Below are 115343 nucleotides of genomic sequence, written 5' to 3'. Positions count from 1 at the left end.
ATTGTTTAGTAACCTGTGGACGGACGTCGGAAATGCGACTAATCTGAACCAGAGTTTGGATCAACAAAACGTGTCAGGGAACTTCAAGGATGGAACCAAGAATCCGGATTACCAAACCCTGAATGCTTTCGTGAACCAAAATCATCAAAGCCACCTGCAGTTTGGGACTTTGCATCTGCAGGTTGAAAAGGTGCAACCACTCGGAGATGACACTAGTTTAGTTACCTATCGGGTTCAAAGTGACGTCAAGATTAATAACACCCTTGGTACTTTTGATAACCGGTATCAAGCTCACGTGGGAACCGGAAACGGGCAACCCCTTCAAATTCAAACCAACCAATCGGTGCAATAAACAAAAAGCATTCGCAAACGCGAATGCTTTTTTAAATGAGGTGCTGCTTTTGCAGGAAGTGAAAGAGGACGTCTGCCATCAATTGATAGGTAGCAGCGTTAGGATGCAGGCGGTGGTCACCTAAAGTCGTGCGGTAGTTGTTTATGGTTACTAGATGGGGGGCCACTTTTTGCCAGTCTAAGACGGGAATCTCCATGGATTGATAAACGGACCGGAGTTTTTGGTCCAAATCAGCAAGCGTGTACTGACCCATTCCTTCGATATTTTGATTGTCGACTCCACCATCAAAGCGTGGGAGCGGTAAAATACCCACCGTTTTAAGCTGCGGGTTAGCCTGTTGCATTTGGGTCAGATTGTGTTGGAGTCCAGCGGCCACCGTGGTTAGGGTAGCCTCTGAATGAGCAAAGTCATTGGTACCAAAGAAGACGGTGGCTAATTGATAGTTGGAAAAATCATGACTTTCAACTTGGAAGGTCAGGTCTCGTTCGGTATTACCAATGATAGAACCAGCGTTTACCCCACAGTTTTCAATTTGCCACTCTGGCAGTAATTGTTGCAGATAATACGAAAGATTGTGAGAAAGGTCCCGGTAGCCGTCAAAACCGTTTGTGATTGAGTCACCAAGCATGATTAACCGCTTTTTTTTCATTGTAATTACCTCCAATTCAATGACTATATCGTAACATAATCCGAAGATTTCCTTATTGCTCGGGCAGAAAAATTAAGTTATTATTAAGCATAAGATGATTACTTTATGGAGGGTGAGCAAGTGAGTTATAAGCGAGTGGTACTAGTTGATTTGGCTTCCTTAGGAATGCGTTCCGATAATGAGTCTGCTCAACACAATTCAGATAATGATACGTTGTTGACTCACGTTTTGAACCAATCATCGGAATCAGCGTTGCCAACGTTTCACAAGTTGGGGTTGTTTAACATCTACTTTGCGAACGATGATGATCCGGATGCGCGGCCGATTGCGACTTACGGCTTAACTAGAACCAGATCAATTGTGAACAAGTCCTGTTCGGGTTTGCGAGAAATGTTTGATTGCTCGTTGAGCTATCGGGTGTCTAGCGTATTTGAGGAAGTGGGAAAACAGAGTAATTCGATGATTATTTCTCGGTTTATGAGTTATCTTTTTTCTCAAGAACACACTAGACACCTCCAAGTCGGTAATGATCACGATGCGTTTGCGGTTTTAAATCACCAGTTGGACAAGGAAATTCCGGGCTTCTTTTATCTGCAGGTTCCGAGTTTGCAAAATCACGTTCAAGAAAATGACTTTGACGGCTTTACGGATGCATTAAATGAAGTCGATCAATACCTAAAGCGGTTACTGGAACGTTTGCATTCTGATGACCTCTTAATGGTGGTTTCTAGCCGGGTTGGTGATAACCGGTCTAAAGATGGTTTTTCCACCTACAAGATTTTGCCGTTCATGCTCTACAACCAGAACTTAGAGCCTCATCATGTTCTGGAAAAACCGTATGTGTGTGAAGTCGGTGGGACGGTGTTAGCCGCCCTAGGGTTACAACATTTAGTGGCCTCGCCCAAACATAACTTACTCCCTGAAGCTCAAGTAACGGTCGATTAATTGCTGCTGGATAACGAAAGGATCTGAACATGTATCTACTGGTCAATATCATTGGAGTGTTAGTCTTTTTGGGAATTGCATTCCTCTTTTCTAAGGATCACAAGCACATTAACTGGCGCTCCATTATCGTAGTGCTGGTGCTGAACTTGGTAGTTGCTTATTTACTGACGAACTTTAGTCTCGGACGGGACCTGGTTAAAGCCATCGCGGGCGGTTTCCAGTGGCTCGTGAATGTGTCCTACACGGGAATCGCCTTTGCCTTTCCCGATTGGGTGCACGTCAAACAAATGAACTTCTTTACGTCGGCTCTGATGCCAATCTTAATGATTGTGCCGTTGTTTGATATCTTGACGTACTTTGGGATTATGCCCTTCTGTATTAAATGGATTGGCCGAGGAATGGCCTACGTAACGGGACAACCGAAGTTTGAATCGTTCTACGCCGTTGAAATGATGTTTTTAGGGAACACGGAAGCCATGGCGGTTTCTAGTTTACAGTTGAAAAACATTTCCGCAAAGCGAGTTTTGACGATTGCCATGATGTCTATGTCATGTATTACGGCGGCCATGGTAGGTGCTTACGCCCAGATGGTTCCTGGGCAATACGTACTGACCGCCATTCCGTTGAACATTTTAAACGCCATTATCATTACGAACCTTTTGAACCCCGTGCAAGTGACGCCGAGTGAAGACGTGATCTATCAAATCGGGGGTAGTTCCACGGCGGACGAACAAGTGGCCGAAGAAACGGTGGCTGATCGTCCCGAAAAACCCCACAAAGAACCATTCTTCTCGTTCTTAGGGGATTCCATCCTCGGAGCTGGAAAGTTGATCCTGATTATCGTGGCCAACGTGATTGCCTTTGTGGCCTTGGCTGCTTTGATTAGTAAGTTACTAGGTCTGATTAACCCGTGGTTATCCCTCGAACACATCCTGGGAGTAATCATGTTCCCATTTGCTTGGTTAATGGGATTAGACGTCAACCACGCCTTCCAATTTGCCCAATTCATGGGAACCAAGCTGGTTACGAATGAATTCGTTGTGATGGGTCAAATTGCCCCCCACATTAACAACCACCACTTCTTCAATCCGCACTACCAAGCACAATTAACGGTCTTTTTAACTTCCTTTGCAAACTTCAGTACGGTCGGCATGATCGTGGGTTGTTTGAAGGGAATCGTGAGCCGGGACAAAAACGACTTTGTTTCCAAAAACATTTTGTACCTCTTCCTTTCGGGAATCTTGGTATCATTGATGTCAGCTGGAATCGTGGGTCTCTTTGTTTGGTAATCGACCACTAAATTCTAAATTAAGGAAAAACGTCTCTGCAGGGCAGGGGCGTTTTTTTTATTTGGTTTAGAAGGTTTGCAGGCAAAGAACCTGGTTGAGCTATGCTAGAATAGAAGTAAATTAAGAGATGGGATGTGAAGAAAATGCCATTAATGCGCATTGATATGGTAAAAGGGCGGAGAACTCCGGACGAGATTAAAAAGGTGATGCAACTGTCATACGATTTAACGCGGAAAGATTTAGGCGTTCCAGAGGATGATCGTTTCCAAGTTGTGACCCAACACGAAGCCTACGAAATGAAACTGATGGACGCGGGCTTAGGTATTGAACGGACGGATGACGTTTTGTTGTTTGAAATCCTCTCGACTCCCCGGACGATGGGTCAAAAGAAAAAGTACTGTCAAGACATGGCAGCAGCCTTTCAGCAGGAAATGGGCATGAAACCCGAAGACATTATGATTGTCTTTGCCACTAACCATGCTGAAGACTTTAGCTTTGGAAACGGAAAGCAACAATTTCTAAACGGGGAACTCTAATGGAACGAATTATCATCGATGCTGATCCGGGAATTGATGACGCAGCGGCGCTGGCCGTGGCGATTAATCATCCTGACTTAGACGTACAATTGATTACAACGGTGGCGGGCAACGTAACCGTGGATAAGACGACTAATAATGCATTGAAGATTTTGGAATTCTTTGGCAAAGCCGACCAGATTCCGGTCGCTGCTGGAGCAGAGCAACCGTTGGTAAAACCGTTTGAAGATGCTGCCCGGATTCACGGTGAGTCGGGGATGCAGGGGTATGATTTTCCCGAACCAACGACAAAACCAGTGCCACAATCGGCCGTTGCCGCTTTACACGAATCCATTATGAAGAGCCCGGAACCAATTACATTGGTACCGACTGGTTCATATACCAACATTGGATTGCTGTTGGCACAGTACCCCGAGGTCAAAAGTCACATTAACCGAATTGTTGCTATGGGTGGAACCCTAGGTCGAGGGAATATGACCAGTGCGGCGGAATTTAACGTCTTTACGGATCCTGATGCCGCTAAAATCATGTACCAGGCTGGAATCCCAATTGTAATGATTGGATTAGACGTCACCATGAAGGCATTACTGACGCCCCCAACCCTGGAGACAATCAACCACATGAATCGGGCTGGACGAATGTTACACGACATTATCATTAGTGATGGCGATCAGAACGCTGCGGGTGTAGCAATGCATGATGTCAACACCATTTTCTACCTCCGACATCCGGAAGCGGTTACCACCACGCCGTATTGGATTGACATTCAAACGAATGGACCAGCAATTGGGGAAACGGTTGCTGACGTCCGTGGTGCTTACCACGATGGTCAAACGAACGCTCTAGTGGGAACTGACATTGATGCGGCTGCTTTTAACCGGTGGTTCATTGCGCAAGTGGAGCAAATGGATTAATTAGTTTGCCTGAATGAGATTTGAAAAAACAGAATTCGCTTGGATTCTGTTTTTTCTTTGCAAAATTTTATTCTTTCTCACGAAAACGTCTGATTTTCGTTATAATATATAATATGATGATAGTTACGCAAATGAGAAATGATTGAGCAACTTCGTTCAACCGGCTGTAGTTAGGAGTTATTAATGACGCCAGAAGAGTTTCAAGCGGCCTTAGCAAAGCAGGGAATCACCTTGAGTGCGCGGCAAATGCAGCAATTTCAAGCTTATTTCCGGCTGTTAGTTGACTATAACCAACGGGTTAACTTAACTACGATCACGGCCGAACCAGATGTATATTTAAAGCACTTTTATGATTCGGTAACCCCAGCTTTTTACGTGCCGGGGATACTAAACGCAACGACATTAGTTGACGTTGGGGCAGGAGCTGGCTTTCCGTCGCTACCACTTAAAATTTTAAATCCGGAGCTGCAAGTGACCATTGTCGACTCGTTAAACAAACGAATCGTCTTCTTACAGCAGTTAGTCGACCAGTTAGGCTTGAGCAACGTGCGCCTGGTTCACGCGCGCGCCGAAGAGTTTGGGGGACGTCGCTCACCAGATCGGGAACAGTTTGACTATGCCACGGCCCGAGCACTGGCTCGCTTAAGTGTGATGAGCGAATTGTGCTTACCGCTGGTTAAAGTGGGGGGAGCACTGATTGCCTTAAAGGGCGCTCAAGCTGAAGCAGAATTAACCACTGCCACCAAAGCAATTCATGTGCTTGGTGGTCAAGTCACGAAAGATGAAGCGTTGACGTTGCTTCCTCACGATGAGGAACGCCACATTATTGTGATTAAGAAAGTGAAAAAGACTCCGATTAAGTATCCCCGAAAAGCTGGAACACCTAACAAAGAACCGATTCAATAACGAACAAGGAGGTTACCAGATGGCACATATTATTGCTTTAGCCAACCAAAAGGGCGGGGTCGGGAAAACGACTACTGCTGTAAACCTAGGCGCTGATTTGGCGAGTGCCGGCAAGCGGGTTTTAATCGTTGATTCCGATGCCCAAGGAAACGCTACCAGTGGGGTGGGGATTAGCAAGCAATCCATTCAACACGACGTTTATGACGTGTTGGTTAGCGAAGCACCGTTAGACTCTGTGATTATGCAAACGCAACACGAGGGCTTAGACATCGTTCCGGCCACCATCCAGCTATCTGGAGCAGAAATTGAATTGACGCCCCAAATGGCTCGAGAAACCCGGCTGAAAAACGCCCTGGGAGCGGTTGATGATCAATACGACTTTGTGTTAATTGATTGTCCCCCCTCGCTAGGATTGATTACGATTAATGCGTTTACAGCCAGCGATTCTATCCTGATTCCTGTGCAGAGTGAGTACTATGCTTTAGAGGGATTGAGTCAGTTATTAAACACGGTCCAATTAGTGCAAAAACACTTTAATCCGAACCTTTACATTGAGGGAGTATTACTAACGATGTATGACGCTCGGACCAACTTAGGGACCCAAGTAAATGAAGAAGTTCGAAAATTCTTTAAAGAAAAAGTTTACCAGACCGTTATTCCGCGGAACGTCCGCCTGTCGGAGGCGCCGAGTCACGGCCTTCCCATTATTGATTACGACCCGCGTTCTAAGGGAGCGCAGGTTTATTTGGAACTAACCAAGGAGGTATTGGCTGCCAATGACAAGTAAGAACAGTAAGGGGCTCGGCCGGGGACTGGATGCGCTCTTTGATGGCAACGAATTGAGTTTAAACGACGAAGCGGTGCAACAACTGGATTTAGCGACGTTACACCCGAATCCGTACCAACCGCGCAAAAAATTTGAACCACATGCCCTCCAGGACCTAACTAATTCGATTAAAATGTCTGGAGTTTTTCAACCTATCATTGTGCGTCAGCCCAATCCCCACCAAACTAGTTATGAGATTTTAGCAGGCGAACGACGCTTTCGGGCTTCTAAAGCAGCAGGCAAGACAACCATTCCGGCCATCATTCGGGATGCCACTGATGCCCAAATGATGGAAATTGCGGTAATGGAAAACCTTCAACGGGAAGATTTAAACCCGCTCGAAGAAGCCAAGGCCTACGAGATGTTGATGACGAACCTTGACATGACGCAGGCGCAGGTTTCCAAACGGTTGGGCAAGAGCCGGCCGTACATTGCCAATTACCTGCGGTTGCTAAACTTACCGGTCCCTGTTAAGGAAATGCTACAAAAGGGTCAACTATCAATGGGACAAGCTCGAACCTTGCTAGCGGTGAAAAATAAACAAGCGCTGGTGAAACTAGCGAACCAAGCCGTAGAAAAAACGCTAACGGTGCGGCAGTTAGAAAAAGAAATTGAAAAATTGAACCAGACGGAAGCTCCGCGGACTAAAACCAAACAACACAACCGCAAGTCTCCCTACTTACGAGCTGGGGAAGAACAGCTGCAGGATAAATTTGGAACTCGAGTAGCCATCAGTGAGAGTCGACCGAAATCTGGGCGTGGCAAGATTGAAATTGATTATCTCTCTAACGATGATTTGAACCGGATTTTAACGTTGTTGGATGTTCACCTGGATTAGGAGGAATTTTCAATGTACGAGTTACATGACGTAGTCGAAATGAAAAAGCCCCATCCCTGTGGGGTAAACCGCTGGGAAATTATCCGGGTGGGAGCTGACATTAAATTAGAGTGTCAGGGATGTGACCACATTGTGATGATGCCCCGCCGTCAGTTTGAAAAACGAATGAAAAAAGTAGTAGAAAAGCATGTAGAAGATTAGAAAGAGGTAATGTAGATGTCATTAACAGCGGGAATTGTCGGGTTACCCAACGTAGGGAAATCCACCCTGTTTAACGCCATCACCAAGGCGGGAGCCGAGATGGCGAACTATCCCTTTGCCACCATTGATCCCAACGTGGGGATGGTTGAAGTGCCAGATCACCGGCTCGACCGGATTCAAGCATTAATTCCGGCCAAAAAGGTCGTACCCACAACCTTTGAATTTACGGACATTGCCGGAATTGTTAAGGGAGCCAGTCGCGGAGAAGGACTGGGAAACAAATTCTTAGAAAATATCCGCCAGGTGGACGCGATTGTCCATGTGGTCCGGGCGTTTGATGACCCGAACATTACTCACGTCTCCGATAAGGTGGATCCGGTGGCCGACATCGAAACGATTAACCTGGAACTAACCTTAGCTGATTTAGAAGCGGTTAATAAACGGATTGGTAAGGTAACCCGTGCTGCTAAGGGAAGCGAAGAAGCTCAGGCTGAACTGGACGTCTTGAACAAGATTAAACCCGTGCTTGAAAACGACGGCGCTGTTCGCGACATTGATTTTGACGAAGAAGAAACCAAAATTGTAAAGGGATTGTTCTTGTTAACTTCTAAACCAGTGCTGTATGTGGCCAACATTAGCGATGAATCGATGGCGCATCCCGAACAGGATCAGTATTTCCAAGCCGTAGAAAAGTACGCTAACGAACACGATGCGCAGGCGATTGGGATTGCCGCTGAAAGCGAAGAAGAAATCGCAGAGTTAGATGACGACGATAAGGCCGAATTCTTAGCAGCGGCAGGAGTGACTGAACCGGGATTGGACAAATTAATTCGGGCGGCCTACAAACTATTAGATTTGGAAACCTTCTTTACCGCCGGCGGCAAGGAAACCAAAGCCTGGACCTTCCTCCGAGGGACCAAAGCTCCCCAAGCGGCAGGAATCATTCACTCTGATTTTGAACGGGGGTTTATCCGGGCGGAAGTCATGTCATTCGCCGACTTAGATAAATATGAAAGTGAAACAGCCGTCAAGGAAGCCGGAAAGTTACGAATTGAAGGAAAAGATTACGTGATGCAAGACGGTGACATCGTCAACTTCCGGTTTAACGTATAGGAGGAACTATGGCAACTGAAAACGAAAAGCGGAATGCTCACGTGCAGCAACACCGCCATTCCAGTCAAAAGGAACGCTACGAAGAGTTTGCTAACCTGGGTCTCACCAAGCGCAACGAAGAATACATGGTGAAATTTAGTACCGCACTGGCAGAAACCAAGTACCCAGTGGAAAAACAAAGTGAATTGATTAAAACAATGGTGCAAGAAATTATTGCAGCACAAAAGCGGGGAACAACGGCTAAGAACCTATACGGAACGGTCACAGATAAGGTGAAGATTACCCTGAATCCCCCCAAGGAACCAGCGGGCCCAATGACTAAGGAACGTTACCTAACGGATGCCACTTACAATTTCTTGTGGTTCTTAATTTTATTCAACTTTATGTACGGCATTATGGCATTAATGGCCCCGGCTTCGGCACAACAATCCGGCGCAGCGGGAATTACTTGTATCATCCTCTCCTCGTTAGTTGCCGGCGCAGGGATGCCGTTTATCACCCAACTCTTTGCTCCCGATGTGAAGCACAAACATAATTGGTTCGTGCGCGCCGGGATCATGGCGCTATTGTTCTTAGTCTGGATGTTGGTCTTTTACGGAACCAACCTGTTACCACGGATCATTAATCCAGTGGTTAACCCGATTATCAACATTGTGATTGGAGCCATTGGAGTGGTTGCCATTCTTTACATGCGTTCTCGCTTCAAAATTACCAGTGGAATTTTTGCCGGACGTAAGTAGTTATTAAAAAAACGGACCTACTATGTAGGTTCGTTTTTTTAATGTTATACAATAATATTATTTATAACTATTAAAATGTTTAGGAGCATATATGGTTAAAAAATATGATTTAGAGACTATTGAAGAGAATGTAGAATATGAAATTCATAGTATAGATGGTTTCATTCAATTTGCTATTAAAATGCACGATATGGGATATACATGGTTTAGAGGACAAAAAATTTATGAATGGGATATTGAACCGGGATTAACAAGAACTTCAAGAATTCCAATAGATGAAGATGAAATTAGGATAATCAGAAGAGAAACCACTTCATTCAATAAATCAATTGATAAAGCTATTGAAATTATAAATAAAAAAAAGAAATATAAAAGTATTAAAAATTTAAAGCTTACTAGAATTCAGTTAATAATGCTAGCACAACACTATGGACTTACTACGCCATTTTTAGATTGGTCCACTAACCCCTCCGTTGCGTTATTTTTTGCGATTAATCCATTAAAAAATATGAATAAATATAATAGTAGTCCAGTTTTATATGCAACTAATCCAAAATTATTAAATTATAATTCACCTATTGTGATGGATAGCATAATAATCAATGAAAATAATAAAAAATTAAATAAGCCGATAAAAAAAGAATTGAAAAAAATAGAGGGGAAACATGGAATTGAAAATTCTTTTATTCAACCTTTAGCAATTGAATCAAACTTAGACTTTTCAGATAGGATAACTTTTCAATCAGGAAAGTTTACCATTAATGGTCCTAAAAAGATTTTTGAAAACGTAAAATTTAAAGACGTTTTGTATCAAACAGAAAACGGTAATACACAAAAAGCTAATATTAGAGCTAAGATTGATGTTCATGATAAAAGCATATTGAAAGGTTTGATAAAATATCTAAATACATTTGGATATACACAAGATAATATTTATAGATTACGAGATAAGAAAAGTAGATTATTAGAAAAATTATTTAATAAAGTTCAGAAATTTAATAAATATTAATTTTGATACTTCACAAATTTTATATTAATTAAATTTATGGAGTTTTTATATACACTAATATAACATCAATGATATTTCTAATGATTTTATGCAAACATCTTCCACTTAGTTTGCTAAGTTTTTCTTATCTTTGGTCTAAATTCTTTTTTTTAGAGTGGGATTTGATAAACTAAACAAAAAGAAGAATGAAGAAGAGGATTAATTATGAAAATATTAGTGGTCGATGATGATCAAGAAATTGCGCAATTACTAGAGATTTACATTAAAAACGAAGGCTACGAGCCGGTCGCTGCTTACGACGGGGAAGAAGCTTTGTCAAAATTGCACACGGAGTCAGACATTGGTTTGATGATTTTAGACATCATGATGCCAGGGATGAGTGGGATTGATGTGATTAACCGGGTCCGCAAAGACTCTCAGATTCCGATTATTGTGTTGTCTGCTAAGACGGAAGATCTAGATAAGATTCAGGGACTCACCACCGGAGCCGATGACTACGTTACAAAGCCGTTTAACCCGTTGGAAGTCATGGCACGGGTGCACTCGCTGTTGCGGCGGAGTAAGAATGCCATGACCAAGTCGGAACCAGATGAAATTCACGTGGACATGCTAACCATTAACCGGGATTCGCACGAAGTGGTAACCGACACGGGTAAGAAGATTCAACTAACGGCAATTGAGTTTGGGATTCTGTACCTGCTAGCCAGCCATCCGAACCGGATCTTTTCTGCCGATGAAATTTTTGAACGAGTGTGGAAGCAGGAGAGCGTAATCTCCGCGAAAACTGTGATGGTACACATGAGTCACCTGCGAGATAAAATTGAAGAAGCAACGAATGGCCAAGACGTCATTAAAACGGTGTGGGGAGTAGGATACAAGGTTGAAGGTTAAGCGGAAGAGAAACGAGGATTTTAAACTAACCAATCGAGAAAAAAACGAACTGTGGTTTGAAACTGCAATGACGATTGTGTTGTTGCTGTTGGCTAACATTGCGATTGGCAACATTCTGACTAATTTCATCCGGACCAATCAAGGGGTTACGGATGGAATTTTTATCATTAAGCAATCGATTACCTTTGGTCCGTGGCATCAGCATTTTTTAAGCTGGGAAGGGCTCTTTTGGATTTTAATGCTACTGTTTGATGCCGTGGTGGTATGGTGGCGGATTATCCGGGTTTACCGGCGAATTCAGATTAGTCGAATTATTGATGAACTCCACTATATTTCAGACGGACATTTTGATCATCGGATTTCGTTTCGCCTCACGGGTGATAATGAGCGGGTGGTGAATAGCGTCAATACGTTGGTTGATAACGTGATTCAGTCCCTAGATGAGGAACGCCGGATTGAAAAATCGAAGGACGATTTGGTTACGAGTGTCAGCCACGATCTGCGAACACCATTGACTTCCATCATTGGCTATCTGGGGTTAATTGAGGATCATCAGTACCAAAACGATGAAGAACTGCGTAAGTATTGCCACATTGCTTACCAAAAGTCGCAACAAATGAAAAAATTGGTGGATCGTCTGTTTGAATACACCAAGGCCAATAATATTGGCGAGCAACGATTAGAGATTAACCAGATTGACGTGAACCAATTGCTAACCCAGTTAGAAACATCCTTTGCCCTAGAGGCGCAGAAGCGGGGAATGGAAATTCGGGTGCGACCGTTAGAAACGGATGTGACCATGGCAGCCAATGCAGAAATGCTGGGTCGGGTATTCAATAATTTGATTATGAATGCTTTAAAATACGGGAACGATGGGCACCAAATTTGGCTAACGGCGAACCAGGAAGACCCAAACACAGTGACCTTTCAGGTGGCCAACGACGGGAAGTCGATTCCAAAGAAGGTAATCCACAAGATTTTTGACCGGTTTTACCGTGAGGAATTGTCGCGAAACGTGGAAACTGGGGGAAGTGGACTGGGTTTGGCCATTGTTCGAGAAATTATTAATAATCAGGGGGGCACGATTCAGGCTGAGTCCAATAGTAAGTGGACCACGTTTACGTTCACATTGCCGCTAAAATCAACCCCACAAACTAGCTAAGCTTTTTTAGCTAGTTTTTTTTGTAAAGGGCGAAAAAAGCGTGAAATCTAGAAAAAAATCGGGAAAATGGTTTTTTATTCAATCTAAATCCAATATAATGAAATGTACGGTGCAAAAAACAGACTACGATGAAATCATTATTTGGAGGATTTCAATTGACTAAAGTGGTACCAAACCCCAATGAACCCAACTGGCGGAAAAACTTTCGGACGTCCTTTCCGTTAGACATTAGCTATATTCCGATTGGAATTGCTTGCGGAATTTTATTACATGCTGCCGGTTTTAATACGTTTAATACAATTTTGGTGTCGTTACTCGTGTTTTCGGGCGGAGCGCAATTTTTGATTGCTTCAATGTTGACCATTAATTCTCCGCTATTAACGATTGTGTTAATGTTGTTCTTTTTGGAACTCCGGTATGCGTTGCTGGGATCCAGTTTATCTAAGTATTTGCGAGGCCAAAGTACCTGGTTCTTACTTTTCTTTGCGGGATCCATGAATGACGAAAACTACGCCGTTAACTACCTGAAGTTTTCGACCGATAAAGATTTTACCCAACGAGACGCGCTCCAAATTGAACACTGGTCACTCCTGTTTTGGACGGTTAGTAATTTAGTGGGAAGCTTAGTAGGAACGGCCATCTCAATTGATCTAACTGTGGTTCACTTTGCGTTAACGGCCTTATTCCTCTTCATGATTGTGATGCAGGTGAAGAGCTTTTTGAAGATTATCATTGCTGGGTTAGCGGCTTGTTTGGCCATTTTATTCTTGGTACTGACTAAATCTACCCTGGGGCTTGTATTTGCGACCTTAACTGCTTCGTTTATCGGCTTTGTGGCGGATAATTACCTCAGAAGACAGCAAAAGAAGAGTCGGTTGGTGAAGATGTTTAAGAATCCAGCCGGAACTCCCAAAGAATAAGCGGAAGGACGAAGATTATGGAATGGAACGGAATGCAACATTTTCTGTTGGTAATACTATGCTTCTTTGTGGCACTGGTCCCGCGGTTTTTCCCCTTATTCTTCTTTCGGAAACGGAAGATTCCCAAGTGGTTCAACGAATGGATGGAATTCGTGCCGATTTGTTTGTTTACGTCGTTGGTGGTGAAGGACTTATTTATTACTAAGACCTATACCTTTTCCGTTGCTAATTCAGTTCCGGAATTAATTGCGAGTGTCGTGGTAATTATCGTGGCCTTTTGGACTCGGTCCATGGCACTGTCGGTGATTATCGGATTAGCATTGGTCTTTGGGTTGACCTTTCTACTTTAGTTAAATTAAAAATGACAGCAAAAAAAGGAGCTGAATGTTCAGCTCCTTTTTCGTTTGGAATTTAGTTGTTTTTTTCGGCCATGTAATCTCTAGTCATTGGTAATGAAGCCCCAGATGGTCCTTTAGAAATCAGGTATTGTATTACGTCAATGTTACCTGATTTAAAGGAAGCAGCACAAGCTTGGAGATAGAGGTCCCACATTCGGACGAATTGTTCGTCAAACATTTCGGTAACTTCTGGACGAACCCGGTTAAAGTTTTTATCCCATTCTTCCAACGTTCGTTGGTAATGGCGCCGCAATGATTCAAGGTCATAAATCTGCAGGCCATTGTCCACAATGTGTTGAATGTTTTCGGTTAAACCAGGGATGTAACCACCGGGGAAAATCCACTTGTTAATCCAACCGTTGACAGCTCCACCTTGTTGCCGAGTAATTCCGTGAATTAGAGCGGTTCCGTTATCCACAAGGTGCGTGGAAACGGTTTGGAAATACTCATTGAGATTTTCTTTACCAACGTGTTCAAACATGCCGACGGAGGTAATGTAGTCGAACTGCTCGTCTTTCGGTAATTCCCGGTAGTCTTCGAGGCGCACTTCAGCGAGGTTTTCCAGGCCATACTTCTTGATTTGGGATTGAACGTAGTCATACTGTTCCTGACTCAAGGTTACACCGGTTACGCGGAGGTTATACTCCTTAGCAGCCGTTAACATTAAGGTTCCCCAGCCACAACCAATGTCTAATAAAGTTCGACCAGGTTGGGGATTTAATTTTTGAATGATGTGATGAATCTTATTTTCCTGTGCTTGGTACAGAGAATCAGTTGGTTTTTCAAAGTAGGCACAAGAATAGGTCATCGTCTTGTCTAACCACAGCCGATAAAAGTCATTCCCGATGTCATAGTGATCTTGCACATCTTTTTTGCTTTCCGATTCAGAATGAGATGCCTTGGGTAAGAACTTGATGAATCTTTTGTTACGAAAGAAACTGTCAGCAGCTTGGTAGGCTGAGGTAATGAGGTCTTCCAGGTTTCCATCAATCTCAATCGTGCCGTCCATGTAAGCTTCTCCCAGCGCAATGGAGGCGTTTTTCTTCACTTCTCGAATTGGAATCGGCTTGTGGATGGTGATGTGAGCCTTCGGAGTTCCCGATCCGTACTTCTTAGTTTTTCCGTCCCAAAAGGTGACTTCCAAGGGTTCGGCAAAACTCCGTTTCAGGAATTCGTTGTAAAATACTTTTTCTAACATAGATGCTACCTCACTTTTCCGTAAATTCAGTTTAATTATATGCTTTTTTCTTTTTTTCCGTAACTAATGTGGTAGATAAAAATCCATTTTCCATCTATGTTATAATGAGTCCACGGATGCAAAAGAATTTTTATGGAGGTAATTTTAATGAAGAAATGGATTTGGGGCATCATCATTGTTGTGATCGTTGCCGTGTTTGGAGGCTGGATGTATGCTAGTCATTCCAATGGAACCCAAGCTTATGCTAGTCAACTGAGTGATGGAAAGACGGCTTTGCAAGATTCTAATTATTCCAAAGCCAAGGATGACTTTCAAGCTGCCGTTGATAAAAAGCCCAGCTCTAAGGAAGCCAACGCGTTATTAAACCAAACGCAACACTTCATTGATGGTAACACCCAGATGAAGGATAAGCAGTTTAAGAACGCCAAGAAATCATATTCCGCCGTTAAGAACGAAAAAGACGGTTCGAATGTGATGGTTAAACGAGCCGAAGCCAAAGTTAAGACTACCGACGAAGTGATTAAAAATGACGGATTGTTCAAGAAGATTTACAAAGAAGCAGTTCGGCAACATAACGATAAGAAATATGATGCATCCAACCAAACGTTGCAGGGAATTTTAACTGCTCACGTGATTAACCAAAGTTATTATTCAGACATTAAGCAACAAGCTAAGGACTTAAAAAAGTCCAACGACAAGGCTTTAAAGAAGATGAACACTTCTGAAAAGAAGGCTTCTGCCATGGACGCCCAACAAAGTCCAGAGGTTACCCAGGCGGTTAACCAAGTTAGTTCAACTCAGGCGGCTGTGAAAGCCAACGCCCAAAGTCCTAACTCAGCTGCAGCCGCAGTTAAGAAGCAAAACCAGGCAGCGAATAATGCAACTGGATCACAAGCAACGGGTCAAACGGATCCCAATAGTTTGAACGTTTACACAAACCCAGGTGAATATGCTAATCGATTTGTGGACCCTAACACCGGTCAAAACCAGAACACCAGTAACAGCTCGAACGTGACGAATGGAGCTAATTCTGGAAATCAAACTACCACGAACCCAAATGATTACAATACTAACAACGATCCTTACAACGTTTACACGAACCCAGGCGAATACTCAAACCGGTTTAACTAATCAACAACTAATGGAGAGAATTTAAAGATGGAGAATCATTGGCAAAACTTTTTAAAGAACGTTCAACTCCGACGGACAGTGGTCCTGCTGCTATTGATTGCTCTGATTTACGTTTGCCGGGAAATGATTACCACCATTTTGCTAACGTTCATTTTTACGTTTCTAGTGACGAAGGCAGTTTTGTGGATTAGAAAGCGAATCAAAATTCCGACTCCCATCCTGGTCATCGCTTTGTATCTTCTAATTGTCGGAGGCATCGTGCTGGCAGCCGTGCTGTATTTACCGACCATCATTGATCAAGGCGTGGAGTACTCAAAGGCAATCTATAAGTTTTACCAACGACCTCATACGATTCAGAATCCCCAGATTAGAAACGCAGTGGTTAGTTTGATGCACTCCGTGAACGTCCCAAAGCAGTTAAAGGATAGTATGGGCGTAATTTGGAGTTACGTAACGAGTGTGGGAAACATCGGCTTTTCAATGTTTATCTCGCTCTTGTTGAGCTTTTTCTTCACGTTAGAACTTAAGCAAACCGAGGAATTTTCCCGTAAGTTTTTATCAAGCACCTTTGGCTGGTTTTTCCAGGACGTTGCCTACTTTGGAAACATCTTTGTTAAGACCTTTGGAGTAGTGCTAGAGGCACAGTTCTTTATTGCCATTTGTAATACAGTGTTGACGACGACTTGCTTGGCAATTTTAGGAATGCCGGACTTAGTCATCTTTGCCATTATGATTTTTCTCTTGAGTTTAGTCCCGGTGGCGGGAGTGATTATTTCGTTAATTCCACTGTCGATTTCTGCCTATACGGTGGGGGGAATTAAGTACGTAATTTACATCGTGATTATCATTGCGGTGGTCCACATGTTAGAAGCGTACGTTTTGAATCCCAAGTTTATGTCGTCGAAGACCGAGCTTCCCATTTTTTATACCTTCGTGGTGTTACTGGTGGGAGAACACTTCTGGGGAACCTGGGGATTAATTGTTTCGGTTCCGGTGTTTACCTTCTTCCTTGATGTCTTTGGGGTTAAAAAGGTTGATCACCCGCTGTTACCGAAGTTAGATTCACAGGCTCTAAAAAAGAACTTAAAAAAGCACCTTAAATGATGTATGATAAAAGCGAGTTAACTAAATAAATTGAAAGAGGTTTAAAACAATGGCTAAATTATGTTTAATCCGACACGGACAAAGTGAATGGAACCTAGCAAACAAGTTTACCGGTTGGGTAGACGTGGACTTAAGTGAAGAAGGGGTTAAACAAGCTAAAAACGCCGGCAAGTTAATTGCTGATGCTGGTTTAGAATTTGACCAAGCTTACACGTCTGTTTTAAAACGGGCCATTAAGACTTTACACTATGCTCTAGATGAAAGTGATCAACTTTGGATTCCAGAACTGAAAACCTGGCGTTTAAACGAACGGCACTACGGTGATTTACAAGGAAAGAACAAGGCTAAAGCTGCAGAAAAATATGGTGACGAACAAGTTCACATTTGGCGGCGTTCCTACGACGTGTTGCCTCCTCTGTTAAGTGCTGACGATGAAGGATCCGCAACTAAGGATCGTCGTTACGCTGACTTGGACCCACGGACCATCCCAGCTGGAGAAAACTTGAAGGTTACGTTGGAACGGGTAATTCCATTCTGGCAAGACCACATTGCTCCAATGTTATTAGACAACAAAAACGTAATCATTGCTGCCCACGGTAACTCTTTACGAGCATTAACGAAGTACATTGAGAACATCTCTGACGAAGACATCATGGACGTTGAAATTGCAACTGGGGAACCAATTGTGTACGACATTGATTCCAACTTAAACGTGGTTAGCAAGCAAAAATTAGGTGAATAATTTTAATGAAGTGTGGCTAATGTACTTAGCTGCACTTTTTTGTTGCAATGATTAAGGAAAGTCCTGATTGTTGCGGGTAATTACTGGCACTAATTTAGTAATCAGAGAAAAGAGCTTAAACAAAGGTTGAAAATGATGTAAGCTAAGGATATGTTCATGATTTACAAAAATTTTTAGAATGGGGTGAGTAAGATGCCAAACGATAAATTAACTGCTGATCAGTATGCGCAATTATCAGTAGATGAATTAACCAAGGATTTAAATTCATCAGCGCAAACTGGTTTAACTGCCACAGTGGCACAAAAAGAACTGGCAACGGTCGGAAAAAATGTGATTCAAAAGGGGAAGCAAGAAAATGAGCTCCTTAATTTCTTGAAAAACTTTGTTTCGTTGATGGCCTGCTTGCTCTGGGTCTCAGGAATTATTGCCTTTTTTGCTGGAACACCCGAACTTGGAATTGCCATTTGGGCTGTGAACATTATTAATGGTCTATTTTCCTATTGGGAAGAACGAGCAGCTAAAAAAGCGACCGACGCACTCAGTAAGTTGTTACCAAGCTACGTGAACGTCATTCGGGATGGAAAACAGACCCAACTAGTTGCCGAAGACATTGTGCCTGGTGATTTAGTTGAGTTACAGGCAGGAGACGCCATTCCTGCCGATGCGCGGGTGCTAACGAGTTCTTCGCTGCAGGTCGATGAGTCGGCCTTAACCGGAGAATCCGTGCCCGTGGACAAATTTGTTGAATACAAGCACAGTGATGGTCAGTTTGCGATTCAAAACATTGTGTTTGCGGGAACCGTGGTAACGAGTGGGACCGCTACCGTGATGGTCATTGAAACGGGGATGAATACCGAATTTGGTAAGATTGCCAGCTTAACACAAAACCAGAAGAAGACGGATTCACCATTGACCCAAGAATTAAACCACTTGACTCGACAATTGTCGATTTTGTCACTATCAATTGGACTGGCATTCTTCATTCTAGCCATTTTCTTCGTTCACTATCCCGTGGCCAAATCCTTCATTTTTGCCCTGGGAATGATTGTGGCATTTATTCCGGAAGGATTATTACCGACCGTGACTCTGTCATTAGCTCACGGAACCCAGGTGATGGCCAAGCGGCATGCGCTTTTGAAGAGCTTGGACAGCGTGGAAACCCTCGGGGAAACTAACGTCATTTGTTCGGATAAGACTGGGACTCTGACGCAAAACCAAATGACCGTGAACCACATTTGGTTACCAGATCAAGAATTTACGGTAACCGGAACGGGATATTACAACAACGGGAAAATTCAGTTTCAGAATCAAGATGTGGATTTGAAAAACTATCCTGACTTGAATTTACTGTTAGACATTGCTCTATTGAATAACGATACTAAGATTCAGAAACCGAAAAACGCCGGTGATGCTCCTAAAATTTTAGGGACTCCAACTGAAGCCGGACTGAACATTTTGACCGCTAAAGCCGGATTGAATTTAGCTGACCGTTTGCAAGATTCACCGCGGTTGAAAGAATTACCGTTTGATTCGACCCGGCGGATGATGACAACGATTCAAAAGAAGCAAGACGGCAAAACCTATGTTTATACTAAGGGAGCCCTGTCTAACTTAATCACAGTTTGTGATACGATTCTGATTGACGGCAAAGTCGAACCATTGACACCCGAATATAAGGCACAAATTGATCAAGCTAACCGGGATTACGCGGCGCAGGGACTGCGGTCGTTGGCATTTGCTTACACGACAACGGATGCTACTAACTTTGACAATGCAACGCCCGCTAACACGGAACAACATTTAACCTTCGTGGGATTAGCAGCAATGCAAGATCCACCGCGCGAAGAAATCTATGAAGCCGTGCGAAAATGTCATACCGCTGGAATTAGAATCATCATGGTTACTGGTGACAGTACTCTCACTGCCAAAAGCATTGCCGTTAAAATTGGCATTGTTTCCGATGCAGCCCGGGTGATTACCGGGGAAGAAATGAAGCAGCTAAGTGATGATCAACTCCGAGCAGCCGTAAAGGGTGAGGTCATCTTTGCTCGGGTTGCTCCAGAGGATAAATACCGGATTGTTTCCATGTGTCAGGCTAATGGTGACGTGGTGGCTTCCACGGGGGACGGAGTAAATGATGCTCCCGCCCTGAAGAAAGCTAACATCGGGATTGCCATGGGAGTGACGGGAACCGACGTCGCCAAAGATGCTGCGGATATGATTTTAACCGACGATAACTTTGCTTCAATCGTGAATGCAATCGAAGAAGGGCGGACGGTTTACAGTAACATTCAAAAATTCCTGCTCTACATCTTTACTAGTAACGTTCCAGAAGCATTTCCATCAATTCTTTTTTTACTTTCAGGGGGAGCCATTCCACTACCACTGACGGTAATGCAAATTTTAACGGTTGATTTAGGAACGGATATGTTACCGGCCTTAGGGCTCGGAGCGGAACAAAGTGAACCGGGAATCATGGAACGTCCGCCGCGCAAAGAAACTGATCACCTGCTAAACAAAACCATCATTTGGAAGAGCTTTGGTTACTATGGGCTAATTGCGACTGCCATTTCCACCTTTGCTTACTTCTTTGTAAACTGGCAACACGGTTGGCCGCACGTTGCTTTAGCTGCCAGTGGGAACACTTACATGGTAGCGACAACCATGACATTGGCTGCGATTGTTTTTTGTCAGGTGGCCAATGTTTTGAACATCAGAACGCAACGGAACTCCCTCTTTAAGGTGGGAATCTTTTCCAACCACCGGATTTTATGGGGAATTGCTTTTGAAATCTGCTTGCTGGCCTTCTTAGTTTATGTCCCGTTTGTTCACGGGCTCTTTGGTACGGCAGATCTTAGTCTTCATGACTGGTTATTCTTAATTTGTATCCCGATTCCGTTAATCTTAATCGATGAGTTAAGAAAATGGATTGTCAGAAAGACGATGAAGGGTACAAATCAATAAAAGTTAATCCTGAACGGAAACCGAGAAAGAATCTCACGAATTGGGGGGTTCTTTTTTTGCTTGTCAAATCTTTGTTAGCTTACTTGACAAGGGTTGATGATGCTCGTATAGTAACTGGTAGACTTTAAAAAATAAATGGAGGGATTTCAATGAGCGCAAAACAGACCGTTGATGCGAACGGAAACCCGTATAATCGAACGATGTTTGTTCTATTATTACTGGTGGGGGCCTTTGTGACCGTTTTGAATCAAACGATTTTAGGAACCGCATTTCCCACTTTGATGAATGCGTTTCACGTTAGTACGTCCACTGTTCAGTGGCTGACGACGGGATTCATGATGGTTAACGGGATTTTGATTCCAGTTAGTGCCTGGCTGACAAGCCGCATGAACACCAAGTGGCTGTATTTAGGAGCCATGTTAATTTTTGAAATTGGAACGATTCTGGCGGCGACTGCTCCCACTTTTAGCGTGCTTTTTATCGCGCGACTAGTGCAGGCGGTCGGGGCTGGAGTAATTATGCCGTTGATGCAGACCATCTTGCTTTCCATCTTCCCGGCTAACGAACGGGGAGCTGCGTTAGGGATGGGGGGAATCGTCATTGGACTAGCTCCAGCGATTGGTCCCACTCTGTCTGGATGGATTATTGATAACTACTCCTGGCGGGTGATTTTCAGTTTAATCATCCCAATTGCGGCCTTTGTGCTAGTGGCCGGACTATTTTTCATTAAACCGGTACTTCCCACCCATAAATCTAAGCTAGATTACATTTCGTTAGTTCTTTCTACGATTGGATTTGGCTCCACTTTGTACGGATTTTCGAGCGTTGGAAACGACGGTTGGGGAAGTAAAACGGTCATTTGGTCGTTGGTAATCGGAGCGATTTTTGTGGCCTTCTTTATTTGGCGACAGTTGACCATTGAACATCCTTTCTTGGACCTCCGGGTGTTGAAATCATTTGAATTTAGTTTATCCACTTCGCTGGCCTCTGTTTCTTTCATGGCCATGATTGGGGTGGAAATGGTATTGCCCCTCTACTTGCAAATTGTGAAGGGGATGTCCGCTTTTCATTCTGGGTTAACCCTGTTAGGGGGAGCTTTGATGATGGGGATTATGAGCCCGATTACTGGGAAGCTCTTTGATAAGTATGGAGCTCGCCGGTTAGCAATCTGCGGGTTGTTCCTCTTAACGGTAGGAACTTTTCCATTTATGTTCTTAACGGAGGATACTTCCAATGCCTACATTATGGTGCTGTACGCGGTCCGAATGTTTGGGGTTGCAATGGTAATGATGCCCGTGACGACCTCTGGGATGAACTCATTATCAGTCCAGATGATGGGTCACGGAACGGCGGTTAACAATACGATTCGGCAAATTTGTGGATCGATCGCGACGGCAGTGATGGTTTCCATCTTGTCGAACGTGACGAGCAACAACATGCCTAGCAACACGTTGAAGATTAACGACCCCATCCATTTTCGGGACTTAGCGATTTCTGCAACCTTAAAGGGATACACCGCCACCTTTGGAATTGCCTTTTTAATTGCATTAATTGCCTTTGGATTAGCTTTCGCTTTGAAAAAGGGACGGGTTAGTCAGAAAGCAACCACGAAAGGGGGAGACGCAGAATGATTTTTGTAATTTTAATTGGAACGGTTCTGGCGTTCTTCCTGTGTTTCAATTTAATTTCGAATCAAAAAATTGCGAATTTAACGGGCGCCATTGCCGGATTATTGGTGATTTTGACGGTTTTGAGTATTATTGGTAACTTTCATGATCACTTAGGAATGAAGAAAGCAACGGTTACAACCACGCAGTCATTTAATTCCATTAACAAACAGATGAACATGGTTCTTTACCAAAAGCTTGGTAAGCAGGGTAAGGAACAGGTTGTGATCTATAAGAAGAGCGCAAGTCAAAAGAAACCGACGACCACTCCAGCAATTAATACGAAAAACATCATTCATCACGAAGGGACCAAGAATAAATTGGTAACCCAGAAACAAGAATGGGTTTACAAGAATGGCTTTTACCGGATGATGTTTGGCTTAGCGCAAAAGGAAACGTTCATTAAACGGACGAATACTTTTTACGTTGCAAACGATTACTTGGTAATGACGCCAAAACAGGCGAAGGAATTTGGCCAGCGGATGAAGCAAGCAACGGCTGGATTACAAAAGCAGCAACAGGATCCGAATGCCCAAATGGCGGTCAAGCAACAAGCGCAACAGTACATTCAGGGTAAAATGCAAGCCGAAATGCAGAAGAACCCACAGCTTTCTGAGCAACAGCGCCAGAAGTTAATGAAGAAGTGGCAGACTGAATTTCAGGAACAGATGAAACAGGAAGCTCAACAGAAACTAGTTCAACAAGTCGCTCATGAAATGAATTTAAAATAATTTTAAAACCACTCAACTAAGGGTGGTTTTTCTTTAGGCAAAATTCATTAATTTTATAATTGCGCTTGACCTTCTTCAGCTTTGCTTGTATATTAGGAAATGCGCGTTACGAAGATTAATGCTATCACTTGAATTTAATTAATTCTTGCTTGACATTTACTCGTAATCACGATATGATTATTAATGCACTAAAGAAGTGTGTAAAGTAGTTCTTTGAAAACTGAACAAGATTTTGATTACAAAAAGTGTAAGGAATTTTTAAACTAGCGTTTAAAAATTAAACATTTGCGAAGTCAATTCGCTTAAGAAACAAATAATAAAGTAGAGCTAGTAAAGTTCTCATTTAAAATGAGAGTTTGATCCTGGCTCAGGACGAACGTTGGCGGCGTGCCTAATACATGCAAGTCGAACGAGGTCTCCTAAATGAAATGAAGTGCTTGCACGGATTTGACTTTAGATCGGACCGAGTGGCGAACTGGTGAGTAACACGTGGGTAACCTGCCCAGAAGTAGGGGATAACACCTGGAAACAGATGCTAATACCGTATAACAACTAAAACCACATGGTTTTAGTTTGAAAGCTGGCCTTTGCGCTAGTGCTTTTGGATGGACCCGCGGCGTATTAGCTAGTTGGTGAGATAATGGCTCACCAAGGCGATGATACGTAGCAGACCTGAGAGGGTAATCTGCCACAATGGGACTGAGACACGGCCCATACTCCTACGGGAGGCAGCAGTAGGGAATCTTCCACAATGGACGAAAGTCTGATGGAGCAACGCCGCGTGAGTGAAGAAGGGTTTCGGCTCGTAAAACTCTGTTGTTAGAGAAGAACGACTGTGAGAGTAACTGCTCACGGCGTGACGGTATCTAACCAGAAAGTCACGGCTAACTACGTGCCAGCAGCCGCGGTAATACGTAGGTGGCAAACGTTGTCCGGATTTATTGGGCGTAAAGCGAGCGCAGGCGGTTTTTTAAGTCTGATGTGAAAGCCTTCGGCTTAACCGAAGAAGTGCATCGGAAACTGGGAAACTTGAGTGCAGAAGAGGACAGTGGAACTTCATGTGTAGCGGTGAAATGCGTAGATATATGAAGGAACACCAGTGGCGAAGGCGGCTGTCTAGTCTGCATCTGACGCTGAGGCTCGAAAGCATGGGTAGCAAACAGGATTAGATACCCTGGTAGTCCATGCCGTAAACGATGAATGCTAGGTGTTGGGAGGTTTCCGCCTCTCAGTGCCGAAGCTAACGCATTAAGCATTCCGCCTGGGGAGTACGACCGCAAGGTTGAAACTCAAAGGAATTGACGGGGACCCGCACAAGCGGTGGAGCATGTGGTTTAATTCGATGCTACGCGAAGAACCTTACCAGGTCTTGACATCTTCTGTTAGCCTAAGAGATTAGGTGTCCCCTTCGGGGGCAGAATGACAGGTGGTGCATGGTTGTCGTCAGCTCGTGTCGTGAGATGTTGGGTTAAGTCCCGCAACGAGCGCAACCCTTGTCTTTAGTTGCCAGCATTGAGTTGGGCACTCTAGAGAGACTGCCGGTGATAAACCGGAGGAAGGTGGGGATGACGTCAAATCATCATGCCCCTTATGACCTGGGCTACACACGTGCTACAATGGACGGTACAACGAGTTGCGAAACCGCGAGGTCAAGCTAATCTCTTAAAGCCGTTCTCAGTTCGGATTGCAGGCTGCAACTCGCCTGCATGAAGTTGGAATCGCTAGTAATCGTGGATCAGCATGCCACGGTGAATACGTTCCCGGGTCTTGTACACACCGCCCGTCACACCATGAGAGTTTGTAACACCCAAAGTCGGTTGGATAACCGTTTGGAGTCCGCCGCCTAAGGTGGGACAGATGATTAGGGTGAAGTCGTAACAAGGTAGCCGTAGGAGAACCTGCGGCTGGATCACCTCCTTTCTAAGGAATAATACGGAACCTTACACCGATCAAAGTCTTGTTTAGTTTTGAGAGGATTACTCTCAAACTTAGTTCTTTGAAAACTAGATAATATTATTTTCTGTAAGAATTATATTGATTGATATAATTTTAACCGAGAAAACCATTGTGTAATTTGAGTTTTTTAATGTGTTTAATCGCTAAACTCAATAATTTATAATCCGTCGGATTATAGGTTAAGTTAGAAAGGGCGCATGGTGAATGCCTTGGTACTAGGAGCCGATGAAGGACGGAACTAACACCGATATGCTTCGGGGAGCTGTAAGTAAGCTGTGATCCGGAGATTTCCGAATGAGGAAACTCGATTAGTGTAATGACTAATCACTATATAGTGAATTAATAGCTAGATAGAGGCAGACGTGGGGAACTGAAACATCTAAGTACCCACAGGAAGATAAAGAAATTTCGATTCCCAAAGTAGCGGCGAGCGAACTGGGAATAGCCCAAACCGAACCTTCGTGGTTCGGGGTTGTAGGACTGAACATTTGAGTTACAAAAGAATTTAATAGCTGAAGCAGCTGGGAAGCTGCACCAAAGAGAGTGATAGTCTCGTAAGCGAAATTGAATTCCCTCAGTTCAGGATCCTGAGTACGGCGCCACACGTGAAACGGCGTCGGAATCCGGGAGGACCATCTCCCAAGGCTAAATACTCCCTAGTGACCGATAGTGAACCAGTACCGTGAGGGAAAGGTGAAAAGCACCCCGGAAGGGGAGTGAAATAGTTCCTGCAACCATGTGCCTACAAGCAGTCAGAGCCCGTTAAGGGGTGATGGCGTGCCTCTTGTAGAATGAACCGGCGAGTTACAGTTGCATGCAAGGTTAAGCCGAAAAAGCGGAGCCGTAGCGAAAGCGAGTCTTAAGAGGGCGAATTAGTATGTTGCCGTAGACCCGAAACCAGGTGATCTATCCATGTCCAGGATGAAAGTGCGGTAATACGCACCGGAGGTCCGAACCCGTGTACGTTGAAAAGTGCTGGGATGAGGTGTGGATAGCGGTGAAATTCCAAACGAACTTGGAGATAGCTGGTTCTCTCCGAAATAGCTTTAGGGCTAGCCTCGGAATTAGAATCATGGAGGTAGAGCCACTGTTTGAGCGAGGGGTCCGTCTTGGATTACTGAGTTCAGATAAACTCCGAATACCATTGATTTATGTCCGGGAGTCAGACGATGAGTGATAAGATCCATCGTCGAAAGGGGAACAGCCCAGACCGCCAGTTAAGGTCCCTAAATATATGCTAAGTGGAAAAGGAAGTGGAGTTGCTTAGACAACTAGGATGTTGGCTCAGAAGCAGCCACCATTTAAAGAGTGCGTAATAGCTCACTAGTCGAGTGATTCTGCGCCGAAAATTTACCGGGGCTAAGCATATTACCGAGACTGCGGACGCAACTACGTTGCGTGATAGGAGAGCGTTCTAAGGGCAATGAAGGCAGACCGGAAGGACTGTTGGAGCGCTTAGAAGTGAGAATGCCGGTATGAGTAGCGAAAGACCAGTGAGAATCTGGTCCACCGAATGACTAAGGTTTCCTGGGGAAGGCTCGTCCACCCAGGGTTAGTCGGGACCTAAGCCGAGGCTGAGAAGCGTAGGCGATGGATAACAGGTTGAGATTCCTGTACTAGTTAATTATGTTGGAACGATGGAGGGACGCAGAAGGCTAGGTTGAGCATCCGGCTGGAAAAGGATGTTTAAAACGTAAGTCAGGTAAGGAGTGAAAGGCTTCTGACCGGATTGACAAGCGTTGATGAGGATCGAAATTAAAGTAGAGAAGCAACCGATGTCACGCTGCCGAGAAAAGCTTCTAGTGAGTAATTAACTACCCGTACCGCAAACCGACACAGGTAGTCGAGGAGAGGATCCTCAGGTGAGCGAGAGAACTCTCGTTAAGGAACTCGGCAAAATGACCCCGTAACTTCGGAAGAAGGGGTGCTGACCGTCAGGTCAGCCGCAGTGAAAAGACTCAAACGACTGTTTATCAAAAACACAGGTTTATGCAAAATCGTAAGATGAAGTATATGGGCTGACGCCTGCCCGGTGCTGGAAGGTTAAGTGGAAAGGTTAGCTTCGGCGACGCCTCGAAATGAAGCCCCAGTAAACGGCGGCCGTAACTATAACGGTCCTAAGGTAGCGAAATTCCTTGTCGGGTAAGTTCCGACCCGCACGAAAGGCGTAACGATTTGAGTACTGTCTCAACGAGAGACTCGGTGAAATTAAGATACCTGTGAAGAAGCAGGTTACCCGCGACAGGACGGAAAGACCCCATGGAGCTTTACTGTAGCTTGATATTGGGTGTTTACATAGCTTGTACAGGATAGGTAGGAGCCATTGAAACCGGGACGCTAGTCTCGGTGGAGGCACCCGTGGGATACTACCCTTGCTATGTGAACACTCTAACCCTGAGCACTCATCGTGCTCGGAGACAGTGTCTGGTTGGCAGTTTGACTGGGGCGGTCGCCTCCTAAATAGTAACGGAGGCGCTCAAAGGTTTGCTTAGAATGGTTGGAAATCATTCTGTAAGTGTAAAGGCAGAAGCAAGCTTGACTGTGAGACTGACTAGTCGAGCAGGGACGAAAGTCGGACTTAGTGATCCGGTGGTACCGTATGGAAGGGCCATCGCTCAACGGATAAAAGCTACCCTGGGGATAACAGGCTTATCTCCCCCAAGAGTTCACATCGACGGGGAGGTTTGGCACCTCGATGTCGGCTCATCGCATCCTGGGGCTGTAGTTGGTCCCAAGGGTTGGGCTGTTCGCCCATTAAAGCGGTACGCGAGCTGGGTTCAGAACGTCGTGAGACAGTTCGGTCCCTATCCGTCGCGGGCGCAGGAAATTTGAGAGGAGCTGTCCCTAGTACGAGAGGACCGGGATGGACATACCGCTGGTGTATCAGTTGCGCCGCCAGGCGCACCGCTGAGTAGCTATGTATGGATGAGATAAACGCTGAAAGCATCTAAGTGTGAAACTCGCCTCAAGATGAGATTTCCCATTCCTATATGGAAGTAAGACTCCTGAAAGATGATCAGGTCGATAGGTTAGAAGTGGAAGCGTAGCGATACGTGAAGCGGACTAATACTAATCAGTCGAGGACTTAACCAAGGAAAAGCAGAATGGAAACTCAGCAGGAAATAATATTAGCTAGTTTTGAGGGAACGAAGTTCACTCAAAGTGTGGTGGCGATAGCCTAAAGGATACACCTGTTCCCATGCCGAACACAGCAGTTAAGCTTTAGCACGCCAAAAGTAGTTGGGGGATCGCCCCCTGCGAGGATAGGACGTTGCCACGCGCAGTAAAGGCACTTTCGAAGCAATTCGAAGGTGTCTTTTTTATTTAATAAAAAAAGAACCTGTAGTTACAGGTCCTTAATTAATAAAGAATTACTTGTCGTGTTTTTCTTTTTCTTTATCAACGACTTTTTTGCTATCTTTTTTGGCGTCATCGACAACATCTTTAGTTCCGTCTTTTACTTTATCAAAGACATCCTTAGCACCTTTTTTAGTGTCGTCAATTACATCTTTGGTGCCATCTTTCACTTTATCAAAAGCTTCAGCGGCATCCTTTTTAAACTTATCCATATCAGGCATCTTTATCCCTCCTTTAGTTAGCTTTCTATTAGTTTAAGCATTAACTAAATTATTTGCAATCAAAAGCTGTTAGTATGTTAAAATATTGGTGCCGCTTTAGCTCAATAGGTAGAGCACTTCCATGGTAAGGAAAAGACTCCGGGTTCGAATCCCGGATGCGGCTTAGTTCCTAAATTGTAAAAAACTAGTTAATTGCAGCATTAATGACAATTATGAGCAGTTTGGGTAAGTAATTGAATGTAGTAACAAGAAAGGAGCAGTGAACATGATTAAAGAATTTAAAGCTTTCATCTCCAAGGGGAACGTCATTGACATGGCCGTCGGGGTTATCATTGGATCGGCCTTTACAGGGATTGTGAGTTCGTTAGTTAAAAACATTTTGAATCCCTTAATTGGGTTATTCATCGGTAACATTGATCTTTCTTCCCTATCGTTTAAAGTGGGAGGCGCCACTTTCCGCTACGGGGTTTTCCTCAACGCAGTCATCAACTTCTTCATCATTGCGTTCGTGGTTTTCATCATAGTGAAAATTTTAGGGAAAATGCGGTTGCGGCAAGATAAAGAAAAGACGACACCGAAGAGCGAACAGTATCTGGCAGAAATTGTGACCTTATTAAAACAAGAACAAGGTCAATCGGAAGCTAGTCAGGAAACGAAAGAAACTAAATAATTAGAAAGTGGGATCCGGCACGGTTAGTGCGAGATCCTCTTTTTTTACCATTGTTTTTAGCTGACTTTAGGATTATAATCAATCCAATTTATTTTTATTGCAGCAAGGACAATTGCCTCACGACGAGAGGAGTTTCAAATGGCCTACATTGAAACCAAGCACCTCAACTATGAATACCGTCTATTTGAAAAGAAATTAGGATTTAAAAATAACCTGAAAGACTTTTTTCACCGTCACTATCAATCAAAACGGGTGCTTACAGACATCACGTTTACCATTAACCAGGGTGAAAAAGTCGGATTGTTAGGCCCCAATGGAGCGGGGAAATCCACGTTGATTAAACTCTTGACCGGAATTTTACAATCCGATACTGATAATTTATGGGTGGCCGGTGTACGCCCGAACCCCAATGACTATGGTTTTTTAAAGCAGATTGGGGTCATGATGGGCCAAAAGAGTCAGTTAAACTGGGATTTACCCGCGTTAGATACATTTAAACTCCTAAAGACGATTTATCAGGTGGACACCCCGAGTTATCAAGCCCGTTTAGATAAGTATGTACAAATGTTTCATCTTCAGGCAGTGTTAAACGTTCCGGTCCGAAAATTGTCCCTCGGGGAACGGACCAAGCTCGAGTTGATTGCCACGTTATTACATGGTCCGGAATTGCTGATCTTGGACGAACCCACTTTAGGGATGGACATTGTGAGTCAACGTGAATTTCATGCCTTTTTAAATCAGATTAATCAGACCAACAACGTGACCATTTTATTAATTAGTCACCAAATGAACGATATCGAAGCGGTAGCGGATCGGCTGTTGTTGCTTCTCGACGGGCGGATTCAGTTTGACGGATCTGTTGCTAAGTTAATGCAGACGGTTCGGGATCCCCAGCGCCCAATTACGCTAAAGAACGGTCCAAATCACGCCATCGTGGCGACACAGGCCGCAGAGATATCGCAGCGTGACGACCAAACCGTGGTCCGGGCGGCCGAAGGAGATAGTACGATCACCTTTAAAACCACGGCGCTCGAGCAATTGCAGGTGGAAACGCCTTCCTTAGAGGACGTTGTTTATTCCATGTTTCGCAAGCAGGGGAGGTCTAATGAAGTACGTTAGTAACTTAGTCCTGGGATTTCAGAATTCGCTGGTTTACCGCGCTAATTTTTTCATTTCGTTAGTGACTCGCTTATTGCAAGTGGGGCTTTCTTTGTTAATGTGGCGGGCTTTATACCTGGAATCGGGGCAAAACACGATTCACGGTTATTCCCAAACCCACATGATGCAATACTTAATCCTTACGGGACTATTATCTTTAATTTTTACCTTTGAACCCTTGTTTCGTTTAGCTCGTCAGATTAAAACGGGGAAAATTAGTACATTATTGTTACGCCCGATTAACTTGAATTTAGAGAGTTTAAGTAACTTTGTGGGAGCAAAGCTGGTTTTAATTATTTTATTGGGAGTACTTATCGTGGTTCTAACGAGCGGGCAGGGCTTTAGCACAATCCTGATTTTACTCTACGCACTAGTGAGCATCGCTTTGTGGCACCAAATCATGTTTTTATTGGGAACACTGGCCTTTTGGCTAGTGCAAATGTGGCCGTTACGTCCGGTAATTAGCGCGCTGTATCTATTTTGCGGTGGCTTGTTGTTTCCCCTCGATGTGTTGCCAACCTGGGCTTATCAGGGGTTACGTTTTTCTCCGCTAGCGCTGGTTTCCAGTGATTTAGTGCAGACGGTCTTACAGGGTTCGCGCCAGCCACAGTTGCTTTTCCTCTATCTGGGGCTAACCGTCGTTTGGTTAATCGCACTAGTCGGACTAAGTCGCTGGCTCTTTCGGGTCGGATTGCACAAATTTGAAGGAGTGGGCGTATGAGTTTTCGGTTATATGGGGTGCTAGCCCAACAAAGTTTTAAAACCTTTTTGACCTACCGGATGACGTCGGTTCTCGTGGTGCTCTTTGGGTTTATGTTTACGGCGATTGAGATTGCGGCTGGCTTCGTGTACTATTCCTTTGCCCATCGCATTGGCGGACTTAACTTTCTGCAGTATGAAATCTTGATTATGAGCCTAACTTCGATTACAACCACCTATCAATTTCTGTTCGTGGGCGCCCACGAATCCTTAGCGGGCGATCTCATTGAGGGTAATTTGGATTACTTGTTCTTACGTCCGTTGCCGAGTTATTGGTACTATGCTTTGCGGCAACTCGACTTTCCCAGTGGCGTTAATCTGCTGGTTTACATGCCGGTGACGGTGTTCCTCTTGACTCGATTCCCGCTGTCTTGGAGTGCCTGGGGGTTAATCTTTGTAATTTACGTGGTTGGAGTTTTGTTTGTCTTTGCCTTGAACCAAATCGTGGTGGAAATTTCTTTTTGGTATGACAATTTAACCGCCTTAAACGGGGTTCCAGAAGATGTAATCTCTGCCGCTAGTCGTCCGGCGCGGATTTATCCCCGGTGGTTACAACTAATCCTTTCGACGATTTTACCGGTATTGGCGCTTTCCAACGGGATTGTGACTGTAACCGTCAAACAAAGTACGGCAGTTCGGATGCTCATCCCGCTGGTAATCGTAACGGTACTTCTCCTGGTTTTTTCCTTTTACCTATGGCAGCGCGGAACGAGGCACTACGTTTCTGCTAATTAAATGGTTACAAAAAAAGCACTTCATTACGAAGTGCTTTTTGCTTTAACTAACAATTGTTGGTGCAAGGCCTGCTCAGGAATTAGGTCGGTCAGCGGTCCCTGGCTTAGCAAAACTAAGTGGTGCATGGCCCGGGTCATCATGGTGTATAAAATGCCCAGTTCATGATGGGTAGGAAAGTTGGTTGCCGAGACGTTCCAAGCGATGACGGTATCAAACTCCAACCCCTTGGCCAGGTAGACCGGCAGGATTAAGACGGACTTGTTCAGCGTACGGGCCTTGTCCGTTACCAACAGGCAGTCAAACTGGTGGCGCAGTTCTTGATAAACGTGTTGCGCCTCATCTTTCGTTTTCGTGATGATAGCAACCGTTTCGTGGTCCTGCACCTCGGTCTTAATAATTGCTTGGGCGGTCGTTAGCAACTGTTGTTCATCCGGAACTTCCGCATAGGTCGGGGTATCCCCCTCCCGGTTAAAGGCCTCAATGTGATCACCAGCGGGCAGAATGCTACTAGCCAGGGTAGTAATCGGATAGGTTGAGCGGTAGGACCGGTTCAGGTTAATCAAGCGGGGATGCCGGACGGGTAGCGCCGCTTTGAGCCGATTGAGTAAAGCCTGCGCCGTTTCCACATCCTTAAAGAGTGCCTGCTCGCTATCGCCAATCAAATTGAACTTGGCCCGCGGAAAGGTCAGTTTAAGGTACATCAGTTCGGCAACCGAGTAGTCCTGGACCTCGTCAATAAAGAGGTATTTGATGTGACGGTTATGGTTTTCCCCGGTAAAGTAGTCCTGTAAAAAGAGGACGGGAGCGGCATCCACCAAGCGAATCTGATGATACTCAAGGGTGTCTGTGAAGGCCCGCTGATCCCGCTGCCAATCCGCAGGCGTAATTTGATCATTAGAATCAAGCTGACCCAGAAAGTTCTCGTACTGCGAATATTGGTCCCAGAACTGATCGTTGTAGATGGCATCATAAACCACGCGCAATCGTTCCTTCACCAGTTTACGAGCGACAAAGTCTCGTTCTTCGTCAAAATCGAGGAAGTCGGCTGGGTCACGGTCACCGAGATAATTATGATATTGCTCATCGGAAAGGTTATCCAGTTCGTCTAACGCCCAGTCTTCGTGGACCTCTTCGTTGATGCGGGCTTTCAAGCGTTTGATCAGGGTGTTCTTGGTCTTTAAGAACTTGTCTGCTAAGGGTAGTTTTGGATTAAGCCGGGCATAGATACTGCGAACCTCGGCGGCCGAAAAGAATAATTCTCCCTGAAAGTAGAGTCCCGTAAAACAAATCGCACGGGGACTTAATTGCCGTAAGTAGGTTCGCAACTCATCAATAAAGGCTTGACTTTCCTTATACGTTGTCAATGGGTTGTGAACTGGGCTTGCTTCGTAGCGGTCAAACCGGGTTTGGACGCGTAAACCCTCTAAACGTTGCGCAAAGAAGGATTGTAACGTGACCTGGCGCATGTTGCGTTCCCCTAAGCTCGGGAGGACGTCTTTAATGTAGTTCGAGAACAAGAGGTTCGGAGAAAAGAGTAGGATCTGGTTGGCGCTCAGCTCGTTACGGCTGTGATACAGCAAGAAGGCAATTCGTTGAAGGAGGGCGGAAGTTTTTCCAGACCCGGCGACTCCTTGGACCACCAGGAGGTCGCTGCGCACGTCGCGAATGATGTCGTTTTGCTCGCGTTGAATCGTGGCCACGATGTTTTGCAGTTGGTCAGAACTCTTGTTACCCAGGGTTTCCTGCAACATCTCGTCGCCTACCGTTTCGTTAGTGTCAAACATGTGCAGGATCTGGCCGTCCTTGATTTTAAACTGACGCTTTTTTTTCAGAGTGGTGCTTCGTTCGCCGTTCGGAGTTTGGTAGTGGACTGGTCCGAGCGTTCCGTTGTAATAAACACTAGAAATGGGCGCCCGCCAGTCGTGAATCAGGAACTCTCCGTTGCCGTCCATTAAGGAGGCCGTTCCAATGTAAAGTGGTTCTGGTGTTGGGGCTCCGGAATCTTGAACGTCAATTCGCCCAAAGTAAGGGGAGTGTGAAAGTTGCTGGTAGGTCGCCAGTTGTTTCTTTACAATCGCTTCGTTTTCGACCGTCCGGTTCACCAGGTTTCGTTGTTGCTGCAGATCAGCCTTGGTTTCAATCCGGTCATCTGCTTCTAAGTAGTTTACGGAAGTATTGATGCCGTAGTTTTTTTGGACCCGATCTGATTCAGCCTGGGCCTTTTTAACGGCCTGCTTTGCTTTTTCAATTTGGTGGTGTAAAAAAGTGGTGACCTGGGCAACGCGGTCGCGTTCCTCCTGTTCTTCTTGTTGATTCATAATTGATCCTCTTTCGTTTCAAAGTCGCTCATCATTCTAAGGGGAAATGGGGACAGTGTCAATTGCGACGCCTTTGACACCGGGGCGAAAAACCCCTAAAATAACAGTAAAGTTGAGTAGTGGCACCCCCAAACAGAGAGGTTAGAAGTGCTGAAACTAACCAAGTGACCACGAATTGGAATCCTTAAAACTGAGTTTTAATTTGAGTGGCATTAATTTGCAATATAGGTGGTACCACGTCGAGGCGTCCTATTGATTTTGAATCAATGGGCGCTTTTTTAGAAAGGAAGATTTAGATGACAAAACCGATTATTTTAACGGGTGATCGCCCGACCGGAAAATTGCACATTGGACACTTCGTGGGGTCCTTGGAAAACCGGGTGAAATTACAAAATACCGGGAAATACGATCCTTACATTATGATTGCCGATATGCAGGCATTGACCGATAACGCGCGTGATCCCGAAAAAATTCACAACAGCTTGTTTCAGGTGGCACTAGATTACCTGGCCGTGGGCTTAGATCCCGCCAAATCAACCATTTTTATTCAATCCCAGATTCCCGCTTTAAACGAGTTAACCATGATTTACATGAACCTCGTGAGCGTGGCGCGGTTGGAACGCAATCCGACCGTTAAACACGAAATCCAACAAAAAAGCTTTAACGAAAGCGTTCCGGCGGGCTTTTTAACTTATCCAGTTAGTCAGGCCGCTGACATCACGGCCTTTAAGGCCACGGTGGTTCCCGTGGGGGATGACCAAGAACCCATGTTAGAGCAAACCCGTGAAATTGTCCGCAGTTTTAACCGAGCCTACCACACGGATGTGCTGGTAGAACCAGAGGGCTACTTCCCACCGAAGGGCGAAGGCCGAATTCCCGGTTTAGACGGCAATGCCAAGATGAGCAAGTCGTTAAACAATGCAATTTACCTTTCCGATAGCGCGGATGTGATCAAGCAAAAGGTCATGTCGATGTACACGGATCCAAACCACATTCACGTGGAAGATCCCGGCCAGGTGGAAGGAAACACGGTCTTTACCTACCTTGACATTTTTGCCCCGGATCAGGAGCACGTTCAAGAGCTCAAGGAACAATATGCTCATGGTGGGTTAGGAGATGTTAAAATTAAGCTGTACTTAAACGAAGTCTTACAGGCAACTTTGGCTCCCATCAGAGCGCGGCGAGAACAATACGAACAAAATCCCGCTGCGGTCGCTGACATCTTAAAAGCAGGCAGCCAGAAAGCCAACCAAGTGGCAGAACGGACCCTCACTGAGGTTCGGAATGCCATGGGGCTTAACTATTTTGACTAGTCGCAAGACGCAGTAAGGGAGTTTCCCATGGAAAACTTTGTAATTATTGACATTGGCTCCAACTCGGTTCGCATGGCAATCTATGAGATTGATGCAGCTGGGAAATACCGTGAAGTGAAACGGATGAAAAACGATGCCCGGCTATCGGAAGGAATGGGGTCTAACAACATTCTGCAATTTTCCGCGATGAAAAGGACAATTGCGGCGCTTCACCGGTTTCAAACTGAATATGAACAGTTCCCGAACGTGGTAGTGCGCACCATTGCCACGGCCGCGGTCCGGCAGGCCCAGAACCAAACTGATTTCTTGCGGAGCATTAAGGACGAGTTAGGAATTGAGGTGCGGGTTCTGAGTGGAGATCAGGAAGCCTACTTTGACTACGAAGGAGTCGTGAACCGCATCAAGGCTCATGACTTTGTGTTGATGGATATCGGGGGTGCGAGCGTGGAAATTGTCCACGTGCGTAACCGGAAGGCGATTAACTACGTGAGCTTGCCAACGGGCGCCGTGAAGACGACGGAACGATTCTGCTTACAAAACCAGGTGACGGCGGCGAACTTCTTTGCCGCCCAACAACACATCATCGAACAGTTCAGTAAAATTGGCTGGTTAGGGCATCCAGCCCACTATCCGATTGTCTTAATCGGAGGGGCGGCCCGAACGTTAGCTCGGATTAACCGGCGCCAGCAACACTTTCGCCGGGTGGATGAGATTCAAAACTACCAGTTGACCCGCAAACAGGTGGAACGAACTATGCAGGAGCTTTTGAGTAAAAACCTGGCTGAACGTCAACAAATTAATGGGCTCGAAAGTGATCGTGCCGATGTCATCATCGGAGGGTTAATCAACCTGACCGCCGTGATGGATTTCATTGACTCCAAACGAGTCATTTTTTCCGATGGTGGGGTCCGCGAAGGGGTTATTAACGAATACTTAGAACAACGGCCGCAAGCTTAACAGAAAGGAGGAGTGAGCAATGGAAAAGATGCACGGCTTTCACCGCAAATCGTATGCAGACCGGTTGGCTTTGTTAACGGAGGTGGTGCCGCTAAACGAAACGGAAGTTGACGTAATTAAGCAGCACTATAACGAGGTTAGTGGTGATCTGATTGAAAACTATCTCACTGACTACGGTTTACCCGAAGGAATTGCCACGAATTTTGTGGTTAATGGGCAAGAATATCTAGTTCCGATGGTGGTCGAAGAACCGTCCGTCATCGCAGCAGCGAGCAATGGGGCTGCCATGTTAAAACGGGGTGGCGGAATTACCGCTCATGCGGAAAGCCGAGTTTTAACTGGTGAAGTAATCATCAAGGCCGACAACGTGCTCGCCGTCCAGGATTGGTTTACGAATAATAAGGAAGCCATCATGAAAACGGCCTTAGCAGCCCATCCCAGCATTACTAAGTACGGGGGGATTCAGGACGTGGAGTTTAACATCATCGATGAAGCCCACGTATCTTTAGAACTCTTCGTGGACGTCGGCGATGCCATGGGGGCCAACACTTTAAACTCGATGCTAGAAGCCGTTGCCGACCAGATTGAAGCGGAACTAGGGCAACAAGTGCTGATGAGTATTTTGTCAAACTTTGGTGATCACAACGTGGTGATTGCAACCGGCATGGTACCATTTGCCGCTTTGCAGCGCGGTGATTTATCCGGCCAGGAGGTTGCAGATCGAATTGCCGAAGCGGCGGACGTGGCCAACATTTATCCGAAACGGGCTGCAACCCACAACAAAGGCATTATGAACGGAATTGACGCCGTGGTGGTCGCGACCGGAAACGACTGGCGGGCCGTGGAAAGTGCTGCTCACTCCTTTGCTGCGCGCAAGGGAAACTATAAAGGTCTAAGTAAGTGGCGGGTGACTGAGGACGGCTTAGAAGGTCGAATTCGGCTCCCGATTCCCACGGGAATTGTTGGGGGTGCTACCCACGTCCTTGAAATGAGTAAGGTTAACTACCAGATTTTGGGAATTCACTCTGCCTTAGAAATGATGAACGTGTTGGCGGGAGTGGGACTTGCCCAGAACCTGGCGGCGCTAAAGGCGCTAGTGACCGATGGCATCCAACAGGGTCACATGCGCTTGCAACTGAAGTCACTGGCTTTGACGGCCGGGGCTAAGTCGGAGCAAGTGATGCAAGTGGTTAGTGCCTTGCAACGGTTACCGAAACACGAACAAGATTTATCCCACGCCCACCAGTTGGTAGCAAAGTTGAAGGAGGATGAAACCGATGGCGAATGACGTAAACTTAAATCCCGCGGTTCAGAACCTACTTAACACCGTGGCGCGTTTCTTTGAAGGAGACGTCCAGGTCCAAATTATTGGGGACTTAAAGTCGGGTTACCTACGTCATGACCAAGTGCAAACCATGCAAGACGGTCAACACCTCTTTGTGCAGTTAAGTGACGTGACTGATCCTGACTTTTTGGCCAGTCACGAATTATTGCACGTGCTGATGACCCTACGGGGCTTTCCGCAGGTGTACTTTCCGTTGACCACCGGTGATGAACAATTAGATGAACAACTCCGCTACGTCGGAACCGACCTCTTTGATACGGTTAGTCACTTCGTGGTGTATGCCGAACAGCGCAAGCACGGCTTGATTGATGAAACGGTGGAAGAGGCGGTTGTGAAGGGCGTCCGGCAGACGATTACCCCGGAACAGGGGCAAGTAGATGCTGAGATGATTACCCGCTTGGTAACGGTCTTAGATGCCCTCGTCTTTTTGGGTGACCACTTTGAGAAGTATCGCTACCTCTTTGATCACGATTTTCCAATTGCAACGAAAGCAGCTGAGCAACTCTACCAGTTACTGACGAAGAAGCCGACTGACAGTCCGTTTGCCCTACGCCGCAACGTGGTGAAGCTCTTTCGGGCCTTTGACCAACAACTGCAGGATTGGGACTTACCGGCTCTGCACCTCAACGACTTTGCGATGGTGACCTCGGTCTTTTCCAAGCGCCAACTCGGGTTACAGGTCAAACAGGTCTTTAAACTGTACTACTCAGAACTGCGTAACCGGAAAACCGGAAAGCGGGCCTACGTCGGTTTTACCATCAGTGACGACCAAAACTCGTTGGTTATGGACGGGCCCGTCGGCGAAAAGGTGAGTGTTGACCACATTCAGTCACTCTACCAAAAAACGGTGCAAGAATTATTTGACGAACTCCACATTCCCTACTTGGAACGTTAAACAAGGAGGCAGGCAGCATGGAAAATTTTGACGCATTACAAACGCAAGTAGATCAAGCCCAGCGGATGGTCTTTTTGACGGGAGCAGGGGTTTCAACGCCCTCGGGGATTCCGGATTATCGTTCTAAAACGGGGTTGTATACCAGCGGGCACACGAATCGGCCCACGGAATACTACTTAAGTCACGACTGCTTGGTTGACGAACCGAAGGTCTTTTACCAGTTTGTCATGAAGAATCTGTATTATCCGGATGCCCAGCCTAACGTCATTCAGAAGAAGCAAGCAGCCTTTACCAATGCCAACCGGGCGGAGATTGTGACCCAAAACATTGATAATTTGTACGAACAGGCCGGCGCAACCCACCTGCACGAATTTCACGGGAATCTCTACCGGATTTACTGTCAAAAGTGCGGCATGGAGGTTGATTATCCAACGTATGCTCACAGCATGTACCACGAGTTAGACGGCGGGATTTTACGGCCGGATGTCGTTTTGTACGGTGAGGGAATCGATCAGGAAGTCGCCCAAGCTAGTGTGAACGCCGTCCACAATGCCGATTTGATTTTGATTGTCGGAACCTCGATGCGCGTGTACCCCTTTGCCGGTCTGTTAGACTATCGGCAACCGCACGTTCCGGTCGTGGTGATTAACCAGGAACGTCTGGACATCCCGGGCGTTACCGCTCAGTACCAGTTGGACGCCACCGAGGTCTTTGACCGGCTCCAGGTTAAAGAAAACTCATGATTAAGGTCGGATTAACCACCTGGACGGATCACCCTCTTTTAAGCCACGGGAAGAAGAAAGCAACGTTATCCGAATACACTGGGAGCTTTCCGGTAGTGGAAATTGATAGTGCTTTTTACAGCATTCCCAAACCCGAGTGGGTGCAAAAATGGGTTCAGGAAACACCCGCCGACTTTCAGTTTGTGGTGAAGGCCAATTACATGATGACGAAAACCCCGATGCCCCGATTCGGGGAAGTGACGGATGAGATGCGGCTGGCTCGCTTTACTGAACTAAAAACGGCCTTGGAACCGATGCGCGTCGCAGGAAAACTGTTGACCGTTCTCTTTCAGTTTCCGCCCTCGTTTCGTTGCACCCAAGCTAACATTCAGTACTTACGGACCGTCCGGGAGCAGTTGGGCGATTGGCCGCTCGCCGTTGAGTTTCGCAACCGTTCCTGGTTAGATGGAGAAGAATTAAGCCGGGACACGGCCGCGTTCTTGCAGAGCTTGCAAATGAGCGAAGTAGTCGTGGATGAACCCCACGCCACGGCGAACGGGATTCCGTTTACGCCGGTGGTTACGAACCAGCGCTTGGCTTTTATGCGGCTTCACGGGAAAAATGCAACTGAGTGGGCTAAGGGCACCCGGGAACGGTATCGCTATCACTACTCTGATGCGGAATTACTAACACTGGCGAAGACGGCTCAGACGTTAGCGCAGCAGGCGGATACCGTGGTAGTCATTTTTAACAATAATACCGGTCACGACGCAGCGCCCAACGCGTTAACCTTGCAACGGATGTTGCACCAACAGGGAACAGAATTACCTGCCGAACAGCTGGATTTATTTTAGGCAAGGTATTGTATAATGAAAAAATAACAGGTTAAAGGAGAAAGCTCATGGCTGACCAAAAATCCACTTTTTACGTCACGACGCCAATTTACTATCCGTCGGGACGCTTACACATCGGAAACTCGTACACGACGGTGGCCGCCGACATGGTAGCGCGTTACCACCGTTCGCTCGGTGAAGACGTCTTCTACCTGACGGGAACCGATGAACACGGCTTAAAAATTGAACAAAAGGCCGAGAAACTAGGCCTGGAACCGCAAGCTTACGTCGATAAGATGGCTCAACAGATTAAAGACCTCTGGATGAACCTGGACGTTTCTAACGACGATTTTATTCGAACAACGGATGACCGCCACGTTCAAGCGTTGCAACGGATTTTCCAACGCTTACTGGATCAGGGCGACATTTACCTCGGTCAATATTCCGGTTGGTACTCAGTTTCTGACGAAGAGTACTTTACGGAATCGCAACTAGAAGAAGTCTACCGGGATGCAGACGGCAACGTGACTGGGGGAAAAGCGCCCACTGGCAACGAGGTCCAACTGGTTAACGAGGAATGTTATTTCTTCAAGATGAGTAAGTACGCTGACTGGCTGATGCAGTACTACCAGGACCACCCGGACTTCATTCAACCGAGTTCCCGGATGCACGAAATGGTGAAAAACTTCTTGGAACCAGGGTTAGAAGATCTTGCTGTTTCGAGAACGACCTTTTCCTGGGGAATTCCGGTAACTGCCAATCCGAAGCACGTGGTGTACGTATGGATTGATGCGTTAACCAACTATATTACGGCGCTTGGCTATGGTAGTGATAACGATACCTTATTTAAGAAATTCTGGCCGGCTAACCTGCAGATGATTGGAAAAGAAATTGTCCGGTTCCACTGCATTTACTGGCCAATTATTCTGCATGCGTTAGGCTTACCGTTACCCAAAGAAATTTATGGACACGGCTGGATTACGATGAAAGACGGCAAGATGTCGAAGTCTAAAGGAAATGCCATTTATCCAGAGGACTTGATTGGTCGTTACGGCCTTGATGCCACCCGGTACTACTTATTAAAGGCCGTGCCGTTTGCCGGAGACGGGGTCTTTACCCCCGAAGACTTCGTGGACCGGGTTAACTATGATCTGGCCAACGACCTCGGGAATCTCTTAAATCGGACCGTTGCCATGATTAACAAGTACGAAGGGGGAGTGACGCCGGCTTATCACGATACGGACGACGCCCCGAGTCAAGAACTGCAGGAGACGGCCCAAGCGGTTACCCAGGAATACCATGAGTTAATGGACACAGTTCACCTCTCGGACGCGCTCTCCGCGGTTTGGAAGTTAATCGGGCAAACCAACAAGTACATTGACCAAACGGAACCATGGGTCCTCGCGAAGGCTGACGATGACGCCGCCAAAGCCCAATTAGCCAACGTGATGGCTCACTTGGCGGCTAGTCTCCGTGTCATTTCATTGTTAGTCAGTCCGGCAATGCCGAACGCAGCGAACCTGATTCAAAATCAACTGGGCTTAGAAAACGATGGAATGTTTGATTTAAACACGGCCCAGTTAAGTGACCTCCCGCAGGGTAAAAAGGTAATTGCAAACGGCGAACCAATTTTCCCTCGGGTTGATCGCGACGTTGAGATTGATTACATCAAGGACAAGATGACGGCCAGTGATAAGACCAAGGGTCGCGCTGCTATGAAACAACGCGAAGCAGAAAAACCAGTCGGAGTAACGACGCTCAAGCAGGTAAAGGATCAGATTAGCATCGATCAGTTTGACGCGGTGGAACTCCGGGTGGCAGAAATTAAAGCCGTAAACAAGGTGCCCAAAGCGGACAAACTGCTCCAGTTTAAACTGGATGCCGGTGATGACGGGGAACGCCAGATTGTGTCTGGAATTGCCAAATGGTACCCAGATTTTGCGTCCTTAGTGGGCAAGAAGGTCATCATCGTGGCCAACTTGAAACCAATTAAACTACGGGGCGAACTGAGCCAGGGCATGTTGTTATCCGTTGAAAAAGCCAATGGAGACGTGCAACTGGTAATGGTCGACGCTTCCTTGCCAAACGGCAGCACATTAGCATAATCACCAATTAGTTTCACGAATTCGTGAAACTTTTTTGGTTTTAACCAGTAATCACGAAAGGGAGGTTTGTCATGCAAATCTTTGATTCTCATACTCATTTAAACGATGCCACCTTTGCTGGGCGGGAGGACGAACTAATTGAACACGCCCACCGGCTCGGGGTCGTGCGGATGGCCAACGTGGGGTCGAACCTCGCCTTGAACCAGCGTGCGCTTGAATTGGCCCATCAATATCCGGGGATCGTGGCGATTGTTGGGTGGCACCCCGAAGATGCAGATGGTTACGATCAGGCGGCAGAAAAAATCTTGCGGACCCAATTACAAGATGATCAAGTTGTCGCCCTGGGAGAAATTGGTCTAGACTACCACCAAACCCGAGTGGATCGAACCACGCAACAGAACGTTTTTCGGCAACAAATTCGGCTCGCAAAGGAAATCAACCTGCCGATCTCGGTGCATAATCGGGATGCCTTTGAAGATACCTATCGGATTTTACGTGAGGAACACATCGAAACGGTTGGCGGCATTATCCACAGCTTCAACGGAGACGTGGAGTGGATGCAGCGCTTTTTAGACCTCGGCATGATGCTGTCTTACAGTGGCGTGGCTAGTTTTAAGAAGACGAAGGAAGTGCACGAAGCGGTCCGCCAGACGCCAATGGAGCGGTTACTAGTGGAAACGGATGCCCCGTACTTAGCGCCAGAGCCACTGCGTGGGGACGAAAACCAACCGGGTTACACGTTGTACACTCTGGAAGCAATTGCGCGGTATAAGGACGTCGATCCGGACGAAATTGCTGCGGCTACCTTTAAAAACACAAACCGGATTTTTGGATTGGAAGATTTAGATGAAACGAATTAAGGAAGTCTTAGTGGTCGAAGGTAAATCAGATACCGAGCGGATTCAACAGGCCGTGGATGCCGACACGATTGAAACCCGGGGTTCGGCAATTAGCGACGAAACGCTGGCCCTGATTGACCGACTGGCGCAAACTCGCGGAGTAATTGTGTTCACCGACCCCGATTTTTCGGGCGAAAAGATTCGCCGCATCATTGCGGACGAAATTCCCGAGGCCAAACACGCTTTTTTGGATAAACACGCTGCGGCTCCCGATAAGGCCCACGGTTCGCTGGGGGTGGAGCACGCTTCTCCCGCTGCCATTCGCGAGGCCTTAGCCCAGGTGTACACGGAAAGTGACAGTAACCCGGAGGTCATTAGCCGGGAAGAGTTGATGGCCGCTAATTTAGTGGGAAATCACGCCGCCAAGCAACGTCGCTTGGAGCTTGGTGAGTATCTGCACCTCGGATATGTGAACGCGAAACAGCTGCAACGCCGGCTGCGGATGTTTGGGATTACCAAGGAGCAATTTAACGAAGCCCTTACGCACCTAGAAGGAGGAACAACGCATGAATCAACCAGCCATCGGGACTAGAAACCGGACGCTTGGTATCCTAAATCAGTATCATTTAAGTGCCAAGAAAAGCCTAGGCCAAAACTTCTTGGACGATTTAAACGTCCTGGAGGGGATTGTGACCGCCGCAGACGTGACGGAGCAGGACGACGTGGTCGAAATTGGACCAGGAATCGGCGCTCTGACTGAACAGATTGCCCAACGCGCCCACCAGGTCTTAGCGTTTGAAATTGACCAGAACTTGATGCCCGTGCTAGCTGAAACGCTTGCTGACTACCAGAACGTCACGATTGTTAACCAGGACTTTTTACAGGCCAACGTCCCAGAAGTGCTAGCTGAACGGCTGGATGGTCAACATCAGTTAAAGGCCGTGGCCAATCTACCGTATTACATCACCAAACCGATTTTGATGAACTTTTTAAAGGGGCAGGTGCACTTTGCGACGATTGTTTTGATGATGCAAAAGGAAGTTGCTAGTCGCCTGGTGGCGCGATCGAATTCGCATGACTACGGAGCATTAAGTGTGATGACCCAGTACCTGTATCAGGTAGAGATTGCGCTGGAAGTGTCGAAAAAATCGTTTATCCCGGCCCCCAAGGTTGATTCCGCGGTGGTCAAGTTAACGCCCCGTTCCGCTGACCAAGCAACTGCCTACAGTCAATCGACCTTCTTCTCCTTTGTCCATGGCTGCTTCATGCACCGGCGTAAAACCCTCTGGAACAACTTACAGTCGGTCTTTGATAAACAGCCGGCGACGAAGGACACGATTCGGACGGTGCTTTCGACAGTTGGAATTGAACCGAACGTTCGTCCCCAAGCCCTGGGAGTTAGTCAGTTTATTACCCTGACCAACGAATTTCACAAAGTCGGACTGTTGAAATAGGAGAATGCTTTACATCCCGGCGTTTTTGTGGTACAATGCACTTTGTGAGGTGATTTGTAATGCAAATGAATTTGCCGGATATCAGAGATTGGATTCAAGACCACCTTGGCAGTGACATTAAAGTTATTGAGCAAGCTGGGAGAAAACGAACGAATGAATACGATGGAGTCCTCGTGGAGGTTTTTCCAGCGGTATTTATTGTTGATCTTGATTCAAGTGAGCAACCTGCACACGCTTCATTTACCTACACCAAGATCTTAACCAAAGATATTCAAGTTACATTTATGTAAATAACCAAATTAAAAAGACTGCAAGGGTCTTTTTTTTATTTCTATTTTTCGGTAGCTTATACTTAAATGACGATTATCACAGTAAGCGGTCTGGAGGCACAACGATGGACGACCTAATTTTGTCAACACACGATTTGCAGGAGCAATTCACCGAGAAACGCGTTTTAAATAATCTGAACTTCAAACTCCACCGGGGACGTTTTTTGAGCATTGTGGGAGAAAATGGGGTAGGAAAAACCACGTTAGTCCGGATTATTCTCGGACAGTTAAAACCGACCCATGGTAGCGTAGAGTTTTTTCCTAATCGCAAAGCAATCCGGATTGGGTATGTGCCCCAATTTCGTAACATTGATGATGAATACCCGTTATCAGTGAAGAACTTTGTGGCGCTTAACTTTACCCATTCGCTGCTCCCTTGGCTGAAACCGCAGGAACGGAAACGGTTGACCGATGTCCTGGCAGAAACAGACCTGACCAAACTGCAAAATGAGCCGTTAGGGCGGACGTCTGGGGGAGAAAAGCAACGGGCTTATTTAGCCCAGGCACTCACCATGCAACCGGATTTGTTGATTTTAGATGAATCCACGGCGAGTTTGGACCCGATTGCGAAGGAGCAGCTACTGCGTTTGGTGCGCAAGCTCAACCAGCAAACCGGGGTGACGGTAATTTCTGTGACTCATGATATTCCGCTAGCCAAACAGTTTTCGGATGACTATCTGTTGTTACAACCAGATGGATACCAATTTGGACCGATTGATCAGCTGCAGGTTAGTGAATATCAAGGAGGAGAACAACATGTTTAGTTTTGATTTTATGCGGAATGCTTACCTGGCTAGTACCATGATTGCAATTGTCTGTGGGTTCATCGGCGTCTTCGTGGTGGCTCGTAACATGTCTTTTTTGACCCATACGCTGTCAGAAATTGGTTTTGCCGGGGCGTCCTTTGGAATGTTTGTGGGCATCACGCCTTTAAACGGAATGCTGCTCTTTACGATGGTCAGCTCAGTTCTAGTGGGCCGGATGAGCACCAAAGCAGCCCGCCGGGAGAACTCAATTAGTGCCATTTCTGGGCTGTTTATCGGGTTGGGAGTCCTCTTCTTGGCCCTCTCCAATAAAAGTGCTAGTTATGCAACCAACATCTTGTTTGGGAGCGTTGTCGGGATTAGTCCCGCGGACGTTTACCAGATGTTAGTGTTAGCAGTCATTGTCTTACTAATTTTATTTGTAATTTACCGTAACCTGAAGTTTGACTCGTTTGATCCTGTGGGCGCTAGTGCTCAGCACGTTCATAGCAGTTTAATGTCAGTGATCTTTTTATTGCTACTAGCTTTGAGTGTGTCCGTTGCGGCCCAAATCGTGGGGTCTCTATTAATCTTTATCCTGTTAACGCTACCAGCAGCAAGTGCCAAGTACTTTGCCCACTCGGTGAGTGGCATGATTGCCGTGGCGATTGGCTGTGGCTTACTAGGAGTTTGGTTAGGACTATACCTAGGGTACGTCACGAACCTGCCCGTCAGTTTCTTCATTGCGACGATTGAATGTGCGCTGTACTTTTTAGCCCTTGGCTACAATTATTTAAAAGAACGGTCCTAACTAAAAGAGGCTGCAGAATTAATTTTCTGTAGCCTCTTTTCTTAATTTTTTCGGTGTAAGGACCGGTACCAGAGATATTGGAGTCCAAAAATGATGCCATAGATGACCAGAATGACCACCAACCCGGTGAGCCGTAAAGGAAGTGGAGCGGCGCCTAAGACTGCATTAGGATGACGCATGGTGAGCGCAGCAATCAAGACAAGGAGGCTCAGGATTTCAATCACGAGCATTGCTTTCCAACGTTTCAATGTCACTTCACCACCTTAGTTTCGTTTCCTCTATCCTAACACGACCCGGGCTAATCCAAAAATCAAGCTTTTTAGGAGAATTTTTTTGACGAACGTTAGCGATTTCTCTCGTTTAATTTAATTTTTAGATAAATTTACGTGTTTTGACGTAAAAACCGAACAATTATGCTAAAATTTCAGTAGGATAAATCTATAATGAGGTGAAATTATGAAAATTAAACGAAGTGAACGATTGGTCGATATGACCGATTATCTGTTAAATCGACCCCATGCACTGATTCCGTTGACGTTTTTTGCACAACGTTACGATTCTGCCAAATCTTCCATTAGTGAAGACTTAACCATCTTAAAACGGACCTTTCAGGACCGGGGAATCGGGTTAGTCGAAACGGTTCCCGGCGCAGCTGGGGGAGCTAAATACATTCCCTATATTTTAAAGGAAGCCGCCGACGAGTTCATGGATGAGGTAATTGAAATTCTAAATAACTCGCAACGATTATTGCCCGGTGGGTACGTCTACATGTCAGATATTTTAGGTGATCCAGACAAGCTACGTTATCTGGGACGGATGATTGCAACCCAGTACCTTAACCAACGCGTGGATGCGGTACTAACGGTAGCCACGCGGGGAATTCCGATTGCCCAAGCAGCATCGTCTTATTTGAACGTGCCACTGGTAATCGCGCGTCACGACACTAACATTACCGAAGGTTCGACCGTGAGTGTGAACTACGTATCTGGTTCCAGTAAGAAAATCAAACGGATGACGATTTCAAAGCGGAGCCTTGACCAAGGGGCGAACGTCTTAATCGTGGATGACTTTATTCACGGTGGAGGAACTATCAACGGTTTGACCTCCCTGATTGAAGAGTTTGACTGTAACCTGGTGGGTAGCACCTTCTTTGCCGAAGGGGCCTACCAAAGCGGGCAACAAAACGTGGGAAACTACACGTCTCTGGTTAAAATGGAGAACCAGGATGACGGGGAAATGCGGATTACTAAGGGTAATTACGACGAAAAAATTTTTGGCTCAAGCAAGTAGGAGTAGGAAAAGATGGGAACAAGAAATACAATCATCCTCGCAGCTGGTAAGGGAACGCGGATGAGATCGAAACTTTACAAAGTGTTGCACCGGATTTGCGGAAAATCGATGGTGGATCATGTGTTAACCCAAGTGAGTCAACTGGACATGGATCAAATTGTCACGGTGGTTGGCTTTGGAGCTGAAGCTGTGAAAGAAGAACTGGGCGACCGGACCAAGTACGTGGTGCAAGACCAACAGCTGGGAACGGGAGATGCTGTGTTACGGGCCGAACCACTGTTAAAGAATGCCGAGGGAACGACGCTAGTAATTAGTGGGGACACACCACTCTTTACCGCTACGACGTTGAAAAACCTCTTTGCCTATCATGAAGATAAAAAAGCTACGGCGACAATTTTAACGTCGATGGCGCCTGATCCAACTGGCTACGGTCGGATTGTGCGCAACGATCTTGGCATCGTGGAAAAAATCGTCGAAGAAAAAGACGCTGATTCCGAAGAAAAAACGATTCACGAAATTAACACGGGAGTCTATGTGTTTGATAATCAGAAGTTGTTTGCAGCGCTGCATGATACTAACAATGACAACGCGCAGGGGGAATACTACCTGACGGATGCCATCGAGGTCTTAAAGCAGCAGGGTGACACCATTGCCGCTTATAAAATGGCTGATTTTTCCGAATCAATGGGTGTAAACAATCGAGTGGCGCAAGCTGCCGCTACCAAAGTGATGCAACAACGGATTAATGAATCCCACATGAACAATGGGGTTACCATTATTGATCCGGACTCAACCTACATTGACGCTGATATCGAAATTGGACCTGATACCATCATTGAACCAGGGGTACAGTTACAGCAGGGAACTAAGATTGGGAAAGACTGTGTGATTGGTGCAAACTCGAAACTGGTCAACACCGTAATTCATGACGATGTTACCGTTACGTCCTCAACGCTGGAAGAAGCAGAAATGGGTGCCCATTCAGACATTGGTCCGAACAGCCACCTGCGGCCGGGCGCTGTGATTGGTGAACATGTCCACATTGGCAACTTCTGCGAGGTGAAGAAGTCCCATATCGGAGATGGAACCAAATTAGGGCACTTAACCTACGTCGGGAATGCTACCCTAGGCAAGAACATCAACATCGGGTGTGGAGTAATCTTTGCGAACTACGATGGCAAGCATAAGCACGAAACTACGGTCGGTGACGACGTCTTCATCGGCAGTAACGCCAATTTGATTGCACCAGTCACCATTGCTGATCACAGTTTCATTGCCGCTGGTTCAACTATTACGGATGACATTCATCAGTACGACATGGCGATTGCTCGTAGTCGGCAAACCAACAAGCCGAATTACTATCAAAAGCTACCGTTTGACGGGGCAGATTAGTTTGCTGAAAAAAGCCAAGCATAATATAATCTAGTTGAGAGGACAAATTACTAACGGGGGCTACTTATGGACACCAAAACAACTGACTCAAACATGAAAATTTTTGCGTTGGATTCCAACGTGCCGCTCGCCGAAAAGGTAGCGGATCACATTGGAATTCCACTCGGGAAAGCATCCGTTTCCCACTTTAGTGATGGTGAAATTAAAATTACGATTGATGAAAGTGTCCGTGGAGATGACGTATACATCATCCAGTCAACCTCCGATCCAGTGAACGATAACCTGATGGAATTGTTGATTATGGTCGACGCCCTGCGTCGGGCTAGTGCTGCTACGATTAACGTGGTGATTCCGTACTACGGTTACGCGCGTCAGGACCGGAAGGCCCGCTCCCGAGAACCGATTACAGCCAAGCTCGTCGCTGACATGCTCCAAACCGCTGGGATTACACGGGTCGTTGCCTTAGATTTGCACGCGGCGCAAATCCAGGGATTCTTTGACGTTCCAGTGGATCATTTAATGGGTGCTCCGTTGTTAGCGGATTACTTCATTCAAAATCACTTGAACGAAAATGCTGTGGTAGTTTCTCCCGACCACGGTGGAGTTTCACGGGCCCGGGCACTGGCTGAATTCCTCAGTGATCCGATTGCGATTATTGATAAGCGACGACCGAAAGCCAACGTGGCGAAGATTATGAACATCATTGGGGATGTCAAGGGCAAGCGAGCCATCATGATTGACGATATGATTGATACCGCGGGAACCATTACTCAGGGGGCGCAAGCCTTGATTGATGCCGGGGCCAAAGAAGTTTACGTCTGCTGTACGCATCCGGTGCTGTCTGGTCCGGCCACGGAACGATTGGCTAATTCGCCCATCAAACAGGTCGTGGTGACCGATTCGATTCAACTGCCTGAGGAGAAGAAGATTGATAAAATCAAGCAGATTTCTGTGGCCCCTCTCGTCGGAGATGCCATCCTACGCATCGACCAAAACCGACCAGTGAGCCCACTCTTTAACTCCCGGTTTAACTACGAAAAAGACGAAATGAAACAAGACTAAAAAAAGGAGTGACTTAGCAAAATGCTAAGTCACTCCTTTTCTATCGAACGGATTAGTTCACATATTTGTTAATGGCATAGGCTACGCCGTCTTCACTGTTAGGTTTTGTAATGAACTGGGCGTTTTCCTTTACGTCATCAATCCCATTGCCCATGGCGACCCCGGTGCCGGCGTACTTAATCATGCTGAGGTCATTTTCCTGATCACCAATGGCCATCACGTTTTCAGCCGTTAGTCCTAATTTTTCGGCGAGGTGTTGAACTGCGGTCCCCTTCCCGGCCTTGGCGTTCATGAATTCCAAGAAGACGGGAGTACTCTTCACCACGCCCATTCGGTGTTTAATCGAGTCCGGAATGTTGTGGTTAGCCAAATCAATCTTGTCGGGTTCGTCGATGAACATTAACTTGGCAATCTTGAAGTCCGGGGTAATTTCTTCGGGGGTGCGATAATGAATCGGCAGGTTTACCAGTTGGCTTTCATAAACCGTGTAAGGACTGAGATCCCGATTGGTGGCGTAGATCCCGTCGGTGGTTTCAATTTGGAAGTGGACGCCCATTTCGCGGGACATCATTTCGATTTCTAAGAAATCCTCATAGTGGACGGTTGTTTCAAAGATGACCTGACCGGTCAAGTCCTCAGCCACAGAGCCGTTAAAGGCAATCGCGTATTCGTCTTTGCCACTGAGTCCCAGTGGTTTTAAGTAGGGACGAATCCCGGCGAGGGGCCGACCCGAACAGAGCACGATTTTAATGCCTTTTTCTCGTGCCTTCTTAATGGCACTAATGGTGGCTGGAGCGAGTTCGTTTTTTTCGTTCAAGAGGGTACCATCGATGTCAATGGCAATTAGTTTAATGTCAGTCATGTTGAGACTCCTTTGGTTGAATAATGTGATCGTTACGAAGATAGCTTTGAAATTGAGCAGTCGTTTCTGCAAACAGCCCGGCTGCTTCTGGGTGAAACATTTCCTTGGGGAAAAAGAAGCGGCTGTCACCGACATCCCGGCCGGTAATGGTTTGGACTAACAAACTGGCCTGCGAAAGTTCGATGAGACTGCCGTCCTTTTCCATGAGCTCGATTTGAGCGTTGGGATGCGAATCGGTAGGATCGTATACATCATAAGGCTGGTTATAGCTATTGTCAGTGGCGGTGTAAAAATTTGGATCAAAGCCGACGTCCGCTACGAAGGAGCGCAGCTTGGCCAGCTGTGGTTTTGTTTCCGGCGTAAACTGGGCGGATTTGAACGGTTTGCGGTCTAAGAACCGGGTGGCTAAATCTGCTAAAATTGGATCGGGAAAAGTCCGCCAGGCAGAAAAATAAGTGGTTAACACGCCATCGTCTAACTGCAGATAGTTGGACAAATCGTGCTTTAAATCAAACTGCTCGGTTAAAAAGGGCCGTAATAGTCCTGGTTGAAAGTCATCCTGATACTGGGGATCCTGGGCAATCTGCCGGGCTCGTTTAAGCAGGTGGGCCAAGATCACTTCCATCGAACGCGAGGTGGGGTGAAAGTAGACCTGCAGGTACATTTGGTACCGCGAGACAATGTAGTATTCAATCGCATGTAGCCCACTTTTTTTAAAGCAGATTCCTTGCTCGTAGGGGCGCATCACCTGTAAAATGCGGTCTAAGTCAAAGTTACCGTACTGAGCGCCGGTAAAGTAAGAATCCCGTAACAGATAATCCATCCGGTCCGCATCGCACTGACTGGAAATCATCTGGACCACCTGTTGATTTGGATAGGTTTTGTTGATGACGCTCGCCACCTGATTGGGGAAGTTTGGTCCCATCTTACGCAAGACCTGATTGACCTCCGTGCCTTCCGAAGTAATAATTTCCTGCGTAATTTTCTCGTGATTGGTTTGGAAAATGTGTTCAAAAGTGTGGGAGTAGGTCCCATGACCAATGTCATGCAGTAACCCAGCACATTCCGCCACGAGACGATCTTGATCATCCCAGAGACCATCACCGGGCGTTTGCGTTGGATAATTTCTTTGGAAGTGGTTACAAATCCGGCGCACAATTTCATATACACCTAGCGAGTGGGAGAAACGGGTATGTTCTGCGCCCGGGAATGTTAACGACGTGGTGCCTAACTGATGAATTCGACGTAAGCGCTGAAATTCCGCTGTGTTAATCAAGTCCATGATGATTTGGTCTTGAATGTAAATGTGACTGTGGACCGGATCTCTAATGACCTTTTCCTGTTTTAGTTTTTCTGTCTGGTAGCCCATTGTTTCCCCTCCATTTCCATACCATTATAGCGTATCAACGAGCATTCGTCAGAGGCGAATGTGATTGTGTCTAATTATTAACCATAAAAAAAGAGAGAAAGGAAGGGTGCTGATGCCCCATAAATTACCAAGTCAACCCGTTCACATTGAAGGAGAAACCATCTTACACCAAGCAGGAGAAGAAGAGCATTATCGGTTTAGCGCCGTAGGTCAGCTGGTCCAACTTGGCACCACCGTTTATCTGCGCTTTAATGAGGATAACGAGGAGACGGTTCCAGTAACCTATAAAATTGATGGTCCTAATTCACTACGGATTAGTCGCTACGGAGAAAGCCAGTTAACGCTACAGTTGATTGCCGGGCAACGGACGCAAAATGTTGACGTGACTCCCTACGGTAAGTTACAGATAGATGCCGAAGCCACTGCCGTGGAAACTGAACTTGATTTAGCTGAGTTACGTGGAACCGTGAGCGCAGATTACCGAATTTTTACGGACGACGAAGAGGTTGGGAACCACCAGATTCGATTGCAATTTTACCGATAAGTTAGTATTATTAAGTGTAACGGTAAACTAGAAAGGCGTGTGTCTAATTTGGAACTAAAAAAGCTCGATGAAACCAACAAAAATGAACTATCAATGATTGAAGTTGCCCATGCCATTTTGGCCGATCGGGGCAAAACCATTCAGTTTCCTGATTTAGTAAATGCTATTCAAGAATACACGGGCTTTAGCGATGATGAAATTAAGGACAAGCTCGTGCAATTTTATACGGACTTGAACGTCGACGGTAGTTTTATCTCCCTGGGCAACAACGTGTGGGGATTGCGGACGTGGTATCCGTATGAATCCGTGGACGAGGCCACGGCCAGTGAAGGTGATGACCAACCGAAGACCAAAAAACGGCACAAAATTAACGCCTTCTTGGCTGATGCATCCGATGAAGACGATGTGATTGACTACGAAAATGATGATCCAGAAGACGAGGACGACGTTGTTGATTACGACGATGATGACGATGACAGCGTTGACGATGATGATGACATTGATTACGACAACGATGATCCAGAAGATGAAGAAGTTCATGACGACATTGACGACGTAGAACTTCAAGATGATGAGGATGACGACGAAGACGAGGACGACGATTAAGAAGATTAAACTTGACGGCGTACAATTTTTTTATTATCATCATTCTTGGGCACTTTACAAATTGTAAAGCATTCGAATCCAAAGCTCCCCTACTGGCTATGTATGGGGAGCTTTTTTTATTGTTTCTTGCACTTTTAATTAGATGGGAGTCGATTGATATGACAAAGTATATTTTTGTAACCGGTGGTGTAGTTTCATCACTCGGAAAGGGGATTGTTTCAGCTTCGCTCGGACGATTATTAAAAAACCGGGGGTTAAACGTGACGGTCCAAAAGTTTGATCCGTACATTAACGTGGATCCCGGAACCATGAATCCGTACCAACACGGAGAAGTGTTTGTGACGAACGACGGAACTGAAACTGACCTGGACTTAGGTCATTATGAACGGTTTATTGATAACGATTTGAACCAGTATTCAAACGTTACAACCGGAAAGATTTACCAAGAAGTGCTGGAAAAAGAACGTCACGGTGATTATCTAGGAGCCACGGTGCAAGTCATTCCGCACATTACTGGCATGATTAAGGAAAAAATCATGCGGGCTGCCAAGACGACCAATGCTGACGTAGTCATTACAGAAATTGGGGGGACGGTCGGAGACATTGAATCGTTACCGTTCTTAGAAGCGATTCGGGAAATGCGCAACGAAGTCGGTTATGACAATACCTACTACATTCACACGACGTTGGTTCCTTACTTGGAAGCAGCTGGGGAAATGAAATCAAAACCAACCCAACACAGCGTCAAGGAACTTCGGAGTGTTGGGATTCAACCCGACATGTTGGTCTTACGTTCGGAACGAGAAATTCCCGAAGGCATGAAGAAAAAGATTTCCATGTTCTGTGATGTGAACGAAAAGAGCATCATCGAATCAATTAACGCTCCAAACTTGTACCAATTACCATTAAGTTTCCAAAAACAAGGCATGGATGACCAAATCTTGGCGCACTTTAAAATGAAGATTCCCAAGGCAGACATGGAAGACTGGAAAAAGTTGGAAAACCACATCCGGCATTTAAGTGGCACGGTTAACATTGCTTTAGTGGGTAAGTATGTTAAGTTAAAGGATGCTTACATTTCGGTGGATGAAGCATTACGGCACGCGGGATACGCTGCGGATGTGGACGTGAAGATTACGAACATCGACGCCGAAAAAATTACGGATGAAAACGTGGCTGATGTACTAGCTGGTTTTGACGGCGTGATTGTTCCCGGTGGCTTCGGTAGTCGGGGAATTGAAGGAATGGTGACGGCCATTCGTTACGTCCGTGAAAACGACATACCGTTCTTGGGGGTTTGTCTCGGAATGCAAGTGACGACGATTGAGTACGCTAGAAACGTTTTGGGTTACCAAGATGCGAACTCCACGGAATTTGATCAAGATACGAAGCACAATGTGATTGATCTGATGGCTGACCAAAGTGATGTTTCTGGAATGGGAGGAACCCAACGCTTGGGAGCTTACCCAGCTAAGTTAACGCCGGGCACCCAAACGGCCGCTGCTTATGATAACCAGTCAGAAATTTCAGAACGACACCGGCACCGTTACGAATTCAATAATAATTTTAGACAAGAATTGGAAGATGCCGGGTTAGTCATTGCTGGAACCTCACCAGATGACCGGCTAGTCGAAGTGGTTGAAGTTCCTAATAAACAATTCTTTGTAGCAGCTCAATATCATCCAGAATTCTTATCACGGCCGAACCGTCCAGAAGGATTATTCAAAGCTTTTGTGGCTGCCACTGCTAAGAATCACCAAGCGCACGCTGATAAATAAAATTTTTGCCTTCAATTTGGGGAATGTGTTGTAATCCACGCTGGTTTTACTTATGATTGAAGACGTGACAATCAAGTAAGATAGTGAGGATTAAAGACAATGAGTATTATGAAAATCCATGGGGGTCATTCCTTACACGGGGAAGTGACGATTGGCGGAGCCAAGAACAGCGTTGTCGCGCTGATTCCAGCGGCTGTCCTCGCCGACAACCCGGTTAAACTAGATATGGTCCCAGACATTCTCGATGTTCATAATCTAATGTTAATTCTCCAATCAATGAACGTTTCATCCTATTTTGCGGATGGCGTGTTACAAATCGATCCTACTGAAATTAAAACTGGTCACTTACCCAGTAAAGCAATTAAAAAGTTACGGGCGTCGTACTACTTTATGGGGGCGTTGTTAGGCAAGTTTCATCGCGCCGTGGTTAGTTTCCCCGGGGGCGATAACATCGGCCCCCGGCCAATTGACCAACACATTCGGGCCTTTGAGGCGTTGGGAGCTCACGTAACCGAAAACGGAGACACCGTATACATTGATGCCACCGAAAATGGACTTGTCGGAGCCCCCATCTTCTTTGAAATGGTTTCTGTCGGAGCCACCATCAATGCCATTTTGGCAGCGACACGGGCGCGGGGTGTTACCACCATTCATAACGTGGCTCGGGAACCTGAAATTGTGGACTTAGTTGCATTTCTAAACGAAATGGGCGCTCACATTACAGGAGCCGGCACGGATGTGATTCGAATCGAAGGCGTGGATCACCTGCACCAACAGCAAACCCACACTGTGATTCCGGATCGGATTGAAACGGGAACCTACCTTTCGCTGGCAGCAGCGGTTGGAGACGGCATTCTGATTAAGAACGTAGTTCCGGAGCACCTGCAACCATTTATTGCGAAACTGCGGGAAATGGGTGTGGAGCTAACGATTAACGACAATACCATTTACGTACAAAAAGCGGGGAAACTGCGGGGGGTAAATGTGACCACGGCGCCATTTCCCAACTTTGCGACGGATTGGCAACAACCGTTAACTCCATTATTATTAACGGCAAACAGTGAGAGCGTCATTACCGATACGATTTATCCCCAACGGCAAAAGCACATTGCTCAACTGCGCAAGTTAGGGGCGCGGATTAGCGTCAATGATTGCAATCAGATTATTGTGCATCCCACTCCTGAGTTACACGGAGCGGTTGTTGCCGCTGGAGAGATTCGGGCCGGAGCGGCGCTGATGATTGCCGGGTTAATGGCTGATGGGGAAACAATTGTGGAAGAAAGCGATAATATTTTACGTGGATACGATAACATTGAACGGAAATTAATTGACTTGCATGCGGATGTCGAACTGATTACCCAGCTCGATTAGGCGCGGTTGCACGGAAATTAGATTAGTGATACACTACAAAAGTTGAGAATTTTGAAATCAATCTCTGGGTTTTATAAATTCAGGGCAAAGGAGCGAGATTATTATGAAAAAAGGAATTCATCCAGATTTTCATGAAGTAGTCTTCCAAGATTCAGGTACGGGCTTCAAGTTTATTACGGGCTCAACCGCTACTTCAGATCAAACGATTGACATTGACGGTAAGACTTACCCATTGATCCGGGTCGAAGTTTCTTCTGATTCCCACCCATTCTACACTGGGAAACAAAAGACTGCTCAAGCCGACGGAGCTGTGGATCGTTTCAACAAAAAATACGGTTTTGCCAACTAAGGTTAAGCCAGCAAAAAAGCTTCTTCCATTTTGGAAGAAGCTTTTTTCTTTAGCATTAATTACGCTTGATGAGTCCGGCGGAGGGCCTTCGTATCATTGAGAACCAGACACAGGTTTAAGAACACCAAGATTGACGTGGAAATGAACACTCCAGAGTAACCAAAGATTGAGGAAACGACCGAACCAATCATGGGTCCGCTAAAGTTTCCGACCGCCTGAAAGGACTGGTTCCAACTGAAGATCCGTCCGGTCACCTGCGCCGGCGTATTCTTGGCAATGATGGCTTGCACCGCTGGTAGCATACAGGCGTTAGAGACGCCTAACAGAAAGCGAAGGATCATCAGTTCCCAGACGTTCGTCACAAATGCCATTGGAACGTAGAGGAAGATGGCTAGAATAAAGCCAAAAATCATGATTTTTTCAGAGCCAATTCGATCTCCGATGGCCCCGAGGCGGGGAGCAGCCACGAGGGTGGAAATTCCGGGCACTGCAGCAACTACCCCACTAAAGAAGGTTACCGTGGGGCTCCCGTGCATAATCTGTTTGACGTACAAAGAGAGAATCGGAGAAATCGAGTTGTTGGAAGCCTGAATGATCATCGTCGTCACAAACATTCCAAAGATTAACTTGGGATGGGGAAGGACGTGAATGACTTCTTTAGTGTGTAAATTATCTTCTTTGGCGACGGGTTGAAACTTCTCCTTGACAAAGAACAGCGTGACAAAGAAAACAACTAGCATCAAACTGCCCGTGATGAAAAAGGTGACCCGATAACTGAAGACGGATGCCAAAATCCCGCCCAGAAAGGGACCAAATAATGCACCAGAAACTCCTCCGGTGGAGAGAATTCCGAGCGCCTTCCCGCTTTCCTTCTTCGGCACCTGAATGGCTAGCAGGGCGTTGGAATTGGGCATGTACCCCGAAAAGATTCCTTGAATGAAGCGCAGTCCGATAATCATCCAAACGTTGGTGGCAAAGCCCATCAACAGCACACAGATGGTCATTCCGAGTGAAGCTCGCAACAGCATTAGCCGCCGGCCGTACCGATCGGCTAAACTGCCCCAAAGTGGGGATACGACCGCTGCTACAATGAAGGACGCTGAAAAGGCGAGTCCACTGTATAGGCTCAGTTCACTGTGGGTGTAATTCCCTAGGGTTTCAATGTATAAGGAAAGAAAGGGCATTAACTCACTGAAGCCCATACTGGTTAAAAAGAGACCCACCCAGAGGGCGATTAAATTCCGGTGCCAAATCTTTTTGGGCACCGTAAAGGGGGCTTCGCTATCGGCAGACTGTTCCGTCTCACTCATATGCACTCGCCTCCCGTCGTGCTTGTTGCAGCTGGTCCAACCAGAGCGGTAGGGACGCAGCTAGCATGTCATAGGTGGTTTCAAATTTATGGGTGTACCAAGGATCAGCAATGCTAACTCCGGCTTGGCCCGGAACCACATCCATGCAGAGGTGGACCTTTGCTTGCTCCGTTTCCGGTAACCTTTGTTGAATGTCTGCGAGGTTGGCTTCGTCCATGGTAATGATGTAATCAGCGTTTTTTAAGTCCGCCTGCGTCAGGGGATGCGAGCGATGGTTGCTGGCATCCAAGTTGTGATTTTTAAGCGTCCGGAGCGCCCCTGGATGGGGTGGATTCCCCGCTTCTTCGTCGCTAGTCGCTGCTGACGAAATGACGTATTGATCCGCCACGCCTGCTTCTGTCGTTAACCGTTGAAACATGGCTTCTGCCATCGGCGAGCGGCAAATGTTACCCAAACAAACGAATAGAACGTTAGTTGGTTTCACGTTAATTCACTCCAATCTAAAAAAATGCTTCGTAATATCCATGATAGCAAATTCAGCTTGAAAACGGCATTGTTTTGATTATTTGAGCGGTAAATCGAGAAGAAATCCATCAATTTCTGTTTTTTCTAGGCTGCGAGGGCGTATAATTGGAGACGATTGAATTATTGAGGGGTGAGCACATGCTAAACAATCTCATTTATCTACGCGTGAGTGTCACCGAACGTTTCGGCGTGGCCTGGGGCATTACAGCTGCCGACTTTATTAATGGAGTTAGTGAAATTCCACATAGTATTTTATTGTTAAACGATGACTTTGAACGATCCAATCGGTATAACTCCCACGCTAAGTTTCCATTAGTAGTAGGACGTAATCAGGTGCGTGAGTACATTCTGGGGGAACAAGGTTCAGAGAATAATAACAAGTGGATTAACTATCAAACCGAGGATGGGATTGACTCGCTGACGGACGGTGAGATTGCTGATCTGTTGTACCTTGGACACATGGGCATTCCCACTTACCGACGGACTCCTTTCTTGGGTAAATTGCGCAATCAAATCGTTTACGTGGGCGGTAATAACGGCTTTAAACGGGTTTACTTTTTAGACTTTGCCGAACAGGATCACATCTTGGCGTTAAGCATCAAACGCCACCTGCGGGAGTTTCGGAATTCCAAGCGAATTTTTGCCCGGCCGTTACCAATTAAAGACCTGGATCAACCGCTTTTGGATCAATTGCTGCAATTGAGTCGCCGGGGCATGATTTTAGCCTTTGACCTCACGAAGGAAAACCACCGGAAGTTTGAGGTGCCGATTTTTCTGAAGAAAACGGAGCCGGAAAAGGTGATTTGGAGTAGTGAAGCCCAGCTCAAAGCCGAGACGCGTCCGGGCGGCACGTTGACCTACAACACAATGAGCAACAAGTGGACGATTACCATTGATCAACAGCCTGAAGGAACCGATTTAAACGATTTCGTTTAGGGGTTGAATCGGGTTTAAAACCATTAATGTTATAATGAAACGAATTGCAGTTTATGCAGTGATTTTGCACCCATTAGGAGTATTAATTTATGAAAATGAGACTAGATGAAATCGCCCGTGCGGTTGAAGGAGAATTACGGCCAGCCACAGCGACTTCACTTGAAGTTACTTCTGTAGCGTTTGATAGTCGGGATTTAAAGCCAGGCGCTTTGTTTGTTCCGCTAGAAGGAGACCGGGACGGTCATGATTACATAGAAAGTGCCATTGACCATGGCGCAGTAGCAGCCTTATGGGCCGAGGAACGTGTTACAGATGCACCAGCCGATTTTCCGGTCATCATTGTGGCGAATCCGCTGGCCTCCTTACAACGCCTAGCCAAATACTACCTGGCCAAAATCAATCCGAAAGTGGTGGCGGTAACCGGTAGCAACGGGAAAACCACCACGAAGGACCTGATTTCGGGAGTGGTGCAGACCACTTTTAACGTGACCAAAACCCAAGATAACTTTAATAACGAAATTGGCGTGCCCATCACCATTTTATCGATGAATTCAAACACCGAGGTCTTGGTGGTCGAAATGGGAATGGATCGGCCAGGACAATTGCATCGATTGAGTGAGTTGGTTAATCCTGACATCGCGGTCATTACGATGATTGGTGAGGCTCACATTGAGTTCTTTGGGACCCGGGCCAAGATTGCAGAGGCCAAGTTAGAAATCACGGATGGATTGCCCGACGACGGGGTCTTTGTGTACGACGGCGATGAACCGTTATTAGCTGACCATCCGCTGGATAAAGATTTGCGCCGCTTTACCTTTGGACGGCAGGGAACTAACGATATTTACCCCACCCAAATCGAGGAAAGTGATCAAGCAACGCGTTTTCAGACTAACCGGTGGCAAGACTTTGAATTCACGATTCCGCTCATCGGTGATTACAACGTGAACAACGCCCTAGCTGCGCTGAGTGTGGGGGAGCTACTTAAGGTGACGCCCGCTAATTTGCGCAGTGGCTTAGCGCATCCGAATTTAACTGCTAATCGAGCAGAATGGGTGAAGGGGAACCAGGGTGAATTAATTCTAAGCGATGTTTACAATTCCAACCCCACCGCGGTCCGAGCTGTTTTACAGGCCTTTTCTAACACTGAATTAACCGGAAAACGGATCGTGGTGTTAGGAGATATGTTGGAATTAGGGGATCATGCTGAACAAATGCACGCCGGTTTGGCAGATGCATTTGATTCCCAGGCAATTGAGCTAGTCTTTCTAGTTGGAACGCAAATGACTGCCTTATTTACGGCGCTCACGAAGTGCTACCAACCGGAACAGACGCTATTTCACTATTCCGCAGATCAACTGCCAGAATTAGCGCAGGATTTACGTCACCACATTGCCCCCGGAGATGAGGTTCTCTTAAAGGCCAGTCACGGAATGCACTTAGAAAAAATCCTCACTACTTTAACAAGCCCCGATAACGAATAGTTTGATTAAATTTGACTTTTGTTGTATGCTGGAGGAGTTGTTTTTTTAAAAATTAAGCACGATTAATCGGTATTATTAGCATATAACTAGTAAATCAGATTCCGCTCGAAACGCGAAAAACGGATTTTTTTCAAGAACGGAATTGAATTTACACTGATGTTTCAAGTAGGAGGAACACATTTGAATTTTCAAGAATTAGGATTAACAGCTAGCCTATTAGAAGCAGTGGCAGCCAACGGATATACGGAACCAACTGCCATTCAGGCCCAAACGATTCCCTTAACTTTAAACGGGGAAGATGTGATCGGCCAAGCTCAAACGGGAACCGGAAAAACGGCGGCTTTTGCTCTGCCCATTTTGCAGGGGATTGACGTTAACAATCCGGACGTGCAGGCATTAGTAATTTCCCCGACTCGGGAATTAGCCATCCAGACCCAACGAGAGATTCAAAAGTTGGGAAAGGGAGAAGGAGCTCGTGCCCAAGTGGTATACGGTGGTTCCGATATCCGCAAACAAATTTATGACTTAAAGAAGAAGCCCCAGATTATCGTGGGAACTCCTGGACGGTTGTTGGATCACATCCAACGCCGGACGCTGAAGTTAGACCACGTACGTTTCTTGGTTCTCGATGAAGCCGACGAAATGTTAAACATGGGTTTCTTAGAAGACATCGAAAAAATCATTAAACAAACTCCTGAAAATCGCCAAACAATGCTGTTTTCAGCTACGATGCCTGCTCCAATTAAACGAGTTGGGGTTCAGTTCATGACGGATCCGAAGCAGGTCAAGGTTAAGGCTAAGGAGCTGACAACTGATTTGGTGGATCAGTACTACGTGAAGGTTCGGGACAATGAAAAGTTTGATACGATGACGCGGTTATTTGATGTAAACCAACCAAAGGTTACCATTATTTTCTGTCGGACCAAACGGCGGGTGGATGAAGTGTCCAAGGGATTAGTTGCCCGTGGTTACAAAGCAGCTGGATTACACGGTGATTTAACCCAAAGCCGGCGGACTCAGATTATGAACGAATTTAAACGCGATCAAATTAACTATCTAGTTGCTACTGACGTAGCTGCTCGGGGAATTGATGTTTCTGGGGTAACCCACGTTTATAATTTTGATATTCCGCAAGATCCTGAGAGTTACGTGCACCGGATTGGCCGGACTGGTCGGGCCGGACACCATGGAACATCCGTAACGTTCGTTACGCCGAGCGAAATGAGCTATCTGCGGGGAATTGAAAAGCTGACCAAGGTGCGGATGTTACCATTGAAGCCACCTACGGCTGATGAAGCCCTAGCTGGTCAACTTAAATTTGCCAAGGATGACGTTGCTAAGTTGGTACAAAAGACCGATACCAGTCGCTTTAGCGGCGTGGCCCAAGAGTTATTAGACCAATATGATAGTCTAGACTTAGTGGCTGCCTTGTTAAATGAACTTTCTGGCGACCAGGTGAAGGTCCACATTACACCCGAACGGCCGTTGAAGAGTCATGGTGGTCGCGGGAATGGTCGCCACGGTGGTGGCTATCGGCGGAACAATCGTCGGGGTGGATCCAGTAATTACCGCGGCAAACGTCGCAATGATCATCGTGAGCATCGCGACCACGGTGAACAACATCACAGTCGTAAAAACAACTTTGTGATTAAGAATAAACACTAAATAAACGGGAGTCTTTTAGTTGAAAAGCTAAAGGACTTTTTTGTTAGCTGCAACTAACGGAAAATGATTGCCAGTCGCGTATTTCTGCGAAGTAGCCTTGAGCTCCGTTCTTCGCTCACGCACTGAAAATGATATAATGATAACAATTTAACGAATGAGGAGAACATGATGGTCGTTGCACGGAATCGAAACGGACAAATTTTAATTAACGAAACTGCAATCGAAGCAAACGTTCACAACGCCGTGACGCGCCTGCAACCGGGAACGGAACTATTTGCGGTTGTCAAAGCGGATGCTTACGGTCACGGAGCGGTTCAAGTGGCGCAAGTTGCCTCACGTGCTGGAGCCACTGGCTTTTGTGTAGCAGTCTTAGATGAAGCGATTCAGTTACGGCAGGCCGGTTTTGTTTCCCAACCGATTTTAGTGTTAGGGCTCACGGACGAAACCAAGGTAGACCTAATTGCAAAGTATGACATTACGGTCACGGTGGCAGACGCAGCGTGGTTACAAGTTGCGGCTCGTTTAAAACACGAGCTCCGCATTGAAAAACCGCTTAAATTTTTCTTAGCCTTAGATAGTGGGATGGGGCGGATTGGACTGCAAAATCCCGCTGAGGTACGCGACTTTGATGCCTGCTTTCAGCAGTTACAAACTGAATTTGACTGGCAGGGGTTATACACCCATTTCGCAACTGCTGATAGCCCTGATGAAAAGTACTTTAACTTTCAGCTGCGGAACTTTCGTGCCATGGTAACCGCCATTGAGCGGTTGCCCCGCTATGTTTCGGTAGCCAATTCGGCTGCTGATCTCTGGCATCCAGTGCCGGAGGCCAACTTAGTCCGCTATGGCATTGCCATGTACGGATTAAATCCGTCGGGAACTGCCATCAAACCTCCGTTTTCCTTGCAACCAGCGCTGAGCTTAACCTCAGAACTGGTGTCTGTGCGGCAGGTAGCGCCGGGTCGTTCGATTGGTTATGGAGCCACTTATGCGGTTACCGAACCCACCTGGATTGGCACGATTCCGCTGGGATATGCAGACGGGTTACGCCGCTCGTTACAGGGTTTTTCTGTTTTGGTAAACGGGGAACGTTGTCCAATTGTGGGGCGAGTTTGCATGGATCAAATGATGGTGAAGTTACCGCATTTTGTCCCCGTGCATACGCTCGTCACCTTGATTGGAACCGATCACGGTGTCACCATTACTCTGCAGGAGATGGCGGAGCAGTGTCAAACCATTCATTATGAATTGGCCTGTGGCTTTTCGCAACGACTGCCACGGGTGTATTATCAAACTAATTTAGCAACTAAGGAGTCGAGGTGATTGACCATGAGTTACCGTTTAACTGCTAGTCAGATTTTATTTCCGATGCCATCCGACTGGATGTGGGACCACCGAGTGGTTTCTGTAGCGTCGGCCCGCTTTAATCTTAATCCGCTTGTGAACCAGATGGCGTATGGCTACCAGTCAATGGCCGGTTTAAACCAGCGGATTGTGGATGAGTTTTCGGCCTGTCAGTACGAGTCAATCTTTAACTTAAATAAATATTACGACGAAATGCAATAACCACAGACTTTAAGAACGAAAGGTTAGATTTAATGAGGGAAACGTCCATTAAGCGTGGTGATGTTTTTTTTGCTGATTTGTCCCCAGTCGTGGGATCAGAGCAAGGGGGGTTACGCCCGGTGTTGGTGATTCAAAATGACATTGGGAATCACTACAGTCCCACGGTGATTGTAGCGGCGATTACAGCGCAAATCAGTAAGCCGCGGATGCCGACTCACATTGCCATTGCTGCCAAACAAACCGGAATTGAACGAGATTCAGTGATTTTACTAGAACAAATTCGGACGATTGACAAACAACGATTACGCGATAAGGTGACCCATTTGGCGGACTCAATCATGGACCGCGTGAACCAAGCGCTGTCCTTGAGCGTGGGAACTGATTAAACGGTCTATACATAACGAAAGAGAGGGTGGAAAATAAACCAGTCTCTTTTTCGGCGTTACTAATATTTAGAGAACAAAGGAGTAAATAAGATGAAAATGATTGTAGGATTAGGAAACGTGGGGGCCCAATACACTGGAACTCGCCACAATACGGGATTCATGGCGCTGGATCAGTTTGCGACTGAACATCAACTGAGTTTTACCCAACATAAAATGGAAGCAGACTTGGCAAGTGGGATGGTGAATGGTGAAAAGGTGCTGTTGGTAAAACCAACGACTTACATGAACGAATCAGGGCGTGCCGTCGGTCCACTGATAAAATTTTATAAGTTGACGTTAGACGACCTTGTGGTGGTCTATGACGATATGGATTTACACGTGGGGCGGATTCGGCTCCGCACCCACGGCTCAGCTGGAGGGCACAACGGCATTAAAAGTTTGATTGCGCACTTAGGAACCGACCAGTTTAACCGCGTTAAGATTGGCATCGATCATCCGAAACGAGAGAGCGTTGTGAAGTACGTGCTTAGTCGGTTTAGTTTGGAACAACAGGGACCACTGGCTGAAGCGTTAGATCATAGTACCCAAGCCCTAGGAGAATGGGTCGCTGGGACGGACTTCCCCAAACTCGAGAATCAATTTAACTAGGCCGGGGGTCAGAAAGGATTGTTGTGGAATTAACGAACGTCTTTCAAGCATTACCACAGTACCAACAAATTCAGGCGAACCTAGCGCCCCAGACTCGTCAGTTAGTGACTGGCACCAGTGGCATTGCCCAAAAATTATTGTTAGAAACGCTGGTTTTAGATCAGCAGCAACCGTTCCTGTACGTGACGGATACTTTGGAACATGCCGAACAGGCAGTTAAGGAGTTTAGTGAAGGACCGCTAGACGTTCCCGTGTTCCTGTTTCCAGCTGAAGAATTGATTGCAGCGGAGGTGGCGACCAGTTCGCCTGAGTTTCGGTCCGAACGGGTTCAGGCTTTGGAGGCATTGCAGGGGGATCAACCAGTAATTGTGGTCGCTTCAACCGCTGGTTTGAAACGGGACCTCCCTCGTCCAGCTGACTTTGCGGTTGCCCGGTTGGTGGTCAAAATTGGGGCGGACTTTGATTTAATTGAGCTACAACGACAACTAGCCGAAATGGGTTATAGTCGCAAGAACTTAGTTGCTGTTCCTGGTGAGTTTGCGGTCCGAGGTTCGATCATTGATATTTATCCATTAAATGCCGAATCACCCGTGCGCTTAGACTTCTTTGACACGGAAATTGATTCACTGCGGAGCTTTGATCCGGCCAGCCAACGCAGCATTAAAAATCTAGAAAAAGTTACCATCTTACCAGCTACGGATTTCTTACCGACGGCTAGTGATCGGGAACATGCCATTACTGTCCTACAGGAACAACTGCAAAAGGTGACGGACGAGCCGCTCGAGGACCATATTAATGCCTTAATTAGCGATTTAAAAACCAAGGTAACCAATCCGGAGTGGCAGGTGTACGCGCGTTTTTTGTTTGCTAAGGAGACGTCGTTGTTAGACTACCTTCCGCAAACAGGAGTTGTGGTTTTTGACGACTATGCCCGAATTCGTGATGCTAACCAACAGTTAGAACAGGATGAAGCCAACTGGAAGGAATCGGTCCAAGAGAAACACCAACTCTTTGCGAACCAACCAGTTAGTTTAAATTTAACTACTGTTTTACGGGCCAGCCAGCAGCCGTGGCTACTCCTATCATTGTTTCAAAAGGGATTGGGACGGATGCGGTTGGATGACATCATTAACGTTTCGGTCCGGCCAATGCAACGGTTCTTTAGCCAGATGCCATTGTTGAAGACAGAAATGGAACGTTACCAAGCTGGTCTAACGACGGTGGTGGTGATGGTCACTGATTCTAAACGCCTTCAGCAGGTCCAACAGACCTTTCAGGACTTTAACATGAAGCTGACGGCCACCAGTGTTGATCAGTTAGTTGCAGATCAAGCGCAAATTGTGACGGGAGACTTAACGCTGGGTTTTGAACTCCCCGACGCCAACTTTGCGCTGATTACCGAACACGAACTCTTTCAAAGGGTTAACGAACGGGCTAAGCCGCGACGGATGCGGCAGCAACGGTTTACAAATGCGGAACGAATTAAGAGTTATACCGACTTAAAGCCGGGGGACTACGTGGTACACGTCAATCATGGGATTGGGCGCTACGACGGAATGCAAACCATGGAAGTTGATGGGAAGCACCAGGATTATTTGACGATTACGTACCAAAAAGACGCACACATCTTTATTCCGGTTACGCAGTTAAATCTGATTCAAAAGTACGTGGCGGCAGAGGATCAACATCCCCGCTTAAATAAGCTTGGCAGCAACGAATGGGCCAAAACCAAAAGTCGAGTGGCCCAAAAAGTTGACGACATGGCGGATGAGTTGGTCGAACTTTACGCTAAGCGGGAACACACCCCAGGCTTTGCCTTTCCAGACGACGATGACTATCAACTAGAATTTGAAGCCGCATTTCCTTACCAACCAACTCCAGATCAATTGCGGAGTACATCGGAAATCAAGCATGATATGGAACAACCCCACCCGATGGACCGCTTGTTAGTGGGGGATGTGGGGTACGGAAAAACGGAAGTTGCCATGCGAGCGGCGTTTAAGGCCGTGGAAGCGGGCAAGCAGGTTGCTTTCCTGGTACCAACCACTGTTTTAGCTCAACAACACTACGAAACGCTGACGAATCGTTTTGAAAACTTTCCGGTGGAAATCGGGGTGTTATCCCGGTTTAACAGTGCGCGCCAGACGAAACAAACTTTAGCCGACCTAAAGAGTGGCAAACTGGACATTGTGGTGGGCACCCACCGGTTGTTGTCCAATGACGTTCAGTATCACGACTTGGGGTTATTGATTGTGGACGAAGAACAGCGGTTTGGAGTCAAGCACAAGGAAAAATTGAAGGAACTGAAGCAAAACGTGGACGTCTTGACTTTGACGGCGACACCGATTCCTCGAACCTTGAACATGTCGATGATGGGAGTTCGTGATTTGTCAGTGATTGAAACGCCACCAGCTAACCGGTATCCCATTCAAACCTACGTGATGGAGCAAAACGACGCGACGATTGTGGATGGAATTCGGCGTGAAATGCAACGCGACGGTCAGGTCTTTTACTTGCATAACCGGGTCAAGGACATTGAAGCCAAGGTGGACCAGCTCCAAACTCTGATTCCGGACGCGCGAATTGGTTACATTCACGGTCAGATGACCGAAAACCAAATGGAACAAATTTTATACGATTTTATGAACGGCGACTATGACGTGCTGGTCACTACTACCATCATTGAAACTGGGGTAGACATGCCAAACGTGAACACGTTGTTTGTTGAGGATGCTGACCGGATGGGACTATCCCAGTTGTACCAGATTCGGGGGCGAATCGGTCGGAGTAATCGGGTCGGACAAGCATACTTTATGTATCAGCCCAACAAGGTACTGACAGAAGCCGGCGAAAACCGGTTGGAAGCCATTAAGGACTTTACGGAACTTGGGTCGGGTTTTAAGGTGGCCATGCGGGATTTGTCGATTCGAGGGGCTGGTAACGTGCTAGGGCGCGCGCAACACGGTTTCATTGATTCCGTAGGGTACGATATGTATACTCAAATGTTAAACGACGCGGTCGCTAACAAACAGGGCAAGACTCACAAGCCAGTTAAGACGGATGCCACTGTGGAACTAGGCATTGAAGCATACCTGCCGAGCGATTACATTGCTGATCCGCAGCAAAAAATCGAATTGTACAAGCGGATTCGTCAATTAGATAGTGAAGAACAGTTTACCGAGTTGCAAAGTGATTTAATTGACCGGTTTGGTGAGTATCCGCCGGCTGTTGCCAACCTGTTGACCGTTGATTTTATTAAAATGGTGGCTGACTATGCTCTGATTGATCAGATTAAACGGGACGGTCAGACGATTGTGATTACGCTGAGCAAGCAGGGTTCGCAGCTATACCAGAGCCAGGATTTACTGCGCGCGATTGCCACGACAAAGTTCCGGGCCACGGTTAACATGGTCGCTGGTCGCTTTCAACTAAAACTGATCATTCAACCCACCATGGCAGAAGCTGATTGGTTGAGTGAATTGGATCAGCTCGTTCAAGCGTTGGAAAAAGCTAAACCACAAGAAAAAGGAGAAAAAGTTCATGAGAATTGATAAATTTTTAAAATTATCCCGGATCATCAAACGACGGTCCGTAGCCAAGCAAATCGCTGACCAAGGACGAGTGTTGATTAACGGTAAACCCGCAAAGTCGGCTAGTAAAGTGGGCGTCGGTGATGAAGTTACGATTGAATTTGGAAACAAAACGCTCACCGTCCGGGTCTTGCAACTTTTGCAGACCACGAAAAAGACAGATGCAACTGCAATGTATGAGGTGGTTAACGAAGAATATCAACGGGATTATCAAAAAGAAGCTGATGAATTATTGTAAAGTACAATTTCTTGTTGTATCATGATTAACAAGAGAAAAATAATTAAAGGTGAGGTGATAGTTGGTGAACAACGAAAAAAGTAACGTGGCTCAGTTGCATGAAGCAATTGGTTCACGTCGTCCTCATCAACCAGGTCGCAATCCCCAGATTGTTAAACGTCGGGTACGGCGGGCCGTCATGTTAATTGCAGTTTTTGCAGTGGGACTGGTTTTTTTAGGAGTCCAACTATTTACAACGAATGCTCAAATTCGCTCAATGAATCATAACATCGATCGGGAGCAAGCAACTTTACAAAAGCGGCAACAAGAACGGCGCAAGTTGCAAAAACGGGACCAACGATTGCAGAATCAAGACTACGTGAAGGCTCTGGCTCATTCGAAGTACGACTATGGGAAAAAAGGGGAAACCAATTATCACTTTGTAAAGAAATAAAAAAAGCGGAAGCCTACTCGGGCTTCCGCTTTTTTCACGACTTTGTGATTTTATGTTATAATGCTAATAATTTAACTGAGGAGGAACGAATTTTTGGCGCTTGAAGTTGGAGAAATCCTTACGGGGAAAGTTACCGGAATTACCGGATTTGGAGCATTTGTTGATTTAGGCAACCGGCAAACTGGTTTGGTGCACATTAGCCAAGTAGCAGATGGGTACGTGAAAGATATTCATGATGTCTTAGCGGTCGGTGACGAAGTAAAGGTGAAAGTGACCAAAGTGGGTAGTGATGGGAAGATTGGATTATCCATCCGAGCCGCTCAGGAGCCAGAACACCAGGCGGAGGAGCAGCATGGTTCAAAACGACCAGTGGTTGCCAAGTCTCAGCGCCACGCTTCTGCGCATGCCAAGGCTCCTCACCATGCGGAAACGAAAGACGAAAGATTTGATGACATGTTGTCAGGATTTTTAAAGAAGAGTGAAACCCGCTTGTCAGAAATTAAAAAGAATACCGAAGGAAAACGGGGCGGTCGTGGTGGCCGTCGCAAGTAAATTACTAAAGCAGGGCCGGTTAGGTTCGGCTTTTTTCGTCTGAGGAGAAACGATGAGTCAGTTAGAACAGCAAGTCCAGGATCACTTACAAGCTGCGCAATTAGAACCCGGAGCAACTTTGATTGTGGCGGTTTCTGCTGGAGTGGATTCGATGGCCTTGCTTCATCTCTTAGAACGGGTAGGCCAATCCCAATTTCGGCTAGTGGTGGCCCACGTCAACCACCAGTTGCGGTCCGCCAGTGTAACCGAAGAACGATTCTTACGACGTTACTGTGGAGCGCACCACCTGCCTTTGTACGTGTGGCACTGGGACCATGGAGAGGTTAAGCAAGGAATGGAAGCCCAAGCGCGATCCGCACGCTACCAGTTTTTTCACCGGGTCATGGATCGAGAACACGCTCAAGCGGTCGTGACGGCGCATCAGCAAAATGATCAGGCCGAAACGGTTTTAATGAAGTTAGCTCGGTCTGGAGACGTGGGAGCGGTTCAAGGAATAAAGGCGCAACAGCCTTTTTTTACCGGTCAATTACTTCGCCCATTGTTAGCGGTTTCTAAGCAAATGTTAGTGACGTATGCACGTGACCAGCACTTAACCTGGTTTGAAGATGACACTAATCGAGCAGATGGGGTGCTGAGAAACCGAATTCGCCACCACGTGTTACCAGCACTACAGCGGGAAAATGCGCAAGCAACCGCTCATTTGGCCCAGTTTGCGACCAACTTGCAACGGGTAGAACAACAATCGGAGCTGTTGGCCGACCGTTTGCTTGACCCAGACCGACTCCGTGAGGATTCTGGCGGGTTGACTTATCAACTAACACCAGCGGATCAACCGGTTTTGGAATCCCTGCTACCCGTGTTGTGGCGGCGGGTTCAGAAGCAGCCGTTAACGACGGCCAAGGTTCAGGCGGCGCAACGTCTCATCTTGAAACGGTCTAAGCCACAGGGCGAACTTGACTTAGGTCAAGGCTGGCAATTGAAAAAACGATACCAGTCGCTGCGGTTGCAAAAAAAATCTGCGAATTTAGCAGAAAATTACCAAGCCGTTGGACCGTTTATGGTAGTATTAAACCACTGGTATGAACTTCCAGGTCAGGGACAATTTGGGGTATTTTCTCCAGAGCAACGACTTGCTTGCGTCGTACACACACAACCAATGTGGCTCACAGAGCAACAATGGCCCCTGCAGGCGAGATCCTGGCGAACTACCGATCGAATTGCTTTGCCTGACCAGCACTCGCAGCGAATTCGCCGGGTTCTAATTAACCAAAAGGTACCGGCAGAACAACGAAATCATTGTTTGGTGTTAGAAACTGCAACTCAGTTTGTGGCAGCTTTAATTGGGTTCAAAGTAAGTTATCAAGCGCACGACGTTCGGGCGCATAAATATCTCTTAGCAATTAAAAACGAAAGGAAAAACGATGAACGACGATATCCAAACCATCTTGTATAGTGAGCAAAAGATTCAGGCTGCCTGTCAGCGGCTTGGACAGCAATTAACCCAGGATTATCAAGGCAAAAAGCCCTTAGTCATTTGTGTTTTAAAAGGGGCTGTTCCCTTTACGGCAGATTTAATTAAGCAGATGGATTTGTACATGGATATCGACTTTATTGACGTATCTAGTTACCACGGAGGCACGCAGTCCAGTGGAGATATTCAAATGGTAAAAGATATTGATGAAGATGTGTCCAGACGTGATGTTCTTTTAATCGATGACATTGTTGATACGGGACATACACTGGCCTATCTGAAGGAATTATTGAAACAACGAGGGGCTGCTTCGGTACGGGTTTGCATGTTAATGGATAAACCGGAAGCCCGCCAGGTCAAAGGAATGCAGGCCGATTACGTTGGTTTTAATGTTCCCAACGAATTTTTGGTGGGTTATGGGCTAGACTACCAAGGCAAGTATCGCAATTTACCGTACGTGGGAATTTTGAAACCAGAAATTTATCAAGATTAATCAGTCGTTTCTCATTTCGAAAAGTGATAAGATTTTGTATGTTAATTTAATCAAATTGGAGGACACAAATGAAAAATAATAAAAATGGACTTTTTAGAAGTAGTCTGTTTTATATCATTGCTTTTGTGTTAGCGATGGGGGTTGTCCTGTTTGCTACCGGTGGAAACACCAGCAATGGACCCAAATCCCAAAAAATTGAATCCAGCCAGTTCATGAAGGACTTAAAGTCCAATAAAGTAAGTAACTTTAACATTGAATCGGCGGATGGAATTTATAAGGTGACCGGACAGTATCGGGAACCCCAAAAGGCTAAAGTTGCTAAATCAGGGGGCATTCCATCATTTACGGTAACCAAAAAGGGATTGGAAAAATCTGATCAAGCTAGCGTAAAGGTCAAGAATTTTACCACGACGTTGGTGAAAAGTGATTCAACCGTTAAAGAGGTTAATAGCGTTGCCCAACAACACAATGCGAAGGTAAACGCGAAGCCCACGCAGTCGAGTGGGTTTTGGATTAACCTAATTGTTTCTGTTTTGCCCTTGTTAATTTTCATTTACTTGTTTTACATGATGATGAAACAAGCTGGTGGCGGGGCTGGTGGTCCTGGCGGTGTGATGAAGGTCGGCAAGACCAAGGCCAAACCAGTTGAAAGTAAGGTCCGCTTTAAGGACGTGGCCGGTGAAGACGAAGAAAAACAAGAACTGGTCGAAGTGGTTGAATTCTTAAAGGATCCGAAGAAATTTACTAATTTGGGAGCTACAATCCCCAAAGGGGTCTTATTAGAAGGACCTCCCGGAACTGGGAAAACCTTACTGGCTAAAGCAGTTGCTGGGGAAGCCGGTGTGCCATTCTACTCTCTGTCAGGTTCTGACTTCGTAGAAATGTTTGTCGGGGTCGGTGCGAGCCGGGTGCGAGATTTATTCTCAGAAGCTAAAAAATCAGCTCCCGCCATCATCTTTATTGATGAAATTGATGCCGTAGGTCGTCGCCGTGGAAACGGTATGGGCGGCGGTCACGACGAACGGGAACAGACTTTGAACCAGTTACTGGTGGAAATGGACGGATTTTCTGGAAACGAAGGGGTCATCGTGATGGCTGCTACCAACCGGTCTGACGTCCTGGATCCCGCTTTAACTCGTCCTGGTCGGTTTGACCGAAAGATTCTCGTGGGGCAACCAGACGTGCGCGGTCGAGAAGCAATCTTAAAGGTTCATTCCAAAGATAAGCCAATGGCTAAGGATGTCGATTTAAAGGAAATTGCTAAACAAACCCCTGGTTTTGTAGGGGCTGACTTAGCTAACTTGCTAAACGAAGCTGCTTTATTGGCAGCGCGGCGGAATAGTTCCGAGATTACAGCTGCTGATATGGATGAAGCTGAAGATCGGGTGATTGCCGGACCAGCCAAACGGAACCGGGTTATCAGCCAACACGAACGAGAAGTGGTGGCTAATCACGAAGCTGGTCATACAATTGTGGGACTAGTCTTAAACGATGCGCGGGTCGTTCACAAGGTTACGATTGTTCCACGAGGTCGCGCCGGTGGATATGCCATCATGCTGCCCCGAGAAGATCAGCAATTGTTGTCTAAGAAGGACGCCATGGAACAAATTGCTGGAATGATGGGAGGCCGGAGTGCCGAAGAAATCATCTTTGATTCCGAATCCTCTGGAGCATCCAATGACTTCCAGCAGGCAACCCAAATTGCCCGGGCCATGGTGACCCAATATGGGATGACCGATAAGTTAGGGACAGTTGCGTTAGAAGATCCGAATGCTGATCCATATGCTGCACCGAAGTACTCACAGGAAACGGCCAACGCCATCGATGAGGAAGTTAAGCACTTTACTGATGAAGGACATCAGATGGCCAAGAAAATTATTTCGGAGCACCGTGAACAACATAAAGCCATTGCTGACGCCCTCTTGAAGTACGAAACGTTAGACGAAAAGCAAATTCTAAGCTTGTACAAGACTGGGAAGATGCCGGCGGAAGATGAAGCGCCTGAAAACGAAAGTGAAACCTTTACGGAAGCCGAACGTAAGGCAACAACAAAGGAAAATCAGGAAGCTCATGAATTGAACAACGAAATCAAACATGATGATGACATTACCATTCATGGCGATGATGATTCTGATGATGAATAGTGTGATAAAGAACGTAAGCAGAAATGCTTGCGCTCTTTTCGCATCAAGCTAAACTAATTTATGGAGGAATAATGATGGCAAATACGCAAGATCAACTAGTTAAAGCCCTGACGAATGATCAAAATTTTCGGGTTTTAGCTGTAAATGCAACTGACGTTGTGAAAACGGCGCAACAAGCACATCACTTGCAAAGTACCTCAGCAGCAGCGTTAGGCCGGGCGTTAGTGGCTAGTTTATTACTGGCTAATTCTGCTCTGAAGGGGAAGGAAGGGATGACGATTCGCTTAAACGGTCAGGGACCGGTCGGTGGGATGCTGATTGATGCCGATGCGGATGGTCACGTCAAGGGTTACGCTCAAAACTCCGATGTGGATTTACCCCGGACGGACACTGGTGAAATTGACGTGGCCGCCGGAGTTGGTGATGATGGTTTCTTAGAGGTGTTAAAGAATCTCGGTGGGACCGAACCGTATTCTAGTAGTGTGCCGTTAGTGAGCGGGAAAATTGGGGATGATTTTGCTTATTATCTAGCTAAGTCAGAACAGATTCCATCGGCACTCGGAGTTTCCGTGGAAATTAACGAGCAAAATGAGGTGGAAGTTGCCGGGGGCTACTTGATTCAAACGATGCCCGGCGCGGACGAAGGTGCGATTGAAAAATTAGAAAACCGTTTGAAGACCCTACCGGGAATTGCAACCACCTTACAGGAAGATGGCGATCCAGAGCATTTGATTGACGTCATTTTTGGTGCAGAGAACGTGAAGGTCTTACAACACCTGCCGGTTTCCTTTTACTGTGATTGTTCTAAAGAAAAATTTGCACAACGGTTGGCGGGAATTGGTCGCAAAGACCTGCAAGAAATTATCGATGAGGATCACGGTGCTGAAGTGGTTTGCAATTTCTGTGGTACTAAATATGATTTTTCTGAAGATGATTTAGTAAACATTTTGAACAAGCAAGCAAAGGGTGGCAATCATGAGTAAAGATCGCAGTTGGAAAATTGGAAACGTGCAAATTGATAACCCGTTGGTGGTGGCGCCAATGGCAGGAGTTACTAACTCAGCCTTTCGGGTTATCTGTAAGAAATTTGGAGCCGGACTAGTCGTTTGTGAAATGATTTCTGACAAGGGAATCATGTTTAAGAACCAGAAAACGTTGGATATGACCAACGTGGAAGCTGAAGAACACCCCATGAGCATTCAAATTTTTGGTGGAGATCAGAAAACGCTGGTGGAAGCAGCCAAGTTCATTGATCAAAAAACGGCGGCCGACATCATTGACATCAACATGGGTTGCCCAGTGAACAAGGTCATTAAGTGTGAAGCCGGAGCCCGCTGGCTCTTAAATCCTGATAAAGTGTACGAGATGGTGTCAGCCGTAACCGCTGCCGTTAGCAAACCGGTTACGGTTAAAATGCGGACCGGTTGGGACGACGACCACATTTACGCCGTGCAAAACGCGCTAGCGGCTGAAAAGGCTGGCGCTGCCGCCGTGGCCATGCACGGTCGGACCCGGGAACAAATGTATCGGGGCCACGCTAACTGGGAAATTTTGAAGGAAGTTTCAGACGCTTTGACGATTCCATTCATTGGCAACGGAGACGTGACGACTCCGCAAATGGCTCAACAGATGCTAGATGAAGTCGGGACGACCGCCGTCATGATGGCGCGAGCCGTGGAAGGAAATCCGTGGATTCTGACCCAGACGAACCACTACCTAGAAACGGGTGAAATTTTACCCAAACCGGGAGTAGAGGAACAAATGACGGTGGCCAAGGAACATTTGCACCGATTGGTAGATCTCAAGGGTGAATACGTGGGAGCCCACCAATTCCGGGGTCATGCTCCTTACTACCTTAAGGGGTTGTCGCACTCTGCGCGGACCAAAGTGGCGTTAACGAGTGCGGATACCGAGGCTGAAATGATTCAAATCATGGATGATTTTGTGGCTAAGACCGAAGCCCGGCAGAAAAAACGCCAGGCGGCCGTACAAGGCTAATTGGTCTATGTTAAAATTGAACTAGTTATTTAGTTTGGAGGAATTAGTGTGGCACAAGATCCGAAGCAAAAAAGAAAACAAGAACGCCAAATGAACGACCAGATGCGGGTGCGCCGGGAAAAAATGAACGAGCTCCGCGAAGCTGGAATTGATCCGTTTGGTCACCGGTTTAAGGTGACGGCGTTAGCACAACCTTTGACTGATGAATATGATCAATATTCAAAAGCCGAATTAGAACAAAAGGACATTCAGGTTTCCATTGCGGGTCGAATCGTTGCCAAGCGGGGGAGTGGAAAGGTTGGTTTTGCCGATATTCTCGACCGAACCGGCCGGATTCAGGTTTACGTTCGAAAAGACGTAATTGGTGATGAAGAGTACCACATCTTTAAACGGGCCGACATCGGGGATTTTCTCGGTTTTACGGGTGAATTGATTAAGACCGACATGGGTCAATTAACGGTAAAACCCAACAATGTGACCTTCTTGTCCAAGTCATTACGGCCGTTACCAGATAAGTATCATGGTCTACAAAACAAGGAACAAAAATACCGGCAACGGTACTTGGATTTAATTTCGAACCGAGAAAGCTTTGACCGCTTTCAAAAGCGGGCTCAAATTATTAAGGCTATTCGTAAATACCTTGATGATGAATTGGACTTTACGGAAGTAGAAACGCCGGTTCTACATCAATCAGCAGGAGGAGCTTCTGCTCGACCGTTCATTACGCACCACAATGCGTTAAACATTGATTTATACCTCCGGATTGCTCTGGAATTGCACCTGAAACGGTTAATCGTAGGGGGCATGGGTCGCGTTTATGAAATTGGTCGGGTCTTTCGGAATGAAGGAATGGATAAGGAACACAATCCGGAATTCACCGAATTAGAAAGCTACGCTGCTTACTTTGATTTCCACGACGTGATGGACGAAACGGAGGGAATCTTCCGCAGTGCAGCCAAAGTAGTTAGCGATAACGGTCAGGTTGAATACCAGGGTCAAAAAGTGAACCTGGATCAATCGTTCAAACGAATTCACATGGTGGATGCTATTAAGGAAGTAACGGGCGTGGACTTTTGGCCCCAAATGACGGATGACGAAGCTAAGCAACTAGCCGACGAACACCATGTTCAATACGAATCGTATTGGAAAGTGGGCCACATCATTAACGCCTTCTTTGAAACTTTTGTGGAACCAACGATTACGGACCCAACCTTTGTGTACGGACACCCAATTGAAATTTCTCCACTGGCTAAGAAGAACGAAGAAGATCCACGCTTTACGGATCGATTTGAACTATACATCTTAGGGAACGAGTATGCGAATGCCTTTTCTGAATTAAACGATCCAATTGACCAACGGGAACGGTTTGAAGCCCAGGTTAAGGAACGTGAAAACGGAAATGACGAAGCTCAAGGCATTGACGAAGATTACGTTAAAGCTTTGGAATACGGCATGCCGCCTACGGGTGGATTGGGAATCGGAATTGACCGGTTGGTAATGCTCTTGACGGATGCCCCATCCATTCGGGACGTCTTGTTATTCCCAACCATGCGTCCAGAAGAAGATTCCGAATAAGTAAAATTAGTATGAAAACGAAACTCTTTAGGGTAAACTTAAAGGGTTTTTTGTTTACCTTAAAAAAGATGGAGCGATGTCAATGTGGGATGCAGTCCAAAAAACCTTTAGCTGGCGGGAGAATGCCTTTGACCTACGTCATTTACAGTTAGCGACCAAGCTGTTATTAACGATTAACTTAGTAATCATCTTAGTGGTGTTTGCAATTAGTCGGGAGTTTACTAGCGTGATTGGCTGGCTCTCGTTAGCTGCTAGTATTTTTAGCGTGATTAATTTAATGTTGTGTGATGAAGGGAAAATTACGAACTACAGCTGGGGTATCTTTGAATCGCTCTTGTTTTTAGTGATTGACTGGCAAAATCGCTTGATTGGTGATTTGGCGACGAATATCTATTATCTAGTCACCCAAACCCTAGGCATTTTTTGGTGGGGCAAGGAGCTCAAGCAGCAAACGCAACAACGTTTTTTACAACCGCGGAAATTGAAAAAATGGCAAATTGGCTTGGTAATTGCTGGACTAGCGTTGCTCTATTTAATTGTGTTGTTTTTTAGTAAACGGCTGCATGGCACGCAGATTTATTTAGATGCTTGTCTGTTACCATTGAGCGTCATGGGGATGCTTTTAATGCTGGGAGGCTATCGGTCGCAGTGGCTGATTTGGATTACCTGGGATGTGGTTAGTTTGATTATTTGGTATCGGCAGTTTCAGGTTTTGAGTCCCGCTTCGGCTTCCATGTTGGCGCTCGAAGTGATTAAATTGGTGAACGGACTTTATGGTGCGTATCGCTGGTTTGGGAAACGACCAATTGCTAGTTAGAATCGATTTCCAAAAAAATGATGAGAAATTGTTGACTTTTATCGGTAGAGGTCGTATTATTATAAATGCGCTGAAGAGCAGCGCCGAGTAGTTCTTTGAAAACTGAACAAGATTTTGATTACAAAAAGTGTAAGGAATTTTTAAACTAGCGTTTAAAAATTAAACATTTGCGAAGTCAATTCGCTTAAGAAACAAATAATAAAGTAGAGCTAGTAAAGTTCTCATTTAAAATGAGAGTTTGATCCTGGCTCAGGACGAACGTTGGCGGCGTGCCTAATACATGCAAGTCGAACGAGGTCTCCTAAATGAAATGAAGTGCTTGCACGGATTTGACTTTAGATCGGACCGAGTGGCGAACTGGTGAGTAACACGTGGGTAACCTGCCCAGAAGTAGGGGATAACACCTGGAAACAGATGCTAATACCGTATAACAACTAAAACCACATGGTTTTAGTTTGAAAGCTGGCTTTTATGCTAGTGCTTTTGGATGGACCCGCGGCGTATTAGCTAGTTGGTGAGATAATGGCTCACCAAGGCGATGATACGTAGCAGACCTGAGAGGGTAATCTGCCACAATGGGACTGAGACACGGCCCATACTCCTACGGGAGGCAGCAGTAGGGAATCTTCCACAATGGACGAAAGTCTGATGGAGCAACGCCGCGTGAGTGAAGAAGGGTTTCGGCTCGTAAAACTCTGTTGTTAGAGAAGAACGACTGTGAGAGTAACTGCTCACGGCGTGACGGTATCTAACCAGAAAGTCACGGCTAACTACGTGCCAGCAGCCGCGGTAATACGTAGGTGGCAAACGTTGTCCGGATTTATTGGGCGTAAAGCGAGCGCAGGCGGTTTTTTAAGTCTGATGTGAAAGCCTTCGGCTTAACCGAAGAAGTGCATCGGAAACTGGGAAACTTGAGTGCAGAAGAGGACAGTGGAACTTCATGTGTAGCGGTGAAATGCGTAGATATATGAAGGAACACCAGTGGCGAAGGCGGCTGTCTAGTCTGCATCTGACGCTGAGGCTCGAAAGCATGGGTAGCAAACAGGATTAGATACCCTGGTAGTCCATGCCGTAAACGATGAATGCTAGGTGTTGGGAGGTTTCCGCCTCTCAGTGCCGAAGCTAACGCATTAAGCATTCCGCCTGGGGAGTACGACCGCAAGGTTGAAACTCAAAGGAATTGACGGGGACCCGCACAAGCGGTGGAGCATGTGGTTTAATTCGATGCTACGCGAAGAACCTTACCAGGTCTTGACATCTTCTGTTAGCCTAAGAGATTAGGTGTCCCCTTCGGGGGCAGAATGACAGGTGGTGCATGGTTGTCGTCAGCTCGTGTCGTGAGATGTTGGGTTAAGTCCCGCAACGAGCGCAACCCTTGTCTTTAGTTGCCAGCATTGAGTTGGGCACTCTAGAGAGACTGCCGGTGATAAACCGGAGGAAGGTGGGGATGACGTCAAATCATCATGCCCCTTATGACCTGGGCTACACACGTGCTACAATGGACGGTACAACGAGTTGCGAAACCGCGAGGTCAAGCTAATCTCTTAAAGCCGTTCTCAGTTCGGATTGCAGGCTGCAACTCGCCTGCATGAAGTTGGAATCGCTAGTAATCGTGGATCAGCATGCCACGGTGAATACGTTCCCGGGTCTTGTACACACCGCCCGTCACACCATGAGAGTTTGTAACACCCAAAGTCGGTTGGATAACCGTTTGGAGTCCGCCGCCTAAGGTGGGACAGATGATTAGGGTGAAGTCGTAACAAGGTAGCCGTAGGAGAACCTGCGGCTGGATCACCTCCTTTCTAAGGAATAATACGGAACCTTACACCGATCAAAGTCTTGTTTAGTTTTGAGAGGATTACTCTCAAACTTAGTTCTTTGAAAACTAGATAATATTATTTTCTGTAAGAATTATATTGATTGATATAATTTTAACCGAGAAAACCATTGTGTAATTTGAGTTTTTTAATGTGTTTAATCGCTAAACTCAATAATTTATAATCCGTCGGATTATAGGTTAAGTTAGAAAGGGCACATGGTGAATGCCTTGGTACTAGGAGCCGATGAAGGACGGAACTAACACCGATATGCTTCGGGGAGCTGTAAGTAAGCTGTGATCCGGAGATTTCCGAATGAGGAAACTCGATTAGTGTAATGACTAATCACTATATAGTGAATTCATAGCTATATAGAGGCAGACGTGGGGAACTGAAACATCTAAGTACCCACAGGAAGATAAAGAAATTTCGATTCCCAAAGTAGCGGCGAGCGAACTGGGAATAGCCCAAACCGAACCTTCGTGGTTCGGGGTTGTAGGACTTAACATTTGAGTTACAAAAGAATTTAATAGCTGAAGCAGCTGGGAAGCTGCACCAAAGAGAGTGATAGTCTCGTAAGCGAAATTGAATTCCCTCAGTTCAGGATCCTGAGTACGGCGCCACACGTGAAACGGCGTCGGAATCCGGGAGGACCATCTCCCAAGGCTAAATACTCCCTAGTGACCGATAGTGAACCAGTACCGTGAGGGAAAGGTGAAAAGCACCCCGGAAGGGGAGTGAAATAGTTCCTGCAACCATGTGCTTACAAGCAGTCAGAGCCCGTTAAGGGGTGATGGCGTGCCTCTTGTAGAATGAACCGGCGAGTTACAGTTGCATGCAAGGTTAAGCCGAAAAAGCGGAGCCGTAGCGAAAGCGAGTCTTAAGAGGGCGAATTAGTATGTTGCCGTAGACCCGAAACCAGGTGATCTATCCATGTCCAGGATGAAAGTGCGGTAATACGCACCGGAGGTCCGAACCCGTGTACGTTGAAAAGTGCTGGGATGAGGTGTGGATAGCGGTGAAATTCCAAACGAACTTGGAGATAGCTGGTTCTCTCCGAAATAGCTTTAGGGCTAGCCTCGGAATTAGAATCATGGAGGTAGAGCCACTGTTTGAGCGAGGGGTCCGTCTTGGATTACTGAGTTCAGATAAACTCCGAATACCATTGATTTATGTCCGGGAGTCAGACGATGAGTGATAAGATCCATCGTCGAAAGGGGAACAGCCCAGACCGCCAGTTAAGGTCCCTAAATATATGCTAAGTGGAAAAGGAAGTGGAGTTGCTTAGACAACTAGGATGTTGGCTCAGAAGCAGCCACCATTTAAAGAGTGCGTAATAGCTCACTAGTCGAGTGATTCTGCGCCGAAAATTTACCGGGGCTAAGCATATTACCGAGACTGCGGACGCAACTACGTTGCGTGATAGGAGAGCGTTCTAAGGGCAATGAAGGCAGACCGGAAGGACTGTTGGAGCGCTTAGAAGTGAGAATGCCGGTATGAGTAGCGAAAGACCAGTGAGAATCTGGTCCACCGAATGACTAAGGTTTCCTGGGGAAGGCTCGTCCACCCAGGGTTAGTCGGGACCTAAGCCGAGGCTGAGAAGCGTAGGCGATGGATAACAGGTTGAGATTCCTGTACTAGTTAATTATGTTGGAACGATGGAGGGACGCAGAAGGCTAGGTTGAGCATCCAGCTGGAAAAGGATGTTTAAAACGTAAGTCAGGTGAGGAGTGAAATGCTTCTGACCGGGTTGACAAGCGTTGATGAGGATCGAAATTAAAGTAGAGAAGCAACTGATGTCACGCTGCCGAGAAAAGCTTCTAGTGAGTAATTAACTACCCGTACCGCAAACCGACACAGGTAGTCGAGGAGAGGATCCTCAGGTGAGCGAGAGAACTCTCGTTAAGGAACTCGGCAAAATGACCCCGTAACTTCGGAAGAAGGGGTGCTGACCGTCAGGTCAGCCGCAGTGAAAAGACTCAAACGACTGTTTATCAAAAACACAGGTTTATGCAAAATCGTAAGATGAAGTATATGGGCTGACGCCTGCCCGGTGCTGGAAGGTTAAGTGGAAAGGTTAGCTTCGGCGACGCCTCGAAATGAAGCCCCAGTAAACGGCGGCCGTAACTATAACGGTCCTAAGGTAGCGAAATTCCTTGTCGGGTAAGTTCCGACCCGCACGAAAGGCGTAACGATTTGAGTACTGTCTCAACGAGAGACTCGGTGAAATTAAGATACCTGTGAAGAAGCAGGTTACCCGCGACAGGACGGAAAGACCCCATGGAGCTTTACTGTAGCTTGATATTGGGTGTTTACATAGCTTGTACAGGATAGGTAGGAGCCATTGAAACCGGGACGCTAGTCTCGGTGGAGGCACCCGTGGGATACTACCCTTGCTATGTGAACACTCTAACCCTGAGCACTCATCGTGCTCGGAGACAGTGTCTGGTTGGCAGTTTGACTGGGGCGGTCGCCTCCTAAATAGTAACGGAGGCGCTCAAAGGTTTGCTTAGAATGGTTGGAAATCATTCTGTAAGTGTAAAGGCAGAAGCAAGCTTGACTGTGAGACTGACTAGTCGAGCAGGGACGAAAGTCGGACTTAGTGATCCGGTGGTACCGTATGGAAGGGCCATCGCTCAACGGATAAAAGCTACCCTGGGGATAACAGGCTTATCTCCCCCAAGAGTTCACATCGACGGGGAGGTTTGGCACCTCGATGTCGGCTCATCGCATCCTGGGGCTGTAGTTGGTCCCAAGGGTTGGGCTGTTCGCCCATTAAAGCGGTACGCGAGCTGGGTTCAGAACGTCGTGAGACAGTTCGGTCCCTATCCGTCGCGGGCGCAGGAAATTTGAGAGGAGCTGTCCCTAGTACGAGAGGACCGGGATGGACATACCGCTGGTGTATCAGTTGCGCCGCCAGGCGCACCGCTGAGTAGCTATGTATGGATGAGATAAACGCTGAAAGCATCTAAGTGTGAAACTCGCCTCAAGATGAGATTTCCCATTCCTATATGGAAGTAAGACTCCTGAAAGATGATCAGGTCGATAGGTTAGAAGTGGAAGCGTAGCGATACGTGAAGCGGACTAATACTAATCAGTCGAGGACTTAACCAAGGAAAAGCAGAATGGAAACTCAGCAGGAAATAATATTAGCTAGTTTTGAGGGAACGAAGTTCACTCAGAGTGTGGTGGCGATAGCCTAAAGGATACACCTGTTCCCATGCCGAACACAGTAGTTAAGCTTTAGCACGCCAAAAGTAGTTGGGGGATCGCCCCCTGCGAGGATAGGACGTTGCCACGCGATTATTCCGACATAGCTCAGTTGGTAGAGCACCTGACTGTTAATCAGGTTGTCGACGGTTCGAGCCCGCCTGTCGGAGTTTAGAGTTATCTTTGCGAGATAACTCGCGAAATTAAACTTAGTTTCGCCGACTTAGCTCAGTTGGTAGAGCATCGGCATCGTAAACCGGAGGTCGGAGGTTCGAATCCTCTAGTCGGCACTTATATTAAAGCGAAAAGCAGTTTGACGTTTATCGTCAGACTGCTTTTTTAGTTCATGTTACTAAACGTAACATCAATTATTGACCAACTGGTTTTTTAAGTTTATGATTGCAGGCAATGAGGAGTTGTTGATATGAGTGAAAAGGAATTAAGACGATCTTTAGCAGTCTTGCCCATGGGAACGGTGATGAAATTAACGTCACTCACGGCTCGCCAGATTAGATATTACGATGACAGTGGGCTGGTACACTCAGAACGGACGGCAAGTAACCGCCGTTTGTACTCGTTGAATGATATTGACCGGATTTTAGAAATCAAAGATTATCTGGATGAAGGCATGAATATCGAGCAAATTAAGCGAGTCTACGAGAAACAACGCTTACGCCAAGCAAAGAAACAAGCGGCTAAACAGCAAAGCGTTAGCGACCAGAAAGTACGGCAGTACTTGCGTAAGGATATCTTAAAGGCCGGTGGCTTATATCAAAACGATGACTCACAATTTTAATCTAAGACATGCTGAAAAAGGAGTAGGAATATGGACAAAACAACTGAGTACACCCCAGATGACATTCGCAAAATGGTAAAAGATGAGGACGTGCGCTTTTTACGGTTAATGTTTACTGATCTATTGGGAACGGTGAAAAACGTAGAGGTTCCGATTAGTCAATTGGAACAACTTCTCGCCGGCAAGCTCATGTTTGATGGTTCTTCAATTGATGGGTTTGTCCGAATTGAAGAAAGTGACATGTACCTGCAACCAGACTTATCAACTTGGATGGTCTTTCCTTGGGGTGACGAACATGGCAAAGTTGCTCGTTTAACTTGTAGCGTGCACACTGCCGACGGCGAACAATTCGCTGGTGACCCTCGGAACAACTTGATGCGTGTCTTAGAAGAAATGCGCGAAATGGGCTTCAGTGACTTTAACATTGGACCAGAACCAGAATTCTTCCTCTTTGAAATGGATGAAAATGGGCGCCCCACGAAGAAATTAAATGACCAAGGTAGTTACTTTGACTTAGCTCCGATGGACTTAGCTGCAAACGTCCGGCGGGACATGGTGTTAGAATTAGAAAAGATGGGCTTCAACGTGGAAGCTTCTCACCACGAAGTTGCTCCTGGCCAACACGAAATTGATTTTGAATACGATGATGCGATTCGGGCTGCTGACCACATTCAAACCTTTAAGATGGTGGTGAAGACGGTTGCACGTCGTTACGGCTTGTACGCAACGTTTATGCCTAAACCATTGAACGGGGTCAACGGATCCGGAATGCACATGAACATGTCCCTCTTTGATAAAGACGGCAAGAATGCCTTCTTCGATGAAAACGGCGAGGATCAACTTTCCCAAACTGCTTACTACTTCTTAGGTGGGTTATTGAAGCATGCCAAAGCCTTAACTGCAGTCTGCAACCCAACGGTTAACTCATACAAGCGACTGGTACCTGGATTTGAAGCTCCTGTATACATTGCCTGGTCTGGGGCTAACCGTTCACCAATGGTGCGGGTTCCAATTGCTCGGGGGAAGGGAACTCGGCTCGAATTACGGAGCGTGGATCCATCCGCCAACCCATACTTAGCCGTTGCCGCTATTTTAAAGGCTGGGTTAGACGGAATTAAGAATCAGATTACGCCGGATGATCCCATTGACCGGAACATTTACAGCATGGACGGTGAAGAATTGAAGTTAGATCACATTCAAAAACTGCCATCCACATTGCACGATGCTTTGCAAAGCTATGCTACTGACGACATGATGAAAGACGCCATGGGTCCTCACATTTACCAAAACTTCTTAGACGCGAAGAACATGGAATGGACGGCTTACAGTCAGAACGTTTCACAATGGGAACGGAATCGTTACCTTGACATGCTCTAAACTGCACGTTGTAAATTAAAAATAGTTCCTGTATAATCTCCTCTTAACTAATGCTTAATAATTCATTAAGTTAAGAGGAGATTTATTGTTTTCTTCACTAGGTAAAGGGAGGTCATTTTTTGGAAAAGAAACACGACGTTGACCATGCCTTCTTTGGTCAACCAAAAGGGTTACAGTATCTAGCCGGGACCGAATTTTGGGAACGGTTTAGTTACTACGGAATGCGGGCTATCCTGCTGTACTACATGGTGGCGGCAGCAACTCAAGGAGGACTGGGACTCTCGCAAACGACTGGTTTATCGATTATGTCGATTTACGGAGCGTTGGTGTACCTTGCCTCTGTCTTTGGTGGTTACGTTAGTGACCGGATTTTAGGAAGTCGTCGCACCGTTTTTACCGGTGGAATCCTAATTATGCTGGGTCACATTGCCTTAGCACTACCAATCGGCTTAGTTGGATTGTTCGCTTCGATTGGATTGATTACCCTAGGAACGGGTTGTTTGAAACCGAATATTTCTGACATGGTGGGGAATCTTTATTCCAAGTCGGATGCACGTCGGGATAGTGCTTTTACGATTTTCACCTTTGCCATTAACTTAGGAGCCTTTATTGCTCCGTTTGTTTGTGGTTGGGGAGCTAGTTCAGTTAGTTACCACTTTGGGTTCTCGTTTGCCGCTGTGGGAATGCTGATTGGGTTAATTTTCTACTATTACGGTGGTAAAAAGTACTTGGGTGACGATGGCTTGAAGCCAACCGACCCTATCCAACGGGATGAATTAGCCAAAATTTCACTTTGGATTGTCATTGGATTGATTGCCTTTGTGGCAGTGCTGGTGGTAATGCACTTTATGGGTATTCTGACGCTAGATAGTTTTGTTAGTGTCTTGAGTGTGATTGCCCTAGTAACGCCAGTGATTTACTTTGTCATCATGTTACGAAGTAAAAAGGTTACCAAAGTGGAACGCTCCCGAGTGTGGGCCTACATCCCACTCTTCATCGGAGCGGCCATCTTCTGGGCCATTGAAGAATCAGGGTCCAGTATCTTAGCTACATTTGCCTTAAAGCAGACCAACAACCACCTCGGTTGGCTGACGATTAACCCTAGTTGGTATCAATCGTTAAATCCGCTCTTCATCATGCTGTACACGCCGCTTTTTGTGTGGTTATGGACAAAACTGGGAAAGAACCAGCCTAGCACGCCGAAGAAATTTGCGTACGGACTCTTCTTTGCTGGATTATCGTTCCTCTTCATGGTGATTCCGCTCGTTCTGTTTGGAACGCATGCAATGGTAAGCCCGCTGTGGTTAGTGGGTAGTTGGGCCATCATTGAAATTGCAGAAATGCTGATTTCGCCAATTGGTTTGTCGGTTACGACGAAGTTAGCGCCAAAAGCCTTTGGAGCGCAAATGATGAGTATGTGGTTCTTAGGTGACGCCGCTGGGCAAGCCATCAACTCCCAAATTGCTCGTTTCTATACGCCGGGCAATGAGGTTGGTTACTTTGCTGTCATCGGATTAGTTGCCATCTTGATTAGTATTATTTTATTGTTCCTCGTTAAACCAGTCGAAAAATTGATGGATGGGGTTCGCTAATTCGTTAGAAAAAGTCCTAAAATTTTAGGACTTTTTTTTATTTTTCCCTTGACGATTTTCGAGATTTTGGGTAATATAATATATGTTGATTAGGTGATGTGAATCACCTAAGAATGTCGGAGGGGTAGCGAAGTCTGGCTAAACGCGGCGGACTGTAAATCCGCTCCTTCGGGTTCGGTGGTTCGAATCCACTCCCCTCCATTTTATTATTGGGCTATAGCCAAGTGGTAAGGCACCAGGTTTTGATCCTGGCATGCGCTGGTTCGAACCCAGCTAGCCCAACTAACTAATACGACTGACTTGTGTCAGTCGTATTTTTTTACAATGAGGAGGATCTCATGGCACTTCCAGTTTACATCCAAATTCATGACGACCTGAAGGCTAAAATTGAGCGTGGTGATTGGCCGGTCGGAACGCGACTACCAGCGGAACGCAAATTAGCACTACAGTACCAGGTGAGTCGGATGACACTGCGTCAGGCAATTGGAACGTTGATTGATGAGGGTTTGTTGAAACGGAAGGCGGGATCCGGAACCTTTGTTACCAACCAGAAGGTGCAGGAACACATGTCAGGGATTTCCAGTTTTACGGAAACCATGTTGTCATTGGGTAAGCAACCCTCCAGTAAAACCTTATCCTATCGGATTGTCGAGCCCACTTTTCGCGAAGCTGAACATTTGCAACTAGATCCAGGAGAACGGGTTTTAAGGATGGAACGACTTCGTTGCGGTGATGACGAACCGATTTGCTTAGAAACCACGGTGGTCACGGCCCGCTTAGTCAGCGACATGAGCCAAGCCGAGGTCACGAAATCGTTGTATCGTTCTTTGGAAGAACGGTGGAAACAGAGTCCGACTAGCGCCCAACAGTACATTTCGGCAATTTTAGCCAGTCCAGAAGTGGCAGAACAGCTCCAAATTAAACCGAGCGCTCCAATTCTCAAGTTGAAACAGATTTCATATTTTTCCGACCAACAGCCGTTTGAGTTCGTTGAAACCCAGTATGCGGCCGAACGTTTTGAATTTTATCTGAAACAGTAGTGAAAACAACTCCACGAAGGGGTTGGTTTTTCTTTAGTTGCCAAAGAATGGTAAAATAGCGGTAACTATTTATGAGGAAATGATTTTGGGAGGATAACAATGGCACTGGCTGATGCTGCTGACAACTTAACGCTGCATACCGATGATTATGAAATTAACATGATGGCGACTTACTTTGAAAAGGGAATGGCGGACCGCCACGCCGTGTTTGAAGTTTACTTTCGCAAAATGCCGTTTGGCAACGGGTATGCCGTGTTTGCCGGCTTAGCCCACTTAATTGATTACTTAAATAATTTGCGGTTCACCGATGCCGACATTGATTACCTGCGGGCTCAGAGTGACTATTCGGAAGCCTTTTTGGACTACCTGAAGCATTTTCAATTCCACGGCACGATTCGCTCGGCCCAAGAAGGGGATTTGGTCTTTAACAACGAACCAATTGTCCAAGTCGAAGGGACGTTACCAGAGTGTCAGCTAATCGAAACGGCGCTCTTAAACATCGTCAACTACCAAACGTTGATTGCTACGAAGGCCGCTCGGATTCGGAGCGTGGCAGGCGATGACCCATTGCTGGAGTTTGGGAGCCGGCGCGCCCAGGAAGTTTCGGCTGCTTTATGGGGAACCCGGGCCGCTTACATCGGCGGTTTTGATGCCACTTCGAACGTGCTAGCTGGTCAACAATTTGGCTTACCGATTTCGGGAACTCACGCACACTCGTTGGTGGAATCATTTGGAAACGACTATGACGCCTTTAAGGCCTACGCCGAAACTCACCGTGACTGTGTCTTCTTAGTTGATACCTTTGACACGTTGAAAAGCGGAGTCCCAGCTGCCTTAAAGGTCGCTCGCGAAATGGGTGACCGGATTAACTTCCAGGGAGTACGGATTGATTCTGGAGACATGGCCTACATTTCTAAGAAGGTCCGGGATCTGTTGGATCAAGGTGGTTTCCCGGATGCCAAGATTTATGCTTCCAACGACCTCGATGAAAATACGATTAGCAGTTTAAAGATGCAGCACGCTAAAATCGACGTCTGGGGAGTGGGAACCAAGGTCATCACGGCCTTTGACCAACCAGCATTAGGTGCCGTTTACAAGTTAGTTTCGGTCGAAAACGACCAGGGGCAGATGATTGATACCATTAAAATTTCTAACAACGCTGAAAAGGTCTCCACGCCCGGTAAGAAGCAGGTTTGGCGGATTACGGAACAGAAAGATGGTAAGTCCGAAGGAGACTATGTGGCGTTAGCCACTGAGGATCCCCGCGACGAAGCGGAACTGTATATGTTCCATCCGCAATACACTTACATCAACAAGACGATTACCGATTTTAAGGCCGAACCGCTCTTAAAGGACATCTTTAAAGATGGTCAGTTAGTCTACGAACAACCGAGTTTGGCAGAGATTAAGCAACACGCTAACCAGGTAAAGGACATGCTGTGGCCAGAATACAAGCGGATGCTCAACCCCCAAGAATACCCGGTGGACTTGTCGCAGGCTGCTTGGGACAACAAGATGAACTTGATCAACCAAATTCAACATGGTCACGAAAATCATTTACAATAAACGGAGGAACAAGCGATGAATGCGGAACAACGCGCCATCCAACAACAAATTATCCAAACGTTACGGGTTCAACCAAAGATTGATCCGGCAATGGAAGTACGTCGCAGCGTGGACTTTATGAAGGATTACCTGCAGCGGAATCCGGGTCTAAAAACCCTAGTGCTGGGCATTTCTGGCGGACAGGATTCGACGTTAGCCGGAAAATTAAGTCAACAAGCGGTGACCGAATTACGCCAGGAAACGGGCGATGCTGATTATCAGTTCATCGCCGTGCGGTTACCGTATGGAGAACAAGCTGACGAAGCGGATGCGATGGCAGCGATTGATTTTATCCAACCTAATCGGACCGAACGGGTTAATATCAAGGCAGCAACGGATGCCATGGTTGCCGCCGTCGATGCTAACGATGAAACGTTATCCGACTTTAACAAGGGGAACCTGAAAGCCCGGGAACGGATGATTGCTCAGTTTGCGATTGCCGGTGCGCATCACGGAGTTGTGGTAGGAACTGATCATGCGGCAGAAGCTGTGACCGGTTTCTACACTAAGTTTGGTGACGGAGCAGCCGACATCACGCCTCTGTGGCGCCTCGATAAACGGCAGGGCCGGGAACTGTTAGAATACCTGGGGGCTCCTACAACCTTGATTGCTAAGACGCCCACGGCTGATTTGGAAGACGACCGACCGTCCTTACCAGATGAGGTGGCGCTGGGAGTCAGTTATTCTGAGATCGATGCTTTTCTGGAAGGTCAGGACGTTAGTGAGCAAGCGGCAGCCACCATTGAGGACTGGTACCGCAAAACGGAACACAAACGCCACACACCGATCACGGTCTACGACGATTTCTGGAAAAATTAATTAGCGACTAAACTAAAAGACTTCGTTAGCGATAACGGAGTTTTTCGTTTGCAGCGAAAAGGTGAAGATTTAAATGGAACAAAAGTTAGTCAAACAAGTTGTTGCTGAACTTGATCAAATCAAAGTCGGGCAAGCGCAACGGACGTTACAATTATTAGAGGATGGCAACACGGTGCCATTCATTGCTCGGTACCGGAAGGAACAAACCGGGAATCTGGATGAAGTTCAAATTCGGGAATTGGCAGATCACTACCAGCGGGCCGAAAAGTTAGCCTCCCGCAAGGCAGAAATTACCAAGCAACTGACCGAACAACAGCATCTAACGCCGCAGCTAGAACGGCAGTTAGCAGCAGCAACCACCATGCAGCAGGTGGAGGACCTCTACCTGCCGTATAAAACGAAACGGCAGACCAAAGCCGAACTGGCCAAACAACGCGGTTTGCAGCCGCTGGCAAATCAATTACTGCAGTTTTCAGCTCAGCCGGTAGAACAACTCGTGCAACCGTTTGTTAATCCTGATCAGGAGCTTCCAAACGAAACGGCTGCTATCAGTGGGGCACAGGAAATCATCAGCCAAGCAGTCACTGAAACGGCCCGGTTTCGGGATTGGATTCGGACCTATACTTGGGAACACGGTCAGTTAGTGACGTTAGTGAAGTCGCATGGGAAAGAACAGGACGAACGCCAGGTCTACGCGAACTACTATGATTTCACGGAGCGCTTAACTCAGATTCCAGCCTACCGGGTGCTCGCAATTAACCGGGGCGAACAGGAACAGGTTCTGCGGGTTAAAATTGACGTGGATGAGAATGTAATTCTTAACTATTTGCAGTTTCACGTAATCGGGAAGCACACTGGTCCGAGCGTCACGGTGGTGCAGCAAGCTCTGACGGAAGCCTTTCGCCGGTTCCTTCGCCCCGCGATTGATCGAGAACTCCGCAATCAGCTCACAGAAGCCGCAGCCAACCATGCAATTAGCGTCTTTGGGACCAACCTTTATCATCTGTTGATGCAACCGCCGCTGAAAGGGAAAGTGGTGCTGGGTTTTGATCCAGCCTACCGCACCGGGTGTAAGCTAGCCGTGGTCGACGAACGGGGGAAGTTCCTCGCGAAAAAAATCATTCATGCGACCCCACCGGCTAGCGAAAGGCAGATCAAGCAGGCCACGAAAGAGTTACAGCAGTTAATTGCGCAGTATCACGTGGACGTGGTGGCAATTGGGAACGGAACGGCTTCACGGGAATCGGAACGGTTCGTGGCGCAGGCGTTGCAGTCCTTAGATCGGCCCGTTCATTACGTGATTGTGAACGAATCGGGAGCGTCTGTGTACTCGGCCAGTCCGTTAGCCCGGGCAGAATTTCCGCAACTCCAGGTCGAGGAACGGTCCGCCATTAGCATTGCCCGCCGGCTCCAGGATCCTTTGGCGGAACTAATCAAGATTGACCCGAAGGCAGTCGGAGTGGGGCAATACCAGCACGATGTAGCCGAAAAAGAACTGGATTTGCAACTGGACCGGGTGGTAGAAACGGCGGTGAATCAGGTTGGAGTTAATCTGAACACCGCCAGTCCGCAACTACTGGCCCATATTTCAGGACTGACGCCCGTGGTGGCCGGCAACGTGGTGGATTACCGGGAAGCCAACGGCGGTTTTACTAATCGGAACCAGCTCAAGCAGGTTCGGCGTCTCGGGCCGAAAGCCTTTGAACAATCCGTCGGTTTTTTACGTATTATAGGGGGAAGCAACCCATTCGATAATACTGACATTCACCCGGAAAGTTATTCGGCGGCCCAGCACATCCTGGACGAACTACAGGTTGACCGGGATCATTTGACTGATCAGGATAGTCAAACGAAATTGCAGCACGCTAATGTCGCGCAATTAGCCGCGCAACTCGATTTACCTAGCTCGTTAGTCACTGATCTCTTACAGGGACTCACGCATCCCGGCCGGGACCTCCGCGACCAGATGCCGGCTCCCTTGTTAAAGGACGACGTGTTAACCATGGCGGACCTGCGCGAGGGAATGCAGCTGCAGGGAACAGTTCGCAACGTGACCGACTTTGGAGCTTTCGTGGACATTGGGGTTAAACAGGACGGTTTGGTTCACATCTCCCGGATGAAAAAAGCCTTTGTCAAGGACCCAGCTACGGTTGTCGCAATCGGCGATGTGGTCACCGTTTGGGTGATGGGGGTCGACGAACAACGCCAGCGAATTCAGTTATCGATGATTGATCCACACGAGGAGAAATGATCATGACCGACCAACAGTTACAGCAGTTAGTGGAAACCATTTCGGCGGACTCTTTTCAGCGTCCGTTTCATCACCGTGCTTATTTTAACCGGAGGTTGCAGACCACCGGGGGCCGCTACCATTTAAAGTCCCATAACATTGATATTAATCCGAAGATGGCGCAGGACCGGGCGGTGTTAACCGGCGTGATTAAGCACGAGTTGGTTCACTACCACCTGCATCAGATGGGACAATCGGGTAAGCACAACACGCCAGCCTTTAAGCAGTTACTAAAAGCGGTAGGCGGGAGTCGTTATGCCCCGCGGATGGACCAGCAGTGTCGCTATCTTTACCAGTGTGAGCATTGTGGGCAACAATATCCGCGTCAGCGTCGTCTCAACGTGCAGCGCTACGTCTGCAGTCAGTGTCGCCATCGCTTAAAATTAGTTAATCCAGCGGTCGCCAAGTAAAAAAGACTTGCATCTCTGCCGAATTCTTGCTATGATAATGATTGTTAATTCGCGGCCATGGCGGAATTGGCAGACGCGCAAGATTAAGGATCTTGTCGGGAGTTTTCCCGGTGGAAGTTCGAATCTTCTTGGCCGCACTATTTAAAAAGGATTGCTGACGTTCGTTCAGCAATCCTTTTTTGTTATTAAACAGGCGCCAACCAAAAAACCGATTCTGCACGAGGCGGAACCGGTTCTGAATTAATTTTTCGGTAATTCGTTGTTATTATTAACGGAGTCATTACTGTTAAAGAAGGAACCGTCTTCACCATCTCCTTCATTGGAGTTAACTTTACGTTGGGTTGGCGTTAACTGGCTTTCGGTTGGTAAATCAAGTGATTTTCTGATGTTGTTAGAAACCTTTAGCAGTTCCTTATCTGGAGCAACCTGATAACTTAAACCATCTACCATGGCGTTGTCACACTGCAGGGCGGTTTGTTGCAAGTTCTTAGTCGCGTCCTTGTAACTGCCAGCGATGGTGACCATGTCGTCAAAGGTGAGGTTTGTTTGCAGATTTCCTTTCAGACTCTTTAGAATCTCGCCGTAGCGACCAACGTTGCCAATCGTCAATCCTTTTTGTAAGATGGCGTTGAGGACTTGGCGTTGCCGAATTTGCCGGCCGTAATCACCGAGCGGATCTTGGTACCGCATCCGGGAATACTGGAGGGCGGTTTGACCGTTCATGTGTTCAGTTTTACCCTTTTTCACGCTAATTCCTTCGTAGTCAAAGGTCAGGTTCGGCGTGATGTCCACGCCCCCGACGGCGTTTACCATCTGCTTAATCCCCTTCATGTTAACGACGGCGTAGAAGTCAACGGGAACGTTAAAGAGCCTGTGGACAACCTCAGTTGCCGTATCAGCCCCGCCAATGGTATAAGCGGCGTTAATCTTTTCGTACGGTTGGGAATCGCCCGGCACCACGACCTTGGTATCCCGTGGGATACTAGTGAAAGTGGTCTTTTTAGTGTTCGGGTTTACGGTTGCCAAAATCATAGAGTCAGTACGTCCCTTATCTGTCCGCCCCAGTTCTCCGGTATCAGTTCCCATCAATAGAACGGTAAATGGCTTGCGTTGCTTAATTACTTTGGCAACATCCCGGGAATTCTTGGCTCCAGAGTAAGTTGAGTTTAACGTGGAAGCCACCCGTTGGTACTGAAAGAAAGCGAAACCAAGGACGGCGAGAGCTACGATTAGTAACCCGGCCATCCAAGTCCAAGCCTTGGGATGCCACTCAATCTCATCAGGATTCGGCCGCTTCGGTGGCTTCGAACGTTTCGGTGTTGGTTGTGATTCATTCATAAAATGGTTGCGGCCGGTACGTTTGTCCGGCTGATTATTCCGTCTCTCTGTCATGATAGCCCTCGTTTTTATATCAGTCTGTTCTCAATTATAAACTATTCGGAAAAAAAGCTGACGTTGAAACGGTGATTTTAAGGAATTTTTTACAATTAAATCGCCAATAGGGGTTTTGGGTTGTGTGTTAGAATAGCAGGTAATGAATTCACTAGGAGGTGGGGGTTTTAGATGGCTAAATTAGTTTTGATTCGGCACGGAGAAAGTACCGCAAACCAACAGCATATTTTTACGGGGTGGAATGACGTCCCGCTGACGGAGCAGGGGAAGCAGGAAGCACGTGAAGCTGGAGAACGGTTACGCCAATTGAATTTGTCTTTTACCGCGGCCCACACCTCTTATTTGAAACGGGCGGTTCAATCTGAAAACATCGTGCTAGACAGCATCGACCAACTTTGGATTCCCCAGTATAAGACCTGGCGGCTGAACGAACGGCACTATGGCGCGCTACGGGGTCGCAAGAAACCGGTGGTCCGGGAAGAAGTCGGCGAAACACAATTCATGCAGTGGCGCCGGAGTTTCACGGCCGTTCCGCCACTGCTAGACGAGGTCATCCTGAAACGGCGCTACGCCCGGATTGGTGTCCATGAACCGCGGGCGGAAAGCCTAAAAATGGCTTACGACCGCTTGTTGCCATATTGGCAGGATCAACTAGCCCCGCGGCTCTTACAACATGAGAATCAGCTAATCGTGGCCCACGGCAGCTCGTTACGAGCGTTGATTAAGTACCTCGAACACCTCTCCGACGTAGCCATTGACGGGGTGGAGGTCCCGAACGCCCAGCCAATTGTTTATACACTGGATGACCATTTACAAATTGCGGATAAGCAGATTTTACGTTAGCAGTAAGCATTAAATTAGATAGTTAGGTTGAAGACTAATTGTAGCCGAACCGGTGTGATTTTCTTTTCACCAACTAAAAAATGCGTAACCACATTTCGTGATTACGCATTTTAATTTACTTAATTAAGCTAACGTACCCATTGGATCCCATGGTGCGAGAACCGTTGGTGCTTGGGCTTGTTCTTCTCGTTCTTGGTCAGTCAGGTACTTCTTGTTGATGACAACTTGGTAAACAAATTCGCTGAACCAGTCGTCACTCATGACGAAGTAACCCTTGGTTCCGACCTTGTCACCCCAGCTGTTTTCGACTTTCCACTTGGTTGGCTTGCCGTTGACAAGATCAACTCCGGTAATGACCATAGCGTGGTCCATCACACTTTCGCCGTAGTCGAGGCGTTCGGCTTTGCTCATGCTCATGTCGGTGTCCATCAGTTGGTCAACGTGGTAGAGATCGGTGTCCATCAAACCGTTCTTCCGGTCGCTGGCTTGACCAACGTCACTACCGAACCAGACCGTTTCACCGGCTTGGAGTTGCTTGATGGTTAATTCCTTCAGGCGTTCGATTGGTAAGTTGTAGTGCTTGATTGGTTGACCACCAACGACGTTTCCGAGCATTTCGACCGTGTAAGTTTGGTTAAACGGCTTGTCGTCCGTCGGGGAGTTAATGATGGATACGTAGTCAGCTAAGTTGACGTTTACGTATTTTTTAAAGAACTCCTGGGGCGTGATGTTTTGGTCAATGTGGTATTGGTTATCACTGTCACGGTATTCGAAGGTAAATTCCGTCGTGGGTTTGCCAAAGGCGTACACTAACATCCGGTAGATTTCGTTTAACATGTCATCTTTTTTGGCATTAATGATTTCTTCGCTTTGACCGTCTTTAACCAGTTTTCGTAAGATGATGGCATCGTGCCGTAACTGGGTGTTTAAGGCGCTGTTTAACTCACTGGAGTTGTTGCTGCTGGCGGTTTCAGCCATGGCAGACTTCGGCACCACGCCGTACTTTTCAATCAAAGCGGCAATCATGTCCCACTGACCACCGTCTTGTTGTGGCGTTTGTAAGAGGAAGTTTACCTTCCGATCCGTCAATGGTTGGTTGGCCGTCTTTAAGACGTTGGTTAAGAAGTAGTTCGACTTTTCAAACTTATCCCAGAAGAAGAGGTAAACTTGAGAAAGTTCGAATTCCTTCGGGACGTTAAAGTTGCCTTCGACCTTGGACCGCATCGTGTTCAAGGCGGCAAAGAGCCAGCAGCGACCACTCCGTTTTTGGTCGGAAACCGGTTGGCTGGAGACGTCCACGGAAAAGACGGGGTATAACTGGTCGTTGGCTTCGTAGTCAGCGGCGGAAGCTAAAATCCCGTTGTGGGTAACGGCGCGCCGAATCACGTCGGCATCTGGTTGTTCCTTTAGGTTATTTTGATAACGTTCAATGTTTTCTGGTGAAATTTCCTTTGGCATTGCAATGACCTCCATCAATAAATTACGAATATTATACCGCATTTTAGGTGTTTACCGCACGTTAATGACCTCAGGACCGTTAGCGTGTTGCACAATAATCGTGTTTACCATGTCTAAGAAGAGGCCGTGTTCAACTACTCCCACCAGGGGATCGAGGATGTGGGCCAGTTCTTTGGGATCATCTAAAGGATCGAGGTAGAGATCAATGATGTAGTTGTTAGAATCCGTGGTAACGAACTCGCCAGCTGCGTTCTTGCGGAGCTGGGGTTGTAAGTCTAACCGGTCTAAGCGGCGTTCGAGTTGCGTACTGCCGTAGGGGATGACTTCCACCGGAATGGGATAGTTAAAAGCGGTGACCATCTTGCTTTCATCCACAATCCACATGTTCTTCGTGGAGTTCGTAGCGACAATCTTTTCCATTAAATGGGAGGCGCCCCCACCTTTGATACCTTGGTAGTGTTGGTCAATTTGATCGGCACCGTCAATCGTAAGGTCGATGCGGTCGACTTCATCGACGGTTTTGAGCGGAATCCCCAGTTCGTTGGCATGCTTGCGGGTGGCCTTGGAAGTTGGCACCCCGACGATGTTGAGGCCTTCTTTTACTCGTTGCCCCAGGGCTTCAACCATGTACCACATCGTGGATCCACTCCCAATGCCGACGACCATCCCATCTTCAATGTATTGAACGGCTTCTTGACCCACCTGCGCCTTTTGTTGTTTAATTGCTTCGCTATCCATTGACTGTCCCCTTCATCCACCATATAATTTATAATTCAGTCTTTAATTTTCCATGGCTTTTTAGCATTTGTCAAGTAATGTTGAATTGCTCTAAATCCTGTTAGAATGGTACTATCCAATTATTTAAAGGTGAGGAGTTTTGCAAATGAAACGAGGGTTTGAAATTACATCACAAGCGGCTGATTTGGGAATTCAATTACCCCAGCGCGCAACGAAACAAGCAGCCGGTTATGACCTGGCTAGTTCCACTGACATCGTGTTGCCATCAATCTGGAAGCAGGGGCTCTTACGGGCCTTTAAGATTTTACGCCAGGGGCGGCAGTTAACCGCTACAGAAGCCGACGAGGCCAGTCAAGACTTGAAGCCTTACTTAGTTCCGACTGGGATCAAGGCCTACATGCAACCCAACGAGGTCTTAATTTTGGCCAACCGGTCCAGTAATCCGCTGAAACGGAGCCTGATTTTACCCAACGGGATCGGCGTGATTGACGCTGATTACTATAATAATGAGAAAAACGAGGGAGAGATCTTTGTCCAGCTGGTTAACTGGGGGATTCGGGATCGTAAGATTCACAAGGGCGATCGGATTGCTCAGGGAATCTTTATGCCGTATCTCCTAGCGGATGCGGATGAAACGCCGCACACGACGAGAACCGGTGGCTTTGGCTCTTCTGGTTATTAGAGAGGAAGCACGTGTATGAGTAAAACAAAGACCCAGTTTGTCTGTTCTAACTGTGGTTACATTTCACCGACCTACCTGGGCCGGTGCCCCAATTGTGGGGAATGGAATACGTTTACCGAAGAAACGGTCACAAAGGATAGTGGAACAAACGCCAAGTCGACTCGAGTGTCTTTGACCGGAAGTCGCGTGGAACCGCAACTGATTAACGAGGTTGACGCTCAGGACGCGCCCCGCTACCAGATTCAATCAGCCGAGTTAAACCGAGTGCTCGGGGGCGGAATTGTGCCCGGATCCTTGGTCTTAATTGGGGGCGATCCCGGGATCGGGAAGTCGACCTTACTGCTCCAAGTTTCTGGGCAATTAGCCACGCTCGGAAAACGGGTCCTGTACGTGACCGGAGAAGAAAGTGCAGATCAGGTTAAGATGCGGGCGGATCGGCTGCAAATTGCGGTGAATGACCGGCTCTACGTTTTTCCAGAAACCGACATGACGGCGGTACGCGATGCAATTGCGAACCTAAAACCGGACGTCGTGATTGTCGACTCCGTCCAAACGATGCAGGAGGGCGATGTGGACTCCGCGATTGGCTCGGTTTCACAGGTCCGGGGCGTGACGACCGACCTGATGAACATTGCGAAGACCAACAACATTACGGTCTTCATCGTGGGCCACGTGACCAAGGGTGGCGCGATTGCCGGACCGAAAACTCTGGAACACATGGTGGATACGGTGCTGTACTTTGAAGGGGATAAACACCACTCGTACCGCTTGTTACGGGCGGTTAAGAACCGGTTTGGGTCGACCAACGAACTCGGTATCTTTGAGATGGCGGACGGGGGCCTGCAAGAGGTGCAAAATCCGTCGGAGATTTTCCTGGAGGAACGGCTGAAGAATGCGACCGGATCGGCGATTGTGGTGGCGATGGAAGGCACCCGACCGATTCTGGTGGAACTTCAGGCCCTGATTACTCCTTCTGTCTTTGGCAACGCGCAGCGAACCGCGACCGGAGTGGATCGGAACCGCATCTCGTTGATCATGGCCGTCTTAGAAAAGCGAGCGGGCTTGATGCTGCAAAATCAAGATGCCTACGTTAAGGCCGCTGGGGGCGTGAAACTGAACGAACCCGCGATTGACCTCGCAATGGCGGTTAGCATTGCCTCCAGTTACGAAAACATCAGCACCAATCCGCGCGAGTGTTACGTTGGTGAACTCGGACTGACCGGAGAAGTCCGGCGGGTCGATCGGATGGAACAACGAATTCGCGAGGCCGCTAAGTTGGGCTTTGACCGCATCGTGGTTCCCCAACACAGCTTAGAAGGGCTTGACGTGCCCGATGGCATCGAAGTAATCGGGGTCACAACCCTCAAGGAAGCGCTTAAGTTAGCCATCCCCAAGTAAACCAAGCAACGCGGGTTTATTTTTGGGAGCAGAAATTGTAAACTAAGGGTAAACAATATCATAAATAGAAAAGAGAGAATGCAATTGGCAAACGATCAGATTCGCGTTCGGTATGCACCTAGTCCCACGGGGCATCTGCACATCGGAAACGCACGAACGGCAATTTTTAACTATTTATTTGCCCGGCACTACAAGGGTAAGTTCATCATCCGAATTGAAGATACGGATACGAAACGGAACGTGCAAGATGGAGAAGTGAGCCAGTTAAATAACTTGAAGTGGCTCGGTTTGGACTGGGATGAAGGTCCAGACGTTGGCGGGGACTACGGTCCGTATCGGCAATCAGAACGGAAGGACACTTACGATCCGTTGATTCAACAACTACTCGACGAAGGCAAGGCCTACTACTCCTACAAGACGGAGGAAGAACTTGAAGCAGAACGGGAAGAACAACGGGCGCGCGGGGTGATGCCGCACTACGAATACGAATACGCTGGCATGACCGCTGAAGAACGGCAAGCAGCAATGGAAGCCGCCGAAGCCAAAGGCTTAAAGCCAGTGATTCGGTTTAAGGTGCCAAAGCACAAGACTTATGAATGGGACGACATCGTGAAGGGTCACGTTTCCTTTGACTCTGATACCATCGGGGGCGACTTCGTCATCGTGAAGCGGGATGGAATGCCGACCTACAACTTTGCGGTGGTAGCCGATGACCACAACATGAAAATCAGTCACATCTTCCGGGGTGACGACCACGTGGCCAACACGCCCAAGCAATTGATGATTTACGAAGCCTTTGGATGGGAACCACCGAAGTTCGGTCACATGAGCCTGATTATCAGTGCTGATACCGGCAAGAAATTGAGTAAACGGGACGAAACCGTGCTGCAATTTATTGAACAGTATCGGAACTTGGGGTACCTACCGGATGCGATGTTTAACTTCATCGTGCTGCTCGGTTGGTCACCAGTCGGGGAAGACGAAATTTATTCCGAAAAACAGTTCATCAAGATGTACGATGAAAAACGCTTGAGTAAGTCACCCGCTACCTTCGATAACAAGAAGTTAGAATGGATTAACAACCGGTACGTCAAGGACGGCGACGAAGACGTAGTCGTGGACCTCGCCTTACAACAACTGATTAAGGCCGGCAACTTACCGGAAAATCCGGATGCCAAGACGATTGAATGGGCCCGCAAGTTAATTGACGTCTACCGGCGCCAAATGAGCTACATGGCCCAAATCAACGAAATGGCAGCGGTCTTCTTTACTGAACCAGAACAGGTGACGGGAGATGCCCTAGCCGAATTGCAAAACGACACCGCTCCGGTTGTGTTACAAACGTTCGCACAAAAGATTCAGGAACTTCCAATCTTTGATAAGGTGGCCATCTTACGGACCATTAAGGAAGTTCAAAAGGAAACGGGGATTAAGGGTCGCAAGCTCTGGATGCCCATCCGGATTGCCGTAACCCACGAAATGGAAGGTCCCGAATTGCCCGAATCAATCGAATTGATTGGACGTGAAACGGCCTTGCAACACGTGCACCAAACGTTACAACAAATCGAGGCAAACTAAAATATTTTTCTGTCAATTGGTCTAGTACATACTAGGCCTTTTGTTTTATCAGCTAACCTGCTGATTATGGTATGATAAGGCATAAATAATTTGAAAAAGGGGTCTGCCACGATGAAATTACAAGTTTACAATTCACTGGATAACCAGTTAGAAACCTTTACGCCTTTAGAACCTGGTAAGGTGAAGATGTACGTCTGTGGACCGACCGTCTATAACTACATTCATATCGGCAACGCCCGCAGCGTGGTGGCCTTTGACACGATTCGTCGTTATTTGGAATACCTGGGTTACGATGTGACCTACGTTTCTAACTTTACGGATGTCGATGATAAGCTAATCACGGCGGCTCGAGCAGAGGAAACCACGGTTCCAGAACTCGCTGACCGGTACATCCAAGCTTATTACGAAGATACGAACGCTTTGAACGTTAAACCGGCGACCGTTAACCCTCGGGCCACGGAAAATATCCCGAAAATCATTGCCTTTGTGCAGGATTTGATTGAGAAGGGCTACGCATACGCCGTTGAGGGTGACGTGTACTACCGGGCCCGCAAATTCCCAAGCTACGGAGAGCTAGGGCACGAAGACATTGATACGCTGGAAAGTGGCGCCAGTGAGCACATTTCCGCGGCAGAATTAGCCAAAAAAGAAGACCCGATTGACTTCGCGCTCTGGAAAGCGGCAAAACCAGACGAAATCTCCTGGGATTCACCGTGGGGTGCGGGTCGGCCTGGTTGGCACATCGAATGCTCGGTGATGGCCACCAAGTACCTGGGTGACACGATTGACATTCACGGAGGTGGCATTGACCTTGAGTTCCCGCATCACGAAAACGAACGGGCCCAGAGTGAAGCCAAAACCGATCAATTATTTGTGAAGTACTGGCTCCACAATGGCTTTGTTACAGTCGGGGATGACGACGAAAAGATGAGCAAGTCCAAGGGGAACTTTGTGACGGTTCACGAACTGATCAAGCGGGTTGATCCTCAAGTAATCCGGCTTTTGATGGCCACTACCCAGTACCGACGCCCGATTCGCTTTAGCCAATCCGGCTTAGACGAAGCTCAGGCTAACCTGAAGAAATTGCAGACCGCTTATCAAAACCTCAATTATCGTTTGAAAGATGCCGAATCCGGTAGTGATTTTAAACTTGAACAAGAGGTTCGGCAGGTTCAAGCGGACTTTCAGGACGCCATGAATGACGACTTTAACGTTCAAAATGGCATTGCCAGTGTTTACGAACTGGCTAAGTTGGGTAACATTTACAGTGAACGACCGGTGGTCTTTGCGGAGACGTTGAAGACGATTAGCAGTCGGTTGGCACAGCTCGCGGTCATCTTTGGGATTGAACTCACCACCGAAGAACTCAACGACGAGCAGGTGGAAAGACTGATTGCCGAACGGGAACAAGCGCGGGTTGACAAGGACTTTGCCCGCAGTGACGAAATCAGAGACGAACTCAAAGATCAGGGAATTGTGTTGGAAGACACCCCGCAGGGAACCCGCTTTAGAAGGGAATAACAGTAGGAATGGACGATGCAGAACAAAATTTAGCCTTTCGCCAGTTAAATGGGATTGCGTTAGCATACCTGGGCGACGCCGTGTATGAAGTTTTTATCAGACGACACCTGATTGACCAGGGGTTAACCCGCCCCAACCAACTGCAGCACAAGGCGACCCGTTATGTTTCCGCTAAGGCGCAGGCCGGTTTGATTGCTTTAATGGAAGAAGACGACCTGCTCACGGACGAAGAGTGGTATTTTTACAAACGGGGGCGCAATGCGAAGAGTTACACCCATGCCAAAAATACCAGCGTGATTACGTACCGGGTGTCCACCGGTTTTGAAGCCCTCTTTGGCTTCTTGTCTTTGAGTGGGCAAGCTGAACGGCTCCAAAAGTTAGCCCAGTGGTGCATTGAACAGGTCGAAGCAGGAAGGGTACGGTATGCCAAATAAACAAACAGAGACCGATTTTATTATCGGTCGGCATCCGGTTGTAGCGGCATTACGCAACCGCGATCAGGAAATTAATAAAGTATTTTTACAAACCGGAATTAGTAAAGAGGATCGGACGATTCAAGCCATTTTACAGTTAGCCAAGGGCCGGCACTTAGTAATTGCCAATGTCCCGAAGGCCAAGCTCGACCTAATGTCTGACCGACAGAATCACCAGGGAGTAATTTTAGCGGTCGCTCCGTTTAAATACGCCACCATTGATGATTTGTTTAACCGTGCCCAGGAACGAGACGAAGCGCCGTTCTTTGTGATGTTAGACAACGTGGCTGATCCGCATAACCTGGGATCGATCCTGCGGACGGCGGATGCTGCCGGAGTGCATGGGGTGATCATCCCCAAACACCGCTCGGTCGGCTTAACCGCCACGGTGGCTAAAACGGCGGCCGGGGCCATGGAACGGGTGCCTGTCGCACGAGTTACTAACTTGGTTAATACGATTCGGGAGCTGAAGGAACGCGGCGTTTGGATCTTTGGAACCGACATGCAGGGAACTGATTACCGGCGTTGGAATGCCCAGGGGGCCGTGACCCTCGTAATTGGAAGCGAAGGTAAGGGAATTTCGCCCTTGGTGAAACAAAAGATGGACGAATTACTAACCATCCCGATGATTGGTGACATTCAAAGCCTGAACGCGGCAGTGGCTGCGGGCCTTTTGATGTATCAGGGCTTTAACTCTCGCCATCCTCTGTAACTGGAATGCCGGGCGAGGAAGTGAAAACATGAAAAAAGAACTGTTGATTGTGGACGGTTACAATGTGATTGGAAGCTGGCCTCACTTAAATCAACTGAAACTAAAGGATCAACTGCCAGAGGCGCGTGATCAATTGCTCTGGGACCTTTCAGAATACCAAAAGTACAGTGGTAAAAAGGTCATCGTGGTCTTTGATGCGATGTACGTGCCGGGCAACGCCCGCACTGTGCAGGTTAAAAACATTGATGTCGTTTGGACCAGTAAGAACGAAACGGCCGATTCGTACATCGAGGCGCTGGCCACGAAGGAACAGTCGCTGTTCACGCAGGTTGAAGTGGCCACGAGTGACCACGCCGAACAGTGGACCATTTTTAGCGCGGGGGCGTTACGAATCCCCGCGCCAGAACTTTTGCGGTCGGTGAAACGGGCCAAGGTGGAGATTAAACAGGTCACGAAGACCTATCACCAGCGTCCGTTGGGGAACCGGATCAACTTTAACGAAACAGAAGCCCAAAAGTTACGGGATTTATATCAGCGTTTAGATCAGGATCAGTGAGTAATCACTGGTCCTGATTTATTTTTCACTAATTAGTTAGTGGCTTTTCACTAGCTGACCATTGGGCTAGGCGAATAACGGGGACTTGAAACAAACGTTCGCTTGTGGGCTTAGTCGTGCTTCTGTAATTTAAGAGCAACTAACCACAAGGAGTGCGATAGGAATGGGAACAAAACTAATTTACAAGTTCGATAATGCAACGGTACAAGCAGCTCAAGAAAACGAGGACCAGTTTGTCACTTTATTTCAGCAGTTTGCCCCGGTTCACCTAAAATTATGGCGGGACTACTTTTTAAACGATATGGAGTTAACCGACTGGAGCCAGGAAGCCGCCCTGGTCTTCATTAAGACGCTACACCACTATGACCTGGGAAAACGGGTTCCCTTTGGTGCTTTTTATAAGACCAATTTACGTAATCACATGTTTGATTTACTGCGCAAAAAAAACGCCCAAAAACGAATTCCCGAACGCTTACAGGCATCGTTTAGCGCCAGTCCCGAGTACTATGCCGAAACGATCCAGGATTACGCTGCTCCTGACCCATTATTTTGTTGTGAACTGACGGAACGGTTCCAAGCAGTCGGGGCGGCTTGTTCGCGCTTTGAGTGGCAGGTGTTATTAGCGACGTTGCGCCAACAAACGGTTCCCCAAATTGCCCAGCGGCTGTGCGTGGAAGAACAACAGGTTCAAAACGCGTTGCTACGGTGCAAACGCAAGTACCGTCGGTCCCAGGATTGACGCCCGGCTGGTTTGATGCTAGAGTATAGTCATGTTAGGAGGGAGACGTTGATGGTCCAAACAAAAATGGCGTTAGCGTGCTCTGTGTGTGGTGCACGGAATTATCATATTTCCGTTTCAAAGCAGTCCCACCGCTTAGCCCTTCACAAATACTGCAAGCACTGTGGGAAAAGCACTTTGCATCGCGCAACACGCTAGGAGAAGAAGAACGATGAAACGATTTTGGAACTTTTTAAAGAGCGTGATTGGCGAACTTAAGCTGATTACGTGGCCCAATGCTCGGCAAACCAGGATTGATACGACGACGGTGATTGGAACAACCCTGTTCTTTACCGTCTTCTTAGGTTTAATTGACTGGGCATTAGAAGCGTTGTTATTAAACGCAGGCTAGGCTGGTTTTACCGGTGTATTTTTGGTATAGTTAGTATTGAAAAACTTCGTGGGCGCGAGGTTTTTTTATTTTACCTCCGCTCAGCTGCATAAAATTAGCAAGATAGTCGAAAAAGTTAGATATAAAGGAGAGATTGCGATGGTAGAATCAGCAGAAAAACAATGGTACGTTTTACACACGTACTCTGGTTATGAAAACAAAGTTAAGGAAAACCTGGAGTCACGGCGGGATTCTATGGGCATGCAGGATTACATTTTTGATGTTGTGGTTCCTGAAACTGAAACCCACGAAGTGAAAAACGGCCAGGAAAAAGTGGTGATGGATAAGACTTTTCCCGGTTACGTATTGGTCCAAATGGTCATGACTGACCGAGCTTGGTACGTAGTTCGAAATACTCCCGGAGTGACTGGATTTATTGGTTCTCACGGTCAGGGATCCAAACCAAACCCGCTCTTACCAGAAGAGGTGGAACGGGTAATGGCAAGTCTCGGGGTTAAAGAATCCGTCAAACCATTAGACAGTGAAGTTGGCGATACGGTAACCATCGTGGATGGAGCCTTCAAGGGCTTGTCTGGTAAGATTACCAGCATTGACAACGAAAAAGGCAAGCTCAAGGTTAACATCGACATGTTTGGACGCGAAACGGCTACCGAACTAGATTTTAACCAGGTTAAACCGCTCACGTTAGAATAATGAACTTGTTAATCATTAGTCGGTGTGTTAGACTAATCTAGTGTATTTATGCATAATCAACGTGGGAGAAGAATTGTTCTTCAGTGACCACACACGGACTTAAGGAGGTATGTCTCGTGGCTAAAAAAGTAGCTGATATCGTCAAGTTACAAATTGCAGCGGGTAAAGCAACACCTGCTCCTCCAGTTGGACCTGCATTGGGTCAAGCTGGGGTAAACATCATGGAATTTACAAAGGATTTCAACGCTCGGACTGCTGATCAAGCAGGAATGTTGATTCCAGTTGTAATCACGGTATACGAAGATCACACGTTTGAATTCGTTACCAAAACTCCACCAGCCGCAGTGCTCTTAAAGAAAGCTGCTGGCGTGGAATCTGGTTCTGGTGAACCCAACACAAAGAAGGTCGCTAGTGTTACTAAAGACCAAGTGAAGGAAATTGCCGAAACCAAAATGCAAGATCTAAACGCCGCTGACGTTGAAGCAGCAATGCGTATGATCGAAGGTACTGCACGCAGTATGGGATTCACCGTTGAAGGTTAATCTTTAGGACTACGTTGTTAGTCGCTACGCCGTCAAAAGACGGCGTGTGAGCGTGGGAGGATATTCTTTCCGTCATCACCACATTTGCAAGGAGGAAATTACATGGCTCGTACAAGAGGGAAAAAATACAGAGCAGCTGTTGAACAAATCGACAAGAGTAAAGCTTACCCAGTCGACGAAGCAGTCAAGCTCGTACAAAAATTAGACACTGCTAACTTTGATGACTCCATCGAAGCAGTTATCAAGTTAAACGTGGACACGAAACAAGCAGATCAACAGTTACGTGGTGCCGTAGTGCTTCCTAACGGAACTGGTAAAGATCAAACAGTCGTTGTGTTCGCCAAGGGTGACAAAGCTAAGGAAGCAGAAGCTGCTGGTGCTGACGTCGTTGGTGAAGATGACTTAGCCCAACGGATTATGGACGGTTGGTTAGACTTTGACGTTGCTATTTCCACTCCTGACATGATGGCTCAAGTGGGTCGTTTAGGTCGGGTCTTAGGACCAAAGGGCTTAATGCCAAACCCTAAGACGGGAACGGTTACGATGGACGTTGAAAAGGCCGTTAAAGACGCTAAGGCTGGTCAAGTTACCTACCGGACTGACCGGGACGGAAACATTGCCGTTGCGATTGGGAAGGCATCATTTGACGCTGATAAGTTAGTTGAAAACTTTAAGACCGTTGAAGATATTTTGGTTAAGAACCGTCCTTCTTCAGTGAAGGGTACGTACATCCAAAACATCTCCGTTTCATCTACATTTGGTCCAGGTGTGAAGGTTTCCCCTGAATCATTCTAGGTCAACGATTGAAAATTAAAAAATCCCAGATTGACGACTAATCATAATTATGATAAATTGTTAATTGAATATGAATCGCCTAAGACTCAGGTGACCATTATGGTCTTAATCACCGCCTGCCGAGGAGTTTAACGACTTTTCCTTATGTTTTGGCTAGCATAGGGATTTTATATTAGGTCCCAATTTAAATCGGGAGGTGAAATTATGCCAAAAAAAGAAGTTATTGAAGCAAAAGCAAAAAAGGTAACGGAAGTTGCTGATGATTTTAAAGAATCTGTTTCAGCAATCGTGGTTAACTCACGGGGATTATCTGTTGCTCAAGACACTGAATTACGGAAAGAATTACGTGATAACGGTGTGAAGTTAATGGTAATCAAGAACAAGATTCTGGAACGGGCTGCTGATGAAAGTGGTCACACTGACCTGAAGGAAGTCTTCAATGGTCCTAGTGCAGTTGCCTTTTCTCAGGAAGATCCAATTGCTCCTGCTAAAATCTTGAAGAAGTTCGCTGAAGATCACGACGCCTTAGAAATTAAAGGTGGAATTATCGAAGGTGAAGTTGCTTCCCTTGATAAGATTAACGAATTTGCTACGTTACCGAGCCGTGAAGAACTGCTTGCTACTCTTGCAAGTATGTTACAAGCACCAATCCGTAACGTTGCCTACGCTGTAAAGGCTGTGGCTGAAAGCAAATCAGACGACGATGACGCCGCATAATAAAATTACTGTCCTATGAGGAGGAATAAAAATGGCTTTTGATAAAGATGCAATTATTTCACAATTAAAAGATGCTTCTATTACTGATTTAAACGATTTGGTAAAAGCAATCGAAGAAGAATTTGATGTTTCAGCTGCTGCTCCGGTTGCTGCTGCCGGTGCTGCTGGTGGTGACGCTGGTGCTAAGTCAACGTTTGACGTTGAATTAACTTCTGGTGGTGCTGGTAAGATTAAAGTTATTAAGGAAATCAAAAACATCACTGGTCTTGGTTTGAAAGAATCTAAGGCAATGGTTGATGACGCTCCATCAATCGTTAAGGAAGGTCTTTCAGAAGACGAAGCTAACGATATTAAAGAAAAACTTGAAGCTCAAGGTGCTACTGTTACCCTTAAGTAGTCATAGTCTTCTTAAACAAGGATGTGTGTTTTTCACACATCCTTTTTTACTAGGAGGATTTTTGCATGATTAAACCACGAGGCGACCAGAATTTTGGAGGAAACCTGTGAAAAATTTTATTAAACGAGTATCGGATTGGTTTAACCGTTATCTAAACGTGCTGAAAGCACTGTTTTTAATTGTAATGATTGTCTTTGTTATCTACGAAGGGCATAACATTCTGCAAGAAATTAACGGGCGACAGATGCAGGCCAGCTTGGCTTCCCAGTCACCGCTGCATTTGCTGATTTTAACCGTACTCGGTCTTTTGGCAGTCACACCGATGTTGACCTACGATTTTACAATTGTTGAGTTTTTGCCAGGAAAGTTTAAACCCGGTTACATCATTAAGAGTGGCTGGATTACTAATAGTTTTACCAACATTGCCGGCTTTGGAGGCTTTTTAGGGGCCAGTTTACGGGCGAGTTTTTACAGTAAGAACGCGACCAAGAAACAGGTGCTCTATGCAATTTCTAAGATTGCGCTGTTCTTACTAGCCGGCTTATCCACTTATTGTATTGTGTCGTTAGTGATGATTTACGGGTTTGGTGTAGGTCAGCAAGATCATCGTTACTGGCCATTTTTGCTAGGAGGAGGAATTTACTTCCCGGTGATTTTCCTGTTTACCCGCTTCAACAACTCGGAATTTTTCGCTGATTTGACGATTAAACGGGAAATTAAGTTAATTATCGGTTCCTGTTTAGAATGGGGCAGTTGTGGCCTGTTCTTCATCATCATTGGGATGTTCATGAACCTCCACATCGACTTTGTTAGTGTCTTTCCGTTGTTCATTGCAGCGAACGTCATTGGGGTCATCTCAATGCTGCCTGGGGGACTGGGAACCTTTGATTTAACGATGATTACCGGATTAGGATTTATGGGAGTTTCACCAACCACCGCAACCGTGTGGGTGCTGTTGTACCGGGTCTTTTACTACTTTATTCCGTTTGGAATTGGGGTCGTGCTCTTTGCTCAGGAATTATTGAAGCGGTTTAACCGCTTCTTAGATGATATTCCAGCGAACATTGTACAACGGTCGTCCCAGATCATTGTGACCTGTTTCATGTACTTCTCTGGGATTATGATGATTCTGTTGGCTACGGTGCCGAACGTGGTGCTGGTCAACCCATTGTACTTTTCGCTGGCACCTTTTAGTCTGTACTTCTTGGGGCAATTATCAAATGTGATTGTCGGCTGTCTGTTAATCGGACTGGCACGCGGAGTCGGAGCCCGGGTGCAAAAGGCGTTCTGGCCTACGGTAATTCTACTGGTCTTTGCAATTGCGAATACCCTGTGGAAAGAAGATTTTCCACTCCCACTGGCCATCTTTCTGATTTTTATCCTGATTTGTCTGTGGTTGGCCCGGAAGGGGCTCTATCGGGAACGACTGACCTACTCGTGGGGAGCGCTAATTACTGACGCTGGCTTATTCATTGCCACGTTTGGTCTCTACGTCCTTGTCGGTTTTGTGTTAGGCAATCACCGCCACTTACAGTTGACCAATGCCTATCTCTTGCCGTCCCAGCAAACTTGGGTAATTGGGCTGATTGGGTTTATAATCGCCATCTGCATTCTCTATGGTCTGTATCGCTATTTAACCTACGCGAACCTAGCATGGTACGATCTTCCGTTTGATGGTGAACGGATTAAAAAGTTGATTAATCAGTACAGTGGGAATGAAGTTAGTCACTTGGTTTTCCTGCGGGATAAAAAGGTGTACTTCTATACAGAAGACGGCGAAGATCAAATCGCCTTTATGTATAAACAAAAAGCGAATAAGCTGATTATCATGGGGGAACCTTTTGGAAATCAGGAGAAACTAGAAGCAGCGATTGATCAGTTCATGATTGATGTGGATAACGCGGATCTAACCCTCGTCTTCTACGAAGTCAGTGAATCGTTGACGATGATGCTGCACGATAAAGGCTTTGACTTTATTAAGGCCGGTGAAGAAGGTCAGGTTGATCTGAACCAATTTACCCTGGTGGGAAAACGACACCGAGGAGAACGGGCTTTAATGCACAAGTTTGAACGAGATGGGTACCATTTTGAGATTTTGCAACCACCGTTCAGTGATAAATTGCTGAGCGAGTTGAAAGAAATTTCTGACGAGTGGCTCCACGGTCGCGAAGAAAAGGGCTTCTCACTCGGATTTTTCGATCCGTACTATCTGAACCAGGCTCCAATTGCGGTCTTTCGAAATGAAGACCAACAAATCGTGGCCTTTGCCAACATCATGCCGACGGGAGATCATAAGATGACGTCGATTGACTTGATGCGGTCTAGTTCTAAAGCACCATCAGGAGTGATGGATGGGATTTTCATTAACCTGTTCCAGTACTCAAAGGACGAGGGTTATCAATGTTTTAACTTGGGGATGGCTCCGTTAGCCAACGTGGGGAATTCCCGTTTTAGTTTCATTAACGAAAAGATTGCCCACTTGATTTACGAATATGGGGACTCGTTCTATAGTTTCCAGGGATTGCGTTCGTACAAGCAAAAATACGTGGATAAGTGGGAATCTAAGTACTTTGTGTACCGGAAGAATAACTCACTGGTCTTCACGATGCTCCAGTTATTAGCGGTTGTGAACGAACGACCAAAACAACAATAAACAAGAAAAAGCGCTTGGCAGTTGCCAAACGCTTTTTTGGTTAGAAACGATTGAGTTGAAAGGGAGTGAGATCAAAGTTAGTCGATTTTTCCGCTGCTCGGTTAGCAATAATCTGGCCCAACACGCTGGCAAACTTAAAGCCGTGGCCACTTAATCCGGTTACGATTTGGACGTTGCGATTGTCCGGCAGGTAGTCAATGATGAAGTCCTGGTCGAGCGTTAAATCATAGCTACAAGCACCACCGTGATCTAGGCCGGCAGTGCCTGTCAGATGGTGGTCCAATAACGGGTCAATTTCATGGTAATCCTGTTCATAGCTTCCAAAGGGAGTTCGCTCATCGGGATGGTCAATTGGTTGGCCCCCGTTGTGGCGGCCGATTTTAATCGTTCCTTCGATACCCGGGAAGCCATAGTAAGTATCGCCATTGGTTAACTCGACGGTAAAGCCTGGAAAGCCCGCAGCTTCGGTTAAGCGCTCATCCGTGGTCTTAAACCAGTTAAAGACCTTGCGGACTGATTGAATTGGTAAATCGGGGAGTAATTCTTTGACCCAGGTTCCCGTGGTGACCGCTACCTGATGGGCCTGATAGGTTTGCTGGGGCGTCGTAATTGCTAAATCACCGTTGGCTAACTGCCGCAGTTGGTGCACCGGTTGGTTGAATTCCTGTTGGACGTCATTCTTGCGAGCCAGATCCAGATAAGCGGTAATGGCGGTTTCTGATTCCAAGTAACCACCGGTGGGTTCAAATAGTCCCCGGTATTCTGCGGCAAAGTTCCAGTTGGGATACCGCTGGTGAATTTCAGTGTTTGTGAGTGATTCCAGGGGAATTTGAAATTCCCGGGCGCTGGCTTCGAGTTCTGTCAGAAACGCCGAAGTGGGTTGCGCAACGCTCAGAATCCCGGTTTGGTGAAAGATGGATTGGTGTGACTGGGTGCCCAGTTCGTCCCAAAGTTGTTGGGCGGCTAATACCAAGGGCACGTACTGATGACCTTCTCCGTAGGCATGCCGAATCAAACGGGTTTGGCCGTGATGAGATCCGGAGTCGTGCGGGGGAACGTGGGCATCGAGTTCGAGGACGTTGAGCCCCGCTTGGCTAGCGTAATAACCAGCGGCGGCACCTACCGACCCGGTCCCGATGATGGCTAAGTCGTAAATCTTACGCATAAAAATCTCCTTTTTTACTTTAATTTAGTTAGTGCTGATTATTTCGGAAAAAGTGACGCTTGTCAAATACTAATTAATCTAAGTTTATAAATAATGGGACTGAAAGTTCGGCAACATGAGGATTGACGATCGTTAATTCAATTTATAATTGTTTTTATCATTAATCAACGAATGCTAGACTAAATTATGCCATGATTGTTAGCCAATAATCGTTTTTTTGTGCCATCATCAAGTTGACGCTCTTACAAAAGCGCGCTACACTGATAAAAATATTTAAACCGCTGCAGTTGAGTAAGTCGGAGCGTTTCTCAGCGAGTCCCTGGGTGGTGCAAAGGGATGAAACTAACTGACTGAAGATGGACTGGCAAACTGGTCGTGGGGTGAATCATGAGCCCGACGCGGGGTAGTTACCGATATCAAGACTCAGTTATACTGACCAGCTGTAACTGACCGAGCTCCGCTTTGTGAGAAGGGGAGAAATGAAGGTGGCACCGCGAGTACACTCGTCCTTTTTTGAGGACGGGTGTTTTTTATTTGGTAATTGAGAAAGTAGGGATAACGTGCAACGCAAACAACATTTAGCTCGCGAGATTTCTTCAGGACAGATTCTGATGATTTCTTTAGGTGGGGTGATTGGAACCGGACTGTTTCTAAGTTCGGGCTATACGATTCACGAAGCGGGACCACTGGGGACCATTTTAGCGTATTTATTAGGAGCAGTGATTGTGTACCTAGTCATGCTGTGCCTGGGTGAATTAGCGGTGGCCATGCCAGAGACGGGCTCCTTTCACGTCTATGCCCAACGTTACTTGGGCAAAAGTGCGGGCTTTGTGGTGGCCATTTTATACTGGCTAACCTGGACCATTGCGCTGGGATCGGAATTTACGGCGGCTGGCCTGATTATGTGGCACTGGTTTCCAGGGGTCCCAGTCTGGATCTGGAGTAGCTTATTGATCGTCGTCATCTTCTTAATGAACGCTTTTTCGGTGAAATGGTTTGCTGCTACCGAGTTTTGGCTAGCCAGCATCAAGGTGATTGCAATTGTAGCGTTTATCCTGTTGGGCAGTGGCGCCATCTTGGGATTGCTACCGTACCACGGTGTTCGCCATTTCATTGGGCTGACCAACTTTACCAAGAATGGTTGGTTCCCGAACGGATTTGAGGGCGTCTTTACCACTATGTTGACCGTTAACTTTGCCTTTTCAGGGACCGAGCTCATTGGGATTACCGCTGGCGAAGCCCAGCATCCGGAACGCTCGATTCCCAAGGCAATCAGAACCACGTTGGGACGACTGGTGATCTTCTTTGTCGGCAGTATGGTGGTCATGAGTGCCTTGCTGCCGTACCAACAAGCGGGCGTGACCGAGAGCCCATTTGTCACCATTCTCTCGGCCATTGGTTTACCATGGGCCGGCAATTTGATGAACTTCGTGGTATTAACCGCCATTATTTCGGCGGCCAATTCCGGGTTGTACGCCTCGACACGGATGCTGTGGTCGCTGGCCAATCAAGGAGTGATTTCTCCCATCTTTCAGCGAACCACCAAACGAGAGATTCCCATCTACGCTTTGTTAACCAGCATGGTGGGAGGGATTCTCGCCTTATTGTCGGCCGTGTACGCTGCCGGAACGGTCTACCTGGTGTTGGTTTCCATTTCGGGGCTCGCAGTGGTCTTTGTCTGGATGGCAATTGCGTTGTCAGAAATTCGGTTTCGGGCGCAATTGTCAAAGCAGGAGGCGCAGCAGTT

104 protein-coding genes, 6 tRNA genes, 6 rRNA genes and 1 other annotated feature (2 of these 117 only partly in view) are annotated in these 115343 nt (G+C 46.8%); of the genes, 103 read left to right on the top strand and 13 right to left on the bottom strand.

Going from position 1 to position 115343, the window contains the following annotated elements:
* Nucleotides 1-352, top strand: partial view of a zinc ribbon domain-containing protein gene (locus tag M3M37_RS04980; protein WP_252794600.1) — the end only. 872 nt of this gene lie to the left of the window's left edge; the window shows 352 of its 1224 coding nt (coding positions 873-1224); the start codon falls outside the window, past its left edge; it ends in the stop codon at nucleotides 350-352.
* Between the two features lie 31 nt (nucleotides 353-383).
* Here M3M37_RS04980 and M3M37_RS04975 read toward each other — a convergent pair whose 3' ends face one another.
* A complete protein-coding gene (locus tag M3M37_RS04975; RefSeq protein WP_252794598.1) occupies nucleotides 384-1001 on the bottom strand; it encodes an SGNH/GDSL hydrolase family protein in 618 nt (205 codons plus the stop codon).
* Nucleotides 1002-1121: 120 nt separating this feature from the next.
* On the opposite strand from M3M37_RS04975, the gene M3M37_RS04970 reads away from it, so the two are divergent.
* The 15 genes from M3M37_RS04970 to M3M37_RS04900 all read left to right on the top strand — a co-directional run bounded on the left by M3M37_RS04970 (nucleotide 1122) and on the right by M3M37_RS04900 (nucleotide 13641).
* Nucleotides 1122-1946, top strand: a complete 825-nt coding sequence (locus M3M37_RS04970; RefSeq protein ID WP_252794596.1) for a phosphopentomutase — start codon at nucleotides 1122-1124, stop codon at nucleotides 1944-1946.
* Nucleotides 1947-1975: 29 nt separating this feature from the next.
* Nucleotides 1976-3235: a NupC/NupG family nucleoside CNT transporter gene (locus tag M3M37_RS04965; protein WP_252794594.1), complete on the top strand. Its 1260-nt coding sequence runs from the start codon at nucleotides 1976-1978 to the stop codon at nucleotides 3233-3235.
* A gap of 143 nt (nucleotides 3236-3378) precedes the next feature.
* Complete coding sequence (locus tag M3M37_RS04960; protein ID WP_252794592.1) at nucleotides 3379-3771, top strand: tautomerase family protein; 393 nt, start codon at nucleotides 3379-3381, stop codon at nucleotides 3769-3771.
* Complete coding sequence (rihC, locus tag M3M37_RS04955) at nucleotides 3771-4685, top strand: ribonucleoside hydrolase RihC (RefSeq protein WP_252794590.1); 915 nt, start codon at nucleotides 3771-3773, stop codon at nucleotides 4683-4685. Before M3M37_RS04960 ends, rihC begins: the two co-directional genes overlap by 1 nt.
* 183 nt (nucleotides 4686-4868) lie before the next feature.
* The gene (rsmG, locus tag M3M37_RS04950; protein WP_252794588.1) at nucleotides 4869-5591 is read left to right on the top strand and encodes a 16S rRNA (guanine(527)-N(7))-methyltransferase RsmG; all 723 of its coding nucleotides are present in this window, start codon (nucleotides 4869-4871) and stop codon (nucleotides 5589-5591) included.
* Between the two features lie 19 nt (nucleotides 5592-5610).
* The gene (locus tag M3M37_RS04945) at nucleotides 5611-6378 is read left to right on the top strand and encodes a ParA family protein (RefSeq protein WP_252794587.1); all 768 of its coding nucleotides are present in this window, start codon (nucleotides 5611-5613) and stop codon (nucleotides 6376-6378) included.
* The gene (locus M3M37_RS04940) at nucleotides 6368-7255 is read left to right on the top strand and encodes a ParB/RepB/Spo0J family partition protein (protein ID WP_252794586.1); all 888 of its coding nucleotides are present in this window, start codon (nucleotides 6368-6370) and stop codon (nucleotides 7253-7255) included. Before M3M37_RS04945 ends, M3M37_RS04940 begins: the two co-directional genes overlap by 11 nt.
* 12 nt (nucleotides 7256-7267) lie before the next feature.
* Nucleotides 7268-7456: a DUF951 domain-containing protein gene (locus M3M37_RS04935; protein WP_252794585.1), complete on the top strand. Its 189-nt coding sequence runs from the start codon at nucleotides 7268-7270 to the stop codon at nucleotides 7454-7456.
* Nucleotides 7457-7471: 15 nt separating this feature from the next.
* Nucleotides 7472-8569 (top strand): redox-regulated ATPase YchF, encoded by a 1098-nt coding sequence (gene ychF / locus M3M37_RS04930; protein WP_252794584.1) that lies wholly within the window; start codon nucleotides 7472-7474, stop codon nucleotides 8567-8569.
* 8 nt (nucleotides 8570-8577) lie between these two features.
* Nucleotides 8578-9309 carry a DUF1129 family protein gene (locus M3M37_RS04925; RefSeq protein ID WP_252794583.1) on the top strand — a complete coding sequence of 244 codons (732 nt, stop codon included), beginning with the start codon at nucleotides 8578-8580 and terminating at the stop codon, nucleotides 9307-9309.
* Nucleotides 9310-9400: 91 nt separating this feature from the next.
* The gene (locus M3M37_RS04920; protein WP_252794582.1) at nucleotides 9401-10318 is read left to right on the top strand and encodes an FRG domain-containing protein; all 918 of its coding nucleotides are present in this window, start codon (nucleotides 9401-9403) and stop codon (nucleotides 10316-10318) included.
* Nucleotides 10319-10522: 204 nt separating this feature from the next.
* Nucleotides 10523-11209: a response regulator transcription factor gene (locus M3M37_RS04915; protein WP_252794581.1), complete on the top strand. Its 687-nt coding sequence runs from the start codon at nucleotides 10523-10525 to the stop codon at nucleotides 11207-11209.
* Between the two features lie 67 nt (nucleotides 11210-11276).
* Nucleotides 11277-12371 (top strand): sensor histidine kinase, encoded by a 1095-nt coding sequence (locus M3M37_RS04910; protein ID WP_420842981.1) that lies wholly within the window; start codon nucleotides 11277-11279, stop codon nucleotides 12369-12371.
* Nucleotides 12372-12526: 155 nt separating this feature from the next.
* The gene (locus tag M3M37_RS04905; RefSeq protein ID WP_252794577.1) at nucleotides 12527-13291 is read left to right on the top strand and encodes an AzlC family ABC transporter permease; all 765 of its coding nucleotides are present in this window, start codon (nucleotides 12527-12529) and stop codon (nucleotides 13289-13291) included.
* A gap of 17 nt (nucleotides 13292-13308) precedes the next feature.
* Nucleotides 13309-13641: an AzlD domain-containing protein gene (locus M3M37_RS04900; protein ID WP_252794576.1), complete on the top strand. Its 333-nt coding sequence runs from the start codon at nucleotides 13309-13311 to the stop codon at nucleotides 13639-13641.
* Between the two features lie 61 nt (nucleotides 13642-13702).
* Here the strand turns inward: M3M37_RS04900 and M3M37_RS04895 are convergent, their stop codons facing one another.
* On the bottom strand, nucleotides 13703-14887 hold the full coding sequence (locus tag M3M37_RS04895) for an SAM-dependent methyltransferase (RefSeq protein ID WP_252794574.1): 1185 nt from the start codon (nucleotides 14885-14887) through the stop codon (nucleotides 13703-13705).
* Between the two features lie 147 nt (nucleotides 14888-15034).
* On the opposite strand from M3M37_RS04895, the gene M3M37_RS04890 reads away from it, so the two are divergent.
* From M3M37_RS04890 to rrf (M3M37_RS04850), 9 genes are all read left to right on the top strand, one after another.
* The gene (locus M3M37_RS04890) at nucleotides 15035-16018 is read left to right on the top strand and encodes a hypothetical protein (RefSeq protein ID WP_252794573.1); all 984 of its coding nucleotides are present in this window, start codon (nucleotides 15035-15037) and stop codon (nucleotides 16016-16018) included.
* Between the two features lie 27 nt (nucleotides 16019-16045).
* Complete coding sequence (locus tag M3M37_RS04885; RefSeq protein WP_252794571.1) at nucleotides 16046-17122, top strand: AI-2E family transporter; 1077 nt, start codon at nucleotides 16046-16048, stop codon at nucleotides 17120-17122.
* A 49-nt stretch (nucleotides 17123-17171) separates the two neighbouring features.
* The gene (locus tag M3M37_RS04880) at nucleotides 17172-17864 is read left to right on the top strand and encodes a 2,3-diphosphoglycerate-dependent phosphoglycerate mutase (protein WP_252794570.1); all 693 of its coding nucleotides are present in this window, start codon (nucleotides 17172-17174) and stop codon (nucleotides 17862-17864) included.
* 192 nt (nucleotides 17865-18056) lie between these two features.
* Nucleotides 18057-20828: a cation-translocating P-type ATPase gene (locus M3M37_RS04875; protein WP_252794568.1), complete on the top strand. Its 2772-nt coding sequence runs from the start codon at nucleotides 18057-18059 to the stop codon at nucleotides 20826-20828.
* Nucleotides 20829-20977: 149 nt separating this feature from the next.
* Nucleotides 20978-22459, top strand: a complete 1482-nt coding sequence (locus tag M3M37_RS04870; RefSeq protein ID WP_252794567.1) for an MDR family MFS transporter — start codon at nucleotides 20978-20980, stop codon at nucleotides 22457-22459.
* Nucleotides 22456-23226, top strand: a complete 771-nt coding sequence (locus M3M37_RS04865; RefSeq protein WP_252794565.1) for a DUF4811 domain-containing protein — start codon at nucleotides 22456-22458, stop codon at nucleotides 23224-23226. Before M3M37_RS04870 ends, M3M37_RS04865 begins: the two co-directional genes overlap by 4 nt.
* Nucleotides 23227-23570: 344 nt before the next feature.
* Nucleotides 23571-25146 (top strand): 16S ribosomal RNA (locus tag M3M37_RS04860).
* 213 nt (nucleotides 25147-25359) lie between these two features.
* Nucleotides 25360-28275: ribosomal RNA gene (locus tag M3M37_RS04855) — 23S ribosomal RNA — on the top strand.
* A gap of 70 nt (nucleotides 28276-28345) precedes the next feature.
* A 5S ribosomal RNA gene (gene rrf / locus M3M37_RS04850) occupies nucleotides 28346-28462 on the top strand.
* The 16S, 23S and 5S rRNA genes sit together here, the layout of an rRNA operon.
* Nucleotides 28463-28553: 91 nt before the next feature.
* Here rrf (M3M37_RS04850) and M3M37_RS04845 read toward each other — a convergent pair.
* Complete coding sequence (locus M3M37_RS04845) at nucleotides 28554-28760, bottom strand: hypothetical protein (RefSeq protein ID WP_252794563.1); 207 nt, start codon at nucleotides 28758-28760, stop codon at nucleotides 28554-28556.
* A 90-nt stretch (nucleotides 28761-28850) separates the two neighbouring features.
* On the opposite strand from M3M37_RS04845, the gene M3M37_RS04840 reads away from it, so the two are divergent.
* From M3M37_RS04840 to M3M37_RS04820, 5 genes are all read left to right on the top strand, one after another.
* Nucleotides 28851-28923: transfer RNA gene (locus M3M37_RS04840), tRNA-Thr, on the top strand.
* A 102-nt stretch (nucleotides 28924-29025) separates the two neighbouring features.
* Nucleotides 29026-29430: a large-conductance mechanosensitive channel protein MscL gene (gene mscL, locus M3M37_RS04835; RefSeq protein WP_252766314.1), complete on the top strand. Its 405-nt coding sequence runs from the start codon at nucleotides 29026-29028 to the stop codon at nucleotides 29428-29430.
* Between the two features lie 138 nt (nucleotides 29431-29568).
* The gene (locus M3M37_RS04830; RefSeq protein WP_252794561.1) at nucleotides 29569-30549 is read left to right on the top strand and encodes an ABC transporter ATP-binding protein; all 981 of its coding nucleotides are present in this window, start codon (nucleotides 29569-29571) and stop codon (nucleotides 30547-30549) included.
* A complete protein-coding gene (locus M3M37_RS04825) occupies nucleotides 30536-31309 on the top strand; it encodes an ABC transporter permease (RefSeq protein ID WP_252794560.1) in 774 nt (257 codons plus the stop codon). Before M3M37_RS04830 ends, M3M37_RS04825 begins: the two co-directional genes overlap by 14 nt.
* Entirely contained in the window at nucleotides 31306-32082 is a 777-nt protein-coding gene (locus tag M3M37_RS04820) for an ABC-2 family transporter protein (protein ID WP_252794558.1), read from the top strand. Before M3M37_RS04825 ends, M3M37_RS04820 begins: the two co-directional genes overlap by 4 nt.
* Nucleotides 32083-32105: 23 nt before the next feature.
* On the opposite strand, the gene helD is transcribed toward M3M37_RS04820, so the two are convergent.
* Nucleotides 32106-34400 (bottom strand): RNA polymerase recycling motor HelD, encoded by a 2295-nt coding sequence (gene helD, locus M3M37_RS04815; RefSeq protein ID WP_252794557.1) that lies wholly within the window; start codon nucleotides 34398-34400, stop codon nucleotides 32106-32108.
* A 296-nt stretch (nucleotides 34401-34696) separates the two neighbouring features.
* Here helD and trpS point away from each other — a divergent pair, with 296 nt between their 5' ends.
* The 13 genes from trpS to M3M37_RS04750 all read left to right on the top strand — a co-directional run bounded on the left by trpS (nucleotide 34697) and on the right by M3M37_RS04750 (nucleotide 46746).
* Entirely contained in the window at nucleotides 34697-35713 is a 1017-nt protein-coding gene (gene trpS, locus M3M37_RS04810; RefSeq protein WP_252794553.1) for a tryptophan--tRNA ligase, read from the top strand.
* A gap of 27 nt (nucleotides 35714-35740) precedes the next feature.
* On the top strand, nucleotides 35741-36670 hold the full coding sequence (locus tag M3M37_RS04805; RefSeq protein ID WP_252794551.1) for a Ppx/GppA family phosphatase: 930 nt from the start codon (nucleotides 35741-35743) through the stop codon (nucleotides 36668-36670).
* A 19-nt stretch (nucleotides 36671-36689) separates the two neighbouring features.
* Entirely contained in the window at nucleotides 36690-37958 is a 1269-nt protein-coding gene (locus M3M37_RS04800; protein ID WP_252794549.1) for a hydroxymethylglutaryl-CoA reductase, degradative, read from the top strand.
* On the top strand, nucleotides 37948-38910 hold the full coding sequence (locus M3M37_RS04795; RefSeq protein ID WP_252794547.1) for an IpaB/EvcA family protein: 963 nt from the start codon (nucleotides 37948-37950) through the stop codon (nucleotides 38908-38910). The genes M3M37_RS04800 and M3M37_RS04795 overlap by 11 nt, the downstream gene beginning before the upstream one ends.
* Before the next feature lie 17 nt (nucleotides 38911-38927).
* The gene (locus M3M37_RS04790) at nucleotides 38928-39653 is read left to right on the top strand and encodes an NAD-dependent protein deacylase (RefSeq protein ID WP_252794546.1); all 726 of its coding nucleotides are present in this window, start codon (nucleotides 38928-38930) and stop codon (nucleotides 39651-39653) included.
* Complete coding sequence (locus M3M37_RS04785; RefSeq protein WP_252794545.1) at nucleotides 39650-40486, top strand: DUF72 domain-containing protein; 837 nt, start codon at nucleotides 39650-39652, stop codon at nucleotides 40484-40486. The genes M3M37_RS04790 and M3M37_RS04785 overlap by 4 nt, the downstream gene beginning before the upstream one ends.
* A 47-nt stretch (nucleotides 40487-40533) precedes the next feature.
* Nucleotides 40534-42570: a methionine--tRNA ligase gene (gene metG, locus M3M37_RS04780; protein ID WP_252794543.1), complete on the top strand. Its 2037-nt coding sequence runs from the start codon at nucleotides 40534-40536 to the stop codon at nucleotides 42568-42570.
* Between the two features lie 71 nt (nucleotides 42571-42641).
* Nucleotides 42642-43430: a TatD family hydrolase gene (locus M3M37_RS04775; RefSeq protein ID WP_252794542.1), complete on the top strand. Its 789-nt coding sequence runs from the start codon at nucleotides 42642-42644 to the stop codon at nucleotides 43428-43430.
* Complete coding sequence (gene rnmV, locus M3M37_RS04770) at nucleotides 43417-44001, top strand: ribonuclease M5 (RefSeq protein WP_252794540.1); 585 nt, start codon at nucleotides 43417-43419, stop codon at nucleotides 43999-44001. The genes M3M37_RS04775 and rnmV overlap by 14 nt, the downstream gene beginning before the upstream one ends.
* Complete coding sequence (gene rsmA / locus M3M37_RS04765) at nucleotides 43976-44863, top strand: 16S rRNA (adenine(1518)-N(6)/adenine(1519)-N(6))-dimethyltransferase RsmA (protein ID WP_252794539.1); 888 nt, start codon at nucleotides 43976-43978, stop codon at nucleotides 44861-44863. Before rnmV ends, rsmA begins: the two co-directional genes overlap by 26 nt.
* A 59-nt stretch (nucleotides 44864-44922) precedes the next feature.
* Nucleotides 44923-45153 (top strand): Veg family protein, encoded by a 231-nt coding sequence (locus M3M37_RS04760; protein ID WP_252794537.1) that lies wholly within the window; start codon nucleotides 44923-44925, stop codon nucleotides 45151-45153.
* A 104-nt stretch (nucleotides 45154-45257) separates the two neighbouring features.
* Nucleotides 45258-45956 (top strand): metal ABC transporter ATP-binding protein, encoded by a 699-nt coding sequence (locus tag M3M37_RS04755; protein WP_252794536.1) that lies wholly within the window; start codon nucleotides 45258-45260, stop codon nucleotides 45954-45956.
* Nucleotides 45949-46746, top strand: coding sequence for a metal ABC transporter permease (locus M3M37_RS04750; protein ID WP_252794534.1), 798 nt, complete (start codon nucleotides 45949-45951; stop codon nucleotides 46744-46746). Before M3M37_RS04755 ends, M3M37_RS04750 begins: the two co-directional genes overlap by 8 nt.
* 41 nt (nucleotides 46747-46787) lie before the next feature.
* On the opposite strand, the gene M3M37_RS04745 is transcribed toward M3M37_RS04750, so the two are convergent.
* Nucleotides 46788-46994 (bottom strand): hypothetical protein, encoded by a 207-nt coding sequence (locus M3M37_RS04745; protein ID WP_252794533.1) that lies wholly within the window; start codon nucleotides 46992-46994, stop codon nucleotides 46788-46790.
* Nucleotides 46995-47202: 208 nt separating this feature from the next.
* On the opposite strand from M3M37_RS04745, the gene purR reads away from it, so the two are divergent.
* The 3 genes from purR to M3M37_RS04730 all read left to right on the top strand — a co-directional run bounded on the left by purR (nucleotide 47203) and on the right by M3M37_RS04730 (nucleotide 50490).
* Nucleotides 47203-48036: a pur operon repressor gene (gene purR / locus M3M37_RS04740; protein WP_252794531.1), complete on the top strand. Its 834-nt coding sequence runs from the start codon at nucleotides 47203-47205 to the stop codon at nucleotides 48034-48036.
* Between the two features lie 12 nt (nucleotides 48037-48048).
* Nucleotides 48049-49428, top strand: coding sequence for a bifunctional UDP-N-acetylglucosamine diphosphorylase/glucosamine-1-phosphate N-acetyltransferase GlmU (gene glmU, locus M3M37_RS04735; protein ID WP_252794529.1), 1380 nt, complete (start codon nucleotides 48049-48051; stop codon nucleotides 49426-49428).
* Between the two features lie 66 nt (nucleotides 49429-49494).
* The gene (locus tag M3M37_RS04730; protein ID WP_252794528.1) at nucleotides 49495-50490 is read left to right on the top strand and encodes a ribose-phosphate diphosphokinase; all 996 of its coding nucleotides are present in this window, start codon (nucleotides 49495-49497) and stop codon (nucleotides 50488-50490) included.
* 52 nt (nucleotides 50491-50542) lie between these two features.
* Here M3M37_RS04730 and yidA read toward each other — a convergent pair whose 3' ends face one another.
* Entirely contained in the window at nucleotides 50543-51352 is an 810-nt protein-coding gene (yidA, locus tag M3M37_RS04725; RefSeq protein WP_252794526.1) for a sugar-phosphatase, read from the bottom strand.
* Entirely contained in the window at nucleotides 51345-52721 is a 1377-nt protein-coding gene (locus tag M3M37_RS04720; protein ID WP_252794524.1) for an HD domain-containing protein, read from the bottom strand. The genes yidA and M3M37_RS04720 overlap by 8 nt, the downstream gene beginning before the upstream one ends.
* 112 nt (nucleotides 52722-52833) lie before the next feature.
* On the opposite strand from M3M37_RS04720, the gene M3M37_RS04715 reads away from it, so the two are divergent.
* The 5 genes from M3M37_RS04715 to M3M37_RS04695 all read left to right on the top strand — a co-directional run bounded on the left by M3M37_RS04715 (nucleotide 52834) and on the right by M3M37_RS04695 (nucleotide 57369).
* Nucleotides 52834-53265, top strand: a complete 432-nt coding sequence (locus M3M37_RS04715; protein WP_252794523.1) for a YwiB family protein — start codon at nucleotides 52834-52836, stop codon at nucleotides 53263-53265.
* A 48-nt stretch (nucleotides 53266-53313) separates the two neighbouring features.
* Entirely contained in the window at nucleotides 53314-53871 is a 558-nt protein-coding gene (rpoE, locus tag M3M37_RS04710) for a DNA-directed RNA polymerase subunit delta (protein ID WP_252794522.1), read from the top strand.
* Nucleotides 53872-54029: 158 nt separating this feature from the next.
* On the top strand, nucleotides 54030-55649 hold the full coding sequence (locus tag M3M37_RS04705) for a CTP synthase (protein WP_252794514.1): 1620 nt from the start codon (nucleotides 54030-54032) through the stop codon (nucleotides 55647-55649).
* Nucleotides 55650-55748: 99 nt separating this feature from the next.
* On the top strand, nucleotides 55749-57020 hold the full coding sequence (locus tag M3M37_RS04700) for a UDP-N-acetylglucosamine 1-carboxyvinyltransferase (protein ID WP_252794512.1): 1272 nt from the start codon (nucleotides 55749-55751) through the stop codon (nucleotides 57018-57020).
* Nucleotides 57021-57123: 103 nt separating this feature from the next.
* A complete protein-coding gene (locus tag M3M37_RS04695) occupies nucleotides 57124-57369 on the top strand; it encodes a type B 50S ribosomal protein L31 (RefSeq protein WP_252766286.1) in 246 nt (81 codons plus the stop codon).
* Nucleotides 57370-57428: 59 nt separating this feature from the next.
* Here M3M37_RS04695 and M3M37_RS04690 read toward each other — a convergent pair whose 3' ends face one another.
* Together M3M37_RS04690 and M3M37_RS04685 are read right to left on the bottom strand one after the other, a co-directional pair.
* A complete protein-coding gene (locus M3M37_RS04690) occupies nucleotides 57429-58679 on the bottom strand; it encodes a multidrug efflux MFS transporter (protein ID WP_252794510.1) in 1251 nt (416 codons plus the stop codon).
* Nucleotides 58672-59109, bottom strand: coding sequence for a low molecular weight protein-tyrosine-phosphatase (locus M3M37_RS04685; RefSeq protein WP_252795923.1), 438 nt, complete (start codon nucleotides 59107-59109; stop codon nucleotides 58672-58674). Before M3M37_RS04685 ends, M3M37_RS04690 begins: the two co-directional genes overlap by 8 nt.
* 233 nt (nucleotides 59110-59342) lie before the next feature.
* Between M3M37_RS04685 and M3M37_RS04680 the strand changes: the two genes are divergently transcribed.
* From M3M37_RS04680 to M3M37_RS04515, 34 genes are all read left to right on the top strand, one after another.
* A complete protein-coding gene (locus M3M37_RS04680; protein ID WP_252794508.1) occupies nucleotides 59343-60140 on the top strand; it encodes a hypothetical protein in 798 nt (265 codons plus the stop codon).
* Between the two features lie 89 nt (nucleotides 60141-60229).
* Nucleotides 60230-61621 (top strand): UDP-N-acetylmuramoyl-tripeptide--D-alanyl-D-alanine ligase, encoded by a 1392-nt coding sequence (locus M3M37_RS04675; RefSeq protein ID WP_252794506.1) that lies wholly within the window; start codon nucleotides 60230-60232, stop codon nucleotides 61619-61621.
* A gap of 180 nt (nucleotides 61622-61801) precedes the next feature.
* Nucleotides 61802-63286: a degradosome RNA helicase CshA gene (cshA, locus tag M3M37_RS04670; protein ID WP_274705506.1), complete on the top strand. Its 1485-nt coding sequence runs from the start codon at nucleotides 61802-61804 to the stop codon at nucleotides 63284-63286.
* A 168-nt stretch (nucleotides 63287-63454) separates the two neighbouring features.
* Nucleotides 63455-64609 carry an alanine racemase gene (alr, locus tag M3M37_RS04665; protein ID WP_252795922.1) on the top strand — a complete coding sequence of 385 codons (1155 nt, stop codon included), beginning with the start codon at nucleotides 63455-63457 and terminating at the stop codon, nucleotides 64607-64609.
* Between the two features lie 6 nt (nucleotides 64610-64615).
* Nucleotides 64616-64852: a hypothetical protein gene (locus tag M3M37_RS04660; RefSeq protein ID WP_252794503.1), complete on the top strand. Its 237-nt coding sequence runs from the start codon at nucleotides 64616-64618 to the stop codon at nucleotides 64850-64852.
* Between the two features lie 32 nt (nucleotides 64853-64884).
* Nucleotides 64885-65238, top strand: a complete 354-nt coding sequence (locus tag M3M37_RS04655) for a type II toxin-antitoxin system PemK/MazF family toxin (protein ID WP_252766279.1) — start codon at nucleotides 64885-64887, stop codon at nucleotides 65236-65238.
* 90 nt (nucleotides 65239-65328) lie between these two features.
* The gene (gene pth / locus M3M37_RS04650; RefSeq protein ID WP_252794501.1) at nucleotides 65329-65886 is read left to right on the top strand and encodes an aminoacyl-tRNA hydrolase; all 558 of its coding nucleotides are present in this window, start codon (nucleotides 65329-65331) and stop codon (nucleotides 65884-65886) included.
* Nucleotides 65887-65909: 23 nt separating this feature from the next.
* Entirely contained in the window at nucleotides 65910-69437 is a 3528-nt protein-coding gene (gene mfd / locus M3M37_RS04645) for a transcription-repair coupling factor (protein ID WP_252794500.1), read from the top strand.
* Nucleotides 69427-69714: an RNA-binding S4 domain-containing protein gene (locus M3M37_RS04640; protein WP_252794498.1), complete on the top strand. Its 288-nt coding sequence runs from the start codon at nucleotides 69427-69429 to the stop codon at nucleotides 69712-69714. The genes mfd and M3M37_RS04640 overlap by 11 nt, the downstream gene beginning before the upstream one ends.
* A gap of 64 nt (nucleotides 69715-69778) precedes the next feature.
* Nucleotides 69779-70147 (top strand): FtsB family cell division protein, encoded by a 369-nt coding sequence (locus M3M37_RS04635; RefSeq protein ID WP_252794497.1) that lies wholly within the window; start codon nucleotides 69779-69781, stop codon nucleotides 70145-70147.
* 93 nt (nucleotides 70148-70240) lie between these two features.
* Entirely contained in the window at nucleotides 70241-70699 is a 459-nt protein-coding gene (locus M3M37_RS04630; protein WP_252794495.1) for a S1 domain-containing RNA-binding protein, read from the top strand.
* 52 nt (nucleotides 70700-70751) lie between these two features.
* Complete coding sequence (gene tilS, locus M3M37_RS04625; RefSeq protein ID WP_252794494.1) at nucleotides 70752-72152, top strand: tRNA lysidine(34) synthetase TilS; 1401 nt, start codon at nucleotides 70752-70754, stop codon at nucleotides 72150-72152.
* Nucleotides 72121-72663, top strand: a complete 543-nt coding sequence (hpt, locus tag M3M37_RS04620) for a hypoxanthine phosphoribosyltransferase (RefSeq protein WP_252794492.1) — start codon at nucleotides 72121-72123, stop codon at nucleotides 72661-72663. Before tilS ends, hpt begins: the two co-directional genes overlap by 32 nt.
* Nucleotides 72664-72731: 68 nt before the next feature.
* Nucleotides 72732-74807, top strand: coding sequence for an ATP-dependent zinc metalloprotease FtsH (gene ftsH / locus M3M37_RS04615; RefSeq protein ID WP_252794490.1), 2076 nt, complete (start codon nucleotides 72732-72734; stop codon nucleotides 74805-74807).
* 74 nt (nucleotides 74808-74881) lie between these two features.
* Nucleotides 74882-75790, top strand: coding sequence for an Hsp33 family molecular chaperone HslO (gene hslO / locus M3M37_RS04610; RefSeq protein WP_252794489.1), 909 nt, complete (start codon nucleotides 74882-74884; stop codon nucleotides 75788-75790).
* Nucleotides 75783-76805, top strand: coding sequence for a tRNA dihydrouridine synthase DusB (gene dusB, locus M3M37_RS04605; RefSeq protein WP_252794487.1), 1023 nt, complete (start codon nucleotides 75783-75785; stop codon nucleotides 76803-76805). Before hslO ends, dusB begins: the two co-directional genes overlap by 8 nt.
* Before the next feature lie 90 nt (nucleotides 76806-76895).
* On the top strand, nucleotides 76896-78380 hold the full coding sequence (gene lysS / locus M3M37_RS04600) for a lysine--tRNA ligase (RefSeq protein ID WP_252795921.1): 1485 nt from the start codon (nucleotides 76896-76898) through the stop codon (nucleotides 78378-78380).
* 82 nt (nucleotides 78381-78462) lie between these two features.
* Nucleotides 78463-79197 (top strand): nicotinamide riboside transporter PnuC, encoded by a 735-nt coding sequence (pnuC, locus tag M3M37_RS04595; protein ID WP_252794485.1) that lies wholly within the window; start codon nucleotides 78463-78465, stop codon nucleotides 79195-79197.
* A gap of 226 nt (nucleotides 79198-79423) precedes the next feature.
* Nucleotides 79424-80999, top strand: a 16S ribosomal RNA gene (locus M3M37_RS04590).
* A 213-nt stretch (nucleotides 81000-81212) separates the two neighbouring features.
* Nucleotides 81213-84128, top strand: a 23S ribosomal RNA gene (locus M3M37_RS04585).
* A gap of 70 nt (nucleotides 84129-84198) precedes the next feature.
* Nucleotides 84199-84315, top strand: a 5S ribosomal RNA gene (rrf, locus tag M3M37_RS04580).
* 6 nt (nucleotides 84316-84321) lie between these two features.
* A tRNA-Asn gene (locus M3M37_RS04575) sits at nucleotides 84322-84394 on the top strand.
* Nucleotides 84395-84441: 47 nt separating this feature from the next.
* A tRNA-Thr gene (locus M3M37_RS04570) sits at nucleotides 84442-84514 on the top strand.
* A 134-nt stretch (nucleotides 84515-84648) separates the two neighbouring features.
* A complete protein-coding gene (locus M3M37_RS04565; protein WP_252794483.1) occupies nucleotides 84649-85020 on the top strand; it encodes a MerR family transcriptional regulator in 372 nt (123 codons plus the stop codon).
* 30 nt (nucleotides 85021-85050) lie between these two features.
* Entirely contained in the window at nucleotides 85051-86397 is a 1347-nt protein-coding gene (gene glnA / locus M3M37_RS04560; RefSeq protein ID WP_252794481.1) for a type I glutamate--ammonia ligase, read from the top strand.
* Between the two features lie 119 nt (nucleotides 86398-86516).
* The gene (locus tag M3M37_RS04555) at nucleotides 86517-87989 is read left to right on the top strand and encodes a peptide MFS transporter (RefSeq protein WP_252794480.1); all 1473 of its coding nucleotides are present in this window, start codon (nucleotides 86517-86519) and stop codon (nucleotides 87987-87989) included.
* A gap of 118 nt (nucleotides 87990-88107) precedes the next feature.
* Nucleotides 88108-88190: transfer RNA gene (locus tag M3M37_RS04550), tRNA-Tyr, on the top strand.
* Nucleotides 88191-88199: 9 nt separating this feature from the next.
* Nucleotides 88200-88271: transfer RNA gene (locus tag M3M37_RS04545), tRNA-Gln, on the top strand.
* Nucleotides 88272-88327: 56 nt separating this feature from the next.
* Nucleotides 88328-89029, top strand: coding sequence for a GntR family transcriptional regulator (locus M3M37_RS04540; protein ID WP_252794478.1), 702 nt, complete (start codon nucleotides 88328-88330; stop codon nucleotides 89027-89029).
* A 99-nt stretch (nucleotides 89030-89128) separates the two neighbouring features.
* Nucleotides 89129-90595 carry a nicotinate phosphoribosyltransferase gene (locus tag M3M37_RS04535; RefSeq protein ID WP_252794477.1) on the top strand — a complete coding sequence of 489 codons (1467 nt, stop codon included), beginning with the start codon at nucleotides 89129-89131 and terminating at the stop codon, nucleotides 90593-90595.
* 15 nt (nucleotides 90596-90610) lie between these two features.
* Entirely contained in the window at nucleotides 90611-91453 is an 843-nt protein-coding gene (gene nadE, locus M3M37_RS04530) for an ammonia-dependent NAD(+) synthetase (protein WP_252794468.1), read from the top strand.
* A 73-nt stretch (nucleotides 91454-91526) separates the two neighbouring features.
* Complete coding sequence (locus tag M3M37_RS04525) at nucleotides 91527-93704, top strand: Tex family protein (RefSeq protein ID WP_252794460.1); 2178 nt, start codon at nucleotides 91527-91529, stop codon at nucleotides 93702-93704.
* A gap of 2 nt (nucleotides 93705-93706) precedes the next feature.
* Nucleotides 93707-94153 (top strand): SprT family protein, encoded by a 447-nt coding sequence (locus M3M37_RS04520; RefSeq protein ID WP_252794458.1) that lies wholly within the window; start codon nucleotides 93707-93709, stop codon nucleotides 94151-94153.
* A 51-nt stretch (nucleotides 94154-94204) separates the two neighbouring features.
* Nucleotides 94205-94290 (top strand) — tRNA-Leu (locus tag M3M37_RS04515).
* A 103-nt stretch (nucleotides 94291-94393) separates the two neighbouring features.
* Here M3M37_RS04515 and M3M37_RS04510 read toward each other — a convergent pair.
* Nucleotides 94394-95545 carry an LCP family glycopolymer transferase gene (locus tag M3M37_RS04510; RefSeq protein WP_252794456.1) on the bottom strand — a complete coding sequence of 384 codons (1152 nt, stop codon included), beginning with the start codon at nucleotides 95543-95545 and terminating at the stop codon, nucleotides 94394-94396.
* Between the two features lie 171 nt (nucleotides 95546-95716).
* Here M3M37_RS04510 and M3M37_RS04505 point away from each other — a divergent pair, with 171 nt between their 5' ends.
* Nucleotides 95717-96388, top strand: coding sequence for a 2,3-bisphosphoglycerate-dependent phosphoglycerate mutase (locus tag M3M37_RS04505; protein WP_252794455.1), 672 nt, complete (start codon nucleotides 95717-95719; stop codon nucleotides 96386-96388).
* A gap of 123 nt (nucleotides 96389-96511) precedes the next feature.
* On the opposite strand, the gene M3M37_RS04500 is transcribed toward M3M37_RS04505, so the two are convergent.
* Both M3M37_RS04500 and rpiA read right to left on the bottom strand, forming a co-directional pair.
* On the bottom strand, nucleotides 96512-97846 hold the full coding sequence (locus M3M37_RS04500; protein ID WP_252794445.1) for a C1 family peptidase: 1335 nt from the start codon (nucleotides 97844-97846) through the stop codon (nucleotides 96512-96514).
* A 51-nt stretch (nucleotides 97847-97897) separates the two neighbouring features.
* Nucleotides 97898-98584 (bottom strand): ribose-5-phosphate isomerase RpiA, encoded by a 687-nt coding sequence (gene rpiA, locus M3M37_RS04495; protein ID WP_252794444.1) that lies wholly within the window; start codon nucleotides 98582-98584, stop codon nucleotides 97898-97900.
* 145 nt (nucleotides 98585-98729) lie between these two features.
* On the opposite strand from rpiA, the gene M3M37_RS04490 reads away from it, so the two are divergent.
* From M3M37_RS04490 to mprF, 16 genes are all read left to right on the top strand, one after another.
* Complete coding sequence (locus M3M37_RS04490) at nucleotides 98730-99266, top strand: dCTP deaminase/dUTPase family protein (RefSeq protein WP_252794442.1); 537 nt, start codon at nucleotides 98730-98732, stop codon at nucleotides 99264-99266.
* Nucleotides 99267-99281: 15 nt separating this feature from the next.
* Complete coding sequence (gene radA / locus M3M37_RS04485) at nucleotides 99282-100664, top strand: DNA repair protein RadA (protein ID WP_252794441.1); 1383 nt, start codon at nucleotides 99282-99284, stop codon at nucleotides 100662-100664.
* An 84-nt stretch (nucleotides 100665-100748) separates the two neighbouring features.
* Nucleotides 100749-102242, top strand: coding sequence for a glutamate--tRNA ligase (gene gltX / locus M3M37_RS04480; RefSeq protein ID WP_252794439.1), 1494 nt, complete (start codon nucleotides 100749-100751; stop codon nucleotides 102240-102242).
* A gap of 111 nt (nucleotides 102243-102353) precedes the next feature.
* A complete protein-coding gene (cysS, locus tag M3M37_RS04475; RefSeq protein ID WP_252794437.1) occupies nucleotides 102354-103763 on the top strand; it encodes a cysteine--tRNA ligase in 1410 nt (469 codons plus the stop codon).
* 8 nt (nucleotides 103764-103771) lie between these two features.
* On the top strand, nucleotides 103772-104197 hold the full coding sequence (locus M3M37_RS04470; RefSeq protein ID WP_252794436.1) for a Mini-ribonuclease 3: 426 nt from the start codon (nucleotides 103772-103774) through the stop codon (nucleotides 104195-104197).
* Nucleotides 104187-104948 carry a 23S rRNA (guanosine(2251)-2'-O)-methyltransferase RlmB gene (rlmB, locus tag M3M37_RS04465; protein ID WP_252794434.1) on the top strand — a complete coding sequence of 254 codons (762 nt, stop codon included), beginning with the start codon at nucleotides 104187-104189 and terminating at the stop codon, nucleotides 104946-104948. The genes M3M37_RS04470 and rlmB overlap by 11 nt, the downstream gene beginning before the upstream one ends.
* Nucleotides 104949-104976: 28 nt before the next feature.
* Nucleotides 104977-105504 carry a YacP-like NYN domain-containing protein gene (locus M3M37_RS04460; RefSeq protein ID WP_252794432.1) on the top strand — a complete coding sequence of 176 codons (528 nt, stop codon included), beginning with the start codon at nucleotides 104977-104979 and terminating at the stop codon, nucleotides 105502-105504.
* 163 nt (nucleotides 105505-105667) lie between these two features.
* The gene (locus tag M3M37_RS04455) at nucleotides 105668-106243 is read left to right on the top strand and encodes a sigma-70 family RNA polymerase sigma factor (protein ID WP_252794430.1); all 576 of its coding nucleotides are present in this window, start codon (nucleotides 105668-105670) and stop codon (nucleotides 106241-106243) included.
* A 51-nt stretch (nucleotides 106244-106294) separates the two neighbouring features.
* Nucleotides 106295-106441 carry a 50S ribosomal protein L33 gene (gene rpmG / locus M3M37_RS04450; RefSeq protein WP_252794428.1) on the top strand — a complete coding sequence of 49 codons (147 nt, stop codon included), beginning with the start codon at nucleotides 106295-106297 and terminating at the stop codon, nucleotides 106439-106441.
* Nucleotides 106442-106454: 13 nt separating this feature from the next.
* Entirely contained in the window at nucleotides 106455-106634 is a 180-nt protein-coding gene (secE, locus tag M3M37_RS04445) for a preprotein translocase subunit SecE (RefSeq protein WP_252794426.1), read from the top strand.
* A 138-nt stretch (nucleotides 106635-106772) separates the two neighbouring features.
* Nucleotides 106773-107327 carry a transcription termination/antitermination protein NusG gene (gene nusG / locus M3M37_RS04440; RefSeq protein ID WP_252794424.1) on the top strand — a complete coding sequence of 185 codons (555 nt, stop codon included), beginning with the start codon at nucleotides 106773-106775 and terminating at the stop codon, nucleotides 107325-107327.
* Nucleotides 107328-107443: 116 nt separating this feature from the next.
* A complete protein-coding gene (rplK, locus tag M3M37_RS04435; RefSeq protein WP_252766245.1) occupies nucleotides 107444-107869 on the top strand; it encodes a 50S ribosomal protein L11 in 426 nt (141 codons plus the stop codon).
* Nucleotides 107870-107971: 102 nt separating this feature from the next.
* Nucleotides 107972-108664: a 50S ribosomal protein L1 gene (rplA, locus tag M3M37_RS04430; protein WP_252766244.1), complete on the top strand. Its 693-nt coding sequence runs from the start codon at nucleotides 107972-107974 to the stop codon at nucleotides 108662-108664.
* A gap of 60 nt (nucleotides 108665-108724) precedes the next feature.
* Nucleotides 108725-108844 (top strand) — a sequence feature (ribosomal protein L10 leader region).
* A 24-nt stretch (nucleotides 108845-108868) separates the two neighbouring features.
* Nucleotides 108869-109381, top strand: coding sequence for a 50S ribosomal protein L10 (gene rplJ, locus M3M37_RS04425; RefSeq protein WP_252794422.1), 513 nt, complete (start codon nucleotides 108869-108871; stop codon nucleotides 109379-109381).
* Nucleotides 109382-109412: 31 nt separating this feature from the next.
* Complete coding sequence (gene rplL, locus M3M37_RS04420) at nucleotides 109413-109778, top strand: 50S ribosomal protein L7/L12 (RefSeq protein WP_252794420.1); 366 nt, start codon at nucleotides 109413-109415, stop codon at nucleotides 109776-109778.
* 106 nt (nucleotides 109779-109884) lie between these two features.
* Complete coding sequence (gene mprF / locus M3M37_RS04415; protein WP_252794419.1) at nucleotides 109885-112431, top strand: bifunctional lysylphosphatidylglycerol flippase/synthetase MprF; 2547 nt, start codon at nucleotides 109885-109887, stop codon at nucleotides 112429-112431.
* A gap of 40 nt (nucleotides 112432-112471) precedes the next feature.
* On the opposite strand, the gene solA is transcribed toward mprF, so the two are convergent.
* Nucleotides 112472-113596, bottom strand: coding sequence for an N-methyl-L-tryptophan oxidase (gene solA, locus M3M37_RS04410; protein WP_252794418.1), 1125 nt, complete (start codon nucleotides 113594-113596; stop codon nucleotides 112472-112474).
* A 560-nt stretch (nucleotides 113597-114156) separates the two neighbouring features.
* On the opposite strand from solA, the gene M3M37_RS04405 reads away from it, so the two are divergent.
* Nucleotides 114157-115343: the 5' portion of an amino acid permease gene (locus tag M3M37_RS04405; RefSeq protein ID WP_252794417.1), read on the top strand. The gene runs 199 nt beyond the window's last position; 1187 of the gene's 1386 nt are visible here — the first part of the coding sequence; the start codon lies at nucleotides 114157-114159; its stop codon lies beyond the right edge, outside the window.

Source organism: Fructilactobacillus carniphilus (assembly GCF_024029675.1).
Lineage (GTDB): Bacteria > Bacillota > Bacilli > Lactobacillales > Lactobacillaceae > Fructilactobacillus > Fructilactobacillus carniphilus.
This window is presented reverse-complemented; position numbering and strand designations above follow the sequence as displayed.

Excerpts from the sequence above, each read along its gene's own strand:
- M3M37_RS04510 (WP_252794456.1), bottom strand. The coding sequence starts at position 95,545 with ATGACAGAGAGACGGAATAATCAGCCGGACAAACGTACCGGCCGCAAC.
- M3M37_RS04975 (WP_252794598.1), bottom strand. The coding sequence starts at position 1,001 with ATGAAAAAAAAGCGGTTAATCATGCTTGGTGACTCAATCACAAACGGT.
- M3M37_RS04935 (WP_252794585.1), top strand. The coding sequence starts at position 7,268 with ATGTACGAGTTACATGACGTAGTCGAAATGAAAAAGCCCCATCCCTGT.
- M3M37_RS04785 (WP_252794545.1), top strand. The coding sequence starts at position 39,650 with ATGATTAAGGTCGGATTAACCACCTGGACGGATCACCCTCTTTTAAGC.
- M3M37_RS04825 (WP_252794560.1), top strand. The coding sequence starts at position 30,536 with ATGAAGTACGTTAGTAACTTAGTCCTGGGATTTCAGAATTCGCTGGTT.
- nadE (WP_252794468.1), top strand. The coding sequence starts at position 90,611 with ATGAATGCGGAACAACGCGCCATCCAACAACAAATTATCCAAACGTTA.
- rsmA (WP_252794539.1), top strand. The coding sequence starts at position 43,976 with ATGAATCAACCAGCCATCGGGACTAGAAACCGGACGCTTGGTATCCTA.
- M3M37_RS04760 (WP_252794537.1), top strand. The coding sequence starts at position 44,923 with ATGCAAATGAATTTGCCGGATATCAGAGATTGGATTCAAGACCACCTT.
- hslO (WP_252794489.1), top strand. The coding sequence starts at position 74,882 with ATGGCAAATACGCAAGATCAACTAGTTAAAGCCCTGACGAATGATCAA.
- M3M37_RS04680 (WP_252794508.1), top strand. The coding sequence starts at position 59,343 with ATGCTAAACAATCTCATTTATCTACGCGTGAGTGTCACCGAACGTTTC.
- pth (WP_252794501.1), top strand. The coding sequence starts at position 65,329 with ATGAAAATGATTGTAGGATTAGGAAACGTGGGGGCCCAATACACTGGA.
- M3M37_RS04470 (WP_252794436.1), top strand. The coding sequence starts at position 103,772 with ATGGACGATGCAGAACAAAATTTAGCCTTTCGCCAGTTAAATGGGATT.
- purR (WP_252794531.1), top strand. The coding sequence starts at position 47,203 with ATGAAAATTAAACGAAGTGAACGATTGGTCGATATGACCGATTATCTG.
- M3M37_RS04925 (WP_252794583.1), top strand. The coding sequence starts at position 8,578 with ATGGCAACTGAAAACGAAAAGCGGAATGCTCACGTGCAGCAACACCGC.
- lysS (WP_252795921.1), top strand. The coding sequence starts at position 76,896 with ATGAACGACCAGATGCGGGTGCGCCGGGAAAAAATGAACGAGCTCCGC.
- M3M37_RS04460 (WP_252794432.1), top strand. The coding sequence starts at position 104,977 with ATGAAAAAAGAACTGTTGATTGTGGACGGTTACAATGTGATTGGAAGC.
- M3M37_RS04565 (WP_252794483.1), top strand. The coding sequence starts at position 84,649 with ATGAGTGAAAAGGAATTAAGACGATCTTTAGCAGTCTTGCCCATGGGA.
- M3M37_RS04715 (WP_252794523.1), top strand. The coding sequence starts at position 52,834 with ATGCCCCATAAATTACCAAGTCAACCCGTTCACATTGAAGGAGAAACC.
- metG (WP_252794543.1), top strand. The coding sequence starts at position 40,534 with ATGGCTGACCAAAAATCCACTTTTTACGTCACGACGCCAATTTACTAT.
- M3M37_RS04705 (WP_252794514.1), top strand. The coding sequence starts at position 54,030 with ATGACAAAGTATATTTTTGTAACCGGTGGTGTAGTTTCATCACTCGGA.
- solA (WP_252794418.1), bottom strand. The coding sequence starts at position 113,596 with ATGCGTAAGATTTACGACTTAGCCATCATCGGGACCGGGTCGGTAGGT.
- M3M37_RS04885 (WP_252794571.1), top strand. The coding sequence starts at position 16,046 with ATGGAGAATCATTGGCAAAACTTTTTAAAGAACGTTCAACTCCGACGG.
- M3M37_RS04690 (WP_252794510.1), bottom strand. The coding sequence starts at position 58,679 with ATGAGTGAGACGGAACAGTCTGCCGATAGCGAAGCCCCCTTTACGGTG.
- alr (WP_252795922.1), top strand. The coding sequence starts at position 63,455 with ATGGTCGTTGCACGGAATCGAAACGGACAAATTTTAATTAACGAAACT.
- helD (WP_252794557.1), bottom strand. The coding sequence starts at position 34,400 with ATGAATCAACAAGAAGAACAGGAGGAACGCGACCGCGTTGCCCAGGTC.
- M3M37_RS04520 (WP_252794458.1), top strand. The coding sequence starts at position 93,707 with ATGACCGACCAACAGTTACAGCAGTTAGTGGAAACCATTTCGGCGGAC.
- M3M37_RS04455 (WP_252794430.1), top strand. The coding sequence starts at position 105,668 with ATGGGAACAAAACTAATTTACAAGTTCGATAATGCAACGGTACAAGCA.
- cysS (WP_252794437.1), top strand. The coding sequence starts at position 102,354 with ATGAAATTACAAGTTTACAATTCACTGGATAACCAGTTAGAAACCTTT.
- M3M37_RS04695 (WP_252766286.1), top strand. The coding sequence starts at position 57,124 with ATGAAAAAAGGAATTCATCCAGATTTTCATGAAGTAGTCTTCCAAGAT.
- M3M37_RS04750 (WP_252794534.1), top strand. The coding sequence starts at position 45,949 with ATGTTTAGTTTTGATTTTATGCGGAATGCTTACCTGGCTAGTACCATG.
- ftsH (WP_252794490.1), top strand. The coding sequence starts at position 72,732 with ATGAAAAATAATAAAAATGGACTTTTTAGAAGTAGTCTGTTTTATATC.
- M3M37_RS04800 (WP_252794549.1), top strand. The coding sequence starts at position 36,690 with ATGGAAAAGATGCACGGCTTTCACCGCAAATCGTATGCAGACCGGTTG.
- rnmV (WP_252794540.1), top strand. The coding sequence starts at position 43,417 with ATGAAACGAATTAAGGAAGTCTTAGTGGTCGAAGGTAAATCAGATACC.
- M3M37_RS04795 (WP_252794547.1), top strand. The coding sequence starts at position 37,948 with ATGGCGAATGACGTAAACTTAAATCCCGCGGTTCAGAACCTACTTAAC.
- M3M37_RS04820 (WP_252794558.1), top strand. The coding sequence starts at position 31,306 with ATGAGTTTTCGGTTATATGGGGTGCTAGCCCAACAAAGTTTTAAAACC.
- glmU (WP_252794529.1), top strand. The coding sequence starts at position 48,049 with ATGGGAACAAGAAATACAATCATCCTCGCAGCTGGTAAGGGAACGCGG.
- rpmG (WP_252794428.1), top strand. The coding sequence starts at position 106,295 with ATGGTCCAAACAAAAATGGCGTTAGCGTGCTCTGTGTGTGGTGCACGG.
- M3M37_RS04845 (WP_252794563.1), bottom strand. The coding sequence starts at position 28,760 with ATGCCTGATATGGATAAGTTTAAAAAGGATGCCGCTGAAGCTTTTGAT.
- M3M37_RS04720 (WP_252794524.1), bottom strand. The coding sequence starts at position 52,721 with ATGGGCTACCAGACAGAAAAACTAAAACAGGAAAAGGTCATTAGAGAT.
- M3M37_RS04535 (WP_252794477.1), top strand. The coding sequence starts at position 89,129 with ATGGCACTGGCTGATGCTGCTGACAACTTAACGCTGCATACCGATGAT.
- M3M37_RS04830 (WP_252794561.1), top strand. The coding sequence starts at position 29,569 with ATGGCCTACATTGAAACCAAGCACCTCAACTATGAATACCGTCTATTT.
- M3M37_RS04910 (WP_420842981.1), top strand. The coding sequence starts at position 11,277 with ATGACGATTGTGTTGTTGCTGTTGGCTAACATTGCGATTGGCAACATT.
- M3M37_RS04505 (WP_252794455.1), top strand. The coding sequence starts at position 95,717 with ATGGCTAAATTAGTTTTGATTCGGCACGGAGAAAGTACCGCAAACCAA.
- secE (WP_252794426.1), top strand. The coding sequence starts at position 106,455 with ATGAAACGATTTTGGAACTTTTTAAAGAGCGTGATTGGCGAACTTAAG.
- M3M37_RS04900 (WP_252794576.1), top strand. The coding sequence starts at position 13,309 with ATGGAATGGAACGGAATGCAACATTTTCTGTTGGTAATACTATGCTTC.
- pnuC (WP_252794485.1), top strand. The coding sequence starts at position 78,463 with ATGTGGGATGCAGTCCAAAAAACCTTTAGCTGGCGGGAGAATGCCTTT.
- mscL (WP_252766314.1), top strand. The coding sequence starts at position 29,026 with ATGATTAAAGAATTTAAAGCTTTCATCTCCAAGGGGAACGTCATTGAC.
- M3M37_RS04965 (WP_252794594.1), top strand. The coding sequence starts at position 1,976 with ATGTATCTACTGGTCAATATCATTGGAGTGTTAGTCTTTTTGGGAATT.
- M3M37_RS04540 (WP_252794478.1), top strand. The coding sequence starts at position 88,328 with ATGGCACTTCCAGTTTACATCCAAATTCATGACGACCTGAAGGCTAAA.
- M3M37_RS04870 (WP_252794567.1), top strand. The coding sequence starts at position 20,978 with ATGAGCGCAAAACAGACCGTTGATGCGAACGGAAACCCGTATAATCGA.
- radA (WP_252794441.1), top strand. The coding sequence starts at position 99,282 with ATGAGTAAAACAAAGACCCAGTTTGTCTGTTCTAACTGTGGTTACATT.
- M3M37_RS04915 (WP_252794581.1), top strand. The coding sequence starts at position 10,523 with ATGAAAATATTAGTGGTCGATGATGATCAAGAAATTGCGCAATTACTA.
- rpiA (WP_252794444.1), bottom strand. The coding sequence starts at position 98,584 with ATGGATAGCGAAGCAATTAAACAACAAAAGGCGCAGGTGGGTCAAGAA.
- M3M37_RS04920 (WP_252794582.1), top strand. The coding sequence starts at position 9,401 with ATGGTTAAAAAATATGATTTAGAGACTATTGAAGAGAATGTAGAATAT.
- tilS (WP_252794494.1), top strand. The coding sequence starts at position 70,752 with ATGAGTCAGTTAGAACAGCAAGTCCAGGATCACTTACAAGCTGCGCAA.
- hpt (WP_252794492.1), top strand. The coding sequence starts at position 72,121 with ATGAACGACGATATCCAAACCATCTTGTATAGTGAGCAAAAGATTCAG.
- M3M37_RS04700 (WP_252794512.1), top strand. The coding sequence starts at position 55,749 with ATGAGTATTATGAAAATCCATGGGGGTCATTCCTTACACGGGGAAGTG.
- M3M37_RS04890 (WP_252794573.1), top strand. The coding sequence starts at position 15,035 with ATGAAGAAATGGATTTGGGGCATCATCATTGTTGTGATCGTTGCCGTG.
- M3M37_RS04960 (WP_252794592.1), top strand. The coding sequence starts at position 3,379 with ATGCCATTAATGCGCATTGATATGGTAAAAGGGCGGAGAACTCCGGAC.
- M3M37_RS04500 (WP_252794445.1), bottom strand. The coding sequence starts at position 97,846 with ATGCCAAAGGAAATTTCACCAGAAAACATTGAACGTTATCAAAATAAC.
- dusB (WP_252794487.1), top strand. The coding sequence starts at position 75,783 with ATGAGTAAAGATCGCAGTTGGAAAATTGGAAACGTGCAAATTGATAAC.
- trpS (WP_252794553.1), top strand. The coding sequence starts at position 34,697 with ATGACAAAACCGATTATTTTAACGGGTGATCGCCCGACCGGAAAATTG.
- glnA (WP_252794481.1), top strand. The coding sequence starts at position 85,051 with ATGGACAAAACAACTGAGTACACCCCAGATGACATTCGCAAAATGGTA.
- M3M37_RS04675 (WP_252794506.1), top strand. The coding sequence starts at position 60,230 with ATGAAAATGAGACTAGATGAAATCGCCCGTGCGGTTGAAGGAGAATTA.
- rihC (WP_252794590.1), top strand. The coding sequence starts at position 3,771 with ATGGAACGAATTATCATCGATGCTGATCCGGGAATTGATGACGCAGCG.
- M3M37_RS04865 (WP_252794565.1), top strand. The coding sequence starts at position 22,456 with ATGATTTTTGTAATTTTAATTGGAACGGTTCTGGCGTTCTTCCTGTGT.
- M3M37_RS04755 (WP_252794536.1), top strand. The coding sequence starts at position 45,258 with ATGGACGACCTAATTTTGTCAACACACGATTTGCAGGAGCAATTCACC.
- M3M37_RS04685 (WP_252795923.1), bottom strand. The coding sequence starts at position 59,109 with ATGGCAGAAGCCATGTTTCAACGGTTAACGACAGAAGCAGGCGTGGCG.
- M3M37_RS04525 (WP_252794460.1), top strand. The coding sequence starts at position 91,527 with ATGGAACAAAAGTTAGTCAAACAAGTTGTTGCTGAACTTGATCAAATC.
- nusG (WP_252794424.1), top strand. The coding sequence starts at position 106,773 with ATGGTAGAATCAGCAGAAAAACAATGGTACGTTTTACACACGTACTCT.
- ychF (WP_252794584.1), top strand. The coding sequence starts at position 7,472 with ATGTCATTAACAGCGGGAATTGTCGGGTTACCCAACGTAGGGAAATCC.
- M3M37_RS04775 (WP_252794542.1), top strand. The coding sequence starts at position 42,642 with ATGCAAATCTTTGATTCTCATACTCATTTAAACGATGCCACCTTTGCT.
- rplA (WP_252766244.1), top strand. The coding sequence starts at position 107,972 with ATGGCTCGTACAAGAGGGAAAAAATACAGAGCAGCTGTTGAACAAATC.
- M3M37_RS04875 (WP_252794568.1), top strand. The coding sequence starts at position 18,057 with ATGCCAAACGATAAATTAACTGCTGATCAGTATGCGCAATTATCAGTA.
- M3M37_RS04640 (WP_252794498.1), top strand. The coding sequence starts at position 69,427 with ATGAGAATTGATAAATTTTTAAAATTATCCCGGATCATCAAACGACGG.
- M3M37_RS04895 (WP_252794574.1), bottom strand. The coding sequence starts at position 14,887 with ATGTTAGAAAAAGTATTTTACAACGAATTCCTGAAACGGAGTTTTGCC.
- M3M37_RS04880 (WP_252794570.1), top strand. The coding sequence starts at position 17,172 with ATGGCTAAATTATGTTTAATCCGACACGGACAAAGTGAATGGAACCTA.
- M3M37_RS04805 (WP_252794551.1), top strand. The coding sequence starts at position 35,741 with ATGGAAAACTTTGTAATTATTGACATTGGCTCCAACTCGGTTCGCATG.
- rlmB (WP_252794434.1), top strand. The coding sequence starts at position 104,187 with ATGCCAAATAAACAAACAGAGACCGATTTTATTATCGGTCGGCATCCG.
- M3M37_RS04655 (WP_252766279.1), top strand. The coding sequence starts at position 64,885 with ATGAGGGAAACGTCCATTAAGCGTGGTGATGTTTTTTTTGCTGATTTG.
- rplJ (WP_252794422.1), top strand. The coding sequence starts at position 108,869 with ATGCCAAAAAAAGAAGTTATTGAAGCAAAAGCAAAAAAGGTAACGGAA.
- M3M37_RS04730 (WP_252794528.1), top strand. The coding sequence starts at position 49,495 with ATGGACACCAAAACAACTGACTCAAACATGAAAATTTTTGCGTTGGAT.
- M3M37_RS04790 (WP_252794546.1), top strand. The coding sequence starts at position 38,928 with ATGGAAAATTTTGACGCATTACAAACGCAAGTAGATCAAGCCCAGCGG.
- yidA (WP_252794526.1), bottom strand. The coding sequence starts at position 51,352 with ATGACTGACATTAAACTAATTGCCATTGACATCGATGGTACCCTCTTG.
- M3M37_RS04940 (WP_252794586.1), top strand. The coding sequence starts at position 6,368 with ATGACAAGTAAGAACAGTAAGGGGCTCGGCCGGGGACTGGATGCGCTC.
- rplL (WP_252794420.1), top strand. The coding sequence starts at position 109,413 with ATGGCTTTTGATAAAGATGCAATTATTTCACAATTAAAAGATGCTTCT.
- M3M37_RS04945 (WP_252794587.1), top strand. The coding sequence starts at position 5,611 with ATGGCACATATTATTGCTTTAGCCAACCAAAAGGGCGGGGTCGGGAAA.
- rsmG (WP_252794588.1), top strand. The coding sequence starts at position 4,869 with ATGACGCCAGAAGAGTTTCAAGCGGCCTTAGCAAAGCAGGGAATCACC.
- M3M37_RS04660 (WP_252794503.1), top strand. The coding sequence starts at position 64,616 with ATGAGTTACCGTTTAACTGCTAGTCAGATTTTATTTCCGATGCCATCC.
- M3M37_RS04490 (WP_252794442.1), top strand. The coding sequence starts at position 98,730 with ATGAAACGAGGGTTTGAAATTACATCACAAGCGGCTGATTTGGGAATT.